Annotated in this window: 99 protein-coding genes and 1 pseudogene (1 of these 100 only partly in view); 55 read left to right on the forward strand and 45 right to left on the reverse strand. The window is 71.7% G+C overall.

Going from position 1 to position 115,032, the window contains the following annotated elements; all coding sequences use genetic code 11:
- Positions 1-222 precede the first annotated feature (222 nt).
- Positions 223-1,455: a phytase gene (locus ACIBH1_RS28495; protein WP_397317014.1), complete on the reverse strand. Its 1,233-nt coding sequence runs from the start codon at positions 1,453-1,455 to the stop codon at positions 223-225.
- A gap of 99 nt (positions 1,456-1,554) precedes the next feature.
- Between ACIBH1_RS28495 and ACIBH1_RS28500 the strand changes: the two genes are divergently transcribed.
- Entirely contained in the window at positions 1,555-2,481 is a 927-nt protein-coding gene (locus tag ACIBH1_RS28500) for an aminoglycoside phosphotransferase family protein (protein ID WP_397317015.1), read from the forward strand.
- 35 nt (positions 2,482-2,516) lie between these two features.
- Positions 2,517-3,131: a hypothetical protein gene (locus ACIBH1_RS28505; RefSeq protein ID WP_397317016.1), complete on the forward strand. Its 615-nt coding sequence runs from the start codon at positions 2,517-2,519 to the stop codon at positions 3,129-3,131.
- Here ACIBH1_RS28505 and ACIBH1_RS28510 read toward each other — a convergent pair.
- On the reverse strand, positions 3,091-3,564 hold the full coding sequence (locus tag ACIBH1_RS28510; protein WP_397317017.1) for an NUDIX domain-containing protein: 474 nt from the start codon (positions 3,562-3,564) through the stop codon (positions 3,091-3,093). The two genes, ACIBH1_RS28505 and ACIBH1_RS28510, sit on opposite strands and share 41 nt — an antisense overlap.
- Positions 3,565-3,590: 26 nt before the next feature.
- Between ACIBH1_RS28510 and ACIBH1_RS28515 the strand changes: the two genes are divergently transcribed.
- The gene (locus ACIBH1_RS28515) at positions 3,591-5,555 is read left to right on the forward strand and encodes an ABC1 kinase family protein (protein ID WP_397317018.1); all 1,965 of its coding nucleotides are present in this window, start codon (positions 3,591-3,593) and stop codon (positions 5,553-5,555) included.
- Here the strand turns inward: ACIBH1_RS28515 and ACIBH1_RS28520 are convergent.
- The 3 genes from ACIBH1_RS28520 to arfB form a co-directional block, all read right to left on the reverse strand.
- On the reverse strand, positions 5,552-7,348 hold the full coding sequence (locus ACIBH1_RS28520; RefSeq protein ID WP_397317019.1) for a M14 family zinc carboxypeptidase: 1,797 nt from the start codon (positions 7,346-7,348) through the stop codon (positions 5,552-5,554). The genes ACIBH1_RS28515 and ACIBH1_RS28520 overlap by 4 nt on opposite strands.
- A 121-nt stretch (positions 7,349-7,469) precedes the next feature.
- Positions 7,470-7,913 carry a DUF4383 domain-containing protein gene (locus tag ACIBH1_RS28525; protein WP_397317020.1) on the reverse strand — a complete coding sequence of 148 codons (444 nt, stop codon included), beginning with the start codon at positions 7,911-7,913 and terminating at the stop codon, positions 7,470-7,472.
- A gap of 89 nt (positions 7,914-8,002) precedes the next feature.
- On the reverse strand, positions 8,003-8,410 hold the full coding sequence (gene arfB / locus ACIBH1_RS28530; RefSeq protein ID WP_397317021.1) for an alternative ribosome rescue aminoacyl-tRNA hydrolase ArfB: 408 nt from the start codon (positions 8,408-8,410) through the stop codon (positions 8,003-8,005).
- A 142-nt stretch (positions 8,411-8,552) separates the two neighbouring features.
- On the opposite strand from arfB, the gene ACIBH1_RS28535 reads away from it, so the two are divergent.
- From ACIBH1_RS28535 to ACIBH1_RS28560, 6 genes are all read left to right on the forward strand, one after another.
- Positions 8,553-9,365: a hypothetical protein gene (locus tag ACIBH1_RS28535; protein ID WP_397317022.1), complete on the forward strand. Its 813-nt coding sequence runs from the start codon at positions 8,553-8,555 to the stop codon at positions 9,363-9,365.
- Positions 9,362-9,931 carry an HAD-IA family hydrolase gene (locus ACIBH1_RS28540; RefSeq protein WP_397317023.1) on the forward strand — a complete coding sequence of 190 codons (570 nt, stop codon included), beginning with the start codon at positions 9,362-9,364 and terminating at the stop codon, positions 9,929-9,931. Before ACIBH1_RS28535 ends, ACIBH1_RS28540 begins: the two co-directional genes overlap by 4 nt.
- Positions 9,932-9,946: 15 nt before the next feature.
- Positions 9,947-11,698, forward strand: a complete 1,752-nt coding sequence (locus ACIBH1_RS28545; protein ID WP_397317024.1) for an HSP90 family protein — start codon at positions 9,947-9,949, stop codon at positions 11,696-11,698.
- Between the two features lies 1 nt (position 11,699).
- Positions 11,700-14,186, forward strand: coding sequence for a hypothetical protein (locus tag ACIBH1_RS28550; protein ID WP_397317025.1), 2,487 nt, complete (start codon positions 11,700-11,702; stop codon positions 14,184-14,186).
- 65 nt (positions 14,187-14,251) lie between these two features.
- On the forward strand, positions 14,252-15,754 hold the full coding sequence (locus ACIBH1_RS28555) for an alkaline phosphatase D family protein (RefSeq protein ID WP_397317026.1): 1,503 nt from the start codon (positions 14,252-14,254) through the stop codon (positions 15,752-15,754).
- A gap of 41 nt (positions 15,755-15,795) precedes the next feature.
- On the forward strand, positions 15,796-16,626 hold the full coding sequence (locus ACIBH1_RS28560; protein ID WP_397317027.1) for an alpha/beta fold hydrolase: 831 nt from the start codon (positions 15,796-15,798) through the stop codon (positions 16,624-16,626).
- Position 16,627: 1 nt separating this feature from the next.
- On the opposite strand, the gene ACIBH1_RS28565 is transcribed toward ACIBH1_RS28560, so the two are convergent.
- Together ACIBH1_RS28565 and ACIBH1_RS28570 are read right to left on the reverse strand one after the other, a co-directional pair.
- The gene (locus ACIBH1_RS28565) at positions 16,628-17,605 is read right to left on the reverse strand and encodes an aldo/keto reductase (RefSeq protein WP_397317028.1); all 978 of its coding nucleotides are present in this window, start codon (positions 17,603-17,605) and stop codon (positions 16,628-16,630) included.
- Between the two features lie 10 nt (positions 17,606-17,615).
- Positions 17,616-18,035, reverse strand: coding sequence for a helix-turn-helix domain-containing protein (locus tag ACIBH1_RS28570; protein ID WP_397317029.1), 420 nt, complete (start codon positions 18,033-18,035; stop codon positions 17,616-17,618).
- 48 nt (positions 18,036-18,083) lie between these two features.
- Here ACIBH1_RS28570 and ACIBH1_RS28575 point away from each other — a divergent pair.
- Positions 18,084-19,202 (forward strand): annotated as a pseudogene (locus ACIBH1_RS28575) (MFS transporter); the annotation flags it as partial.
- Positions 19,203-19,214: 12 nt separating this feature from the next.
- Here ACIBH1_RS28575 and ACIBH1_RS28580 read toward each other — a convergent pair.
- On the reverse strand, positions 19,215-20,624 hold the full coding sequence (locus tag ACIBH1_RS28580; RefSeq protein ID WP_397317030.1) for an FG-GAP and VCBS repeat-containing protein: 1,410 nt from the start codon (positions 20,622-20,624) through the stop codon (positions 19,215-19,217).
- Positions 20,625-20,691: 67 nt separating this feature from the next.
- Here ACIBH1_RS28580 and ACIBH1_RS28585 point away from each other — a divergent pair, with 67 nt between their 5' ends.
- The 6 genes from ACIBH1_RS28585 to ACIBH1_RS28610 all read left to right on the forward strand — a co-directional run bounded on the left by ACIBH1_RS28585 (position 20,692) and on the right by ACIBH1_RS28610 (position 27,453).
- On the forward strand, positions 20,692-21,912 hold the full coding sequence (locus tag ACIBH1_RS28585) for a cytochrome P450 (RefSeq protein ID WP_397317031.1): 1,221 nt from the start codon (positions 20,692-20,694) through the stop codon (positions 21,910-21,912).
- Between the two features lie 88 nt (positions 21,913-22,000).
- The gene (locus ACIBH1_RS28590) at positions 22,001-23,656 is read left to right on the forward strand and encodes an ABC transporter substrate-binding protein (protein WP_397317032.1); all 1,656 of its coding nucleotides are present in this window, start codon (positions 22,001-22,003) and stop codon (positions 23,654-23,656) included.
- On the forward strand, positions 23,653-24,579 hold the full coding sequence (locus tag ACIBH1_RS28595) for an ABC transporter permease (RefSeq protein ID WP_397317033.1): 927 nt from the start codon (positions 23,653-23,655) through the stop codon (positions 24,577-24,579). The genes ACIBH1_RS28590 and ACIBH1_RS28595 overlap by 4 nt, the downstream gene beginning before the upstream one ends.
- Positions 24,576-25,559 carry an ABC transporter permease gene (locus tag ACIBH1_RS28600; protein ID WP_397317034.1) on the forward strand — a complete coding sequence of 328 codons (984 nt, stop codon included), beginning with the start codon at positions 24,576-24,578 and terminating at the stop codon, positions 25,557-25,559. The genes ACIBH1_RS28595 and ACIBH1_RS28600 overlap by 4 nt, the downstream gene beginning before the upstream one ends.
- A complete protein-coding gene (locus ACIBH1_RS28605) occupies positions 25,556-26,515 on the forward strand; it encodes an ABC transporter ATP-binding protein (RefSeq protein ID WP_397317035.1) in 960 nt (319 codons plus the stop codon). Before ACIBH1_RS28600 ends, ACIBH1_RS28605 begins: the two co-directional genes overlap by 4 nt.
- Positions 26,512-27,453: an ABC transporter ATP-binding protein gene (locus ACIBH1_RS28610; RefSeq protein WP_397317036.1), complete on the forward strand. Its 942-nt coding sequence runs from the start codon at positions 26,512-26,514 to the stop codon at positions 27,451-27,453. Before ACIBH1_RS28605 ends, ACIBH1_RS28610 begins: the two co-directional genes overlap by 4 nt.
- On the opposite strand, the gene ACIBH1_RS28615 is transcribed toward ACIBH1_RS28610, so the two are convergent.
- Both ACIBH1_RS28615 and ACIBH1_RS28620 read right to left on the reverse strand, forming a co-directional pair.
- Entirely contained in the window at positions 27,450-27,899 is a 450-nt protein-coding gene (locus tag ACIBH1_RS28615) for a hypothetical protein (RefSeq protein ID WP_397317037.1), read from the reverse strand. The two genes, ACIBH1_RS28610 and ACIBH1_RS28615, sit on opposite strands and share 4 nt — an antisense overlap.
- Entirely contained in the window at positions 27,896-29,308 is a 1,413-nt protein-coding gene (locus tag ACIBH1_RS28620; RefSeq protein WP_397317038.1) for an MFS transporter, read from the reverse strand. The genes ACIBH1_RS28615 and ACIBH1_RS28620 overlap by 4 nt, the downstream gene beginning before the upstream one ends.
- Before the next feature lie 63 nt (positions 29,309-29,371).
- Here ACIBH1_RS28620 and ACIBH1_RS28625 point away from each other — a divergent pair, with 63 nt between their 5' ends.
- The 5 genes from ACIBH1_RS28625 (at position 29,372) to ACIBH1_RS28645 (ending at position 35,257) form a co-directional block, all read left to right on the forward strand.
- Entirely contained in the window at positions 29,372-30,298 is a 927-nt protein-coding gene (locus ACIBH1_RS28625; protein WP_397317039.1) for an STM4015 family protein, read from the forward strand.
- 250 nt (positions 30,299-30,548) lie between these two features.
- On the forward strand, positions 30,549-31,916 hold the full coding sequence (locus ACIBH1_RS28630; protein WP_397317040.1) for an STM4014 family protein: 1,368 nt from the start codon (positions 30,549-30,551) through the stop codon (positions 31,914-31,916).
- Positions 31,913-32,728 carry an STM4013/SEN3800 family hydrolase gene (locus ACIBH1_RS28635; protein ID WP_397317041.1) on the forward strand — a complete coding sequence of 272 codons (816 nt, stop codon included), beginning with the start codon at positions 31,913-31,915 and terminating at the stop codon, positions 32,726-32,728. Before ACIBH1_RS28630 ends, ACIBH1_RS28635 begins: the two co-directional genes overlap by 4 nt.
- On the forward strand, positions 32,725-34,143 hold the full coding sequence (locus ACIBH1_RS28640) for an STM4012 family radical SAM protein (protein ID WP_397317042.1): 1,419 nt from the start codon (positions 32,725-32,727) through the stop codon (positions 34,141-34,143). Before ACIBH1_RS28635 ends, ACIBH1_RS28640 begins: the two co-directional genes overlap by 4 nt.
- 274 nt (positions 34,144-34,417) lie before the next feature.
- Entirely contained in the window at positions 34,418-35,257 is an 840-nt protein-coding gene (locus ACIBH1_RS28645; RefSeq protein WP_397317115.1) for an STM4011 family radical SAM protein, read from the forward strand.
- Positions 35,258-35,272: 15 nt separating this feature from the next.
- On the opposite strand, the gene ACIBH1_RS28650 is transcribed toward ACIBH1_RS28645, so the two are convergent.
- Positions 35,273-36,421 carry a DUF6745 domain-containing protein gene (locus ACIBH1_RS28650; RefSeq protein WP_397317043.1) on the reverse strand — a complete coding sequence of 383 codons (1,149 nt, stop codon included), beginning with the start codon at positions 36,419-36,421 and terminating at the stop codon, positions 35,273-35,275.
- Between the two features lie 143 nt (positions 36,422-36,564).
- Positions 36,565-36,876: a hypothetical protein gene (locus ACIBH1_RS28655; RefSeq protein ID WP_397317044.1), complete on the reverse strand. Its 312-nt coding sequence runs from the start codon at positions 36,874-36,876 to the stop codon at positions 36,565-36,567.
- A gap of 130 nt (positions 36,877-37,006) precedes the next feature.
- On the opposite strand from ACIBH1_RS28655, the gene ACIBH1_RS28660 reads away from it, so the two are divergent.
- Both ACIBH1_RS28660 and ACIBH1_RS28665 read left to right on the forward strand, forming a co-directional pair.
- On the forward strand, positions 37,007-38,824 hold the full coding sequence (locus ACIBH1_RS28660; RefSeq protein WP_397317045.1) for an ABC transporter ATP-binding protein: 1,818 nt from the start codon (positions 37,007-37,009) through the stop codon (positions 38,822-38,824).
- On the forward strand, positions 38,821-40,602 hold the full coding sequence (locus ACIBH1_RS28665; RefSeq protein WP_397317046.1) for an ABC transporter ATP-binding protein: 1,782 nt from the start codon (positions 38,821-38,823) through the stop codon (positions 40,600-40,602). The genes ACIBH1_RS28660 and ACIBH1_RS28665 overlap by 4 nt, the downstream gene beginning before the upstream one ends.
- A gap of 1 nt (position 40,603) precedes the next feature.
- Here ACIBH1_RS28665 and ACIBH1_RS28670 read toward each other — a convergent pair whose 3' ends face one another.
- From ACIBH1_RS28670 to ACIBH1_RS28700, 7 genes are all read right to left on the reverse strand, one after another.
- Complete coding sequence (locus ACIBH1_RS28670) at positions 40,604-41,197, reverse strand: TetR/AcrR family transcriptional regulator (protein ID WP_397317047.1); 594 nt, start codon at positions 41,195-41,197, stop codon at positions 40,604-40,606.
- Positions 41,198-41,206: 9 nt separating this feature from the next.
- On the reverse strand, positions 41,207-41,845 hold the full coding sequence (locus tag ACIBH1_RS28675; RefSeq protein ID WP_397317048.1) for a heme oxygenase (biliverdin-producing): 639 nt from the start codon (positions 41,843-41,845) through the stop codon (positions 41,207-41,209).
- Between the two features lie 40 nt (positions 41,846-41,885).
- The gene (locus ACIBH1_RS28680) at positions 41,886-42,938 is read right to left on the reverse strand and encodes an acyltransferase (protein ID WP_397317049.1); all 1,053 of its coding nucleotides are present in this window, start codon (positions 42,936-42,938) and stop codon (positions 41,886-41,888) included.
- The gene (locus tag ACIBH1_RS28685) at positions 42,935-43,648 is read right to left on the reverse strand and encodes an alpha/beta hydrolase (protein WP_397317050.1); all 714 of its coding nucleotides are present in this window, start codon (positions 43,646-43,648) and stop codon (positions 42,935-42,937) included. The genes ACIBH1_RS28680 and ACIBH1_RS28685 overlap by 4 nt, the downstream gene beginning before the upstream one ends.
- 73 nt (positions 43,649-43,721) lie before the next feature.
- Entirely contained in the window at positions 43,722-45,065 is a 1,344-nt protein-coding gene (locus ACIBH1_RS28690) for a phenylacetate--CoA ligase family protein (protein WP_397317051.1), read from the reverse strand.
- Positions 45,066-45,101: 36 nt separating this feature from the next.
- A complete protein-coding gene (locus ACIBH1_RS28695) occupies positions 45,102-45,761 on the reverse strand; it encodes a response regulator (RefSeq protein WP_397317052.1) in 660 nt (219 codons plus the stop codon).
- Positions 45,758-47,038, reverse strand: a complete 1,281-nt coding sequence (locus ACIBH1_RS28700; RefSeq protein WP_397317053.1) for a sensor histidine kinase — start codon at positions 47,036-47,038, stop codon at positions 45,758-45,760. Before ACIBH1_RS28700 ends, ACIBH1_RS28695 begins: the two co-directional genes overlap by 4 nt.
- 152 nt (positions 47,039-47,190) lie before the next feature.
- On the opposite strand from ACIBH1_RS28700, the gene lon reads away from it, so the two are divergent.
- The gene (gene lon / locus ACIBH1_RS28705) at positions 47,191-49,542 is read left to right on the forward strand and encodes an endopeptidase La (RefSeq protein WP_397317054.1); all 2,352 of its coding nucleotides are present in this window, start codon (positions 47,191-47,193) and stop codon (positions 49,540-49,542) included.
- 79 nt (positions 49,543-49,621) lie between these two features.
- Here lon and ACIBH1_RS28710 read toward each other — a convergent pair whose 3' ends face one another.
- Entirely contained in the window at positions 49,622-50,374 is a 753-nt protein-coding gene (locus ACIBH1_RS28710) for a hypothetical protein (RefSeq protein WP_397317055.1), read from the reverse strand.
- 478 nt (positions 50,375-50,852) lie between these two features.
- On the opposite strand from ACIBH1_RS28710, the gene recQ reads away from it, so the two are divergent.
- Positions 50,853-52,667: a DNA helicase RecQ gene (gene recQ / locus ACIBH1_RS28715; RefSeq protein ID WP_397317056.1), complete on the forward strand. Its 1,815-nt coding sequence runs from the start codon at positions 50,853-50,855 to the stop codon at positions 52,665-52,667.
- 186 nt (positions 52,668-52,853) lie between these two features.
- Here the strand turns inward: recQ and ACIBH1_RS28720 are convergent, their stop codons facing one another.
- From ACIBH1_RS28720 to ACIBH1_RS28740, 5 genes are all read right to left on the reverse strand, one after another.
- Positions 52,854-53,846: an ABC transporter ATP-binding protein gene (locus tag ACIBH1_RS28720; protein ID WP_397317057.1), complete on the reverse strand. Its 993-nt coding sequence runs from the start codon at positions 53,844-53,846 to the stop codon at positions 52,854-52,856.
- The gene (locus tag ACIBH1_RS28725; protein ID WP_397317058.1) at positions 53,843-54,949 is read right to left on the reverse strand and encodes an ABC transporter ATP-binding protein; all 1,107 of its coding nucleotides are present in this window, start codon (positions 54,947-54,949) and stop codon (positions 53,843-53,845) included. Before ACIBH1_RS28725 ends, ACIBH1_RS28720 begins: the two co-directional genes overlap by 4 nt.
- The gene (locus tag ACIBH1_RS28730; RefSeq protein ID WP_397317059.1) at positions 54,949-55,899 is read right to left on the reverse strand and encodes an ABC transporter permease; all 951 of its coding nucleotides are present in this window, start codon (positions 55,897-55,899) and stop codon (positions 54,949-54,951) included. The genes ACIBH1_RS28725 and ACIBH1_RS28730 overlap by 1 nt, the downstream gene beginning before the upstream one ends.
- 13 nt (positions 55,900-55,912) lie before the next feature.
- A complete protein-coding gene (locus ACIBH1_RS28735; protein WP_397317060.1) occupies positions 55,913-57,421 on the reverse strand; it encodes an ABC transporter permease in 1,509 nt (502 codons plus the stop codon).
- 88 nt (positions 57,422-57,509) lie between these two features.
- Positions 57,510-59,264, reverse strand: coding sequence for an ABC transporter family substrate-binding protein (locus tag ACIBH1_RS28740; RefSeq protein ID WP_397317061.1), 1,755 nt, complete (start codon positions 59,262-59,264; stop codon positions 57,510-57,512).
- 462 nt (positions 59,265-59,726) lie between these two features.
- On the opposite strand from ACIBH1_RS28740, the gene ACIBH1_RS28745 reads away from it, so the two are divergent.
- The 9 genes from ACIBH1_RS28745 (at position 59,727) to ACIBH1_RS28785 (ending at position 67,534) form a co-directional block, all read left to right on the forward strand.
- Entirely contained in the window at positions 59,727-60,677 is a 951-nt protein-coding gene (locus ACIBH1_RS28745; RefSeq protein ID WP_397317062.1) for a methionine ABC transporter ATP-binding protein, read from the forward strand.
- Positions 60,677-61,333 (forward strand): methionine ABC transporter permease, encoded by a 657-nt coding sequence (locus ACIBH1_RS28750; RefSeq protein WP_397317063.1) that lies wholly within the window; start codon positions 60,677-60,679, stop codon positions 61,331-61,333. Before ACIBH1_RS28745 ends, ACIBH1_RS28750 begins: the two co-directional genes overlap by 1 nt.
- Before the next feature lie 9 nt (positions 61,334-61,342).
- The gene (locus tag ACIBH1_RS28755) at positions 61,343-62,179 is read left to right on the forward strand and encodes a MetQ/NlpA family ABC transporter substrate-binding protein (protein ID WP_397317064.1); all 837 of its coding nucleotides are present in this window, start codon (positions 61,343-61,345) and stop codon (positions 62,177-62,179) included.
- Positions 62,180-62,321: 142 nt separating this feature from the next.
- Positions 62,322-62,903: a hypothetical protein gene (locus ACIBH1_RS28760; RefSeq protein WP_397317065.1), complete on the forward strand. Its 582-nt coding sequence runs from the start codon at positions 62,322-62,324 to the stop codon at positions 62,901-62,903.
- Positions 62,904-62,967: 64 nt separating this feature from the next.
- Positions 62,968-63,990 (forward strand): C39 family peptidase, encoded by a 1,023-nt coding sequence (locus tag ACIBH1_RS28765; protein WP_397317066.1) that lies wholly within the window; start codon positions 62,968-62,970, stop codon positions 63,988-63,990.
- An 18-nt stretch (positions 63,991-64,008) separates the two neighbouring features.
- Entirely contained in the window at positions 64,009-65,532 is a 1,524-nt protein-coding gene (locus ACIBH1_RS28770) for an acyl-CoA synthetase (protein ID WP_397317067.1), read from the forward strand.
- A 113-nt stretch (positions 65,533-65,645) separates the two neighbouring features.
- The gene (locus ACIBH1_RS28775) at positions 65,646-65,816 is read left to right on the forward strand and encodes a hypothetical protein (RefSeq protein ID WP_397317068.1); all 171 of its coding nucleotides are present in this window, start codon (positions 65,646-65,648) and stop codon (positions 65,814-65,816) included.
- Between the two features lie 53 nt (positions 65,817-65,869).
- Positions 65,870-66,001: a hypothetical protein gene (locus ACIBH1_RS28780; protein ID WP_397317069.1), complete on the forward strand. Its 132-nt coding sequence runs from the start codon at positions 65,870-65,872 to the stop codon at positions 65,999-66,001.
- Between the two features lie 159 nt (positions 66,002-66,160).
- Positions 66,161-67,534 carry a S1C family serine protease gene (locus ACIBH1_RS28785; RefSeq protein ID WP_397317070.1) on the forward strand — a complete coding sequence of 458 codons (1,374 nt, stop codon included), beginning with the start codon at positions 66,161-66,163 and terminating at the stop codon, positions 67,532-67,534.
- An 84-nt stretch (positions 67,535-67,618) separates the two neighbouring features.
- Here ACIBH1_RS28785 and ACIBH1_RS28790 read toward each other — a convergent pair whose 3' ends face one another.
- From ACIBH1_RS28790 to ACIBH1_RS28825, 8 genes are all read right to left on the reverse strand, one after another.
- On the reverse strand, positions 67,619-68,356 hold the full coding sequence (locus ACIBH1_RS28790) for an ABC transporter permease (protein WP_397317071.1): 738 nt from the start codon (positions 68,354-68,356) through the stop codon (positions 67,619-67,621).
- Positions 68,349-69,227, reverse strand: coding sequence for an ABC transporter ATP-binding protein (locus ACIBH1_RS28795; RefSeq protein WP_397317072.1), 879 nt, complete (start codon positions 69,225-69,227; stop codon positions 68,349-68,351). Before ACIBH1_RS28795 ends, ACIBH1_RS28790 begins: the two co-directional genes overlap by 8 nt.
- Positions 69,224-69,529 (reverse strand): transcriptional regulator, encoded by a 306-nt coding sequence (locus ACIBH1_RS28800; protein ID WP_181609345.1) that lies wholly within the window; start codon positions 69,527-69,529, stop codon positions 69,224-69,226. The genes ACIBH1_RS28795 and ACIBH1_RS28800 overlap by 4 nt, the downstream gene beginning before the upstream one ends.
- Entirely contained in the window at positions 69,526-70,131 is a 606-nt protein-coding gene (locus ACIBH1_RS28805; protein ID WP_397317073.1) for a hypothetical protein, read from the reverse strand. Before ACIBH1_RS28805 ends, ACIBH1_RS28800 begins: the two co-directional genes overlap by 4 nt.
- A 64-nt stretch (positions 70,132-70,195) precedes the next feature.
- Positions 70,196-71,953, reverse strand: a complete 1,758-nt coding sequence (gene cydC, locus ACIBH1_RS28810) for a thiol reductant ABC exporter subunit CydC (RefSeq protein ID WP_397317074.1) — start codon at positions 71,951-71,953, stop codon at positions 70,196-70,198.
- Positions 71,950-73,716: a thiol reductant ABC exporter subunit CydD gene (gene cydD, locus ACIBH1_RS28815; protein WP_397317075.1), complete on the reverse strand. Its 1,767-nt coding sequence runs from the start codon at positions 73,714-73,716 to the stop codon at positions 71,950-71,952. Before cydD ends, cydC begins: the two co-directional genes overlap by 4 nt.
- Before the next feature lie 9 nt (positions 73,717-73,725).
- Positions 73,726-74,457 (reverse strand): cytochrome d ubiquinol oxidase subunit II, encoded by a 732-nt coding sequence (locus ACIBH1_RS28820; protein WP_397317076.1) that lies wholly within the window; start codon positions 74,455-74,457, stop codon positions 73,726-73,728.
- A gap of 11 nt (positions 74,458-74,468) precedes the next feature.
- A complete protein-coding gene (locus ACIBH1_RS28825) occupies positions 74,469-75,626 on the reverse strand; it encodes a cytochrome ubiquinol oxidase subunit I (RefSeq protein ID WP_397317077.1) in 1,158 nt (385 codons plus the stop codon).
- Positions 75,627-75,687: 61 nt separating this feature from the next.
- On the opposite strand from ACIBH1_RS28825, the gene ACIBH1_RS28830 reads away from it, so the two are divergent.
- Positions 75,688-76,017 (forward strand): helix-turn-helix transcriptional regulator, encoded by a 330-nt coding sequence (locus ACIBH1_RS28830; protein WP_181609350.1) that lies wholly within the window; start codon positions 75,688-75,690, stop codon positions 76,015-76,017.
- Here the strand turns inward: ACIBH1_RS28830 and ACIBH1_RS28835 are convergent.
- The 3 genes from ACIBH1_RS28835 to ACIBH1_RS28845 form a co-directional block, all read right to left on the reverse strand.
- A complete protein-coding gene (locus ACIBH1_RS28835; protein ID WP_397317078.1) occupies positions 75,983-76,648 on the reverse strand; it encodes a permease prefix domain 1-containing protein in 666 nt (221 codons plus the stop codon). The genes ACIBH1_RS28830 and ACIBH1_RS28835 overlap by 35 nt on opposite strands.
- Positions 76,649-76,658: 10 nt before the next feature.
- The gene (locus tag ACIBH1_RS28840; protein WP_397317079.1) at positions 76,659-78,050 is read right to left on the reverse strand and encodes a pentapeptide repeat-containing protein; all 1,392 of its coding nucleotides are present in this window, start codon (positions 78,048-78,050) and stop codon (positions 76,659-76,661) included.
- A 69-nt stretch (positions 78,051-78,119) separates the two neighbouring features.
- Positions 78,120-80,519, reverse strand: a complete 2,400-nt coding sequence (locus tag ACIBH1_RS28845) for an ExeM/NucH family extracellular endonuclease (RefSeq protein WP_397317080.1) — start codon at positions 80,517-80,519, stop codon at positions 78,120-78,122.
- A 234-nt stretch (positions 80,520-80,753) separates the two neighbouring features.
- Here ACIBH1_RS28845 and ACIBH1_RS28850 point away from each other — a divergent pair, with 234 nt between their 5' ends.
- Both ACIBH1_RS28850 and trxA read left to right on the forward strand, forming a co-directional pair.
- Entirely contained in the window at positions 80,754-80,945 is a 192-nt protein-coding gene (locus ACIBH1_RS28850) for a hypothetical protein (protein WP_397317081.1), read from the forward strand.
- A gap of 69 nt (positions 80,946-81,014) precedes the next feature.
- The gene (trxA, locus tag ACIBH1_RS28855; protein WP_397317082.1) at positions 81,015-81,392 is read left to right on the forward strand and encodes a thioredoxin; all 378 of its coding nucleotides are present in this window, start codon (positions 81,015-81,017) and stop codon (positions 81,390-81,392) included.
- Positions 81,393-81,442: 50 nt separating this feature from the next.
- Here the strand turns inward: trxA and ACIBH1_RS28860 are convergent, their stop codons facing one another.
- The 4 genes from ACIBH1_RS28860 to ACIBH1_RS28875 form a co-directional block, all read right to left on the reverse strand.
- Positions 81,443-82,210 (reverse strand): SAM-dependent methyltransferase, encoded by a 768-nt coding sequence (locus ACIBH1_RS28860; protein WP_397317083.1) that lies wholly within the window; start codon positions 82,208-82,210, stop codon positions 81,443-81,445.
- 80 nt (positions 82,211-82,290) lie between these two features.
- Positions 82,291-83,628 carry a class II 3-deoxy-7-phosphoheptulonate synthase gene (locus tag ACIBH1_RS28865; RefSeq protein WP_397317084.1) on the reverse strand — a complete coding sequence of 446 codons (1,338 nt, stop codon included), beginning with the start codon at positions 83,626-83,628 and terminating at the stop codon, positions 82,291-82,293.
- Between the two features lie 78 nt (positions 83,629-83,706).
- Entirely contained in the window at positions 83,707-84,912 is a 1,206-nt protein-coding gene (locus ACIBH1_RS28870; protein WP_397317085.1) for a hypothetical protein, read from the reverse strand.
- Positions 84,906-85,547 carry a hypothetical protein gene (locus tag ACIBH1_RS28875; RefSeq protein WP_397317086.1) on the reverse strand — a complete coding sequence of 214 codons (642 nt, stop codon included), beginning with the start codon at positions 85,545-85,547 and terminating at the stop codon, positions 84,906-84,908. Before ACIBH1_RS28875 ends, ACIBH1_RS28870 begins: the two co-directional genes overlap by 7 nt.
- A gap of 139 nt (positions 85,548-85,686) precedes the next feature.
- Between ACIBH1_RS28875 and sigK the strand changes: the two genes are divergently transcribed.
- Entirely contained in the window at positions 85,687-86,250 is a 564-nt protein-coding gene (gene sigK, locus ACIBH1_RS28880) for an ECF RNA polymerase sigma factor SigK (RefSeq protein ID WP_397317088.1), read from the forward strand.
- Positions 86,247-87,047 carry an anti-sigma factor domain-containing protein gene (locus ACIBH1_RS28885; protein ID WP_397317089.1) on the forward strand — a complete coding sequence of 267 codons (801 nt, stop codon included), beginning with the start codon at positions 86,247-86,249 and terminating at the stop codon, positions 87,045-87,047. The genes sigK and ACIBH1_RS28885 overlap by 4 nt, the downstream gene beginning before the upstream one ends.
- Positions 87,048-87,053: 6 nt before the next feature.
- On the opposite strand, the gene ACIBH1_RS28890 is transcribed toward ACIBH1_RS28885, so the two are convergent.
- A complete protein-coding gene (locus ACIBH1_RS28890) occupies positions 87,054-88,022 on the reverse strand; it encodes a phosphotransferase family protein (RefSeq protein WP_397317090.1) in 969 nt (322 codons plus the stop codon).
- Between the two features lie 241 nt (positions 88,023-88,263).
- Here ACIBH1_RS28890 and ACIBH1_RS28895 point away from each other — a divergent pair, with 241 nt between their 5' ends.
- From ACIBH1_RS28895 to ACIBH1_RS28915, 5 genes are all read left to right on the forward strand, one after another.
- A complete protein-coding gene (locus ACIBH1_RS28895; protein WP_397317091.1) occupies positions 88,264-90,036 on the forward strand; it encodes an ABC transporter substrate-binding protein in 1,773 nt (590 codons plus the stop codon).
- 98 nt (positions 90,037-90,134) lie between these two features.
- A complete protein-coding gene (locus ACIBH1_RS28900) occupies positions 90,135-91,118 on the forward strand; it encodes an ABC transporter permease (RefSeq protein ID WP_397317092.1) in 984 nt (327 codons plus the stop codon).
- Complete coding sequence (locus tag ACIBH1_RS28905; protein ID WP_397317093.1) at positions 91,115-92,011, forward strand: ABC transporter permease; 897 nt, start codon at positions 91,115-91,117, stop codon at positions 92,009-92,011. Before ACIBH1_RS28900 ends, ACIBH1_RS28905 begins: the two co-directional genes overlap by 4 nt.
- A 1-nt stretch (position 92,012) precedes the next feature.
- On the forward strand, positions 92,013-92,957 hold the full coding sequence (locus tag ACIBH1_RS28910; protein ID WP_397317094.1) for an ABC transporter ATP-binding protein: 945 nt from the start codon (positions 92,013-92,015) through the stop codon (positions 92,955-92,957).
- Positions 92,958-93,860 carry an ABC transporter ATP-binding protein gene (locus ACIBH1_RS28915; protein ID WP_397317095.1) on the forward strand — a complete coding sequence of 301 codons (903 nt, stop codon included), beginning with the start codon at positions 92,958-92,960 and terminating at the stop codon, positions 93,858-93,860. It begins immediately after the preceding gene.
- Here the strand turns inward: ACIBH1_RS28915 and ACIBH1_RS28920 are convergent.
- The 4 genes from ACIBH1_RS28920 to ACIBH1_RS28935 form a co-directional block, all read right to left on the reverse strand.
- A complete protein-coding gene (locus ACIBH1_RS28920) occupies positions 93,844-94,713 on the reverse strand; it encodes an aldose 1-epimerase family protein (RefSeq protein ID WP_397317096.1) in 870 nt (289 codons plus the stop codon). The genes ACIBH1_RS28915 and ACIBH1_RS28920 overlap by 17 nt on opposite strands.
- 22 nt (positions 94,714-94,735) lie before the next feature.
- Positions 94,736-95,785, reverse strand: a complete 1,050-nt coding sequence (locus ACIBH1_RS28925; RefSeq protein WP_397317097.1) for a 2-oxo acid dehydrogenase subunit E2 — start codon at positions 95,783-95,785, stop codon at positions 94,736-94,738.
- On the reverse strand, positions 95,782-96,765 hold the full coding sequence (locus ACIBH1_RS28930) for an alpha-ketoacid dehydrogenase subunit beta (RefSeq protein ID WP_397317098.1): 984 nt from the start codon (positions 96,763-96,765) through the stop codon (positions 95,782-95,784). The genes ACIBH1_RS28925 and ACIBH1_RS28930 overlap by 4 nt, the downstream gene beginning before the upstream one ends.
- A gap of 185 nt (positions 96,766-96,950) precedes the next feature.
- A complete protein-coding gene (locus tag ACIBH1_RS28935) occupies positions 96,951-97,841 on the reverse strand; it encodes a thiamine pyrophosphate-dependent dehydrogenase E1 component subunit alpha (protein ID WP_397317100.1) in 891 nt (296 codons plus the stop codon).
- Between the two features lie 282 nt (positions 97,842-98,123).
- On the opposite strand from ACIBH1_RS28935, the gene ACIBH1_RS28940 reads away from it, so the two are divergent.
- The 11 genes from ACIBH1_RS28940 to ACIBH1_RS28990 all read left to right on the forward strand — a co-directional run.
- Positions 98,124-99,842, forward strand: a complete 1,719-nt coding sequence (locus ACIBH1_RS28940; protein ID WP_397317101.1) for an AMP-binding protein — start codon at positions 98,124-98,126, stop codon at positions 99,840-99,842.
- Between the two features lies 1 nt (position 99,843).
- On the forward strand, positions 99,844-101,664 hold the full coding sequence (locus ACIBH1_RS28945) for a condensation domain-containing protein (protein ID WP_397317102.1): 1,821 nt from the start codon (positions 99,844-99,846) through the stop codon (positions 101,662-101,664).
- Entirely contained in the window at positions 101,658-101,891 is a 234-nt protein-coding gene (locus ACIBH1_RS28950) for a phosphopantetheine-binding protein (RefSeq protein ID WP_181609373.1), read from the forward strand. The genes ACIBH1_RS28945 and ACIBH1_RS28950 overlap by 7 nt, the downstream gene beginning before the upstream one ends.
- Positions 101,888-102,115: an MbtH family protein gene (locus tag ACIBH1_RS28955; protein ID WP_397317103.1), complete on the forward strand. Its 228-nt coding sequence runs from the start codon at positions 101,888-101,890 to the stop codon at positions 102,113-102,115. Before ACIBH1_RS28950 ends, ACIBH1_RS28955 begins: the two co-directional genes overlap by 4 nt.
- Positions 102,112-103,410: a condensation domain-containing protein gene (locus tag ACIBH1_RS28960; protein ID WP_397317104.1), complete on the forward strand. Its 1,299-nt coding sequence runs from the start codon at positions 102,112-102,114 to the stop codon at positions 103,408-103,410. The genes ACIBH1_RS28955 and ACIBH1_RS28960 overlap by 4 nt, the downstream gene beginning before the upstream one ends.
- Positions 103,407-105,227, forward strand: coding sequence for an amino acid adenylation domain-containing protein (locus tag ACIBH1_RS28965; protein ID WP_397317105.1), 1,821 nt, complete (start codon positions 103,407-103,409; stop codon positions 105,225-105,227). The genes ACIBH1_RS28960 and ACIBH1_RS28965 overlap by 4 nt, the downstream gene beginning before the upstream one ends.
- Positions 105,224-108,184, forward strand: coding sequence for an amino acid adenylation domain-containing protein (locus ACIBH1_RS28970; RefSeq protein ID WP_397317106.1), 2,961 nt, complete (start codon positions 105,224-105,226; stop codon positions 108,182-108,184). Before ACIBH1_RS28965 ends, ACIBH1_RS28970 begins: the two co-directional genes overlap by 4 nt.
- The gene (locus tag ACIBH1_RS28975; protein WP_397317107.1) at positions 108,181-109,512 is read left to right on the forward strand and encodes a condensation domain-containing protein; all 1,332 of its coding nucleotides are present in this window, start codon (positions 108,181-108,183) and stop codon (positions 109,510-109,512) included. Before ACIBH1_RS28970 ends, ACIBH1_RS28975 begins: the two co-directional genes overlap by 4 nt.
- Complete coding sequence (locus ACIBH1_RS28980) at positions 109,509-110,798, forward strand: FAD-dependent monooxygenase (RefSeq protein ID WP_397317108.1); 1,290 nt, start codon at positions 109,509-109,511, stop codon at positions 110,796-110,798. The genes ACIBH1_RS28975 and ACIBH1_RS28980 overlap by 4 nt, the downstream gene beginning before the upstream one ends.
- Positions 110,795-111,451: a DUF6875 domain-containing protein gene (locus tag ACIBH1_RS28985; RefSeq protein WP_397317109.1), complete on the forward strand. Its 657-nt coding sequence runs from the start codon at positions 110,795-110,797 to the stop codon at positions 111,449-111,451. The genes ACIBH1_RS28980 and ACIBH1_RS28985 overlap by 4 nt, the downstream gene beginning before the upstream one ends.
- Positions 111,448-115,032, forward strand: part of the annotated coding region (locus ACIBH1_RS28990) for an amino acid adenylation domain-containing protein (RefSeq protein ID WP_397317110.1) (this coding region is incomplete at its 3' end). Its footprint extends 665 nt past the window's final position; 3,585 of its 4,250 annotated nt are in view. The genes ACIBH1_RS28985 and ACIBH1_RS28990, both read left to right, overlap by 4 nt.

The raw sequence follows: 115,032 nt of genomic DNA on the forward strand, positions 1-115,032 counted from the left end.
GTAAAACCCCCCCCCCCCCCCCTGCACCGCCGGGCGCGGAGGGGGGGGGGGGGGCTTTTCCCACAAAACCCCCGGGCCGGGGCCGCGCGTGTGGGGGCGCGCCCCCGCGACCGAGAACTCGGAACCACCCACAGGACACCCCCGGAACGCGTCGGCTGATTCGAACCTGGTTTCTACCAGTCGGCGCCGACAGTTTTCCAAGGGTTATCGGGTTTCCAAGGGTTATCGGGCGGGCAGCGGCACCCGCTCCCACGGGACGAACTTGAAGTTGGTGTTCTCCCGCTCGCCGTCGGCGGGGGTGTTCTCGCCGTCGTGCACGACGAGCAGCCCGTGCTTGAAGCGGCCGACCGGCTGGTTGACCACCATCGCCCCGTCGCTGTGCTGCACGGCGTCCACGCCGGAGCCCGCGCCGACGGCGAAGGAGCCGAGGTGGCGGTTGCGCCCCTCGCGGGTGTAGACGGCGAAGGTGTTGTCGCCCTGGCTGGAGGCCAGCAGGTATCCGGTTCCGCCCTTGCCGTACCAGATGGTCAGGCCTTCCGCGTCGGCCGACAGGCGCGTGCCGCCGAAGCCGCGGTCCTGGCCCGGCAGGCACTCCTCGGTCTCGGCGTCGAAGGTGTCCTGCCTGCCGTACTCACGGACGGTGTCGATCAGCTCCGGCTCGCCGGTCAGGTCGGCCTTGAGCCGCCAGATGCCGACGTCCTCCTGCGCGGCGTAGAGCACGTCGCGTCCCTGGTCGACGACCATGCCCTCGACCTGCGCCTTCTCGCCGGGCTCTCCGCAGGGGGTCCAGGTGCTGCCGTCGGGCATCGTGAACGACGCGGGCAGGTCGAGCGTGCGCACCCGGCGGTAGGAGACCTTGCCGCCCGAGACGGTGAGCTTGAACAGCCCGAGCCGTGTCTCGTGGCGGCGGCTGACCAGGGCGTAGGTGCCGGTGCGGTCCTGCCAGGTGGCCACGCCGTACCCGGTCTCCGCCTCGTTCACCTGCGCCTGCGTCTTGTTGAACAGGTACGGCACGGCGGGGTCGGTCACGTCGGTCAGCGCCCGGGTGGCCGGGTCGATGGCGTAGAAGCGCAGCTGGTCGCGCCCGCGGTCGGAGACGACGGCCAGGTCGCGCCCGCCGAAGCGGTGCACGAGGTCGACGTTGTTGAAGCGGCCGGGCTCGTCGTCGCCGCCTGGCGCGGCCGGCGCCGGGATGTGCTGGAGCTGCTTGCCGTCGAGGTCGTAGACGTACAGCCCGCCTTCCTTGGCGGTGGCGATCACGAGGCTCCTGGCGTCGTCGGCCGGGTTGACCCAGATCGCCGGGTCGTCGCCGTTGGCGTTGCCGCCCTTCTCGTCGTCGAACAGCGCGGGCGTCTCGACGGCCGGGGTCGCTGAGGGGAGGGGGTCGGCGTGGGTGGCGGCGGGAGCGGCCGTGAGCGCGGTCACGGTGAGCGCCGCCGCGAGGAGGGTGCGCATGGGCAGCCAGGATGGCGCGGCAACCGATCACGCGCGGGTCGGTACGGTGAACGGCCCGCGAACGACGGCTGAAGCTCGCGATCTGGCTAGGGTGCGGGGATGAGCGAGATTCCGGAGAGGTTCGCCCGCGGCACCGTCGAGCGGGAGGGCCGGGCGGGCGCGGACTGGCTCGCGGAGCTGCCCGCGATCGTCGAGGACCTGCTGGAGCGGTGGGGCTGCGAGCGTGACGGCCGGGTCGTGCACGGGGGCGTCGGCGTGATCGTCCCGGTGTCCAGGGCGGCGGAGCGGGCGGTGCTGAAGGTGTCGTTCCCGCACCCTGGCAACGTGCACGAGCCCGACGCGTTCGCCGCGTGGGAGGGCCGCGGCGCCGTACGGCTCCACGAGCGCGACGACGCGCGGTTCGCCATGCTGCTGGAACGGGCGTCGTCCACGACGCTGGCCGAGAACCCCGACCTCGACGAGGTGATGACCGTCGCCGGGCGGATCAGCCGCCGCCTGGCCGTCGCGGCGCCGCCCGGGCTGCCGAGGCTCGCCGGGCGCGCGGACGAGTGGGAGGACCAGCTCGGCAGGGACGCCGCCGAGCTGGAGCACACCATGCCGCGCCGGGTGGTCGACGCGGCCAGGGCGACGGCGCGCGAGCTCGGCCGCGACCAGCCGGACACGCTCGTCCACGGCGACCTGCACGGGGGCAACATCCTCGGCGCCGAGCGCGAGCCGTGGCTGGCCGTCGACCCCAAGGGCTACGCGGGAGACCCGGCCTACGACGCCGGATCCCTGCTCAAGGCGCAGGCGATGGCCTTCGTGGCCGCCGACGACCCGGCGAAGGCGATGCGGCGCGCGATGGACGTCTTCGCCGAGGCCGCCGGGCTCGACCCGGCCAGGGTGCGGCGGTGGGTGCAGTTCCACGCGGTCCAGGCCGCCTTCCACGGCCGCCGCCACGGCTTCCACGTCCTGCGCTCGGCACCGGAGCTGCGAGGGCTGATGGAGCTGGCCGACAGGTTCGCCGAGATGCTGGCCGAAACCTGACAGAAGCTGGCAGGTTCACCTGTCACGCTGGATCCATGCACAGGATCTATCTGGAGCAGGGCAAGAAGCGCGTGTTCGCCTGCTCTCTGGACTGGCCCGGCTGGTGCAGGGTCGATAAGACGGACAAGCTGGCCATCGCCCGCCTCGTCGACTACACCGAGCGTTACCGGATCATCGCCGACCGGGCCGGCGTCGCCTTCGACTCCCGAGAGCCCACCGTGGTCGCGACGATCGACGGCGGCGCGACCACCGACTTCGGCGCGCCAGAGAAGCAGGCGCCGGCCGACCTGGAGCCGGTGCCCAAGGAGCTCGCCGAGCGCGACGTCAAGCTGATGCGGGCCGCCTGGGAGGTGTTCGACGAAGCCGTCGCGGCCAGCCCGGAGGAACTGCGCAAGGGGCCCAGGGGCGGGGGCCGCGACCGCACCAAGATGGTCGCGCACGTGACGGAGGCCGAGCGCAACTACGCCAGGAACGTGGGCATCAGGCACCGGCCGTACAAGTCGGAGGCCGACCGCGACGCCATGCGCGCGGAGCTGGCGCGCGTCTACGAGAAGGAGGGGGAGTTCAAGTGGGCGCCCCGCTATGCCGTGCGGCGCGTCGTCTGGCACGTCATCGATCACCTGTGGGAGATGGAGGACCGCCGCGAGTGACGAGGACGGGCAGCGAGCGGATGTGCTCGGCCAGGTAGGAGCCGAGCGCCTCGGGCACGATGTGGCGCGAGGTGATCTCCTCCGGCCGGGGCTCCAGCCGCACCACCTCGTAGACGCCGCGTGAGGGGTCGTCGAACTCCGGCCCATGACGGAGCGCGGGGTCCATCGACACCAGGCGGCAGCCGTAGACGTGCTGGGTCTTGGTGCGCCCGCGCCACGGATAGGTGAGTCTGACCAGCGGGACGAGGTGGCCGACGACCGCGCCGAGCTCCTCCATCATCTCGCGGTGGAGCGTGGCCTCCAGCGAGGCGTCGGACGGCTCCACATGGCCGCCGGGCACGGTGTAGTAGACGTCGCGGTCGGGCACGATGCGCTTGAAGATGATCAATCGGTCATCGGAGTCGAAGAGGACACCACGGACGCTGGGCCGCATGCACAACAGCCTAGGGTAGGCCTGTGATGATCGATTCTCCCCTCGGCTTCCTGGCCTTCCTCGTGACGTGGGTGGTGATCGTCGCCGTGGTCGCCACGGCGACGCAGCGGCTGCTCGGCGTCAAGTTCGGCCTGACCAGGATCGTCATCGCCACGCTGGTCGCCTTCGCGCTATCGGGCATGGCGATCGAGCCGATCATGGGATCGCTGGGCGCGATGCCGGCGCACGACCCGGCCACCGGCCAGTACCCCGAGCCGGGCATCGGAGCCGTCTGGATCTTCCTGCTGCTCGTCATGTGCCTGGCGCTGATCCCGATGGTCGTCCTCGTCGTCGCGGAGGTGCTGGTGCCGCCGGGTTCGGTGCCTGGGCCCGTGGAGTTCGTGCGGTCGCTGCGCGGCAGGATCTCGCGCGGCAGGCGCTACTCCCAGATCACCAGGATCGCCGTCAGGAACGGCCTGGGCCCGTACCTGCGCGGCCGCGGCGACCGGGTCGACGACAGGACCGGCTGGGTACGGCTCGCCGGATCGCTCAGGCAGGCCCTCGACGACGCCGGGGTCACCTTCGTCAAGCTCGGCCAGGTCCTGTCGACCCGCCGCGACCTGCTGCCCGCCGAGTTCGTCGAGGAACTGGGCAAGCTGCAGGACAAGGTCACCCCCGCGCCCTGGGAGCAGATCGAGAAGGTGCTGCTGGAGGAGCTCGGAGCGCCCGTCGAGGAGGTGTTCGCGAGCTTCGACAAGGTGCCGCTGGCCGCGGCCTCCATCGCCCAGGTCTACACCGCCACGCTGCCGACGGGCGAGGAGGTCGTGGTCAAGGTGCAGCGGCCGGGCATCCGCGCGGTCGTGGCCAAGGACCTCGACATCGTCAGGCGCCTGGCCGCCACCCTGGAGACCCGCACCAGGTGGGGGCGCTCGCTGGGGCTGCGCGACCTGGCCGAGGGGTTCGCGGTGGCCATCCGCGAGGAGCTCGACTTCCGCATCGAGGCGGCCAACATGGCGGCGGTCGCCGCCGCCCCGGCGGGGCCGGTCACCTACCCCTCGCCGTTCGGCCGCCACTGCACCGAGCGCGTGCTGGTCATGCAGCGCCTGCGCGGCACCTCGCTGGCCCAGGCGCCGGTACGGCCCGCCCTGGCCCGCGACCTGCTCGACTGCCTCCTGCGCCAGATCCTCATGGACGGCGTCTTCCACGCCGACCCGCATCCCGGCAACATCATGCTGCTCGACGACGGCACCCTCGGCCTGCTGGACTTCGGCTCGGTGGGCAGGCTCGACGCGTCGGTCAGGGCCGCGCTGCAGCGTTTCCTGCTGGCGATGAACAAGCAGGACCCGCTGGCGGTGACCGACGCGCTGCTGGAGATCGTGCCGCGGCCCGAGGAGATCGACGAGGCCGCCCTGGAGCGGGCGCTGGGCCAGTTCATGGCCAGGCACCTGGGCGCCGGGCTCAACTCCGCCTCGATGTTCACCGACCTGTTCAGGATCGTCACGGCGTACGGGCTGTCGATCCCGCCCGAGGTCGCCGCGGTCTTCCGCGCCCTGGCGACGCTGGAGGGCACGCTGGTGCACCTGGCTCCCGGCTTCAACCTGGTCGAGGAGGCGCGCGCGTTCGCCGGAGGCTACCTGTCCGCGGCCATGGAGCCGCAGGCGATCAAGGAGACGCTGACCGGCGAGGTGGCCGCGCTGCTGCCGATGATCAGGCGCCTGCCGCGGCGCCTGGAGCGCATCGCCAGTGCCGCCGAGCACGGGCGGCTGTCGATGAACATGCGCCTGCTCGGCGACGAGCGCGACCGCCGCTTCGTCACCCACCTGCTGCACCAGGTGCTGCTGACCGTGCTCGGCGCCACCGCCGGGCTCATGGGGGTGATCCTCCTGAGCACCGACGGCGGGCCGTTCGTCATCCAGCACACCATGCGGTTGTACGAGCTGATCGGCTACTTCCTGCTGGTGATCAGCTCCATCCTGGTCCTGCGGGTGCTGGTGCTGATCTTCAGACGCTAGCTCTGGACGATCTTCACATCGTCGACGCCCGCCTCCACGAGCGAGGCGGTCGAGGCGTCGGCGGCCTCGATGCGGATGGTGACGGTCTGCCCCGCGTACGCCGACAGGTTCACGCTGGCCACGCTCCACGCGCCGTTGCGGTTGGTGGCCGCGCCGAGCTGCTGGAAGACGTTGGTGCCGTTGACCAGGACACGGAAGTAGTCGGCGCTGGAGGAGTTGGAGCCGTGCGCCAGGTACCACGACAGCGACAACGTCAGCGTGCCGGTCGCCGGCAGCGTGATGCCCGGTGACTGGATGGCCGTGACGCCGCCGTCGATGTCGTGGTCACCCGCCGCGGCTCCCGCCAGCCTGCCCGTGACCAGGTCGTTGACGCCGGACACGGTGGTGCCGAGCTGCTTGACGCCGCTGGAGCTGGTCTGCGCGGGGTCGCCGCGCTCCCACAGGCCCGTGGTGGCGGTGCCGGACTGGACGGTCCAGCCGGTGGCCGTCTCGAAGGTGTCCTGGTAGACCGTGGTGCCCGGGGTGCCGCCGCAGTACTGCGCCTCCTTGCCGATGATGCGGTAGACGCAGTCGGAGTACTCCAGGAAGCGCAGCACCGCCTCCCTGTTGCGGGTGGTCTGCGGGCCGATCACCTCGTCGGGCGGGTAGAAGCCGCCGCCGCCCGCGCCGGTCGGGTACATCTCGAAGGTGTAGGAGAAGATCTTGTAGGCGCCCCACATCCAGTCGTCGATGGTGCCGTCGGTGATGTACAGGTCGCTGGCCTGCTGCGGGGTGTAGTTGTTGGTCGAGGCCATGTTCTGGCCCAGCGTGGCGTGGGCGTCGCGGTCGTCCTGGGTCAGCCCCGGCGCGGTGTCGTTGTAGGTGAACCCGTACGGCCACAGGATCAGCTCGCCGTAGGTGTGCCAGTCGATGTGCGACTTGAGCTGCTGGGTGCCGCCGATCACCCGGCTGCGCACCCAGTTGGCCGCCGCCGCGACCTCGGGCGCCGACTCGGCCGACGGCCCGCGATAGGTCTCGCTGGAGGTGGAGCCGGAGGAGCCGCCGCAGCAGCCCCAGTTGTAGGCCCAGTTGCGGTTCATGTCGGTGCCGATCGCGGTGGAGCCCGCGTTGGGCTGGCGGTTCTTGCGCCAGGACCGGTAGGAGCCCGAGGCGATGTCGTACTCGCCGCCGTCGGGGTTGAGGTCCGGCATGATCCAGATCTCGCGGCTGTTGACCAGGTTGGTGATGCGGCTGTCGGTGCCGTAGTTGTCGGCCAGCAGGTGCATCAGGTAGAGCGCCATCTCCACGGTCAGGTGCTCACGGGCGTGCTGGTGGGCGGTGAACAGCACCTCGGGCTCGTTCTCGTCGGTGCCGACGTTGTCGCTGATCTTGATGAGGATCAGATCGCGGCCCTGGTAGCTGGTGCCGTACGAGGTCTTGCTGACGATGGACGGCTTGGCCGCCACCAGCGCGTTGATGTTCGCGGTCATCTCCGCGTAGTTGTGGTAGGCCGAGTCGGCGGGCGGGAAGTCCAGCGTCTGCGCTAATCGGGGCAGCTCGGTGACCTTGTAGCCCAGGCGTTTGATGGCCGCTAACTCCTCGGCCGTCGCGGTCACCACGACCGAGGCGGCGTCCACCTCGTCGATCGAGGCCCCAGTGCGGGCCACCGCGGTTCGGGCCTGCGGGTTGGCCGGGCCCTCCACGCGGTACTGCTTGTTGGCCGGCGGTTCGGCTGTCGCGCCCGACGGCGGGATCCCGCTCAGGCACGTCAGTCCCAGCAGCGCGGCCAGCACGACGATCAGTCGGCGTCTCACGTGACCCTCCTCGGCACGCGGCATAGGGGGTGCCAACGGCGTTGCCGCGTGCCTGAACCGAGAGTCCGACGCTTTGGTCAGAGGGAAAAGACCCAAAAAGGTGGGGTTTGGGCTTTCCGGCTTACCGTACGGTGGACCTGCGCCTGCTCAGCGCCAGTGCCAGGCCGATCATCCCGGCGCCCAGCACCAGGTGGAGCCAGTCGTCGGCGGTGTTGACCGGGACGAAGTTGGCGTCGCTGTTCTGCGAGACGAGCATGCCGTACAGCCACAGGACGACGTAGATCGCCCCGCCGCCGAGCAGGAAACCCCGCGCGCCCGACCAGGTGCGGGCCAGGAAGATCCCGGCGACGCCGAACAGCAGGTGGACGATGTTGTGCAGGATGGACACCTGGAAGATGCCGAGCAGCATCGCGTCGGACTGGTGCCCGGCGGCGTGCAGGTCGTCGTAGTTCGTGGTGATGCCAGGGATGAAGCCCAGCACGCCGACGAGCAGGAAGACCGCGCCCACCACGAGGGCGGCCATCTGCAGCGGCGTTCTTTCGATCCGTGCCCGAGGTGTTGTCATGACCTCTCCAGCCAGGAGTCGGGCGTCCGCCGGTATCGCCCGGGGGACAGGACTGTCCGACTACCCGCCTGAGGCGATCAGGAACGGCCTCAGTCCTCGCGGCGCAGCCGCTTGAGCGCCGAGCGCTGCTTCTTGGCCGCCAGCCGCCGCTCGACCGAACCCTTGCTGGGCTTGGTGGGCCGGCGGCGCTTGGGCGGCGGGGCGATGGCCTCGCGCAGCCGCTGCGCCAGGCGTTCCTGGGCGGCGGCGCGGTTGCGCAGCTGGGAGCGGAACTCCGAGGCGGCGATCGTGATCACCGGCGAGCCGAGCCGGGACAGGGCGCGCTCCTTCAGCGCGTCGCTCAGCGCCGTGGTGGCCGCGACGTCGAAGGAGAGCTCCACCCGGCTGTCGGTGGTGTTGACCCCCTGGCCGCCGGGTCCTGACGAGCGGGAGAAACGCCAGACGAGCTCGGTGTCGGGGATGACGACCGAGTCGTTGACGATCAGCGGGCCTGGCATGGGGGTTCCTCCCTCCCGGGGTTCTCAGAGCGGATGCCACCGTACTTGGATGACATACCCGCCGTGCAACGAAATTTCGTGTTAAGCGGGCTGCAATCGGCGAGTGTCAGGATCCAGGCACACGTCAGTGAGGGGAGTGGCTGTGGGGGCCATCGTCGGTGTGCACGGGATCGGTAAGTACAAGTACTACCGGGCCGCGGGTCATTCCGCGGAAGGCGCGGCGGAGGCGATGCGGCTCAAGTGGGACCGCTACCTGCACCCCTGCCTCAAGAGCGCGCGCGGCACCTACGTCTCCGAGGTCGCCTACTACGCCCACCTGCTGCACACCGGCCCCGACGACCAGGACGAGCCGGCCCCGGAGAAGATGGACGCCGGCACCCGGCAGTTCTTCGCCGGCTGGGCCAGGCAGGCCGGTTGGGGCGAGCACCTGACCGCGATCCTGGCGGGGATCACCGGGTGGGTGCTGCAGAAGCCCCGCGCGGTGACGTTCGCGATGCGGTTCGTCCCGGAGGTGGCGACCTATCTCACCGATCCGGACAAGCGCACGAAGTGCCAGGAGACCGTCGCCCACGTCATCCGGAAGAACCGGCCCAAGGTCGTGATCGCCCACTCCCTCGGCAGCGTCGTCGCCTACGAGACCCTGTGGGCCAACCCCGACCTCGAAGTCGATCTTCTCATCACCCTGGGCAGTCCCCTCGGCATGCGCAACGTGGTCTTCGAGCGCCTGCTGCCCGCCCCCGTCAACGGCAGGGGCAGCCGCCCCAAGGGCGTGAAGCGCTGGGTGAACATCGCCGACCGCCACGACATCGCCGCCATCCCGCCCCAGCTGGCCGGCTGCTTCACCGGCGTGGACACCGAGCAGCTGGTCAACCTCGACTGGCTCGACTTCCACACGGTCGAGAAGTACCTGGGCTGCGGAGTGCTCACCGAGTTTCTGCGACCATACGTGGCATGACCTGGATCGTCTTCGACTACGGCAACGTCATCTCCGCCGACGCCGACCTGTGGCCCCTGATCGGGCACACCGGCCTCGAACCCGATCGTTTCCACGAGGCCTACTGGCGGCGCCGCCTCGACTACGACCGCGGCGACCTCGACTCGTGGGAGTACTGGAGCCACACCCTCGACCGCGACGTCGACGACGACGAGGTGGAGCGTCTGGTGGAGCTCGACATCGCCGCCTGGTCGACCCCCAACGAGGGCACCCTGGCCATCCTGCGCGAGCTGCAGGACCGCGGCACCAGCGTGGGCCTGCTGTCGAACGCGCCCGCCTCGACCGCCGACGGCTGGGACCGGCTGCCGTGGATCGCCGCGATCGAGCGCCGCTTCTACAGCGGCCGCCTCGGCATGGTCAAACCCGATCTGGAGATCTTCGAGCACGTGGCGGCGGAGCTGGGCACCAAGGACATCGTCTTCATCGACGACCGCGCCGACAACGTGGAGGGCGCCAACCGGGCCGGGCTCACGGGTGTGCTGTTCACGGGTGCTGATCAATTGTGTGGGCATTTGTCTCTTATGTGAACTATGGTGCTGCGGGTGGAGAACGCCTTCCAAGTCGACCTGCGCGGAGTGGTCGACCTCCTGAGCCGCCACCTGTACTCCAGCCCTCGCGTCTACCTGCGCGAACTCCTGCAGAACGGGGCCGACGCGATCACCGCCCGGCGCGCGCACGACGCGAGCGCGCCGGCGCGGGTGGCCATCGAGGTCGACGGCGAGGGCATCCGGGTCCACGACACCGGCATCGGCCTGACCGAGGCCGAGGTGCACACCCTGCTGGCCACCATCGGCCGCTCCTCCAAGCGAGACGAGCTGGGCTTCGCCCGCCACGAGTTCCTCGGGCAGTTCGGCATCGGCCTGCTGTCGGGCTTCCTCGTCGCCGACGAGATCCACGTGGAGACCCGCTCGGTCCACTCCGGGGAGACCGTCGGCTGGACCGGCCGCGACGACGGCACTTACACCGTCGCGCCGGCCGTACGGCACCGGGCGGAACCCGGCACCACGGTCACGCTCAGGACCAGGCCGGACGCCGCCGAGTGGGTCGCCGAGCGCACGGTCGTCGAGCTGGCCACGCTCTACGGCCAGCTGCTGCCGATCGAGGTCACCGTCAACGGCCGCCGCACCACCGAGCCCGACCTGCCCTGGGCCGCCGACGGCCGCAGCCCGGTCGAGCGGCGCGAACGGCTCCTGGAGTACGGCAGGCGCACGTTCGGCTTCACCCCCTTCGACGTGCTCGACCTGGACGTGCCCGGCGCCGGGCTGAGCGGTGTGGCGTTCATCCTGCCCAGCACCGCCGGGCCGGGCACCCGCACCACCCACCGCGTCTACCTCAAGCGCATGCTGCTCACCGAGCGCGCCGAGGGACTGCTGCCCGAGTGGGCGTTCTTCGCCCGCTGCGTCGTCGACGCGGGCGAGCTGCGCCCGACCGCCAGCCGCGAGGCCCTCTACGAGGACGACCTGCTGGAGCACGTGCGCGAGGAGCTCGGCGGCCAGCTGCGCGCCTGGCTCGTCCGGCTGGCCGAGACCGATCCCGAGGCGCTGCGCGCGTTCCTGCGCCTGCACGCCCTGAGCGTCAAGGCGCTGGCCGTCCACGACGACGACCTGCTCGGCCTGGTGGACCGGTGGCTGGAGTTCGAGACCAGCGACGGGCCGATGACGCTCGCCCAGTTCCGCACCCGCCACCCGCGCGGCCGCTTCACCGCGAGCGTCGACGAGTTCCGCCAGCTCGCGGCCGTGTCGCAGGCGCAGGGTGTGGGCCTGGTCAACGGCGGCTACGTCTACGACAGCGACATCATCGAGCGGCTCGAACGCCTCGACGCGCGCATCGCCAGGCTCGACCCCGCCGAACTGGCCACCCACCTGGGCCCGGTGGATCCCGCCGCCGAACTGGCCGCCCGCCCCTTCCTGCAGGCCGCCGCCAAGGCCCTGGAGCCGCTGGGCTGCGAGCCGGTCCTGCGGGAGTTCGACCCGGCCTCGCTGCCCGCGCTCTACCTCACCAGCCGCGCCGCCGAGCACCAGGCGCGCCTGCGCGAGGCCCGCGAGGAGGCCGACGACCTGTGGGCCGACGTGCTGGGCGCCCTGGAGCGCACCGCCGAGCGGCCCCGCCTGGTGCTCAACCACCGCAACCCGCTGGTGCGCCGCATCTGCGCCGTGGACCCCGCCCTGGCCGCCACCGCGGTCGAGGCCCTGTACGGCATGGCGCTGCTGCACGGCCACCACCCCCTGCGCGCCGCCGACACCGCGGCGCTGAACCGTTCGTTCCTCGGCCTCCTCGACTGGGCGGTGAAGTGACATGTCCGCGCACGATCTCCTCGAGCAGGCACGCGAGCTGCCGTACGGCGAGGCCAAGGCCATCCTGCTGGAGCGCGCCGTCAAGGAGGCCGAGGCGGAGGGCGACCCCGAGCTGCTCTTCTTCACCCGCCTCCAGCTGACCGGCGCCTACCAGCACGGCGGCGAGCCGGGCAAGTCGTTCGCGGTCTTCTCCCGCAACGTGGCCGCCCGCGACGCCGACCCCGGCCTCTACGCAGAAGGCCTCTACGACACCCTGCTGTGGCACTTCAAGTGGATCGCCGGCGACACCCGCAGCTTCCCCGAGATCCCGCTGAAGCGCTCGCTCGACGTGCTCGACGACATGGAGCGCCGCTACAGCGAGGCCGGTCACGGCCTGCACGCCGTGCACGCCCAGCGCGCCTACCTGGCCAGGCACCTGGGCGACCGGGAGGCGGCCGAGGAGTGCTACCGGCGCTGGGTCACCACCCCGCGCGACGAGCTCAGCGACTGCGCCGGGTGCGACCCGACCGGCCAGGTCGCCCACCTGGCCTGGACCGGGCGCGACGAGGAGGCGGTGGCGCTGGCGGGGCCGGTGCTGTCGGGCGCGCTGACCTGCACCGAGCAGCCGCAGGACATCCTCACCGAGCTGCTGCTGCCGTACCTGCGCACCGGACGCCACGCCGAGGCGGCCGCGGCCCACCTGCGCGCCTACCGGATCATCGCCGGCCACGTGCACCACCTGCTGGAGATCGGGCGGCATCTGGAGTTCTGCGCCCTGTCCGGCAACGAGAGCCGGGGGCTGGAGATCCTCCAGCGCGAGCTGCCGCTGCTGGAGCGTCCGCCCTCGCCGTACTCCGAGCTGTCCTTCTCGGCGTGCGCGGCCCTGCTGCTCGGCCGCCTGGAGTCACTGGGCCAGGGGCTCGCCGCCGTCGGCGGCACGACCGTCTCCGAGCTGCGCGACCGGCTGGAGCGGCGGGCCTTCGCGCTGGCGGACCGCTTCGACGCGCGCAACGGCACCACCGGGGTCGGCGACGGGCTGCGCGAGAGGCTGGCGCGCGAACCGCTGGCCGACTACGTGCCGCTGGTGCCGCACGCCCGCCGGGTCACGCCGCCCCCGCCCGTGGTCGCACCGGCGGGCCACTCGCCCGAGGAGCTGCTGGAGCTGGCGACGCGGGCCTGGCGGCTGGGCGACCTGCCCGCCGCCTTCGCCGCCTGGGAGCGCTACGACCAGGTGGGCGGCGAGCTCAACGCCGACCGCCTCGACGGGCTCGGGCTGGCGGCAGCCGTCCAGGGCGACCTGGAGACGGCGGAGCGGCACTGGCGCAAGGCCGCCGAGCTGCACGCCGACCCCGCGCTCGCCCAGTCGTCGCTCGGCCGGCTCGGGCTGCTGAGCGAGGAGGGCCTGCCGCTCGTCGAGTCGTCGCACGCCTACCTCGTCGAGCACGGCACCCCGCGCCAGCGCGCGGCCTCCCGGGGACGGCTCGCGCAGGCCTACGCCCGCGCGGGACGCCTCGACGAGGCGGTCGCGCTGCTGGAGGGCCACGACGACGGAGAATCGCTGGCCCTGCTGGCGCGGATGGTCGAACCGGAGCGTGCCCTGGAGCTCATCGGCCCGGCCAGGGCGGCGCTGCGGGCCGAGGGTCAGACGGGGCAGCTTGCCAGGGCCTCGCTGATGCATGCCCAGCTCATCCGCCACCACGGCGGCCCGCTCGACGACCTGCTGGGCGCCTACGCCGAGGTCCTGAGCCAGCGGATCGAGCCCGAACTGCGCGCCATGGCCCACGCCGGGCGCGGCGAGGTGCTGGTCGAGGTGGGCAGGGCTGCCGAGGCCGTCGACGACCTCGTCGAGGCGGTGGCCGCCTTCACCGCCCTGGGCGAGCGGCAGGCCGCCACGCACCTGCGCGCCGACCTGGCCGCGGCCTACCTGGCCGCCGACCGGCCGAGCGAGGCCGCGGTCACCGCGGAGGAAGCCCTGGCCCTGCTGGAGCCGGCCGCCGCAGAACCCCGCTGCCAGGCCCGCTGGGTGCGCGCCCACGCGCTGCGGATGCTCGGCGACCAGGCGGGCGCGCTCGCCGACTTCCAGGCGCTGGTCGAGGAGTACGACAACCCGTGGCAGTCGGCCAGGGCCGCCGACATGGCCGGGCGCCTGCTGGAGGAACTCGACCGCGACGACGAGGCGGCACGATCCTTCGCGCTGGCCTCCGACCGCTACCTGCCCGACGACCCGGCGGCCTCCGCGATCGCCCTGCGCAGGGCAGCGCTGTCGCTGTTCTGGTCGGGCTCGCCCGCCCTGGAGACCTCCCAGCGGGCCGTCGCCGCCCTGGAGCGGATCGACGAGCCCTTCGAGCTGGCCGTCGCCCTCTACGACCAGGCCAGGATCCTCGCCGGGCTCTCGCGGACCGGAGAGGCCCTGGCGGCGGCCGAGCAGGCACGCGACCGGTTCGCCGCACTGGAAGAGGACGGAGCCGTCGAAACCGTCACGAATCTGATCGACGGCCTGATGGACTGAGCCTGTTCACGACGGGTTGACGCGGCTGTCACGACCGCGTCAACCAGGGTGGACATACCTGGACCGTGGACCGCAGATCCTTCCTGGCCGCCGCCTCGCTGCCCTTCATCGTCGCTCCCACCACCGCGAACCCGCGCGCCCTGGCCCGCGACCCCTTCACCCTGGGCGTCGCCTCAGGAGACCCGTCGGCCGACGGCTTCGTCCTGTGGACCCGCCTGGCGCTCGACCCGCTCGGCGTCAACGGCCGCGGCGGCATGCCCTCGCGCGACCTCGACGTCTCCTGGCAGGTCGCCACCGACGAACGCTTCTCCCGCGTGGTCAGGTCGGGCACGGCCCCGGCCCGCTGGCTCGACGCGCACAGCGTCCACGTCGAGCTGACCGGGCTGGAGCCGGGGCGGGAGTACTTCTACCGCTTCCGCGCCCAGGGCCACATGTCACCCGCCGGCCGGACGAGAACCACCCCCACGGGCCTGTCGCCCCTGCACTTCGCCGTCGCCGCCTGCGCCCACTACGAGCACGGCTACTACACCGCCTACCGGCGCCTGGCCGAGGAGGAACCCGACCTCGTCGTGCACCTGGGCGACTACATGTACGAGTACGGGCCCTCCGGCTACACCGCCCTGGCCGGGCGGGTCCGCACCCACACACCCGGCAAGTGCGCCACCCTGGCCGACTACCGGCTGCGGCACGCCCAGTACAAGAGCGATCCCGACCTGCAGCTCGCCCACGCCACCGCGCCGTGGCTGGTCTCCTTCGACGACCACGAGCTGGAGAACAACTGGGCCGGGCCCGTCTCCAGCACCGGAGCGCCCGCCTTCGCCCGCCGCCGCGCCAACGCCTTCCGCGCCTACTACGAGAACATGCCGCTGCGGCGCGCGTCGCTGCAGGGGGCGGTGCTGCGCGTCAACCGGCGCGTCTCCTGGGGCGGGCTGGCCCGCTTCCACCTGCTCGACACCCGGCAGTTCCGCGACGACCAGGCCTGCCTCGACGGCGTGCGCGCCGGATGCGACGAGCGCCTGGCCGACACCCGCACCCTGCTCGGCGACGACCAGTGGTCGTGGCTGACCCAGGGCCTGGCCTCCTCCACCACCCAGTGGAACCTGCTCGGCCAGCAGATCCTCATGATGCAGCGCGACTACCGGCGCGGCCCGGGACGCGAGGTCAACCTCGACTCCTGGGACGGCTACGCCGCCGAACGCACCCGCCTGCTCGGCCTGCTGCGCGGCACCGCCAACCCCGTGGTGCTCACCGGCGACGCCCACATGCACCACGACGCCGAGCTGAAGCTCGACTTCGACGACCCCGACTCCCCGGCCGTCGCCCGCGAGCTGGTCGCCTCCTCCATCGCCAGCGACGGCGACGGCTACCGCGACCGGGCCTGGATCTCCGAGTCGCTCGCCGAGAACCCGCACATCGCCTTCATCGACCAGCGCCGCGGCTACCTCACCTGTCGGGTCGGACCCACCGAGCTGTCGGCGCGGTTCCGCACACTGGACCACATCTCACGCCGGGGCGCGCCCGCCCGGACGGCGCACCGCGTCACCATCCCGGCCGCCGCGTCCCGATAACGGTTTGCCCTGATCAGGACCCGGCTGTCACCATCTCCGCCATGCCTACCTTCACCGCGCCCGACGGCACCGTGCTCGCCTACCACGCCATCGGCGAGGGCGAACCCCTGATCTGCCTGCCCGGCGGCATGCAGGGCTCGGCCTACCTCGGCGACCTGGGCGGACTGCGGGCGCACCGGCGCCTCATCCTGCTCGACCCGCGCGGCACGGGGGAGTCGGGCACGCCGGACGATCCGGCCACCTACCGCTGCGACCGCATGACCGGCGACGTCGAGGCGCTGCGCGAACACTTGGGACTCGACCGGTTCGACCTGCTCGCGCACTGCGCGGGAGCCAACCTGGCCGCCCTCTACCTGGGCAGGCACCCCGAGCGGGTGCGGCGGGTCGCCTTCATCACGCCCAGCACCATGGCCGCCGGGCTGTTCGCCACCGGCGACGACCGGCTGGAGCTGGCCAGGCTGCGCGAGGGCGAACCCTGGTTCCCCGGCGCCCACGCCGCGCTGCGCGCCATCGTGGCGGGCGAGGGCGGTGACTTCACCGCCATCGACCCCTTCTTCTACGGCCGCTGGGACGACCGGGCCCGCGCCCACCTCGCCGCCCAGCAGGGACAGCGCAACGACGAGGCCGCCGCGATCTTCGGCAGCGAGGGCGCCTACGACCCCGAGGCCACGCGGGCCGCGCTCGGGGCGTTCACCGCCCCGGTGTTCGTGCTCGCCGCCGAGCACGACATGAACTCGCTGCCCGTCGTGGTCGCGCGCTTCGCCGCCCTCTTCCCCGACGCCGAGCAGGCGCTCCAGCCCGGCGCCGGGCACTATCCGTGGGTCGACGACGCCGGGGCGTTCGTGGCCGCGGTCTCGGCCTTCCTGAGGTAGCTCACCAGCGGTCGTGCACCTGCGGCCTGATCAGCTCGTCGTAGACATCGGACACCGCGCGCAGGGTCTCCTCCGGCAGCGGGTCGAGCCCGGTCGCCGCCGCGTTGGCCCTGGCCTGCTCGGGGTTGCGCGCCCCCGGGATGACGACCGACACGCCGCGCTGGTCGAGGATCCAGCGCAGCGCGAACTGCGCCATCGTCGCGCCCGCCGGCACCAGCGGCGCCAGCCGCCGCACCGCCTCCAGCCCGGTCGCGAAGTCGACGCCCGAGAAGGTCTCGCCGACGTCGAACGACTCGCCGTGACGGTTGTAGGTGCGGTGGTCGTCGGGGCCGAACGTGGTCGACTCGTCGTAGCGTCCCGACAGCAGCCCGCTGGCCAGCGGGACCCGGGCGATGACGCCCGTGCCCGCGGCCACGGCGGCCGGGAGCACCCGCTCCAGGGGCTTGAGCCGGAAGGCGTTGAGGATGATCTGCACGCTGGCCACGCCGGGGCGGGCGATCGCGGTCAGCGCCTCCTCGGCCGTCTCCACGCTCACCCCGTAGGCCGCGATCCGCTTCTCGGCGACCAGGGTGTCGAGCGCGTCGAACACCGCGTCGCTGGAGTAGACCGGCGTGGGCGGGCAGTGCAGCTGCACCAGGTCGAGCGTGTCGACGCCGAGGTTGGCGCGCGAGCGGTCGTTCCAGGCGCGGAAGTTGTCCATGACGTAGTTCGCGGGCACCTGGGCGACGCGGCGGCCCATCTTGGTGGCCACCGTCAGATCGGGGTGTTCGCGCAGGAACCTGCCGACGATCTGCTCGCTCCTGCCGTCGCCGTACACGTCGGCGGTGTCGATGAAGCTGACTCCGGCCTCGACGGCGGCCTCCAGCGTGGCGCGGGCCTCGGCCTCGCTCACCTCGCCCCAGTCGGCCCCGAGCTGCCAGGCTCCCAGTCCCACGACACCGACCCGGCGGCCGGTCTTGCCCAATGTGCGCTGCTCCATGACGCCGAGGCTACCGCTCGGCCGGGTGAGCGAGGATCAGCACCACCGCGTCGAGCAGCCGCTGCCAGTCGGCGTCGTCGAGCTCGCGGGGGATCGCGCGGGCCGCTCCGGCCATAGCCTCCACCAGGACGGCACGGCGCTGCTCGCCGAGCCTTTCCACCTCGCGCTCGAAGCGGGCGCTGCGGAAGAACCGCGGCGAGGGCTCCCTGGGCTCGTCGCCGCCCTCGTCGTCGTCGAAGGTGACGCTCAGCCGGGCCCCGAGCGACTCGGCCAGCCTGGCCAGGGCCGACACCGTCGGGTTGCCCCGGCCGTTCTCCAGATTCGCCACGTACGGCACCGACAGCCCGGCGTCCGTCGCCACCGAGGCGACCGTGCGGCCCTGGGCGGCGCGACGGCGGCGCAGCTCGCGACCGAGCGTGACCTGATCCATAGAGCTATCTTGACAGAATAATAATGAGGATGGCTATCTTCTGAGAATATGATCCAGGTTCTCCGCATCCCGGACTTCCGCCTGCTGTGGCTGGCCCGCACCGCGACCACCTTCGGCGCGGGACTGCTGGTCATCGCCGTCCCCGCCCACGTGCACGCCCTCACCGGCTCCGTCACCGCCACCGGACTGACCCTGGCGGTGGAGAACCTGCCGATCCTGCTGCTGGGCCCGCTCGCCGGGTCACTGGCCGACCGGTGGGACCGCAGGCGGCTGATGATCGGCGCCGACCTGCTCCACGCGGCGGCCATCGCCTCGCTGCCGCTGGCCTCCGGCGCCCAGCGGCTGTGGATCGTGTACGCCGCCGTGCTCGTCCAGGGCGCGGCCGCCACCGCCTTCCGCCCCGCCGCCCAGGCGCACCTGCCCGCGGTGGTGGGGGAGGGGCCGATGCTCCCGCGGGCGAACGCGCTGAGCGCCTTCACGGCGGGGATCGTCGGGCTGGTCTCCGCGCCCGTCGGCGGCCTCCTCGCCGCCCGGGGGAACCTGGAGGCGGTCGTGGCGGTCTCGGTCGCGGCGAGCCTGCTGTCGGCCGCGGCCATCGCCAGGACCACAACCCCCTCGGCCCGGCCCCTCGACCAGACCCGGCCGCGCAGGCCGCCCCGTTTCCACCTGCCGCGCCCCGCCAGGGTGCTGCTGGCGTCCCACACGCTCTACCTGGTCGCCAACGCCGCGCTCACCGCCCTGCTCGTGCCCTTCGCCCTGGCCCGCCTGGGCGGCACCACGGAGCTCGGCTACCTGCTGTCGGCCCTCGGCCTGGGCTTCCTCGTCGGCGCCCCGATCAGCGCGAGACTCGTCGAGCGTTTCCCCGCCCGCCCCCTGATCGCCACCGCCCAGGCCCTGGTCGCGCTGGCCTTCCTCGCCATGGTCAACGGCCCCGCGATCGTCGCCGCCTTCCTGGTGGGCGTGCCGGGAGCCCTCGTGCCCGTGGCGCTGTACACCTGGCTGCAGCGCACCACGGCGCCCGGCCTGCTCGGCAGGACCGGCTCGGCGTTCCTCACCGCCGACGCCGCGGCCGCGGTGCTCGGCGCGATCGCCGGGCCGGCCCTGGCCGCGACGGCGGGCCTGCCCGTCGCCCTGAACGCCGCCTGCGCCGTCGCCGTGCTGGCGGCGCTGATCACCTGCTCACGAGAACGCGAACCCGTACAGCCCGCCCCCGCTGGACAACGTCCTGGCCTGGCCGGGCCGCAGGCCGGGGAAGGCGCCGGGCCTGCGGGTCCCCGGCACGATGGTCACGACCCCCCGGCCGGGGGCGGCCACGACCAGCGCGTACACGGGTGAGGCCACGGCCAGCGTCCGGTAGCGCGAGCCTCCGCGCAGCGCCGACAGCGAGGCGCCGAAATCGCGCCCCGACCCCTTGATGAGCAGGTTGCCGCGCCGGGTGAGCCCGCCCGAGCGGGTCCCGGCCAGCACCTGCACCGCGCTCTCGCCCGGCACGCCGACGGCCAGTTCGTCGTCGCCGTCGCCGTTGAAGTCCGCGGCGGCCAGGGAGCTGCCGAACCGGTCGAAGTAGCGCGGCTTGCCGTCGAGGGCGTTCTGCGACCACGCCTCGGCGCGCCGCGACGACAGGCCGCGCCGCGTGCCGTAGAGGACGTGGACCATGCCGTCGCCGTAGTCGAGGGCCCGCTGGTTGGCGGTCAGGCCCTCGCCGGGCGAGCCGACGGCCAGGTCGGCGCGGCCGTCGGCGTTGAAGTCGCCGCTGGTGAGCGCCGCGCCGAAGGAGTCCCACTTCTCCGCCTCGCCCTTGAGGCCGGGGCTGTCCTGGGTGAGGAGCGAGGCGCGGCGGGCGCGCACGTCGATCACGGTGACCGAGCCCTGGCCGTCGAGCACCACGCTGTCGGCGGGCGCGCCGACGACGAGCTCGGCGCGGCCGTCGCCGTCGAAGTCGCCGCCGGTCAGGGCGGCGCCCCACTGGTCGGTGACCCGTCCGGCCTGGCCGATCCAGCCGGTTTCCTGGGTGAGCTTCTTGGCGCCGCGCGTGCCGTACAGGAAGACCGCGCCGCCGCGGCCGTGCGTGGGCGCGCCGATGGCCAGCTCGTCGGCGCGGTCGCCGTCGAAGTCGCCCGCGGCCAGCGCGGCGCCGTACCGGTCGCTGCCTGCCCTGCCCGCGGTCAGGAGCCGGCCCGCGCGCAGCCCGCGGGACGAGCCGTTGAACAGCTGGACGGCGCCGTTGCCGTCGGAGCCGGCGATCCGGGTGCCGAGGAACTCCTCGGAGACGCCCACGGCCAGGTCGGAGCAGCCGTCGGCGTCGAAGTCGCCCACCGCCAGCGCCGAGCCGAACGAGTCGCCCGTCTCGGGCTCGCCGCTGACGCCGGGGGAGTCCTGCGACAGTTTCTCCACGTGGCCCGAGCCGTACAGGACCGTGACGGCGCCGGCACGCGAGCGGCCGGACACCTCCTCGTACGGCGCGGCGACCGCGAGGTCGGCGCGGCCGTCTCCGTCGAAGTCGTGCGGCAGCCCGGAGCAGGCGCGGGCATCGGTGACAGGCGAGGTCAGGACGGCGGCGGCGAGCAGGGCGGCAACTGATGCGCTCATGCTCCGGAGGATTCCCGCCGACCCCGAACCAGGCGTTAACCATCAGGGAACGTGCCAGGATAGACGGGTGGACATCGACCTCGCGGACCTCTCTTTCTGGCGCAAACCGCTCAAGGAGCGCTACGAAGCGTTCGCGTGGCTGCGTCAGCTCGACAAGCCCGTGTTCTTCCCCGAGAAGAAGGTCCCGCTGCTGCGCTCCGGCAGCGGTTTCCACGCCCTGGTCCGGCACGCCGACGTCGTGGAGGCCAGCCGCAACGCCAAGATCTTCTCCAGCGAGCCCGCGGTGACCAACCCCGAGCCGCCCGGCTGGGTGAAGTACGTCTTCGGCGAGTCGATGGTCAACATGGACGACCCCCGCCACGCCCGGCTGCGCAGGATCGTCTCGCGCGCCTTCAGCCCGCGCATGCTGCAGAACCTCCAGGGCGACATCGAGGCGGCCTGCGCCAGGATCGTCGACGACCTGGCGCCGGGAGACTTCGTCGGCCAGGTCGCGGCCAAGCTCCCGATCCACGTCATCTGCGACATGATGGGCATCCCCGATGCCGAGCGCGCACGCGTGCACAAGCACGTCGACGTCTCCACCGCCTACAGCGGCATCCGCCCCAGCTTCTTCCGGAGCCTGACCATGGCCGGGCAGAACGTGCTGGCGCTGCTGGCCCTGCAGCGGCTGGTGATCAGGCTCGGCCACGAGCGCACCGGCAATCCCGGCGCCGACCTGGTCACCGCGCTCGTCACCGCCAACCCCGACGGCGAGAAGCTGACCGACCGCGAGCTCGGCTCGTTCTTCTCGCTGCTGCTGGTGGCCGGCAACGAGACCGCGCGCAACACCATGGCCCACGGCATCAAGCTGCTCACCGACAACCCGGCCCAGCGTGAGCTGCTGATGAGCGACTTCGACGCGCACATCGGCAACACCATCGAGGAGATGGTGCGCTTCGTCTCGCCGATCATGCAGTTCCGCCGCACGGTCACCGACGACTACGAGCTCAACGGGCTGGAGTTGAAGAAGGGCGACAAGGTCGTGCTCTTCTACGGCTCGGCCAACCGAGACGAGGCGGTCTTCCCCGACCCCGACAGCTTCGACATCACCCGCGACACCAAGCCGCACGTCGGCTTCGGCGGCCCAGGGCCGCACTTCTGCCTGGGCGCGAACCTGGCCCGCCAGGAGCTGCGCACGATGTTCCGCGAGCTGCTCACCCGCCTGCCCGGCATCAGGTCCGTGGGGGAGCCCGAGCTGCTGGTGTCGAACTTCGACAACAGCGTGCGGCGCCAGGCGTTCACTTTCTAGCCCGGGGACACGGCTTGATAACGCACTCTTGTCAGTAATATTTCACATTACTATGTTACGTGTCACCCAACCGCTTATGGAGTGACACATGCGCAGAACTGCGGGCCTGCTGGCCGCCGCCTTAGTGACCCTCACCGCCTGCGGGAGCAAGGCCGAGGTCGCGACAGGCGGTGAGAACGGCAAGGGCGGCACCCTCACGGTCCTGGCGACCAGCGACTTCGGCCACCTGGACCCGGCGCGCAACTGGACCATGCGGGAGATGATGTTCGGCTCCCGCCTGCTCTACCGGACGCTCACGACCTACAAGGCCGGCAGCTCCGAGATCGTGCCCGACCTGGCCACCGACCTCGGCACCTCCTCCGACGGCGGCAAGACCTGGACGTTCACCCTCAAGGACGGGCTGAAGTACGAGGACGGCACGCCGATCAAGGCCGCCGACGTCAAGCACAACGTCGAGCGCTCGATGGCGCCCGACATCACCGGCGGCCCCGACTACGCCAAGAATCTGCTGGTCGGCGGCACTGAGTACAAGGGCCCCTACGACGGCAAGCACCTGGACTCCATCGAGACCCCCGACGACAAGACCATCGTCTTCAAGCTCAAGCGCCCGGCGGGGGAGTTCTCCTACACCGTGACGCTGCCGACGTTCTCCCCGGTGCCCGTGGCCAAGGACACCAAGGTCGAGTACGACAACCGGCCCTTCTCCTCCGGCCCTTACAAGATCGAGAAGTACGAGCGCGGCAAGGAACTCGTCCTGATCCGCAACGAGCACTGGGACGCCAAGTCCGACCCGGTGCGCCTCGCGCTCCCTGACAGGATCCACGTCAAGCAGGGCCAGGACGGCGACACCATCACCGACCGCCTCATCGCGAGCTCCGGCGACGACGCGAGCGCGATCGGCTGGCTGCACGTCGGCCAGCAGAGCCTGTCGAAGATCCTGCCCAACCCGCAGGCCAAGGAGCGCCTGGTCACGATGGTGACCGGCTGCACCGACTGGATCAGCTTCAACACCCCCAAGAAGCCCTTCGACGACCCGAAGGTGCGCCAGGCCGTTCACTACGCGCTGGACAAGGAAGCCATCCAGACCGCCTTCGGCGGGCCCAACATGGCCGAGATCGCCACCGCCTACCTGCCGCCCACCATGACCGGCGGCGCCAAGCAGGACGTCTACGCGATCCCGCCCGCCGGAGACGTGGACAAGGCCAAGGCGCTGCTGGCCGAGGCCGGTGTCGCCCTCCCGCTCAAGGTCACGATGACCACGACCACCACCAGCAACACCACCGAGACGGCCATCCAGGAGAGCCTGAAGAAGGTCGGCATCGAGGTCGAGCTCAACCCCGTCGACGGCGCCGTCTTCAACGACCACTCCGGCGACCTGGCCAAGGCCGACGAGATGTCGGTGCACGGCTGGTGCCCCGACTACCCCAACGGCTCCAGCTTCCTGCCGCCCATCCTCGACGGCCGCAACGTCATGCCGACCGGCAACAGCGGCAACACCGCCTTCTTCAAGGACGGCGAGGTCGACAAGAAGATCGACGAGATCTACACCATCGAGGACCCCACGGCCTCCAACAAGGCCTGGCAGGAGCTCGACTCGGCCGTGATGCGGAAGCTCCCGATGGCCCCGATCGCCTGGGCCAAGCGCAGCTTCCTGTTCGGCAAGAACGTCACCGGCGTCGCCAACCACCCCGTCTGGGCCGCCCAGCCCGACTACGCGACGATCGGCGTGAAGAAGTCCTCGTGACCATCACGCAGATCGAGGCCGCACCTCCTCGCTCGCCGGGCCGCCTCGCGCTGGCCCGGCTGCGCGCCGACCGCCCCGCCATGGCGGGCCTCGTCATCGTCGCCGTCCTGGTGGCGCTGTCGGCGCTGGCGCCGCTGATCACGTGGTGGACCGGCTGGGCCCCCGAGACCTTCGACAAGAGCGCGATCGACCCGAATCTCGGCGGCCTGCCCCGCGGCGCGTGGGGCGGCGTCAGCGCCGAACACCTGCTCGGCGTCGAGCCGGTGACCGGCCGCGACCTGCTGGCCAGGGTCCTGTACGGCGGGCAGGTCTCGCTCCTGGTCGCCCTGGCGGCCACCGCGATCACCATGGTCACCGGCCTCGCGCTGGGCCTGCTGGCCGGCTACCTCGGCGGCTGGGCCGACACCGTGATCAGCCGCCTGATCGACCTGCTCATGTCCTTCCCGAGCCTGATCTTCATGATCGCCGTGCTCTCGGTCGTGCGCGACGTCAACCGGATCGTGCTGCTGGTGACGGTCATGGCCGTCTTCGGCTGGACCGTGATCGCCCGCATCGCCCGCGGCCAGGTGCTCACCCTGAAGCACCGGGAGTACGTCGAGGCCGCCAGGGTCGGCGGCGCCATGACCGGGCACGTGCTGTTCAAGGAGGTGCTGCCGGGACTGACCGCTCCGATCCTCGTCTACGCCACCCAGTCCATCCCCGCCTACATCGGCGCGGAGGCGGCGCTCAGCTTCCTGGGCGTCGGCGTCCGGCCGCCCACCCCCTCCTGGGGACAGATGATCAACAACGCGCGCGGCTGGTTCATGACCGACCCGATGTACCTGGCCGTGCCCTGCTTCTTCCTGGGGCTCACCGTGCTCGCCTTCACACTGCTCGGCGACGGCCTGCGCGACGCCTTCGACCCCAAGGAGGAGCCCGCGTGATCCTCTACACGCTGCGCCGCCTCGGCGCCATGGCCCTGATCCTGCTGGCCATCTGCGCGATCACCTTCTCGGTCTTCTACCTGCTGCCCGACGACCCCGCCCTGGACGCCTGCGGCAAGACCTGCTCGCCGGAACGCCTGGCCGACGTCAGGCACGCCATGGGGCTCGACCAGCCGGTCGTCGCGCAGTTCACCGCCTACGTGGCGGGCATCTTCACCGGCCGCACCCTGGGCGCGACCGGGCTGGAGTGCGCCGCGCCGTGCCTGGGCTACTCCTGGCAGTACACCACCCCGGTCTGGGACCTGCTCCTGGACCGCCTGGGCGCCTCCGCCTCGCTGGCCGCGGGCGCCGCCCTCCTGTGGCTGGCGGCCGGGGTGGCGATGGGCGTGGTGGCGGCCGTGCGCAAGGGCACGCTGCTCGACCGCGGCATCGTGCTGTCGGCGCTGACGATGACCTCCGTGCCCGTCTATCTCATCGCCGCGCTGCTCATCTACTTCGTGATCCTGCGCGGCGAGCTGCTGCCCTATCCCGACTACCAGCCGCCGCTGGAGGACCCCGCCGCCTGGGCGGGAGCCCTGGTCCTGCCGTGGATCACCCTGGCCGCCCTCTACGCGGCCATGTACATCAGGCTCACCCGCGCCTCGATGATCGAGACGATGGCCGAGCCGTACATCCGCACCGCCCGCGCCAAGGGCCTGCCCGAGCGCACGGTCGTCGTCAAGCACGGGCTGCGCTCGACCGTGACCCCGATCCTCACCATCTTCGGCATCGACCTGGGCGGGCTGCTGGCCGGAGCGATGATCACCGAGACCATGTTCGGCCTGCCCGGCCTGGGCAAGCTCACCTTCGACGCGATCGGCAAGTCCGACCAGCCGGTCGTGCTCGGCGTGACGCTGCTGGCCGCCTTCTTCATCACCTTCGCCAACCTGGCCGTGGACCTGCTCTACGGCGTGATCGACCCGCGGGTGAGGTACACGTGATCCTCCAGGTGTCGGACCTGTCGGTCTCCTTCGGCGGCGTCCAGGTCGTCGACGGGCTGTCGTTCTCCGTCGAACGCGGGCGCACGCTGGGCATCGTCGGCGAGTCGGGGTCGGGCAAGTCCGTCTCGTCGCTGGCCGTCATGGGGCTGCACCGCGCGGCCACGGTCAGCGGATCGGTGCTCTTCGACGGCGAGGAACTCGTCGGCGCCCCGGCCGAAAAGCTGCGGCGGCTGCGCGGCAACCGGATGGCGATGATCTTCCAGGATCCGCTGTCGTCGCTGCACCCCTTCTACACCGTCGGCGAGCAGATCGCCGAGGCCTACCGCCTGCACCGCCGTACCTCCCGGCGCGAGGCCCGCGCCCGCGCGGTCGAGATGCTCGCCGAGGTGGGCATCCCCTCGCCGCGCCGGCGGGCGGGCGAACACCCGCACCACTTCTCCGGCGGCATGCGCCAGCGCGTGATGATCGCGATGGCGCTGGCGTGCGAGCCCGACCTGCTCATCGCCGACGAACCGACGACCGCGCTCGACGTCACCGTGCAGGCGCAGATCCTCGAACTGATCAAGCGCATCCAGGCCGAGCGCGGACTCGCCGTCATCATGATCACCCACGACCTGGGCGTGGTGGCGCGCGTCGCCGACGACGTCCTGGTCATGTACGGCGGGCGCAGCGTCGAGGAGTCGCCGGTGCGCCCGCTGTTCAAGCTGCCGCGGCACCCGTACACACGGGGACTGCTGGCCTCGATACCCGGTTCCGGGCGGGACGCCGAGGGAGACGGCGACGGCGGAAGGCTCCGGGCGATCCCCGGCCAGCCGCCCTCGCCACCGGCGTTCCCGCCCGGATGCCGGTTCCACCCGCGCTGCCCGGTCGCCGCCGACGTGTGCGCGTCGGAGCGGCCCCCGCTGCTCGGCGAGGGCCGGCGGGTCGCCTGCCACCTGGAAGGAGCCGCCCGATGAGCACCCCGCTCGCGTCGTCGCAGGGAGAGCCGCTGCTGTCGGTGCGCGACCTGCGGATGACCTTCCGCGGCGGCGTGCGCGCCGTCGACGGGGTCGGCTTCGACCTGGCCCCGGGCGAGACCCTGGGCCTCGTCGGTGAGTCCGGCTGCGGCAAGTCCACCACCGGCCGCATGGTCGTGCGCCTCCTGGAGCCCACCGGCGGGCGGATCCTGTTCGGCGGGCGCGACCTCACCCGGCTCAGCCAGCGCGACCTGCTGCCGATCCGCCGCGAGCTGTCGATGATCTTCCAGGATCCGTTCTCCTCGCTCAACCCCCGCCAGACCGTGCACCAGATCGTCTCCGGCCCGCGCGACCTGCTCAACCGCGAGCAGGTCGGCGACCTGCTCGAACGCGTCGGCCTGTCGGCGCACCACGCCGGGCGCTTCCCGCACCAGTTCTCCGGCGGCCAGGCCCAGCGCATCGGCATCGCCCGCGCCCTGGCCTCGCGGCCACGCCTGATCGTCTGCGACGAGCCCGTCTCCGCGCTGGACGTCTCCATCCAGGCGCAGATCGTCAACCTCCTGGCCGACCTGCAGACCGACCTCGGCCTGGCCTACCTGTTCATCGCCCACGACCTGTCCGTGGTGCGGCACATGTGCGCCAGGGTCGCGGTCATGTACCTCGGCAGGATCGTCGAGATCGGCGCCCGCGAGCAGATCTACGGCGCGCCCGCCCACCCCTACACGCGGGCGCTGCTGTCGGCCGTGCCGGTGCCCGATCCCGACGTCGAGGCCACCAGGGAACGCATCGTGCTGCGCGGCGACCCGCCCAGCCCCGCGGCGCCGCCGCCGGGGTGCACCTTCCACCCGCGCTGCCACCTGGCGCAGGACATCTGCCGTACGGCCCGCCCCGAGCTGAGGGAGGTGAACGGCCGCCAGGTCGCCTGCCACCTGGCCTAGGAGCCGCGCGGTTCGAGCCCGTCCCAGCCCCAGTGGGGGGTGTGCCGCCCCGGAGGCACGACGGCGTCGGGGGCGTTGAAGGCCAGCACCTCGCCCACCGCCCACTCCATGTACGCCCGCAGCCCGTCGCGGAACGCGGGGTCCTCCGGGAGCCCCGCGTCGTCGGCCGCCCGCACGAAACAGGCGACGAACCGCTCGCCCAGGTCGTCCTCCATGCCGTTGCGCGCATGGAGGTCGAGCATCTCGGACTGGTCCAGCCCGCTGTCCGGCCCGCCGAACACCTCGGCGAGATAGGCGGCCAGACGCCTGACGTGCTCCGGATGCAGCCGGTGCGAGAACGGATGGTTCAGCACCGGATCGGCCCGGCAACGCTCGTGGTGGGCGGCGGCCAGCGCCTCGAAGGCCGCCAGTCCCCCCGCGAAGTCGTACATGGTCGTCCCCGTCATGACCGGGAGTCTGGCACAGCCTCGCGATCGTCTACCAGGACATTCGTCCGGATGGTCACGAACGTCAGGAGCGCGGAGACGCCCATCAGCACCGCGCTGATCCACATCGCCTGCTTGTAGCCCGCATCGAACAACGCCGGATCCTTGAAGGCGTTGCCCACCAGGCCCACCAGCGGCGGGATCGCGGCCACCAGAAGCAGGCTGCCGGTGCGGGCGACCGCGTTGTTCACGCCGCTCGCCGTACCCGCGTAACGCTCGTCGGCGGAGGCCAGCACGGTCGCGGTCAGCGGCGCGACCGCGGCCGACAACCCCAGGCCGAAGACGGTCACCGCCGGGATCACCTGGAGCCAGTACGAGGAGCCCTCGCCCACGAACGCCAACCAGACGAAGCCGAGCCCCGCGACCAGGATGCCGATCGTCATCGGCCAGCGCGGGCCGACCCGTTTGGCGACCTCGCCCGCCCGCGCCGACAGCAGCATCATCAGGATCGTCACCGGCAGCAGGGCCGAGCCCGCGGCGATCGGGGAGAAGCCCGACACCACCTGCAACTGCACGCCGAGCAGGAAGAAGACGACGCCCATCGCGCCGTACATGACCAGGGTGACGACGTTGATCGCGGAGAACACGCGGTTGGAGAACAGGCCGACGGGCACCAGCGCGTCGGGGGAGCGGCGGATCTCCAGCACCACGAACGCGATCGCCAGCGCGACGCCCAGGCCCAGCGGGATCGGCGCCCCGCTCTCGATCAGGCCGTAGGTGATGCCCGCCAGCGCGAGCGCGGCCAGGACGCTCCCGGCCACGTCGAAACGCCCGTGCGCCTGCTCGTCGCGCGTCTCGGGCACATGACGCAGCGTCACCCACACCACGAGCGCGGCGAACGGCAGATTGATCAGGAACGCCCAGCGCCAGCCGGGACCCTGCACCAGCCAGCCGCCCAGGAGCGGCCCGATCGCGCTGGCCACGCCGCCCAGCCCCGACCAGGCGCCCACCGCGCGCGGGCGGTCCTCACGGCAGAAGGACGCCTGGATGATCGCCAGCGAGCCCGGGGTCAGGAGCGCGCCGCCGACCCCTTGCAGGGCGCGGGAGAGGTTGAGGATCTCGATCGTCGGCGCCAGCCCGCACAACGCCGACGCCACGGCGAACCAGACCGTGCCGATCAGGAAGATCTTCCGCCTGCCGTACCGGTCCCCGAGACCGCCGCCGAGCAGGATCAGGCCCGCGAGCGTGAGGGTGTAGGCGTTGATGGTCCACTGCAGGCCGGCCATGTCGGCGCCCAGATCGTCGCCGATGAACGGCAGCGCGACGTTGACCACGGTGGAGTCGAGCATCGCCATGCCGGAGCCGAGCACGGTGGCGAGCAGGATCCACCGGCCCTGCGGGGTTTTCAGACGAACTTGGGCGAAGGCCATGGTTTTCATCTTGTCACCGGCGACTGATAGACCTGGTCTCCCCCTCGGCAAAAGGAGTCCACGTTGATCAGCGAGCACCTGTCGGAATTCCACGGCCTGCGTGTGCACCCGGTCGGCCAGCCCGCCGACGCAGCCTCGGTGGCCTGGCGCGTCTGGGGCGACCCCTCCTTCGAGGACGAGGAGGAATCCTTCCCCGACTGCTTCCAGCAGCTGCTCGACACCGTCGACTGCTCCCGCGTGCGTGCCATCGTCGTCGGCACCTGGGGCTGGGCCCACGACGACGACCACGCCGACGTGCCCGTCCGGCTCCTGGCCTCCTCCGCCGACCGCCTCCCCGCACTGGAGGCGATCTTCCTGGGCGACTACGTCAGCGAGGAGTCCGAGATCTCCTGGATCGGGCAGAGCGACATCACCCCACTGCTGACCGCCTACCCGCGGCTCAAGCGCCTCGACGTGCGCGGCGGCGTCGGCCTCGAGCTGCAGCCCGTCACCCACACCACGCTCGAGACGCTTCGCTTCGAAACCGGCGGCCTGCCCGCCCACGTCATCCGCGCCGTCGGCGCCGGCGACCTGCCCGCCCTGCGCCACCTCGAGATGTGGCTCGGCACCGTCCACTACGGCGGCGACTCGGGGCCCGCCGACTGGGCCGACATCCTCGACGGCTCCCGGCTGCCCGCCCTCACCCACCTCGGACTCCAGAACAGCGAACGCCAGGACGAGGTCGCCGCCGCCATCGCCTCCGCGCCCGTCGTGGCGCGGCTGGAGACGCTCGACCTGTCGATGGGCACCTTCGGCGACGAGGGGGCGGAGGCGCTGCTCGCGGGGCAGCCGCTGACGCACCTCAAGCGGCTCAACCTCGACAACCAGTACATGAGCGAGGAGATGCTGGGGCGGCTGCTGGAGGCGCTGCCGGGGGTGGAGGTGCCGCACAAGGCGGGGGAGACGTACGGCGGCTCGCCCGGGGAGCGCTACATCGAGGTCTCGGAGTGACGCCGGGCGGCTACGCAGTGACGGGGCGGCTTCCGGGCGTAGAGCTCGTGCCCGCGCCGGCGGGGCGGCCTACGGGTGTAGAGCTCGTGCCCAGGTCGGTGGGGCGGCCTACAGGTGTAGAGCTCGTGCCCAGGTCGGTGGGGCGGCCTACGGGCGTAGAGCTCGTGCCCGCGTCGGCGGGGCGGGTGACGCGGGCGTGAGCATGCGTGCGGTCGGGCGGCCACATGCCCTTTCGGGCACGGACAGTGGTGTGGCCGGGCAGCCCCTCGTCGTCGCGGCCGAGCGCACTGCCGCGGCCGCCCGGCCACTCGTCGTCGTGGGTGTGCCCGGAGACCGGCGCGTCACCATGTTCGGCGCCGCGGCCCTCAACGCCGGGTTCGCCGAGCCCGTCGTGGTGCCCTGGCTCGACGTGCTGTCGGGCCGCCCCCTCGACGTGCCCGCGGGCGCGCTCGTCCGCATCGACTCGCCCGGCGAGGACCCTGACTGCGACGCCCTGCTGCGCGGCCCCGGCTCGCCGACCCGCGTCGGTGGCGGCGCACGGTGGCACCGGACGTTCGTGCGCGGGCTGAACCGCGTACGGCAGGCGGCCGACGCGGCGGGCGCGCGCCTGTGCGGGGACGTCGACGAGATCGGCGAGCTGTTCGACAAACGCCTGTGCCACGCCCGCCTCAACGCCGCCGGCGTCCCGGTACCAGCGGCCCTGACCGCTTCACTACCGGCCCCATCCGCCCTGACACCGGCCTCGTCCGCCCTGACGCTGGCTCCTTCCACCTCGCCAATGGCCTCGTCCGCTCCGCCTCCGCCCCCGGCCCCGCCCCCGGCCCCGCCCCCGGCCTCGTCCGCATCGGCACCTGCCCGGCCCATCCCATCCCCGGCCTCGTTTCCACCGAGCCCGACTTCGTCCGCCCCACCACCGCTACCGGCCCCGTCCGCCCTGGCCACCACCATCGGCCCACCCATCCGCATCCGCGGCTACGACCACCTGCGCGCGCTCATGAGCGCCGCCCGCCACCCTCGCGTGTTCGTCAAACCGGCCCACGGCTCCTCCGCCTCCGGCGTCGTCGCCCTGCACGCCGCGGGCGCCCGACTGTCCGCCACCACCTCCGTCGAGCTCACCCCCGACGGCCACCTCCACAACTCCCTGACCGTCCGCACCTACACCGACGAACGCGACGTGGCCACCATCATCGACACCCTCGCCCCCGACGGCCTCCACGTGGAGCGATGGTTCCCCAAAGCCTCCCTCGACGGCGGAGTCTTCGATCTCCGCGTCGTCGTCATCGACGGCCGCCCCACCCACGCGGTCGCCCGCGTCAGCCGTACTCCCATGACCAACCTCCACCTCGGCGGCAGGCGGGGCGACCTGCAACAGGTCGTCGCCCGCCTCGGAGAGCCCGGCTGGCGGCACGCTCTCGACGTGTGCGCCAGAGCCGCCGCCTGCTTCCCCGCCACCCCGATGGTCGCCGTCGACCTGATGATCGGCGCGAACTGGCGCAGCGTCGCCGTCGCCGAGGTGAACGCCTTCGGCGACCTGCTCCCGAACCTGACCGGCCTGCCCGGCAGCGGCACGGAGGACATGGACACCTACGCCGCCCAGATCGCGAGATTCCCCCGGTGAGAGACGCCCGCCGGATCATCGGCACCCACAACATCCTGCTCCTGACCCTCGACACGCTCCGCTACGACGTCGCCGTCGAGCTGCTCGACCAGGGCAGGCTCCCCAACCTGGCCCAAGCCCTGCCTGATGGCCGGTGGGAGCGACGGCACGCGCCGGGCAGCTTCACCTACGCCTCGCACGCGGCCATGCTGGCCGGGTTCCTCCCCACGCCGGCCACGCCCGGCCCGCATCCGCGCCTGTTCGCCGCGGCGTTCCCCGGCAGCGAGACCACTGCGCCAGGCACCTGGGTCTTCGACGCCGCCAACCTGCCGTCCGGCCTGGCCAAGGCGGGCTATCACACGGTCTGCGTCGGCGGCGTGGGCTTCTTCAACAAGCTGACCCCGCTCGGCTCGGCGCTGCCGTCGCTGTTCGCCGAGTCGCACTGGGAGCCCGCGTTCGGGGTGACCTGCGCGACCTCGTTCGAGGAACAGCTGGCCCGCGTCGAGGAGGTCGTGCCAGGGCGGGAGGAGCCGGTGTTCCTGCTGCTCAACGTCTCGGCGCTGCACCAGCCGAACTGGTTCTACCTGCCTGACGGCGACCCGGGCGCGGGTGACGGCAGGGAGAGTCACGCGGCGGCCCTGGAGTACGTCGACCGGCATGTCGGGCGGCTGTTCGCGCTGATGGCCGCCGACCGGCCGTGCATGACCATCGTGTGCTCCGACCACGGTACGGCCTACGGCGAATCCGGATATGTCGGTCACCGCATCGGCCACGAGGTCGTCTGGACGGTGCCCTACGGCGAGTTCGTGATCGAGAAGGGGGAGTGGGCATGACCACCCACGACACGACACCCGACACCCTCGCCCACCCCGGGACCGGCCCCGGCTCCGGCCTCGGCCCCGGCTTCGGGACTGGCACTGCCCCCGGCCCCGGCCCCGGCGCCGACTCCGGGGCTGCCCTGGGCGCCTCGCCGTACCAGAGCTACGTCTACGCCTACCCCCACAAAACCGCCTACCGTCCCCTCGACCCGCGCCCTGCCCTGCGCGACGTCTGGGCGAACGAGCACACCGACGCCCTCTTCCTCTACCTCCACATCCCCTTCTGCGAGATGCGCTGCGGCTTCTGCAACCTGTTCACCAGAACCGGCGCCCCTGCTGACCTCGTCGCCGCCTATCTCGACGCGCTCGAACGCCAGGCCGCAGCTGTACGGCAGGCGATCCCGCACGCGCGCTTCGCCACCGCGGCCATCGGCGGCGGCACCCCCACCTACCTCGAGGCCGGTGAACTCGCCCGCTTGCTCGACCTCACCGAGAAGATCATGGGCGCCGACTTCCGCGCCATCCCCCTGGGCGTGGAGACCTCCCCGGCCACCGCCACCCCCGACCGCCTGGCCGTCCTCGCCGAACGCGGCACCACCCGCGTCTCCATCGGCGTACAGAGCTTCCTCGACTCGGAGGCCCGCGCGGCCGTACGCCCCCAGCGCCGCAGCGAGGTCGAAGCGGCGCTCGCCGCGATCCGCGCCGCCGCCATCCCCGCCCTCAACATCGACCTCATCTACGGCATCGACGGCCAGACGCCCGCCACCTGGCGTCGCTCGCTCGACGCCGCCCTCGCCTGGAGGCCGGAGGAGATCTACCTCTACCCGCTGTACGTCCGTCCCCTCACCGGCCTCGGCCTCCTCGGCCGCGACTGGGACGACCAGCGCATGTCCCTCTACCTGCAAGGCCGCGATCACCTGCTGGCGGCGGGGTACGAACAGGTGTCGATGCGCATGTTCCGCCTGCCGGGCACCGGCGCCACCACCGAATACTGCTGCCAGCGCGACGGCATGGTCGGGCTCGGCTGCGGCGCCCGCTCGTACACCTCCGCGCTGCACTACTCCTTCGAGTACGCGGTGGGCGTGCGGCACGTGCGCTCGATCATCGACGATTTCGTCCGGATGCCGCAGGAGGCCTTCGGCACGGCCAACGTCGGGTTCGCGCTGGACGGGGCGGAGCAGCGGCGCCGCTACCTCGTCCAGTCGCTGCTGCAGGTCGCGGGGCTGGACCGGCGTGCCTACGCCGAGCGGTTCGGCGGCGACGTGCTCGACGACTTCGAACTGGACGCCCTCGCCGGGCGCGGCTGGTTGGAGGCGGACACCGCCAGGGTGTGGCTCACCCCCAAAGGGCTCGCGCACTCGGACTCGATCGGGCCATGGCTCTTCTCGGGGGCGGTCCGGGAACTCATGGACTCGTATGACCTCCGATGAGCCCCTGTCGCCGACCCCGGGCGAGGGCGGCGGGAAGGGGGAGCGGGTGGACGAGGCGCGGCGGCTGTCGATCTGGGACATCACCCCACGGACGACGGACCCCGGGTCTGAGCGGCTCGGCGACGGACGCGGGATGGGCGACGAACGTGGGAGCGGTGACCAACGCGGGAGTGGCGACGAACGCGGGCTCGGCGACGAACGTGGGAGTGGCGACGAACGTGGGAGTGGCGACGAGCGCGCCCGCAGGGCCACTGCTCGGCGCGAGGAGCTCACCATCCTCTACCGCGGCCCCCTGGCCAGCTGCGACTACGACTGCCCCTACTGTCCCTTCGCCAAGCGCCGCGACAGCCCTGAGCGGCTGCGCGCCGACCGGGCGGCGCTGGAGCGCTTCACGGACTGGGCCGGAGCGCAGGAGTTCCCCATCTCCGTGCTGTTCACCCCGTGGGGCGAGGGTCTGGTGCGATCGTGGTACCGGCGCGCCATGGTCGAGCTGAGCCACGCGCCGCACATCGCGACCGTCGCCATCCAGACCAACCTCGGCACCCGCCTCGACTGGCTCGCCGACGCCGATCCGGCCACCCTGGCCCTCTGGGTCACCTACCACCCCGGCCAGGTCGCGTACGCCCGCTTCCTCGCCAAATGTCGCGAACTCGTCGAGCGTGGGACCCGTTTCAGCGTGGGCGTCGTGGGGCTGCCCGAGCACCTGGAGGCCGCACGCAGGCTGCGCGCCGACCTCCCGCCCTCGGTCTACCTGTGGGTCAATGCGGCGGAAGGTCACTCCTACACCGACGGGGAAGCGGCCACCTGGACAGAGCTCGACCCGCTCTTCGGCTTCAGCCGCACGCCTCACCGCAGTCTCGGCCTGCCCTGCCGTACCGGGCACAGCGTCGTGTCGGTCGACGGCGACGGGCTCGTACGGCGATGCCACTTCGTGCCGGAGGCGCTGGGGAACCTGTACGACGGCACCGCCCTGCGTGCCCTGCGTCCCCGGCCCTGCCCGCTCGCGGTGTGCGACTGCCACATCGGCTACGTGCATCTGGAGCCGCTCGACCTTTACCGGGTCTTCGCCGGAGGAGTGCTGGAGCGAGTCCCGGCCGCCTGGCCGCGCGGGTGAGCGGGCGAACGGCGCCTACGTCTGCTGTTGCGGTGCGTAGTCGTCGGAGCTGAGGCCGAACGTCCAGGCCACACCCTCGCGGGCGGTGCGCACCCACGGGGGCACCCGCAGGAAGTACGTGCGGGTGCTGCCGTCGGGCTCCGGTGTGGAGTTGAGCACCTCGACCATCACCAGCGGCTCGTCGTCGGCGAACTCCGCGTGCCACAACACCCCCGTGGCGTCGGAGTGCATCCTCTTCGCCCCGGCCTCGGCGATGTAGCGGTCGAAGCCGAAGCTCTCCAGCATCACGCGGCGCAGCTCCGCGTTGCCTTCCTGGCTGATGCGGTCGGCCGACAGGTCGGCCATGCTCCGGCCGAACTCCTGGGGGACGGGCATGCCGTGCCAGGCGTGGAGGGCGAAGCCGTCGGGGTAGGCCAGCGCGGGGCCGGTGGCGTGGTGGAGGCGGCCGAGGTCGTCACGGTGGAGTTCAGTAGGGCGTTCGCACATGAGGACCACGTGCTCGAACGGCCACCACCAGCCCGCCGCCTTGGACGCGAGCATCAGGCCGCGGAGCGGGGCGGGGTCGAGCAGGGGCGGCGCCAGGACGTCTTCCTGGGAGGGCGTGGCGAGGGCGTCGAAGAGGGCCAACCATGCGGCGTCGTGCTGGCCGTGCACGGCGTCGAGTGTCGCGCGGCGGAGCAGGGGCTCGATGTCGTCGCCGGGCAGGATGCGGCCGACGGCTCGGCGGATGTCGTCGGTGAGGCGGTTGACGGTGGGCCAGAGCACGCCGCCGGTGAGGGACCAGGCTGCGGCCCAGCCCGCGGGACCGAGGAGGGCGGCGGCTTCGGCGCGCGCCCGCTGCCAGGGACGGGTGCGCACGACATCGAGGACACAGCGGCCGGGCGTAATGCCGGTCAGGCCGGTGGGCAGGCCGGCGGCGGCGGCAAGACGGTGGGCGGCGGTGTCGCCGCCGAGGGCCATTGCGGCGAGCGTCGCCTGGGCGGGGGAGTCGAACCACAGGAAGTGCTCCGGCTCGGCCAGGCCCGCGCTGCGGTAGGCGGCGCGCACGCCCGCCTCGGCCGCCCGGCGGTCGGCCGGGCCCGTGGTGTATGCGATCCGCTCCCAACGCTCGGCGGCCTCGGTCAGGAGCGCGGCCAACTCGGGGGAGAGTGCGGGGGAGGTCATGAGCGTCCTTGGGGGATGGTGGACCCGCCGACATCGGCCGCGGCGGGGTGGTGGACTTGCCGTCGTCGGCCGCAGCGGGGTGGACCCGCGGCCATCGGCCATGGCAGGGGGAGTGGGTGGAACGGGGCGCGCCGCTCGGTGGGTCAGTCGGCGACGAACCGCTGGTAGTCGCCCGGCACGTATTCGCGCTGCCGTAAGACGCGGAACCACCCGCTGGGCAGCGAGATCGGGTCGTGCTCCTCGTGCACGAGCCGTCCGCCCGCCGGCAGGTGCAGGAACTCCCCTCGCCTGCCCGTCAGCAGCGTGCCGGGTCCGGGGATGGCGTGGGCGTGGCCGGTGGCCTCGCCGAGGGCCAGGACGAGGCGGCCGCGGGCGTCGCGGGATGCCACCGGCAGCTGGCGGGGCACCTCTTCCTCGGCGACCGGCACGATGAGGATGTCTCCCTGACGGTACAAGGCCGTGCTCCTTTCGATCGTCTGATCGAGAAGCTACAGATCGGCACCGACAAAAGCGGGGTCGCTCTGCGACGGGTTGATGGGCTACATTGATCTACCAAGCCTATTGAAACGTTTTAATAGGAGCTAAGTGGACATTCCAGACCCAAGGCGCGGCTTGGGCGCCCTGCACCCCTCAGAACTCCGCACCCAGCTCTCCGAACGACTCCGTCTCCTCCGCCTCCTCCCCCTGGCCGGGCGCGGCTACGTGGCCGCGCAGTTCGGCGCGGTGAGCCTGTGGGTCGTGGGCACCCCGGCGATCGCCCTGATGACCGGCGAGCTGGTCACGCGCGTCACCGAAGGCCGCGACGCCGTCCCCGCCCTGCTCGGGCTCCTGGGCGCGCTCCTGCTCAGCCGCCTGTCGCTGCCGCTGGTCCAGCTCGTGATGACCGGCGCGACCCGGCGCATCGACGGCGCCCTGCGCGCCAGGCTGCGCGCGATCGCCCTGGCCCCGCGGACCATCGCGCACCTGGAGGAGTCCCGCTTCCAGGACGACGCGCTGCGCGCGAGCGAAATCGCCGAGGGGTGGATGGTGCGCTCATCGGGCGCCGCCGCCTTCTCCAACGTGTTCCTGGCCGGACGCGTGCTGGCCGCCGCGCTCTCGGCGCTGGTGCTGGCCGCCTGGTACCCGTGGCTGGCCCTGTTCCTGCTGGCGGCCTCGCTGTTCAGCCGGGCCGTCCAGCGCCGCCAGTGGAGCTACTTCGTCAGCTACGGCGACACCCTGGCGCCCGGCCAGCGGCGGCTCGACTACCTCGACGAGGTGGCGGCCGGACTGGAGGCGGCCAAGGAGATCCGGCTGTTCGGCCTGGCCGACTGGATCGTGATGCGCCGAGCCTCCGCGCACTGGGACCTGCGCTCGCCGATGTGGGCGCTGCGCCGCAGCATCCTGCGCCGCCAGGGGCTGACCGCGGTGATCGCGGTGGCCAGCGCCGCCACGGCCTTCCTGGTGCCGGGGCTGGCCGCCGCCGCCGGGTCGATCACCCCAGCGGTCCTGGCCACCTGCCTGGTCGCCGCGTTCGGCATCTTCGAGATCACCCCGGTCGGCACAGAAACGTTCGACATCGAGTACGGCAAGGGCGCGGTCCAGGCCGTGGACCGGCTCTCGGAGGCGTACGGCTCGCGCCCCGAGCCGGTCGCGCCCGCGATCACGACCGCGGCGGTGCGCTTCGACGGTGTGGGCTTCCGCTATCCCGGCGGCGAGCGCCCGGTCCTGCGTGACCTGGAGCTGACCGTGAACCCCGGCGAGGTCCTGGCGGTCGTCGGCGTCAACGGCGCGGGCAAGACCACCCTGACCAAGCTCCTGGCCGGGCTCTACGAACCGACGGATGGCCGGGTCCTGGTCGACGGCCGCGACCTGAAGGACTGCGACGTCGACGCCTGGCGGCGCCGCCTCAGCGTGGTCTACCAGGACTTCCTGCGCTACCCGGCCACCGCCCGCGACAACGTCGTCCTCGGCGCGCCCGAGCTGGCCGCCGACGAGGCGTCCGTCCTGGAGGCGGTACGGCAGGCGGGCGTCAGGACGGGCCTCGACGACCAGCTGTGGCGCACCGGCACCGGCGGGCGTGACCTGTCGGGCGGCCAGTGGCAGCGCCTGGCCATCGCCCGCACCCTGTACGCCACGGCGCACGGCCGCGATCTGATCATCCTCGACGAGCCCACGGCCAACCTCGACGTCAGCGCCGAGATCGAGTTCTTCGAGAAGGTCGTCAGGGGCGCCAGGGCGCGCGGCATCGCGGTCGTCCTGATCTCCCACCGCCTGTCCACGATCAGGGGCGCCGACCGCATCGTCGTCCTGGACGGCGGCCGGATCACCGAGTCCGGCTCCCATGACGAGCTCCTCCGGCGGGAGGGCACCTATGCCGGGCTGTGGCGGCTGCAGGCGGCACGATTCGCGGAGGCGACCACGTGAAGGACCTGCTCATGGTCTACCGGCACACCTTCGCCCTGGCGTGGCGTGTCGCCCCGGTGATCACCGTGATCAACCTGGTGATGATCGTGCTGATCTCCGGCTCCGCCGCGCTGCTGGCCAGCAGCCAGCGCCTTGCCATCGACGCGGCGGGCGAGGGTTCGCCCGCCGGGATCTGGCTGGCCGCGGCGCTGGGCGTGCTCGCCTACGCGGGCACCTTCACCTTGATGCGCATCCAGGGTGAGATCCGCCAGGACCTGCGGGTGCGCGTGGCGCGCGAGCTCGACCACGAGGTGCTCGCGCTGGCGGCCGGGATCCCCACGCTGGAGCACCTGGAGCGTCCCGACTTCCTGGACCGGGTGACCAACCTGCGCCGCGGCACCTGGGCGCTGGCCTCGGCGGTGTGGTTCGCCGCGGGCATGACGGGGGCGGCGATCGCCCTCGTGGGGAGCCTGTGGCTGCTGGCCGGGGTTCATCCGGCCATGCCGGTGCTGGCCTGCTTCGCCGTACCCCTCTTCCTGCTGGCCCGCAAGGGCAACCAGACCCAGCGGCTGCTGCGCGACGAGACGGCGGAGCCGGAGCGGCACGAGCGCCAGCTGCACGAGATGTGCCTGCGCCCCGAGCCCGCCAAGGAGCTGCGGATCGCCGGCAGCGGCCCCGAGCTCTCACGCAGGGCCGGAGCGTTGTGGGAGGAGACGTCGCGGGCGTGGGTCAGGGGCCGGGCCCGCGTGGTGGCACGCGAGGCGATCGGCTGGACGATCCTGCTGGCCGGACTGGGTGGCGCGCTGGCCCTGGCGCTGTCCATGTACGCCCAGGGCAGCGCGGGACTCGGCGACCTGGTGCTGATCATCTCCCTGTCGGCGGCGCTCAGCCAGCAGATCCAGAACATCATGCAGGGCTACACCATGGTCGCCGACGCCGGGCACGTCACCGGCCACTACCGGTGGCTCAAGGAGTACGGCGCGGCGTTCACGACGGGTGGCCAGGCCCCTCCCGACCGGCTGGCCGAGGGCATCAGCCTGCGCGACGTCTCCTTCACCTACCCGGGCACGGACACGCCGGTCCTGTCGGGCATCGACCTGGACCTGCCCGCCGGCAGCACGGTCGCCCTGGTCGGCATCAACGGCGCGGGCAAGACCACCATGATCAAGCTGCTCACCGGCATGTACCGCCCCGACGGCGGCGTCATCTCCGCCGACGGCACGCCGCTGGCCGGGCTCGACGCCCGCCGGTGGGCCGACCGCTGCGCCGGCGTCTTCCAGGACTTCGCCCGCCTGCAGCTGCTGGTCAGGGAGAACGTCGGCGCCGGCGACCTGCCGCGCATCGACGACCACGAGGCGGTGGCCGCCGCCGTCGAGCGCGCGGGCGCCCAGCCGCTGGTGGACCGGCTGCCCGGAGGGCTCGACACCCAGCTCGGCACCCTCTTCCAGGGCGCCGACCTGTCGTTCGGCCAGTGGCAGAAGCTCGCCCTGGCGCGCGGCATGATGCGGAGGAAACCCTTGCTGCTGATCCTCGACGAGCCGACCTCGGCGCTGGACCCGCAGGCCGAGCACGAGCTGTTCGAGATTTTCACGGCGCAGGCCAGGCAGGCGGCCAGGGAGCAGGGCGCGGTCACCGTGATCGTCTCCCACCGCTTCTCGACCGTGACGATGGCCGACCGCATCGTGGTCATCGAGGAGGGCAGGATCGCCGAGCAGGGCGCCCACGCCGACCTGCTGGCCTCGGGTGGGACCTACGCGCGTCTCTACACCGCGCAGGCGCAGGCCTACGCCGGGGCGTGAGTCAGCGGGCCAGGGCCCGCAGGATGAAGCCGGAGACCATGCCGGAGGCGTCGTCGAGGGAGATGGTGCCGCTGATCAGCGGCACCCGCTCGGCGCCGATGACGGCGAGGATCATGCGCGCGGTCGCCCCGACGTCGGGGGCGTGGAACTCGCCCGACTCGACCCCGGCCTCGATGATCTCGACCAGGACCCGCTGCATCGGCGCGACGTGGTCGGCGAGCTGCTGGTAGGCGTCGGGCCCGAGGGTGGCCGACAGGTCGGCGGCGCCGGGGTGCGGGTGGGCCAGCAGCCCGGCCAGCTGCAGCCGGATGAACGCCTGGAGCCGCTCGCCGGGAGCGGCGTCGTCGGGCAGCTCGCGGGTGAAGCTCTCGAGGAAGTACTGCGTCACCCGCTCGGTGAAGGCCAGCAGCAGCGCGGCCTTGTCGGGGTAGTAGTTGTAGAGCACCGTGCGGGTGATGCCAGCCTCGGAGGCCACGTCGGTCATGGAGATGGCGTCGATGCCCTGGACCCGCGACAGCCGCGAGACCGCCTGCAGAATGCGGTCGCGCGTCTGGGCGCGGTGCTCGCCGATCGTGGCGGCGGAGATCCTGGGCATCTGACCAGTCTAGGCCGCGGCCCTGACCACGTGCAGCAGCTCCCCGAGCACCTCGGAGTTGAGCTGGTAGGCCAGCTTGGTCTCCTTGATGATGCGCTTGGCCTCCGCCTCGTCGGGATCGAGGGCGTCGAGCCTGGCGCGATACTCGTTCTTGAAGCGCGGCAGGCTGCCGACCTCGTCGAAGAAGTAGAAGTCGACGCCGCCGCCCTTGCCGTAGCCGTAGATCTTCTGCAGCTCCATCCGGATGAACTGGCCGCCGGACAGGTCGCCCATGTAGCGCGTGTAGTGGTGGGCGACGTAGCCGCCCGGCCAGTCGGAGACCTGCTCGATGCGGGCCATGAGGGTGCGGGTCGACTTGGAGGGGGCGATCCGCGACTCCCAGTCGGGCCCGTAGACGGTGACCAGGTCGCGCACGAGCGCCTCCTCCCGGTAGAGCTCGGGGAAGACGAAGCGGCCGGCGACGGGGTGGTCGGCCAGGCGGCGGGAGGCGGCGTCGAGCGCCAGGTAGCAGAAGTAGTGCTGGGCGACCATCTCGCCGTACTCACGCTCGCTGAGCTTGCCGCCCATCAGCAGGTCGAGGTAGCCCTCGCCCTCCGCCGACGAGTGATCGCTCCAGGTGGCGTTCTTGAGGTCCTCGGCGAACGGCATGGCGTGACTCCAACGTGCGAGACAGTTATATGACGAAGTGTCACAAAGAACGCCGCCCGAAGTCAAACCGTTGACGACACCATGTCATCAAAACCGCCGCCGACGCCAGAGCCACGACCAGGAGCAGCCGGGATCCGAGCCACGACCACGTCGACGGCGTGCCGTACAGGCCGAACAGCACCACCACCGCGACCAGCACCGTCATGTGCCACACGAACACCCGCATGGCGTGCAGGTTGGCCAGCGCCACGACGGCCCACAGGCGCGGGCGCCGCATCAGCCGCCCGAGCGCGGGGCGCACGAGCACCGCGAGGCCCGCCTGCGCCAGCCCGAACGTGACCGCGGCCAGCGTGGGCGGCGACAGGTTCGACACCCGCGCGCCGGTCACCCCGACCATGCTCGCCGGATAGCCGAACCAGCCGACCAGCGCCACGGTGGCCAGCGCGCCGCCCGCCGCGATCCACCCGGCCGCGCGCCTGCTCAGCCCGTCGCGGGCCCAGACCAGACCCAGCAGGTACGGCACCAGCCAGGCCGCCCCCACGTTCACCCACCCGAGCCACGGCGCGACCATGAAGCGCCCCACGTCGACCACGGCGACGAGCGCCACGACGAGCCAGACCGCGTGCCGTACGCGGACCAGCTTGACCAGCCAGGGCGTCAGCGCGGTCAGCGCCGCGAACACCGCCAGGAACCACAGCGGCCCCAGCGCGGGCAGCGCGAAGGCCCGCAACGTGCGGTAGGGCACCCACGGCGCGGCGATCGCCAGCGCGGCCGCCCACACCGCCAGCAGCGGCAGAACGGGCGTCAGCAGCCTGCGCATCCGCGCGCCCACCCAGGCCGCGTCGTGCGCTCCGCGGGCGGCCACGTAGCCGCCGACCAGGAAGAAGACGGCCAGCATCTGGAAGAGCCAGGTCAGCGGCACCAGCTCGGGCATGAACACGAGCGGGCTGGAGATCCGGAGGGTGGGCGACCAGGCGCTGCCCATCCAATGGCCGGCGACCACGCCGAAGATCGCCAGCGCGCGCATCGCGTCGAGTGCCCGGTCGCGCGTCGGCGGGGTGCGCAGCGCGATCGTCTCGGCCAGCCCGCTCACGAGCGCGCCGCCTTCTCGAGCGTGACCTCGCCGGTCCGTCCGAGGGCGAGCAGCGCCAGGTTGCGCAGGGAGAGCGTGCCGGGCCTGAAGTAGTCGCTGTGGCCGCCCGGCCCCGCGTCGAACAGGCGGGCGCCGCCGCCCGGCGCCATCGGGTCGGCCCCGAAGCCGAGCACCCCGATCTTGATGTGCGGCACGAACCGGATCCAGTCGGCCTCGCCGCGCCCCGCCCACAGGTCGGGCACCCGCACGTCGCCCAGGCCGGGGCTGCCGAAGGCGACCACCCGGGCGCCGGGCACGCGCGCCCCCGCGCACACCGCTGAGCCGTAGCTGTGGCACAGCAGCGTCACCGGCACGCGCGGTAACCGCTCGACGGTCGTGCGCAGCGCCGCGTACCCCTTGCGCGCGGCGGCGTCGGTGAGCGCCCGCACGCTCACCGTCGCGGGACTGTCGTAACCGAGCCAGGCCACCACCGCCAGCCGGTGGCCGGGCTGGAGCCGGTCCGCCTCGGCCAGCAGCGCCCGCGCCGCCCCGCCGGGACGGCGGAAGGAGGACTCGAACGTGGCCGCGGTGGTGTCGGCGCCGGGCACGATGACCGCGACCCGGTCGGCGGTCGCCAGGTCGCCGTAGACCCTGACCAGCCGGTCGCCGGAACCGGGCGGCGTGGCGAGCGCCTGGGCGAGCAGGACGGTGACGCACAGCAGACGGAGCATGCGGCGACGCTACGAACCGCCGTGTGTAGCGGGCATCGCGCCAGGGAGCGATCTTCCGCGTCCCTCCGCAGAGCTACCGGGTGTAGCGGTGCTTGGCCCCCGGCGGGAAGTACTCCGGGTCTCCCGCGGGGCGCAGCACGATGTCGGGCGGCCGGCGGTGCTCCGGAACGTAGGCGGCGTACTCGCTGTTGAGCCGCAGCAGCTGCCGCAGGATCGACGCTCCGACGGCCTCGCGGATCCCCGGCTCGGGGTCCAGGCCCGGCCGCAGCTCGACCGTGACGGTCAGGCGGCGGTCGAGGCCCGCGTCCTCCACCGCCTCCAGCACGAACTTGCCCGTCACCGACGCGCTGACCTCGGGCTGCTCCAGGCCGACGGCGATGTTCTCCGGGTAGACGTTGGCGCCGTAGAAGGAGACGGTGAAGTGCGAGCGGCCGAAGACGTACACGAAGGGCATGGTCGTGCCGCCGCGTGAGGGCTCGAAGCCGTGCCCGCGCACGAACGACAGCAGCCGCTCGTGCGTCAGCAGGCCGCCCTCGTCGGCGATGTGGTAGCGCACCAGCGGGATGCCGTTGTCGCCCGAGAACAGCAGGGTGCCCTCGTGCTCCTCGAAGTAGCGCACGTCCGGGTCGTACTGCACGAGGGTCGGCAGCCGGGAGGAGCCGAACAGCTCGCGCGCCAGATCGGGGCGGGAGGCCAGGAAACGGCGGATCTCGACCGACAGCGGCGTCTCGTTGCCGAGCACGCCCGCGTCGGCGGTGCCGTACAGGGAGGCGATGCCCGACACCGGGTCGGCGATGCCGGCGCGGCCGGCGACCAGGGTGCGCCACTCCTCGCTGAAGACCTCGCCCGCGGTCACCAGCTTCAGGTCCCACCGCTCCCAGCCTGCGCCGCTGTCGATCACGTCCTTGAGGAAGGGCGGATACCCGAGCAGCACCACCTGGTCGAAGTGCGGCCCGAGCTCGGGAACGACGCGCAGGATCTCGCGCTTGTCGCTGCCCGGCGCCACGCAGGTGACGGGATAGCCGCGCTCGGCCAGGTGGCGCAGGCACGCCAGGGTGAACAGCCCGCCCACCCACGTGCCCAGCGCGAAGCAGACGACCGCGAGCGTACGGCGGGAGCGGGCCTCGAAGGCGTCGAACACCTCGGCGAAGCGCGCCGCTATGACCTGTTCGTCGCGGGCCGAGCGGGGCCAGAACGACGGCACGCCGGTGGAGCCGGACGAGACCGCGATCATGTCGCCGATCACGCCGCCGCGGCACAGGTCGGGCAGCGGATGGCGGCGCGTGTAGTTGTCCTTGGTCGTCATCGGCAGCCGGGAGAAGTCGTCCTCGTCGGCGCTGATTCCGTGCTCGGCGAGGAAGGCGCGGTAGGCGGGGACGGAGGCGGCGACGTCGCGGAAGAGCTCGACCGGATCCACGGCACAGACTCTAGCCCGACGCCCTGCCCCTTCCATTCAGTCGCCGGGGCGGATCAGGCCCGTCTCGTAGGCGTGGACGATCGCCTGGGCGCGGTCGCGCAGGCCCAGCTTGGCCAGGATACGGCCGACGTGCGTCTTGACCGTCTGCTCCGACAACACGAGCCTGCCCGCGATCTCCTGGTTCGACAGACCCCTGGCGATGAGCGCGAGCACCTCGGTCTCACGCTCGGTCAGCTCCGACAGCCGGCGCATCGCAGGGGCCCGGGGCGCGCCGAGGCGGGCGAACTCCTGGATCAGCCGCTTGGTCACCGCCGGGGCCAGCAGGGCCTCCCCGGCGGCGACCACGCGCACCGCGTCGGCGAGCTGGACGGCGGAGGCGTCCTTCAGCAGGAAGCCGCTGGCGCCGGCGCGCAAGGCCTCGTAGACGTAGTCGTCGAGGTCGAAGGTCGTCAGGATGAGGATCTTGGACGAGATCGCCGGATCCTCGGTGATGCGGCGCGTCGCCTGGAGCCCGTCCATCTCCGGCATGCGCACGTCCATCAGGACCACGTCGGGCTGCAGTTCGGCCGCCCGCCGTACCGCCTCGCGCCCGTCGGCGGCCTCGCCGACGACCTCGATGTCCGGCTGGGTCGACAGGAACACCGTGAAGCCGGTGCGGACCATGCCCTGGTCGTCGGCGATCAGCACCCGGATCACGCCGCCTCCAGGCGCAGCGTCGCCAGCACGCCGAAGCCGCCGTCGTCCAGCGGGCCCGCCTCGACGGTCCCGCCGTGCAGGGCCGCGCGCTCGCGCATGCCCGCCAGCCCGTGACCGCCGCCCCCTCCCGGCGCGGGCGCCGCGTCCCCGGGTGACGGCCTGTTGACGACGCGGACTCGCAACTCTCCGGGGCTCCTGACCAGCTCGAGCGCCACCGGCGCGCCCGGCGCGTGCCGCATCACGTTGCTGAGCGACTCCTGCACGATGCGATACGCCGACAACGCCACCGCCACCGGCACCCCTTCCATCGACCCCGATCGTTTCACCACCACGGCCAGCCCCGCCGCCCGGGCGTTGGCGACCAGCTCGTCGACCCGGTCGAGGCCCGGTTGCGGGGTGGTCTCCAGCCGCCCCTCCTCGTCGCGCAGCACCCCGAGGATCTGCCGCAGCTCCGCGATCGCCTCCAGCGACAGCGCCCGGATCCCGGCCAGGCCCTCCTCGAGCTGCCTGGCGTCGCCCTTGGCCTTGAGCGGCACCGCCTCCGCCTGGATCGCGATCACCGACATGTGGTGGGCGACGACGTCGTGCAGCTCGCGCGCGATGCGGGCCCGTTCGGCCAGGACGGCCTGCGCCCCCTCGGCGACCTGGGTGCGCAGCTCCTCCTGGACGAGCCTGTCCGTCGCCCGGCGCCTGGAGCGCACGTTGTAGCCGAACAGGGCCGCCACCGAGAGCGCGCCGATCACCGCGTACAACGAGTCGGGGTGGGCGATCCAGGCCATCAGCACCGAGATCACCCAGGCGGCGGCGGTGGCGCTCGCGTCGCCGCGCGCCGCCATGGAGTACATCACCATCAGGTAGGCGACCATCAGCTGGCCCGAGTACGGGACCGCCCCGCCGCTGGCGAACTCCCGCATGACGTAGAGCGTCACCGGCATCAGCACGATCGAGAGGCGCCAGGCGGCCAGCGGGTAGCGGTCGCGGATGGCCACCGGCAGGCCGCAGCAGATCGCGGCCAGGTGCAGGAAGACCTCCGGCTGCTCGTACGGCCCGCCGGCGACGCTCGCGGCGAGCCTGTTGGAGGTCAGCAGGTCGCTGAACATCGTGCCGTACAGCACACAGCCCAGGATGAACTCCGCGAGCTGCCGCAGATCGACGTGCTGGAAGGGCCCGATCGGGCGGCGCAGCGGGAACCGCAGGAAGCGCGAGCGCGGGGGCGGGGGGTCCGCCTCGCCGGTGAACAGGGCGAGCTGGAACGGCCGCACAAGGGCGGAAAGCACCTGAAGAGCCTACGAAACGCACCACGTGGTCCGCGTCCCTCTCAGGTAGTGCTTACATCATTACGATCGCCCACAGCGAACACGCTCAAGCCTGGGAACATTGAAGGGCTCCAATGAATTGAGTCCATATAACTCAACCCTTTGGAGTTCAGATGAGTGAGAGCTTGATCCTGCCGGTGCTGCCGCTCGACGACGAGGTCGTCCTGCCGGGCATGGTGGTTCCGCTGGACCTTTCCGACTCCGAGGTGCGGGCGGCCATCGATGCCGCTCAGGCATCCGGTGGCAACAAGCCACGAGTCCTTCTCGTTCCCAGGATCGACGGGAAGTACGGCGCGGTCGGCGTCCAGGCGGTCGTGGAGCAGGTCGGGCGCCTGCCCGGGGGCGAGCCCGCCGCTGTCGTGCGCGGCGTCAACCGTGCCCGCGTCGGCCAGGGCACCACGGGCCCCGGCGCCGCCCTGTGGGTCGAGGCGATCGAGCTTGACCACCACGAGCCGGTCGACCCCGAGGTCGTCAAGGAGTACAAGGCGCTGACCACCACGATCCTGCAGAAGCGCGGGGCATGGCAGGTCGTCGACCAGGTCAACCAGATCGACGACGCCTCCGTGCTGGCCGACACCGCCGGCTACGCGCCGTGGCTGTCGACCGAGCGCAAGGTCGAGCTGCTGGAGACCGCCGAGCCCGGCGAGCGGCTGGTCAAGCTGGTCGAGTGGGCACGCGAACACCTGGCCGAGCTCGACGTGGCCGAGACGATCCGCAAGGACGTCCAGGAGGGCATGGAGAAGCAGCAGCGCGAGTTCCTGCTGCGCCAGCAGCTGGCCGCGGTCCGCAAGGAACTGGCCGAGCTCAACGGCGACACCTCCTCCGAGGAGGAGGACTACCGGGCCCGCGTGGAGGCCGCCGACCTGCCCGACGCCGTCCGCGAGGCCGCGCTGAAGGAGGTCGACAAGCTCGAGCGCACCTCCGACCAGTCGCCCGAGACCGGGTGGATCCGCACCTGGCTCGACACCGTGCTCGACATCCCCTGGAACGAGCGCTCCGAGGACACCTACGACATCGAGGGCGCGCGCGCCGTCCTCGACGCCGACCACACCGGCCTCGACGACGTCAAGGACCGCATCATCGAGCACCTGGCCGTGCGCAAGCGCCGCCAGGACAAGGGCCTGGGCGTGGTGGGCGGCCGCCGCAGCGGCGCCGTCCTCGCGCTGGCCGGACCTCCCGGAGTCGGCAAGACCTCGCTCGGCGAGTCGGTCGCCCGCGCCATGGGACGCAAGTTCGTCCGCGTCGCCCTCGGCGGCGTGCGCGACGAGGCCGAGATCCGCGGCCACCGCCGCACCTACGTCGGCGCGCAGTCCGGCCGCATCGTGCGCGCGATCCGCGAGGCCGGCTCGATGAACCCGGTCGTGCTGCTCGACGAGATCGACAAGGTCGGCGCCGACTACCGGGGCGACCCCACCGCCGCCCTGCTCGAGGTGCTCGACCCGGCGCAGAACCACACCTTCCGCGACCACTACCTCGAGGTCGAGCTCGACCTGTCCGACGTGCTGTTCCTGGCCACCGCCAACGTGCTGGAGGCCATCCCCGGACCGCTGCTCGACCGGATGGAGATCGTCACGCTCGACGGCTACACCGAGGACGAGAAGGTCTCCATCGCCCGCGACCACCTGCTGCCCAAGCAGCTCAAGCAGGCCGGGTTCGAGGCGCCCGAGGTCGTGTTCGAGGACGACGCGCTGCGCCGCCTGGCCGCCGAGTACACCCGCGAGGCGGGCGTGCGCTCCCTGGAGCGGGCCGTCGGCAGGGTGATACGCAAGGTCGCGGCCGCCGGGACGGTGCCGGTCACCGTCACCGCCGAATCGCTGACCGACTACCTCGGACGGCCGCGCTTCGTGCCCGAGTCGTCCCTGCCGGAGTCCAAGCAGCGCACCTCGGTGCCCGGCGTGGCCACCGGCCTGGCCGTCACCGGGGCGGGCGGCGACGTCCTCTACGTCGAGGCGTCACTGGCCGACCCCGAGACCGGCGACACAGGGCTGACCCTGACCGGCCAGCTGGGCGACGTGATGAAGGAGTCGGCGCGCATCGCGCTGTCCTACCTGCGCTCCCACGGCGCCGAGCTCGAACTGCCCGTCAGCTCGCTGAAGGACCGCGCGGTCCACGTGCACTTCCCGGCCGGAGCCGTGCCCAAGGACGGCCCCTCGGCGGGTGTCACGCTGACCACCGCGCTCGCCTCCCTGCTGTCGGGCCGCCAGGTCCGCGCCGACGTGGCGATGACCGGTGAGATCTCCCTCACCGGGCGGGTGCTGCCGATCGGCGGGGTCAAGCAGAAGCTGCTGGCCGCCCACCGCGCGGGCATCACCACCGTCCTCATCCCGGCGCGCAACGAGCCGGACCTGGACGACCTGCCCAAGGAGGTGCTGGAGGAGCTGACCGTGCACGCCGTCAGCGACGTGCGCGAGGTGCTCGACATCGCGCTCAGCCCGGCCAGGGTCGCGTCCAGCGTGGCGGCCTGACCCCGTTGGCTCCCGCCTCGCCGTACCTCGTCTCCCGGGTACGGCGGGGCGGTCCCATGTCCGGCCTGCGCCCTGGACCTCACCAGAACAGGAACACGTTCTTGAAGTCGGCCTGTAGGTGCTGCTGGAACTTGGCCGCCTTCGCCTTGTTCGCGCTGTCGGCGGTGACCGCCGTCGCGATGACGAAACGGCCCGTCGAGCCCCACTGCACCTTGCCGTAGGCCCAGTTGCGGTGCAGCTTGTCCATGCGCCACTTCACGGCGCCGCTGGCGTCCCTGGAGATCAGCTTCTCCGCCGACTTGGCCTGCGCCTCGCTCGGGAAGGCCAGCACGACGAGCGCCGCCCTGATCCCGCCGCTGTAGGCCGAGTAGGTCACCTCCACGCCGTGGTCGCAGCTGTGCTTGGACAGCGGCCGGCCCTTGCCGTCGAGCGCGTCGCAGGTGTCGTGCTCCCACTCGCCGACCGAGCTGGCCTGGAAGGAGGTGGAGCCGAGGCGGAACTTCCAGTCGCCGCCGAACTCCTTGACGGTCAGGCGCTTGCCGGAGCCCTGCTGCTCGGTGGTGTCCTCGGGCTCCGGGCTCGGGCTCTCGCTCTCCTGCGGGCTCGCGCTCTCTTCGGGGCTCGCGCTCTCCTCAGGGGAGGCGGTTTCCTGGGGCGCCGTGGTGGGATCCGGCGTCGGGAAGGTGACGGTGATCGGGTCGGCGTCGCTCCTGAGAGCCACGACGAAGGCGGTCACCGCGCCGCCGACCAGCAGGAGGGCGACGAAACCGATCACCAGGCCGACCACGAGGCCGTTGCCGGAGCGCTGGGGCGGGGGAGGGGTGTACTGCACCGGAGGCAGGCCGTAGTTCGGACCCGCGGACCCGTAACCGGCGGGCGCCCCTGGCGGCGGACCCTGCGGCGGACCCTGCGGCCGGCCCTGCGGCGGACCGTACGGCTGGCCTGGCGGGCCTTGAGGCGGGCCTTGTGGCGGGCCCTGAGGCGGACCTTGAGGCGGACCTTGCGGTGGGCCCTGAGGTGCGCCGTATGGCTGGCCCTGCGGCGGACCGGGCTGCTGAGGGCCGGGCTGCTGCGGACCATATCCAGGCCCGAAACCGGAACCCTGACCGCTGCCAGGTGGCGGTGGTGGAGGCTGAGGGGGTGGGTGGGACATATACCCATTGTGGAGGATTCGTCCCTCCCGCCTCTCCTGTACCAGGAATCGACACGAAGCGTGACGGGCCGCCACAGCCGAGGCGCACGCGCCGCCACTTGTCCACAGCCTCAAGCGAACCCCCGACCACGCCCCCGGATCCCCCTACGATGGCCCGGTGACCACCACCCCCAACGAGGTTCTGCGCCGCATCTTCGGCTACGACACCTTCCGCGGCGAGCAGCAGGAGATCATCGACCATGTCGTCTCGGGCGGCGACGCCCTGGTCCTGATGCCCACCGGCGGCGGCAAGTCGTTGTGCTACCAGATCCCCGCCCTGGTGCGCCAAGGCACCGGGGTGGTGATCTCCCCGCTGATCGCCCTCATGCAAGACCAGGTCGACGCCCTCACCGCCCTCGGCGTGCGCGCGGGCTTCCTCAACTCCACCCAGGAACACCCCGAGCGCGAGGCCGTCGAGAAGGCCTACCTCTCCGGTGACCTCGACCTGCTCTACCTCGCGCCCGAACGCCTCCGCTCCGAGCAGACCCTGCGCCTGCTCGCCCGCGGCCAAATCGCGCTGTTCGCCATCGACGAGGCCCACTGCGTCGCCCAGTGGGGTCACGACTTCAGACCCGACTACCTCCAGCTCTCGACGCTGCACGAGCGCTGGCCCGACGTCCCGCGCATCGCGCTGACCGCCACCGCCACCCCCGCGACCCACACCGAGATCACCAAACGCCTCGGCCTCGAAGGCGCCCGCCACTTCGTCGCGTCCTTCGACCGCCCCAACATCCACTACGCACTCGAACCCAAGAACGACCCCAAACGGCAGCTCCTGCGCCTGCTCACCGGCGAGCACGAGGGCGACGCCGGCATCGTCTACTGCCTGTCCCGCGCCTCGGTCGAGAAGATCGCCGCGTTCCTGCAGGACAACGGCATCACCGCCCTGCCGTACCACGCGGGCCTCGACGCCCGCACCCGCGCCGCCCACCAGGCCCGCTTCCTGCGCGAGGACGGCCTCGTCATGGTCGCCACGATCGCCTTCGGCATGGGCATCGACAAACCCGACGTACGCTTCGTCGCCCACCTCGACCTGCCCAAGTCCGTCGAGGGCTACTACCAGGAGACCGGGCGCGCCGGGCGCGACGGTCTGCCCGCCACCGCGTGGCTCGCGTACGGCCTGCAGGACGTGATCCAGCAACGCCGCCTGATCGACACCTCAGACGGCGACGACTCCCACCGCCGCCGCCTCAGCGCCCACCTCGACGCGATGTTCGCCCTGTGCGAGAGCGTCGAATGCCGCCGAGTGCGGCTCCTCGACTACTTCGGCCAGGAAAGCGCCCCCTGCGGCAACTGCGACACCTGCCAGACCCCGCCCGCGACCTGGGACGGCACCATCGCCGCCCAGAAGCTCATGTCGACCGTCCTGCGCCTCAAGCGCGAACGCGGGCAGAGCTTCGGCGCCGGCCACCTCATCGACATCCTCCTCGGCCGCCAGACCGAGAAGGTCCAGCAGTTCGACCACACGTCGCTCACCGTCTTCGGCATCGGCACCGACCTGTCCGAACCCCAGTGGCGGGCGGTGATCCGCCAGCTCCTCGCCCGAGACCTCCTGGCCGTGACGGGCGACTACGGCGTCGTCGCCCTCACCCCGGCCAGCACCGCGGTCCTCCGCGGCGAACACCAGGTCATGCTCCGCCACGACCCCACGACGAAGGCGTCCAAGGCCCCCAAGAAAGCCAAGGCCGACGCCGCCCCCATGCCCGAGGACGCCGCCCCGGTCTTCGAGCTCCTGCGTGCGTGGCGCGCCGCCACGGCCAAGGAACAGGGCGTGCCCGCGTACGTCATCTTCCACGACGCCACGTTGCGCGACATCGCCACGCGCCGCCCCACGTCACTGGCCGAACTGTCGACGATCAGCGGCGTGGGGGCCAACAAGCTGTCGAAGTACGGCGAGCAGATTCTGGAGGCGCTGAACGAGAGCGACCTCTGACGAGCGTCGGCGAGGGTGACGTCGAGAGCGGCGTCGACGACCGCGACGGCAACGACGACCGTGACCGTGACCGCGACGGCAACGACGGCGGCGAGGGCGACGAGCTCCCCGGCGAGCGAGAGCGTTGCCAGGGCGGTCCCGGCAACGCTCTCGTCGGTGGTCGTGGCACGAAGGCGGAGCTTGCCCTCAGCCCGTTCTGACCTCGGGCATGGTTTCGGCGAAGTGGCAGGCCACCGGGTGGCCGTTGCCGCGGTCGATGAGGGCGGGCTCCTCCGCCGCGCAGATGTCCTGCGCCTTCCAGCAGCGCGTCCTGAACCGGCAACCGCTGGGCGGGTCCACGGGGCTGGGCACGTCGCCGATGAGGATCACCCGCTGCCGTTCCCGCTCGATGCGGGGGTCGGCGACGGGGGCGGCCGACAGCAGGGCCTGCGAGTACGGGTGGGCGGGCTTGCCGTACAGCGCGTCTCGGGGTCCGGTCTCGACGACCTTGCCCAGGTACATCACCATGACCCGGTCGGAGATGTGGCGCACCACCGACAGGTCGTGGGCGATGAACAGGTAGGCGAGGCCGAGCCGTTCCTGGAGGTCCTCCAGGAGGTTGACGACGCCGGCCTGGACGGAGACGTCGAGCGCGGAGACCGGTTCGTCCAGGATGAGGAGCTTGGGTTCCAGGGCCAGGGCGCGGGCGATGCCGACACGCTGGCGCTGGCCGCCGGAGAACTCGTGCGGGTAGCGGTTGCCGTGCTCGGGGTTGAGCCCGACCAGTTCCAGCAGTTCCGCGACGCGTCCGGGCCCGCCCGAGCCCCACATGCCGTGCACCTTGAGCGGCTCGGCGATGATGTCGTTGACCGGCAGCTTGGGGTTGAGCGAGGCGTAGGGGTCCTGGAAGACGATCTGCATGTTGCGCCGGACGGCCTGCATCTGCTTGTACGGCAGGCCGACGAGTTCCTGGCCGTCGAAGCGGACCGAGCCGGAGGTGGGGGTGTGCAGCTGGAGGATGGCCCGCCCGGTCGTGGACTTGCCGCAGCCGGACTCGCCCACGATGCCGAGGGTCTCGCCGGGCGCGACGTGCAGCGAGACCCCGCTGACCGCCTGGATGTGGCCGACCACCCGGCGCAGGAAGCCTGCTCCGCGCACCGGGAAGGTCATCACCAGGTCGTCGACTTCGAGCAGGCTCATCCTTGGATCTCGCTTTCGGCGCGGAAGAACACCGTCGGGTCGTCGGCCGCTTTCATCTTCGGCCAGTGGTGGCAGGCGGCCCGGTGGTCGAGCGCGTCGGTGAGTGTCAGGTCCGGCTCGCGGGTGACGCACTCCTCGTCGGCCAGCGGGCAGCGCGGGGAGAACGGGCAGCCGGAGGGCAGGTTGATGAGGGAGGGAGGGGCTCCCTTGATCGGCCGCAGCCGGTGGCCGGTGGTGTCGGTCGACGGCATGGAGCCGAGCAGCCCGGCGGTGTACGGCATGCGCGGCGAGTAGAAGATGGCGTCGGTGTCGGCCACCTCCACGGGTTTGCCCGCGTACATGACCAGCACCTTGTGGGCCATTCCGGCGATGACGCCGAGGTCGTGGGTGATGAGCACGATGGCGGCGTTGACGGCGTCCTTGACCTCGATGAGCTTCTCCAGGATCTGGGCCTGGACGGTCACGTCGAGCGCGGTGGTCGGCTCGTCGGCGATGATGACGTCGGGGTTGTTGATGACCGCCATGGCGATCATCGCGCGCTGCCGCATGCCGCCGGAGAACTCGTGCGGGTAGGCCCGCAGCCGGGCCTCCGCCTGCGGGATGCCGACCAGGTCGAGCATTTCGCGGGCCCGGCCGAGTGCCTGCTTGCGCGGCATCAGCTCGTGCGCCAGGACGGCCTCGGCGAGCTGGTCGCCGATGGTGAAGACCGGGTTGAGCGCGGTCATCGGGTCCTGGAAGACCATGGCGATCTTCTTGCCGCGCAGGTCGCGGCGGCGGCGCGCGGGCAGGGCGAGCACGTCCTCGCCCCTGAAGAAGATCCTTCCGGAGATCCGCGCGGTGCGGGGCAGCAGCCCCATCACCGCCATGGAGGAGACGGACTTGCCGGAGCCCGACTCGCCGACGATGCCGAGCACCTCTCGCTGGTGCAGCACGTAGCTGACCCCGCGTACGGCGTGCACGACGCCGTCGTCGGTGGGGAACTCGACGGTCAGGTCCTCGACGCGGAGGATCTCCTCGTCCGAGGGGGGCCGCACGTCGTCGAGTGTGAGCCCGACGTGCACGTCGAGGCGGTTGTCGCCGTGGCTGTCGAGGATCTCGCCCATCAGGCACGCACCCGGTTCTGGCGGGGGTCGAACGCGTCGCGCAGCCCGTCGCCGATGAAGTTGATGGACAGGGCCACGGTGATGATCAGGATGCCCGGCCACCAGAACAGCCACGGGCGGGTCAGCATCGCTCCCTGGTAGAAGCTGATCAGCTGGCCCAGCGAGATGTCGGGCGGCTGCACGCCGAAGCCGAGGAAGGAGATCGCCGACTCCACCAGGATCGCCGAGGCGATGGTCAGCGTGGTGCTGACGATGATGATGCCCAGGGTGTTGGGCAGGATGTGTTTGAAGATGATGCGGCGGGGCCGGGTGCCGATGGCTCGGGACGCTTCGATGAACTCGCGCTCGCGCAGCGAGAGCACCTCGCCGCGGACCAGGCGCGCCAGCTGCGGCCAGATGACCAGGCCGAGGGCCAGGCCCAGGACCAGGATGCCGGATCCGCCCGCCATGCGGCCGACGATGGCGGCGATCAGCAGCACCGGGATGGTGATCATCACGTCGGTCAGCCGCATGAGCGCCGTCTCGGTGTGCTTGCGGAAGTAGCCGGCGGTGGCTCCCACGAAGGTGCCGACGGAGGTCGCCACCAGGCCGACCAGCAGCGCCACGAGCAGCGACTGCTGGGTGCCGCGCATCACCAGGGCGAAGTAGTCCTTGCCCACGTTGTCCTGGCCGAAGGGGTGCTCGCCGATGCTGAACGGCCAGAGCGTCAGCGTGGGCGCGCCGCCGTCGATCACGCGTCCCGTGGTCGTCCAGCCGTGCTTCCACCAGCCGCCGAACGGGCCGAACCCGACGGAGGTGAAGGCCAGCACGACGACGGCGAGCAGCACCACCATCCCGGTCATGGCCGCCTTGTGCTGGAAGAACCGGCGGCGGACCAGTTGTCCCTGCGTTCTGGCGACGATGGTCATGCCCTGAGCGTCGCCGCTCGTCGCCGGTGCCGAGAGTGTCATTCCCCGATCTCCTTCACGACAGCCGGATGCGCGGGTCGAGGTAGGCGTAGATGATGTCGGCGATCATGTTGAACACCACGATCGCGCCGCCCGTCACGACGAAGAAGGCCATCACCGGGGCGGGGTCGACCATTTCGAGCCCGTCCCTGAACATCTGGCCCATGCCCTTCCAGCCGAACACGGACTCCGTCACGACCGCGCCTCCGATCACCCCGGCGAAGTCGAACGCCATGAGGGTGGTGATCGGGATCATGCCGTTGCGGAAGGCGTGCTTGACGATGACCGTGCGCTCGGGCAGGCCCTTGGCGCGTGCCGTACGGACATAGTCCTGGTTCATCACCTCGAGCATCGAGGCCCGGCTGTAGCGGCTGTAGGTGGCCATGGAGATGAGGATCAGCGCCATGGTCGGCAGCATGATGTGCGTGGCCGAGTCCAGCGTGAGCTGCCAGAAGTCGCCGCGGAAGTTGGGGGTGTTGGAGCCGATCGTGGCGATCGGCCTGCCCCGCATGCGCTGGCTGTAGGCCTGGAAGGCGCTGAGCAGCGCGTCCAGGAAGATCAGCCCGGCGGTGACGACGCCGGTGAGGACCGCGGTGGTGATCGCCTGCCGTCTGAGCAGTCCGCCCAGGCCGTACCCGAGGGCGACGCAGACGCCGACGGTCAGCGCCAGGAGGCCCAGCAGTTGCGGCCAGGTGGGGTCGGTCAGCACGCCGCCCAGGACGGTGTGCAGCGCCGTGCCGAGGCCGGCCGCGGCCAGCGCCGCGTAGAGCGGACCGCGGTACTGCAGGCCCGCGAAGAGCGCGCAGATGCCGACGGCGGAGGCGACGGCGATCAGGCCGATGACCGCGGTGCCCAGCCCGGGGTCGGCGAACCAGCGGGTGGAGGAGAGGAAGGAGAGGAAGGTGGCCGTGACCAGTGCTCCGAGCGTGAAGCTGATCAGCCGCGTCTGCGTGGAGCCGGCCGTCAGCGCGCCCCACAGCAGTCCTGCGGCGATCGCGACGACCACGATGACCGTGGTGTCGATGACCGGATCGCGCAGCCAGGTGTTGAAGCCGATGGCGACGTACTGCTTGAGCATGACCGCGAGCCAGAAGAGCGGCAGGGAGAAGGCGACGAACGCGGCGAAGGTCACCGAGTAGTCGAATCCGCTGTACTGCCGCAGCGCCGACAGGATGCCGACCGTGATGCCGATGAGCATGGCCAGGACCGTGGCGGCCACGACGAGCTGGAGGGTGGCGGCCAGGGCGTTGCCCAGGATGACGCCGACGTCCTGGCCGTCCCGGTTGACGCCGAGGTCGCCGGTGATCAGCGCGCCGAGCCACTGGAAGTAGCGGACGGGGATGGGAACGTCCAGATTCATCCGCTCGGAGCGGACCCGCATCTGGTCTTCCCGGTTAGGACCGGTCTGCTGGCGCAGGTCTGCCAGCGGATCGCCGGACAGCGCGGTCATGACGTACATGATGATGGTGGCCGCGAGAAGGACGAAGACTGAGATCATCAGCCGTCGCGTGATGAAGGCGATCACCGTTCACCCCCTGAGGTGCGGTTGTGCGGGCGCGGGGCAGGGGAGGAATGTCTGCCCCGCGCCTGCACGCTCTAGGTGGATGGGGCGGTTAGGAGCCCAGGGTCCAGGTCTCGGCGTTCCACACGTAGGTGGACTGCGCCGGGTTCGGGTTCACGCCCTGGAGCTTCTCGTCCCATGCGGTCACCAGCGGGTGAGCGAAGAGCGGGATGGTCGCCAGATCCGCCCAGAGGAGCTTCTCGATCTGGTTGATCATCGCCGGGTGCTTGGACTTGTCGGTGGTCCCGTTGAGCTCGTTGATGAGCTTGTCGACCTCCTTGTTGCTGTAGCACCCGCTGTTGTTGGCCTTGTGGTCGGCGTCGCACTTGCCCTGGGCGACGGTCCGGTAGGTCGAGCTCCAGCCGCTTACCTGGCCCGAGCCGACCCAGGCGAACAGGGCCACGTCGTAGGTGTTGGTGTTGAGGCCGCCGTCGGCCTCGAAGAAGTTCTCCTCACCGGCGTCGGTGACCTTGAAGCCGGCCTGCTCGCAGGAGTCGCGGATCAGGTCGACGGTCGAGGTGCGGCGGGGGTTCGGGATGATGTGCCCGATCTTGACCTCCTGGCCGACCTTGCCGGCCTTCTCCAGGATGGCCTTGGCGCCCGCGATGTCCGGCTGCGCGTACTTGTCGAAGCCCGCGGCGTCGGAGACCGCCGGGTAGGTGGCCTCGAAGGGCAGCACGTTGCGGACCTTGAGCGGCTCGGAGTCGGCGGCGACCGGCTTGATCAGGTTGTCGACGATCAGCTGACGCGGCACGCAGAGCGCGAACGCCTCACGCAGCGCCTTGTCCTTGAACGGGCTGGAGTCGAAGTTGAAGTCCATGTGCTCGTACGTGAACGAGGACCCCGTCTGCACCTTGATGCCCTGCAGACCCTCGAGCTGCTTGACCAGGTCGGCGTTCGGCTGCGGCTCGATGGCCTGGACCTCGCCGTTCTGCAGCGCCTGGACCTGCTGGTCCTCGGGGATGACCCGCTGGATGAGTGTCTTGGTGGCGGGCGCCGTGCCCCAGTACTTGTCGTTGGCGACCATCGTCACCGACTGACCGGCCTGCATCGACTCGATCCGGTACGGACCGGACGCGGGGATCTTGTCGGCGGCGGGAAGCTGGCCCTGGATGACCCAGATCGTGTTCCACGCCTTGGAGGCGGGGGCGAGCTTGGTCTTGTCCTCGGCCTTGACCGCGGCGATGAAGTCGTCCTCGGACAGGCCCGACTCCTTCTCGATCACGTGGGCCGGGAGGACCTCGTTGTTGGACGGGCCGTTGGAGTCCCAGTCGGCGAAGGGCTCGGAGTAGACCAGCTCGAAGGACTTGCCGCCCTTGTCGCAGGCAGGAGCCTTGGTGAGCTCGACGCCGGTGGTGCCGTCGGTCTGGAAGTCGCCGCCCTTGCCGGACTTGACGATCCACCACAGCAGCATGTCGTCGCAGTCGATGGGGGTGCCGTCGGACCAGACGGCCTTGTCGCTGATCGTGTACTTGACGGTGAGCGGGTCGTCAGAGGTCTTCTCGTAGGTACCGAAATCGGTGTTGGGCGTCACGGCGCCCTTCTCACCGAAGTCCCAGAAGCCGCTGAGGGTGTTCTGCATGACCATGCGGTTGGTCAGGTTGTTGACCGCGATCGAGTTGAAGGAGTTGAATTCCTGGGCTTCGGCGTAGGCGATCGTGTCCGCGGCACCGCCTGCGGCTTCGGTGGTGGCGGCAGAGGGTGAACCGCTGGGCGCGGCACTCTCGCCGGAGGTTCCGCAGGCCGAGAGCAGCATGATGCTCGCCGTGAGGCCAGCCGCTAACCCGGCATACTTGCGATTGCTCACAAGAACGCTCCTTGTCGTGTCCGCCCATCGTGAGCGGTCTATGGGGGGTTGGCGCTGATCAGAGCATTTTCACGAATTCCGAACAAGAGGGTAAGTAAACTTGTGACAAATCGGTGCTCCAACGGGGATCTAGTTGTCCGTCCGGCACCGGCTCCGCGGCGGCGGCCGGCCGAGCGCCCCCGTGTGAGGGAGGTCACTCCGATTCCGGGAATCAGCCCAGGTGAGGCGGTGTTTCCCACAACGTGAACGAGATGTGTGTGACGGCGATGGGCGAGATGCCTTGGGGCATGTGTCGCTAGACGCTGCCCGCCCCGCCCCGTCCCCCTCGTTCGAAGGTCCTCCATCGTGAACCGTCCCGTTTTCGTGCTGCGCCGCCTGAGTCATCTGCCGTTCCACCCCGGCACGCGCTAGTCGTCCCCCACCTGTTCCAGACGTTCATCCGACGACGAGTGGGGATTTTTCGTGATCGAGGCTTCAGGGCTGCGCAAGCTCTACGGCCGGACCGTCGCGCTCGACGGTGTCGACCTGGCCGTGCGCCAGGGCGAGATCTTCGGCGTGCTCGGCCAGAGCGGCGCGGGCAAGAGCACGCTGCTGCGGTGCGTCAACCTGCTTGAGCGGCCCGACTCCGGCACCGTGTCCGTGGCCGGGCGCGAGCTGACGGGGCTGGGGGAGCGCGAGCTCAACCGGGCACGCCAGCGCATCGGCATGGTCCACCAGCACTTCGCCCTGCTGGCCTCGCGCACGGTGGCCGGCAACGTCGCCTTCCCGCTCGAGGTCATGGGCGTGGGCAGGCGCGAGCGCGACCGGCGGGTGGCCGAGCTCCTGGACCTGGTCGGGCTCGGCGGCCGGGGCAAGGACCATCCGCGCCAGCTGTCGGGCGGGCAGAAGCAGCGGGTGGGCATCGCCCGCGCGCTGGCCGGACGGCCCGAGGTGCTGCTGTCGGACGAGGCCACCTCGGCCCTCGACCCCGGCACCACCGAGTCGATCCTGGGGCTGCTCAAGTCGCTCAACCGCGAGCTCGGACTGACGATCCTGCTGATCACCCACGAGATGAACGTCGTCAAGAGCATCTGCGACTCGGTCGCGATCATGGAGAACGGGCGCATCCGCGAGTCGGGCGGCATCGCCGAGCTGATCCGCACCCCCGGCTCCCGCCTGACCCGGGAGATCTTCCCGCTCCCCGAGCCCGCGGCCGGGCACATCACGCTCACCTTCACCGGGCACCCGGAGGAACCGGTCATCTCCGAGGTGGTCCGCAAGTTCGACGTGGACGTCAACATCCTCGGCGGCGCCATCGAGGACCTGGCCGCCGGATCCGTCGGGCGGCTGCGCGTCGACCTGGCCGGGGGAGAGCGGGACAACGCCCTGACCTACCTGCGTGAGCGGGGCCTGCTGGTGGAGGTGGCCGGCTGATGGAACTCGACGAGATCACCCCGCTGCTCTGGCAGGCCACCGGCGAGACCGCCGTCATGGTCGGCTGGGCGACCCTGTTCACGGTCCTGCTCGGGCTGCCGCTGGGCGTCGCGCTGGTCGCGCTCGACAAGGGCGGGCTGCGGCCGATGCCCACGCTCAAGGGCGCGCTCGGCGTCGTCGTCAACGTCGGCAGGTCGCTGCCGTTCCTGGTGCTGATGATCGCGCTCATCCCGTTCACCCGCGTGATGGTCGGCAGCTCCATCGGCACCGAGGCCATGGTGGTGCCGCTCACGGTCGGCGCCGTGCCGTTCTTCGCCCGCCTCGTCGAGACCGCCCTGCGCGAGGTCGGCCGCGACGTGGTCCAGGCCGCGCAGGCCATGGGCACCGGCAAGCTGGCCGTCATCCGCAAGGTCCTGCTGCCCGAGGCCTTTCCCGGCCTGGTCGCCGGGCTCACCGTGACCGTGGTCGCGCTCATCGGCTACTCGGCCATGGCCGGCGTCATCGGCGGCGGCGGCCTCGGCGACCTGGCCAAACGCTACGGATACGAGCGCTTCGAGACCGGCGTCATGGTCGCCGTGGTCATCGTGCTCATCATCGTCGTTCAGCTGATCCAGAGCCTGGGTGACTTCGTCGCCCGGCGCCTGTCCCACAAGTAAGGAAAAATCATGAAGATTCGTGCCATTGCAGGTGTTGCCGCCCTGAGCCTGTTGCTCGCCGCATGCGGAACGTCGCAGTCCGCCACCCCGGCGGGCGGGAGTGCGGGAACGCCTGATGCCTCCGCCGTCCTGAAGGTCGGCGCCAGCCCCGTGCCGCACGGCGAGATCCTGAAGTTCGTCAAGGACAACCTGGCGGCCAAGGCCGGGCTGAACCTGGAGATCGTGGAATTCGGCGACTACGTGCAACCCAACGTGCAGCTCGACGAGGGCCAGCTGGGCGCCAACTACTTCCAGCACAAGCCGTACCTGGACGACTTCAACTCCTCCAAGGGCACCAAGCTGAGCTTCCTGGAGCCGGTCCACCTGGAGCCGCTCGGCCTGTACTCCAAGAAGATCACCGAGGCCGCCGCCCTGGCCTCCGGCGCGACCGTCGCCGTGCCCAGCGACGCCACCAACCTGGGCCGCGCGCTGAAGCTGCTGGCCGACAACGGCATCGTCAAGCTCAAGGACGGCGTCGGCACCGCCGCCACCGAGCGCGACGTCACCGACAACCCCAAGAAGCTGGTCTTCAAGCCGATCGAGGCCGCGCAGCTGCCCCGCTCGCTCGAGGACGTCGACGCCGCGGTGATCAACGGCAACTACGCCATCGAGGGCGGGCTCAAGCCCGCCACCGACGCGCTGGTGCTGGAGAAGACCGAGGCCAACCCGTACGTCAACGGGCTGGTCGTGCAGACCGGTCACGAGAAGGACGCCAACGTCGTGAAGCTGGCCGAGCTGCTGCGCAGCAAGGAGGTCAAGGACTTCATCGCGACCAAGTACGCCGGCTCCGTGATCGCCGCCGAATAGGGCCGATTCTCAGCTTTAATTCAGGAAAGTGTCGTTACCTGCGAATTACTTAGTCGTGATCATCCGTATTAAGTGAATTGCAAGCCTCGGGGCGTATGAAGAGATCCGTTGGAAATCCCCTCGTCCCGAGGAGACGCAGGAAATGCGACTCGTTTCACGGATCCTGATCGGAGTCACCGCCGCCACAATGATGTCGGTGGCCGCTCCGGTCGCGGCGAACGCGGCGACAGCACCCGCCTCGTCCGCCACGCATTACTACCAGGCCGGGTGGGGACCCTATTCGTCCCCCAGCGGCAAGTCGAAGGCCGAAGGCCAGGTGACCGTCGACAAGAAGATCGTCAAGGTCAAGGTCTTCGTCAAGAAGTGGAAGCGCGTGCTGGTCTGCAAGAAGGACAAGCACGGCAAGCTGATCTGCAAGAAGGTCTGGCGCCTGGTGAAGGTCCCGGTCTGGAAGACCGAGACCCACTACCCGTTCAAGGTCGACAGCACGCTTCACAACTACAAGTGGTGGGGCAAGTACGGCTGCGCCTGGGAGACCTTCAAGGTCGTCGGTTTCGACGGTTCGACGTATTACAAGTCGTTCCGCAACTGCGGCAAGCACCCGAAGTCCTACTCGTTCACCGGTAAGAACGCCAAGCACATCTTCGTCGATGTGAGCCGGGGCAACCCCTGGCGGCCCAAGAACGACCACTCGGGCTACAAGGACGTTTACCACCACGCCTGACAGGGCGAAACGCCGAGGCCGTGATCTCCCCGAAGAGATCACGGCTTCGCCGTATTTTGGGCCCATGCGAATCGTGCTGACGCTCGCCTTTCTCGCGCCGCCCACCGCCGTGGCCGTCCCCGCGCGGGCGCTCTACCAGGCCGAGCAGGTGGGGCCCGCCGGGCCGTACGAGCGCAGGGGCGAACGCGCGGTGGCGATCTGGACGGGACCGGAGCGGCGGGTGCCCTTCCCGGCGAGCGAGCTGGTGCCGTCGTGGACGGCGGACACGCCGCCCGGCACCCGCATCAGGGTCGAGGTCAGCGTGCCCGGATCGGGATGGTACGTCCTGGGCCGCTGGTCGTACGACGGCCCGCGCACCACGGTCAAGGGCCAGGCCGACACGCACGGCAGGGTCAGGACCGACGTCTTCCGCTCCCGCCGCCCCTTCACCTCCTACCGGCTGCGCGTGGCCCTCATCAAGCCGTACGGCTCGGCCGTACGCCCCAGCCTGCGCACCTTCGGAGCGGTGGTCTCGGCGCCCGGCGGGGCGACGGCCGAGGGGGGAGGCCTGGCCTGGGGCCGGGAGCTGCGCGTGCCGCGCAAGTCGCAGCTGGAGCATGCCGGCCACGGCGGCGGCGCGTGGTGCAGCCCGACGGCGACGGCCATGGTGCTGCACTACTGGAACAGGGGTCCGTCGGCGAAGGAGCTCGCCTGGGTGCCGGACGGCGACGCGGATCCGCGCGTCGACCACGCGGCGCGGCACACCTACGACGAGGCCTACAAGGGCACCGGAAACTGGGCGTTCAACGCCGCCTACGCCGGGCGTTTCGGGCTCAAGGCCCACGTCACGCGCCTGACCTCCCTGGCCGGGGCCGAGGAGTACATCGCCCGCGACATCCCGGTCGTCGCCTCCCTGGCCTTCACCAGGAAGGAGCTCGGCTACGCCAGCGAAGGGCACCTCATGGTGATCACCGGGTTCACGGCCGAGGGCGACGTCATCGCCAACGACCCGGGGCGCCGCCAGGTGCGCCAGGTCTACCCGCGCGCGGCCTTCGAGCGGGCCTGGATGCGCAGCAGTACAGGAACCACTTACATCATCCACCCCTGACCGAATACTGTTCTAGTCATGTATCCGGGAGCAATCGCAGCCGTCACCCCCGACAAGCCCGCTGTGATCATGGCGGGATCCGGCGAGGTCGTCACCTACCGGCAGCTGGACGAGGAGTCCAACCGGCTGGCCCACCTCTTCCGCGCCCGTGGGCTGAAATCGGGCGACCATATCGCGTTCATGATGTCCAACCACCCGCTGTTCCTGACCGTGGCGTGGGCGGCGCACCGGGCCGGGCTGTACTACACCGCGATCAGCTCGCGCCTGCAGGCCGACGAGCTCGCCTACATCGTGGGCAACTGCGAGGCCAGAGCCTTCATCACCACCGCCGACCTGGCCGAGGTGGCCGCCGCGGTGCCCGAGGTGGAGCTGCGGCTCATGATCGGCGGCACCGCCGACGGATACGGCTCCTACGAGGACGCGGTCGCCGCCCAGCCCGTGACCCCGATCGACGACGAGTGCCAGGGCGCGGACATGCTCTACTCCTCCGGCACCACCGGCCGGCCCAAGGGGGTCAAACCCGGGTTGTCGCTGGCGCCGATGAGCGAGCCCGGCATCCTGCTGCAGCTCATCCAGTTCCTGTTCGCGCCCTCGGCCGACAGCGTCTACCTGTCGCCCGCGCCCCTCTACCACGCCGCGCCGCTGCGCTACTGCATGTCCTTCCAGAAGCTCGGCGCCACCGTCGTGGTGATGGAGAAGTTCGACCCCGAGGCGTACCTGGAAGCCGTCGAGCGCCACCGCGTCACCCACTCGCAGCTGGTGCCGACCATGTTCATCAAGATGCTCAAACTCCCCGAGGAGACGCGCGCCAAGCACGACCTGTCGTCGCTGCAGTGCGCCATCCACGCCGCCGCGCCCTGCCCGGTGCCGGTCAAGCAGCAGATGCTCGACTGGTGGGGACCGATCATCCACGAGTACTACGCCGGGACCGAGGGCAACGGCTTCCTGTACGTCTCGCCGTCCGACTGGCTGGCCCACCCCGGCACCGTCGGCCGGCCGCTGCTGGGCAAGGTGCACATCCTCGACGAGGAGGGCGACGAGGTGCCGCCGCGCGAGCACGGCACGGTCTTCATCGCCGACGGGCCCGCCTTCGAGTACCACGGCGACCCCGACAAGACCCGCGCCTCCCAGGACGCGCGCGGGCGCGGCTGGACCACGCTCGGCGACATCGGCTACGTCGACGAGGAGGGATTCCTCTACCTGACCGACCGGCGCTCCTACATGATCATCTCGGGCGGGGTGAACATCTACCCGCAGGAGTCCGAGAACGTCCTGGCCGTCCACCCCAAGGTCGCCGACGTCGCCGTCTTCGGCGTCCCGGACGAGGAGATGGGCGAGCAGGTCAAGGCGGTCGTCCAGCCGGTCGACTGGGCCGAGGCGGGGCCGGAGCTGGAGGCGGAGCTCATGGAGTACTGCCGCGGCAAGCTGGCGCACTTCAAGTGCCCCAGGTCGGTGGACTTCCGCGAGGAACTGCCCCGCCACCCGACGGGGAAGTTGTACAAGCGGCTGCTGCGGGATGAGTACTGGCCCGCCAAGAACTGATCTTCGCGGCCGTACGGCACGCGCCCACGCCTGCCGTACGGCCCGCGGCGGAAACTCCGGCGACCGCGGGCATGACCTTGGCCTATGCTCCGACGAGACGGGAGGAGCGTACGGTGAACCAGCCAGACAGCATCACCACGGTGGACATCGCCATCGCGAACGCCGCTCGCCTGCTCTACAACGCGGAGACGATCACGGACCTGGCGTTGATGGAGCGGCTGGAGCGGCTCGCCGACTCCTGGGTCTCCATCGCCCAGTTCCTGCACGAACGCGACAAGTCCTGAACCCGCGGTAAGGGCCCGGCTCCTCGGGTAGAGGGGTGCGCATGTCGAAGCTGATGAATCGCATACGGGCCTATCTGCGCAGCCCCGAGGGCAGGCGGAACGTGGAGAAGGCGAAGCGGATGGCCAGGGACCCGCGCAACCAGGCGCGAGCGCGGGGGTGGCTGAACAGGCTGCGGCGGCGCTGACCGGGCAAATTTTTCGCCGTTTTCGCGGCTGCGCACGCTCGTTCGACGTGCGGTGATAAGGCGCTCGTGAGCCGCTTCATCTTGCGCCGATCATCGGCTTAATCAGCACTTACGCGCAGCTTGACACCCTTGAGTCATCGGGATTCGAGGGAGTGGAAGATGAACGCGAACGAGCCTCGGGATCGGGACGACGAGAGCCGCACGGAGCAGCTGCCGGTCGCCGGTGGCGGGTGGAGCCAGTTCGGCTCCACGCCGCCCACCGCCGGGGCCTACCCCGGCGCCGGCGAGCAGCCCGCCGGAGCACAGGGTGCCCAGGGCGCCCAGGGGGTACAGGGGGCCGCGCACAGTCAGCAGGGCGCGCAGCAGGCGGGCGAGCAGCAGCACACGACGCCGCTGGCGAGTCTGCCCGGACCGCACGGCGAGCCCTTCGCGGCGGCGCCTGCCGTACCGAAGCAGCGCAGGGCGTTCACCGCGGGCCAGAAGGTCGTCGCGGGTCTGGCCCTGGCGGCCATGGCGATCGGCGGCGGCGCGGCGGGGGCCGCCATCGCGACCGCCGCGGCCGACGAGCGGCCGGCGGCCGTGAGCAGCCCGGTCTTCAAGCAGGCCGGCAGCTCGCTGACCGTTGCGGACGTGGCCCAGAACGTGCAGCCCTCGGTGGTCACTATCCAGGGGCAGACGGGCGAGGGCTCGGGTGTGGTCCTGTCGGCCGACGGCCTGATCCTCACCAACAATCACGTCGTCGAGGGTGCGGGCAGCACCACGATGACGGTCAAGTTCAGCGACGGCAAGACCGCCAAGGCGACCGTCGTGGGCACCGACCCGAGCACGGACATCGCGGTCATCAAGGCCAGTGACGTCTCCGGGCTCACCCCGGCGACGCTCGGCGACAGCGACCAGCTGCGGGTGGGCGATCCGGTGCTGGCCATCGGCAGCCCGCTCGGCCTGGAGGGCTCGGTCAGCTCGGGCATCGTCAGCGCGCTCGACCGCACGCTGACCGTGGGCGGCGAGCAGCAGCAGAGCCCCTGGGGGCGTCAGCAGCAGCAGAACTCCGCCACGACCATCGGCGGCGCCATCCAGACCGACGCCGCCATCAACTCGGGCAACTCGGGCGGCGCGCTGGTCAACGCGGCGGGCCAGGTGATCGGCGTCAACACGGCGATCGCGACGGCCGGCAGCAACGGCAACATCGGCGTCGGCTTCGCCATCCCGATCAACACCGCCAAGCAGGTCTCCGACCAGCTGATCTCGTCGGGCAAGGTCAGCCACGCCTTCCTCGGCGTCGGCGTCGCCGACGCGACCGGTGGGACGGCGGGCGCGCTCGTCAGCCAGGTGACGCCGGGAAGCCCGGCCGAGAAGGCCGGGCTCAAGCAGGGAGACATCATCACAAAGATCGGCGAGACGTCCGTCGACGATGGCGCTACGGTAGTCGGAGCGGTGAGAGGTTTGAAGCCCGGCGATGTGGTCAAGATCACATATGTGAGGAATGGCCAGCCGTCCGAGGTCGACGTCACCCTCACCACGAAGAGCGAATAGAGGATCCCCCTCGCTGAACGGGTGTGCCGTCGAGATCGCTGCGGACTCGGCGGCACACCCCCCTCCCACCTGCGAGAGCACGGGTCAGGAGAAGCGGCGACCCTCGTCGCGCCGGTAGGCCCACGCGGTGGCCAGCCCCAGCACGACGATCCACACCCCCATCATGCCGATGGCGAACCAGTCGACCTCCATGCCGATCGTGGCCCACCACAGGAGTTCGAGGGCGCCCCGGCTGGGCATGAAGGGAGACACCGCCTCGATGAAGGCGGGCATGTCCATGGGGTTTCCAAGCAGCCCGCCGAGGATGGCGATCGGGAAGAAGAGGATTTGCGACACCCCGATCGCCGCCTTGGCGGGCAACAGGTAGCCGATGAACAACCCGATCAGCATGAACGGGATCGTGATCACCAGTACGGCCAGCAGTCCGAGCAGCAGTCTCGCCGGTGAGAGCCTCACTCCCGCGAACACCGCCGCCAGGACGGTGACGGGAATCATGGCCAGCAACGAGATCGCCATCGCGGTCAGCAATCGTCCGGCGATCCGGGGGAACGGCCCGGCCGGCAGGGTCCGCAGGTAGGGGTCCCACGGCAGCTCCCGATCCTGGGAGACGTTGATGCCCAGGCCGATCATGCCGGTCGACATGATCGCGAACACCACCATGGCGCAGGTCGCGCCGAGGGCGACCGCCGGATCGTCCACGCTGGGCACCACGAAGGCCAGGAAGGCCGCGGCGGGGAAGAACGCTCCCGCGACCAGGCCGATCGGCACCCGCAACTGCTCGATGAACTGCACCCGGGTATGGGCCAGGACCAGGCTAGACATGGGACGCCTCCGTCGCGGTGATGGCCAGGAAGGCCTCTTCCAGGGATGTGGGCTGGACCTCCAGGTCCTCGAACGGCAGGCCGCTCTTGACCAGGGCCACCACCAGCGCGTCGGAGTCGCCGGTGACCAGGTGGTAGCGGCCGTCGCGGCGCTCCGTGTCGATCACGCCGGGCAGGTCGGGCAGCTCGCGAGCCGCCAGCGACACCCTCCTGACGCCGACGAAACGCTTGACCGCCTGCACGGTGTCGTCGGCCAGCACCCGGCCGGCGCCGACCACGACGACACGCTGGGCGAGTGCCTCGATCTCCTCCAGGTAGTGGCTGGTCAGCAGGACGGTGCCGCCGTCGGCGTGGAAGGCGCGGATGCCGTCCCACAGGGCCCTGCGCGCCTCCACGTCCAGGCCGGTGGTCGGCTCGTCGAGGAAGACGACCTTCGGGTCGCCCACGAACGCGAGCGCCACGCCGACCCTCCTGCGCTGGCCGCCGGACAACGAGCCGATCTGGCGCTTGAGCAGGTCGCTGAGGCCGAAGCGCTCGATCACCTCGTCCTTGCGGGTCACCGGGAAATGCCCGGCGACGAAGTCGAGCGTCTCGCCCACCTTCAGCGACGTCGGCAGGCCGGTCTCCTGCGGCGTGACGCCGATGCCCCGCCGTACGGAGGGATCCATCGGCGAGCCGCCGAGCAGCTCGACCGTGCCGCTCGTGGGGCGGCGCAGGCCCACGAGCAGGTTGATCAATGTGGACTTTCCTGCGCCGTTCGGCCCGAGCAGGCCGACCAGCTCCCCCTGGCGGATCTCCAGCGAAACCCCGTCCAGGGCGGTTATGTCACCATAGGTGCGGGTGACCTCGATCGTCCTGGTTAATACCGTCACGTGACTCCTCCAAGCAGCGCGCGAAGCGCCTCGGTGTACTCCTCGAATGCCAGCCGTCCGCGCCTGGTGAGGGCGACGTAGGTGACCGGCGTGCGGCCCTCGTGGGCCTTGGTGATCTCGACGTAGCCCGCTTCCTCGAGCTTCGTCAGGTGGACCGACAGGTTGCCCGCGGTCAGGTCCAGCATCTTCTTGAGACTGGGGAAGGAGACCCGATCCCCGCCGGGCAGGGCGCTGAGCGTCACCACGACGCGCAGCCGCGCCTGGGCATGGATGACCGGGTCGAGTTCGGGCACGGCCGTCATCGGCGATGCCTCCTGACGACGCCCACCCCCATGAAGGCCCCGCCGAGCAGGACGGCGAGGAGCAGGTAGGCGTACGGCTGGCCGACCGCCGCGGCGATGCCCACCACGACGGCGACCCAGATGCCGACGAAGAACATCGTCCAGTCGAGCCAGATCGCGCCCCCGGCCATGTAGAGCATGGCCGCGATCATCAGCGAGCAGGTGGAGAACAGCAGCCCGACCAGGTTCTGGTCGAGGTGGACCACGAAGGTCGAGCAGACCCAGCCCATGACCATCATGCCGACGAACCAGGCGATGCCGTACATCGCGCCGCGCTGGGACGTGTGGCCCTTGACCCGCAGGCTGGAGCGGGTGGTGCCGTAGACCATGGCGCTTCCGGCCAGGATCTGGCCGCCCATCAGGATGGCGAGCGCCAGCTGCCAGGAGATCCCCGAATCTTCCACCCGGTAGGCCATGAAGAAGGCGAGGTAGCCGACGAACCAGGCCACACCCCACGGCGTGTAGGTGAACAGCGGGTTGGGGACCAGGTCGTGGCGGACCGCCTTGCGTTGTTCCTCGATCAGCCGCAATGTCTCGTCGGGGCTGAGGCTGACTTCATCCATAAACCAGTTTGTATCACAAACCTCTCTGCCATGAAAACCCCAAAGGCCGCGAATCGGCAGGGGTTCAGCGGCGGGTGAGCATCTCCGACTCCCACAGGTCCCGGTAGTAACCGGGCCGTTCCACCAGCTCACGGTGCGCGCCGCGCTGGATCACGCGGCCGTGCTCCAGCACCAGGATCTCGTCGACCTGCTCCAGGCCGCGCAGGCGGTGGGTGACCAGCAGGGTCGTACGGCCATGCGTCGCGTCGAGCAGGTCGGCCATCAGCTCGTCGGCGGTCTGCTCGTCGAGCGCCTCGGCGGGCTCGTCGAGCAGGAGCACCGGGGGATCGTAGAGCAGGGCCCTGGCCAGGGCCAGGCGCTGGAGCTGACCGCCCGAGACTGTGCGCGCGTCCTCGCCCAGCTCGCTCTCCCAGCCGACGGAGCGCACCCACGTCTGGAGCTTCGCCTGGCGGACGGCTGTCTCCAGGGCCTCCTCGCTCTTGCCGGGGCCGGCCAGCTGGAGGTTGGCGCGCAGGGTGGTCTGGAAGACGTAAGGGTCCTGGGTGAGGCCGGTCATCAGGGTGCGCACGTCGTCGGAGCCGAGGTCGCGGACGTCGGCGCCGTTGACGGAGATCGTGCCGGACGCGGGCTCGACGAGGCGCATCAGGGCGGCCAGGAGGGTGCTCTTGCCGGCGCCGCTGGGGCCGACCAGGGCGACACGCTTGCCGGGGGTGAGGGTGAGGCTGACCCCGTCGACGGCGGCGGGGGTGGTGGGGGCCGCGTGCCGTACGACAAGGTCCTTCACCTCGACCGTCAGCGGCGCGGACGGGAGCGGGGCGGGATGGGCGGGCTCGGTGACGGCCGGCGGGGTGGCGCGCACCTCCCTCAGACGGCGGACGGCGGCCAGGATGCCGGTCAGGCGCTCACCCGCCGCGGCCAGCGGCAGGACGGGCTCGAAGGCCACCAGCGACATCAACGCGAGCACGGCGGTGCCCACGGAACCGACGCCCGCGCCCTGGGCCAGCAGGACGATCGCGGCCACGGTCAGCCCCTGGGTGAGCACGCCGAACGCCAGCGCCGACGCGTGCACCCTCGACTGGCGGCGCTCCAGGGCGGCCAGGGCCGCGTCGGCGTCGAGGGCGCTGCGCAGGGCGCGGTCGCCGGCGCCGCTGGCGGCCAGGTCGGCGGCGCCGTGCACCAGGTCGGCCGTACGGGCGGCCAGGCCGGCGCGGGCGGGGGCGATGCGCGCCGCCCAGCGCCGGGCGCCGGCCGCGGTGGCGGCGGGCAGCAGCGCACCCGCGATCGCCAGGCCGGCGAGCAGGACGAGGGCGGCCGGGGGGAAGATCGTGAGGCCGATGGTGACGGCGGCGACCGCCGTGATCAGCGCGGCCGCGGCGGGCAGGAGGCAGCGCACCAGGAGGTCCTGGACGGCCTCGGTGTCGTCGACCATGCGGCTGAGCAGGTCGGCGCCGCCGTGGCGCGGGGACTGGGGCGGGATGAGGGAGGCGTAGAGGTCTTCCCGGGTGCCCGCCTGGGCGCGGAGGGCGACGTCGTGGCCGGTGAGGCGTTCGGCGTAGCGGAAGACGCCGCGGCTGGTGGCGAAGGCGCGGACGGCGACGATGGCGACGCTCAGGGCGGCCAGCGGGGGCTGCTCGGCGGCGCGCGTGATGAGCCACGCGGCGGCGGCGATGAGGCCGACACCGGCGAGCTCGGCGGCGGCACCGGCCAGGACGGCCCAGACGAGCCGCCACCGCATGGAGCGGAGCGACGAGGAGCGGGGCACGTCGGCCGGCGAGTCGTTCGGCTCCGGGGCCGCCGGGTTCTTGGGGGCGTTCGTGGTCATCGCGTGTCCCGGGCGGTCGGGCCCGTGGCGGGCTGGGTGGAGGCGGCCGGGGGTGCGGCGGAGTCGGCGATCACGCGGCCCTCGTGGATGCGGATGACGCGGTCGGCGAGGTCGATCATGGCGGGGCGGTGGGCGACGATGATCGCGGTGCGGCCGGACGACAGCCTGCCGGTGGCCTCGACGATGGCGGCCTCGCTGCGGCCGTCGAGGCGGGCGGTGGGTTCGTCGAGCAGCAGGATCGCCGCGTCGGGGCGGCAGAAGGCCCTGGCGAGGGCGATGCGCTGGCGCTGGCCCGCGGACAGGTTCGCGCCCCGCTCGCCGACGAGGGTGTCGAAGGCCTGGGGGAGGGCGTCGATGAAGGGGGTGGCGTGGGCGTGGCCGGCCGCCTGCCGTACGGCCTCGGGGGTTGCGTCGGGGGCGCCGAGGCGGATGTTGTCGGTGACGGAGACCGTGAAGAGGTGGGGGCGCTGGGGGACGAAGGCGGTCTCGGCGCGCCACTGGCCGAGGTCGAGGTCGCGCAGGTCGGTGCCGTCGACGAGGATGCGGCCCGACGACGGGGTGAGGAAGCCGAGCAGGAGGTTGAGGAGGGTGGATTTGCCGCCGCCGCTCTCGCCGACGAGGGCGACGCGTTCGCCTGGGGCGATGGTGAGGGAGACGGCTTCCAGGGCGGCGTCGGTGCGGCCGGGGTAGTGGGCGGTGACGTTGTCGAGGCGGATCTCGGGTGGGCGGGCCCCGTGGCCGGAGCGCCGGGCGCCGCCGCCCGTGGCGCTCGCCGTACCGGCGCCGGTGGGCACGGGAGGGGCGGCTTCGGCGTCGGGTGACCCCGCCGGGGGCGGCGTGTCCGGGGTGAGGACCGCGAAGGCCGCGTCGGCCGCCGCGACCCCCTCCATCGACGCGTGGAACCGTGTCCCCATCACCCTCAGCGGCAGGTACGCCTCCGGCGCCAGCAGCAACACCAGGAGCGCCGACGTCAGATCGAGGCTCCCCCCGAGCAGCCGCAGCCCGATCGGCACCGCCACCAGCGCCAGCGACAACGAGGCGCACAGCTCCAGCACCAGAGCCGACAGGAACGCCACTCGCAGGGTGCGCATGGTGGCGCTGCGGTGGGCGTCGGCGACGGAGCGGATGACGTCGGCCTGGTAGCGGGCGCGGCCGAAGGCGCGCAGGGTGGGCAGGCCGCGCACGACGTCGAGGAAGTGCCCGCCGAGGCGCGACAGCGCGTGGAACTGCTTCTCGGTCACCGTCTTGGTGTGCATGCCGACGAGGGCGCCGAAGATCGGGATGAGGGGCAGCGTGACCAGCACGATGATCGCGCTGGTCAGGTCGGCGAAGAGCAGGCGCAGCAGCACCGCCAGGGGCACGACGGCGGCGACGGCGACGGCGGGCAGGTAGCCGGTCAGGTAGGGGTCGAGCCGGTCGAGGCCGCGGCCGACGAGGGTGACGAGCTCGCCGGAGCGGCGCGACGACAGGCGGATCGGGCCGAGCTCGGCGAAGCGGGCCAGCAGCCGGTGGCGCAGCGCGGACTTGGCGCCGGTGGCCAGGTGGCCGGAGCGCACCCCCTGGACCCAGCCGAGCAGGGCGCGCAGCGCCACCACCAGGACGAGGAAGAGCAGTGCCGCGGTCTCGAAGCGGCCGGACAGCACCCCGGCCAGCAGCTCCGCCTGGACCAGGACGAGCACGCCCGCCACGACGGCGGCGGCCAGCGCGACCACGAGGTGCGTGCGCACGTGGGTGCGCAGCAGCCCCATCAGCTCCTTGTGCACGAGCTCCCTCTAGAAGAACGACGGCATGCGGTCGGCCTTCCCGAAGGTCCGCCAGACCAGGACTTGTGCCCCGACCATGATCGGTGCGAACGGCACCACCATAAGCCCGAGCGTGGTCAAGGTCGCCGACGGGGCCGAGTGCTCCAGAAGGTATCCTGCCGCACCGACAAGGACGATGACCGCGGGCGCGGCGGCCAGGACGCCGGACAGCCACGGCGAGCCGCTGCCGGGGAAGGAGGTCAGGCGGCGGCCGAGGAAGGTCCAGCCGTGGTAGGCGAAGGCCACGGCGACGAAGCCGCCCAGGGCCAGGCCCGTCCACGAGAGCGAGCCGGTGGCCAGGGCGAACAGGACCATGCCCCACCCGAGGGCCAGCCCGAGCGAGCCGATGAAGATCGCGAACTCCCAGAACGAGCGCCATCCCTGGCCGGGGATGCGGCGGCGGAACCACAGCCCGGCGTCGCGCAGCACCCATGACAGGAGCATGACGACGATCAGCGGGTACAGGGCCAGCAGCACCTCGGCCTCCAGCGACGGGTAGACGCCGAACAGCACGCCGGCCAGCGCCACCAGCCACACCTCGTTGGCCAGGACGAACGGGGCGATCGCGCCGATCATCGCGTCGCGCCTGTCGCGGTCGCGCCCGAGGAAGGGCAGCAGCAGCCCGACGCCCAGGTCGAAGCCCTCCAGGGCGAAGTAGCCGATCAGCAGGGCGGAGAAGACCGCAAGCCAGACGATGTCCATGGTTTGACTCCTCAGTAGCTCAGCACGGGTTCTGCGGGCCTGGCTCCCAGCGCGGTGCCGACGGGCCCGCGCTTGACCACGCGCATGATGAGCACGTAGTCGACGACGGCGAGCATCCCCAGCACGCCGACGAACCCGGCGAACGACATCGCGATCATCGGCTGCGTCAGCCCGGGCGACAGGGCGTCGGCCACGGTGAGCTCGCCGGTGATCATCCACGGCTGCCGCCCGATCTCGCGCGCCATCCAGCCGAGGATGGAGATGACGAACGGCAGCGGCGTCATGGCGATGAGCACCGGATGCGTCCACCGCCAGCGGTGCAGCACCCTGATCATCGGCAGCATGACCAGCAGCACCACGAACATGAGGAGCTCGCCGAGCAGGATCATGAATCCGAGCCCGAGGCCCGCCCCCGTGTTCTCGCTGAACTTGCCCTCGGGCACGACCGAGAACTGCGCGTAGCCCATCGCCACCGCCAGGAGGATGCCGACGGCCGCCGCCACCACGCCCATGCGCAGGGAGCGGGTGAACAGCTCCAGGTCAGGCGTACGGCGGCGCAGATGGTAGGCGCTGGCGCCCACCATGACCAGGCCGCCGGTGAACAGCGCCGCGCCGATGACGTGCGGCAGCGCGTAGACCAGCATGGGGTTGCTCATCAGCGCCCCGGCGTCGGTCAGCTCCAGGTGGTCGCCGACCCGGGTCGCTCCCGCCGGGTTCTGCAGGAAGGAGTTGGCGACCATGATGTAGAACGCGCTGCCGTACGCGGTCAGGACGACCATCCAGATGCTCGCGACGTGCAGCCACTTCGGCAGCCGGTGCCAGCCGAAGATCCACAACCCGAGGAACGTCGACTCCAGGAAGAAGGCGACGAGGGTCTCCATGGCCAGCGGCGCGCCGAAGACGTCGCCCGCGGTGTGGGCCAGGCCGCTCCATGACAGCCCGAACTGGAACTCCATCACCAGTCCTGTGACGATGCCCATCGCGTAGTTGATGACGTAGATCTGGCCCCAGAACCGCGTCATGCCCTCGTGGACCGGGTTGCCGGACCGGGCCCACCGGGTGTTCATGATCGCGACGAGCGGCGCCAGGCCCAGCGTCAGCACGACGAACAGGAAGTGCAGGCTCCCGGTCAGGGCGAACTGCAGCCGGGCGATGTCGAGAACGTCCATGTAGACACTCTACATGTAGACAGCCAACATGTAGCATGCCTGCATGAGTACGATGGGAAGCGTGAACCCCGATGCCCTGCGCGGCCACATGGACGCCCTGATCCTGTCCGTACTCGAGCACGAGCCGCTGCACGGCTACGCGATCATCGAGGCGCTGCAGGAACGCAGCTCAGGAGCGCTGGCCGTCCCGACCGGCACCGTCTACCCGGCGCTGCGCAGGCTGGAGCGCACCGGATACCTCGACAGCGAGTGGGCCACCGTCGGCGGGCGCAAGCGCCGCACCTACCGGCTGACCTCCGCGGGCCGCACCCACCTGGCGGGCGAGCGTACGGCCTGGCAGTCGTTCGCCGGCGTCATCACCAGCGTGCTGCAACCACGCTCGGCCGGGTGAGCCGCTGGCACTGCAGCGCGTGCCAGGCCTGCACTCCCACCACCACGTAGCTGACCATGCTGATCAGCGTGCCGGGCAGGTAGTCGCTGAAGCCCATCGGCCCGTGCGAGCCGTACACCAGCAGGCTCGACAGCCCGAAGGTCACGCCCAGCAGCGTCCAGGTGTAGAAGGCCAGGGCACGCGTCACCCGGCGGCCGTCGGCGCCCCTGCGCAGCGCCACGATCAGCACGCCCGCCACCACGCCGGACACCAGCTGCGCGATGTCCAGGGCGCGGGCGGCGGGGACGAACCAGTCGGGCCGCAGCGCCCACTCGTGCACGTCGTAGGGGAAGACCCGCCACACCAGCGCCCACATCAGGGCGATCGCGGGCACGCTGAGGAACAGCAGCCAGGCCAGCCGCCGCCCGGCGCAGGCGACGAGCTCCTCCTGGAAGCCGGGGGCGATGGCGCCGACGGGGCCGAACTCCTCGACCGCGCGCAGCTCGGCGGAACGCCGGTCCAAGCCGCCCGCCTCGAAACTCTCGGCCGCGTCGAGCAGGCTGTCGCGGGCCTCGACGACCAGGTCGCGCTTGGCGGCGTAGGGCCCGTTCAGGGAACGCCGCAGGTCGGTCACGTAGTCGTCGATGAGCATGGCCTTCAGCCTAAGGACGCGGGGCCGGGGTACGGATCGGGGAAACCCCTGATTTTCCACTGGGCCGATGCGAGGCGTGCGAGGCCGACGACACCATGACCGTCCCCAGCGCCACGGCCACGACCAGGAGCGCCCAGGCCAGGGTCCTGCTCAGCCGCAGGCCGTACCCCGCGAACAGCCAGTACATCGACAACCACCAGCGGCGCGAGGCCTGGCGGCGCATCTCCATCGCCCCGAAGGCGAAGTCGGCGGAGGTGCGCTCGTCGTCGACCCCCTCGCGCAGCGAGGTGTAGAGGGAGGCCAGCCGGTCGGGCGTCGCTCCGGGGTCGGTGACGGCGTTCCACCCGCGCCAGCCGTGCTCGTCGGCCAGGGTGCGGCGGCGCGAGAACCAGCGCAGCGGCGGCCAGCCCAGGCTGAGCCGCACCCCGCGCGGGGTCAGCGCGAAGGAGCAGTCCTTGACCCGCAACCCGCCCGGGTGCACCAGCCCCGCCATGCGGCAGCTGGCCAGATCGAGGCCGCGCAGCGTCAGCTCGGGGGCGTCGACGGCGCGCAGCGAGTCGACGGCGGCCAGGCCGCGGCCGGAGATCGTGGCCCGCCCGCGCAGCACCGCCCCCTCCAGGTCGGCGCGCGCGTCGGTCAGCCGGACCAGCAGCTGCCCGCCGACCTCCAGCCGCCGCAGGTCGACAGCGTTGCCGTGCACCGACAGGTCGACCAGGCCGTCGGCCCGGGCCCTGGCCAGCGACAACCGGCCGCCCGACGACAGGTAGGCGTCGCCGCACAGGTGCGCCGCCTCGAAGGCGGCCGACCCGCCGACCTTGCGGAAGGAGAGAGTGCGGCCGAAGCGGGCGCCGCGGAAGCAGGCCGTCTCGCCGATGAGCGCCCCGTCGAAGGTGGCGAAACCGTCGAACCTGGCGCGCTCGCACGACAGGCCGCGCGCGAACACGGCCTCGCCGAACAGGGCGTCGCGCCCGATCATGGCCCGGTCCAGGCTGGTGTAGCCGTGCACCCTGGCGCCGTGCAGCGACAACTCGCGACAGAACCGGGCCCCGGCCAGCGAGAGGTTGCCCAGGAAGCGGCTGCCGTAGAAGGAGGCCAGCCGGTCGAACCTGGCGTTCTCGAGCGTCAGGTCGCCGGCGAACTCCAGCTCCGACAGGCGTGTCTCGTCGGGGAAGTGGGCGTGGTCGAGACGGGTGCGGCCGGGGCGGCGCCCGGCCGCCTCGACCACGCGGGCCAGCAGGTCGGCGTCGAGCCTGGTGCCTCGCAGATCGAGCAGGCGTCCTGGCCGGATCGCGGCGAGCTCCTCGTCAAGCTGGTGAGGAGCCAGGTGGGACAGACAGAGACCGTACGGCGGGCGCGCGATCCCCGTGCAGGCAGGCGAGTGCGAGCAGGTGACCCAGTCCATGACAAGGTCATACCCGCTTAAAGAAAAGGGCAGGCATGAATATGCCTGCCCTCTCCCCGACGTGCCCGGTTACCGGCCGACCTTGCCGAACAGGTCGAGGCCGATCAGCAGCGGGTCGTGGTCCGAGCTGCGGTACGGGTCGGCCTTGTACAGGTCGCCCGCGGTCTTGAACTCGGCGTTGTAGTCGTAGTAGACGTCCTCGTCGGCGTTGACGTGCCAGATCGTGGCGCCGGTGACGCGCTTCATGAGCTGGTGGGCCAGCATCAGGTGGTCGAGCTCGCCGGAGGCGCCGCCGAAGACGTAGCTGTAGCGGGAGGCCGCCGGGACGAACGCCTTGCTGGCGCTGCGCAGCCCGCCCTGCTCCAGGGTCTCGATCGGGTCCTCCTCGCTGTAGGCGTTGAGGTCGCCCACGACGATCGCGTTGGGCAGCTCCAGCGTCTCGATCATCTCCAGGACGGCCTGCGCCTGCAGCACCCGCTGGGCGTTCCAGCAGCCCTGGCCGTTGTCGACGTTCTCACCCGAGTCGGGGCAGCTGCCCTTGGACTTGAAGTGGTTGGCGATGACGGTGAAGGGCCGCGAGCCCTTCTTGGCCGAGCGGAAGGTCTGCGCCAGCGGCGGGCGGGCGTTGAAGAAACGCTGGTCGGCGATGGTCTTCGGGGCGCCGACCGGCTTGACCTTGGCCGGCTTGTAGATCATCGCCACGGCGATGGCGTCGGTGCCGGGGCCGGGGTGCGTGACCAGGGCGTAGGTGCCGGCGCCGACCGCGCCGTTGAGCGCCTCGACCAGGGCCTCCAGCGCCTCGGGCTTGAAGCCGGTGGCCGCCAGGTCGGGCCGCGGGTTCTCGACCTCCATGAGGCTGACGACGTCGGCGTCGAGCGCCTTCAGCGTGGCGATCTCCTTGGCCAGCTGGCGGTCGCGCTCGGCCGCGGTGTTGGCCCCGCGCGGGGTGAAGTTCGCGTTGTAGGGCGGGTTCGGGTATCCGGCCGCGTTGAGCGTGGTGAACCAGTTCAGGGTGTTGAAGCTGGCGATCCTGACGTCGCCTCCGACCTTGGCGGGGGCCGCGGTGCGGGCGTTGTCGCGCGTGAAGGTCAGCGCGGCGGTGGGGTGCACGAGGTACTTCAGGTTCGTGCTGGTGGAGCCGTAGGCGCCCTCGTTCAGGACGCCGACCAGGCCGCTGACGCCGTCGCCCGAGCGGGCCAGCTGCTCGCCCGCCGGGTAGTGCGGCATGGGGTTGGGGTTCTGGCCGGAGGAGCCGTCGTCGATGACGATGGAGCGGCGCGCGTCGGCGGCCGCGTCCACGCCGGGACGGTCGGTCGGGATGAACAGGCGGCCGCCGGTGGCCGCGAGCAGCTGGCCGTAGCGGGCGTGCCAGTAGTTCTCGCTGACGGTCAGCTTGCCGGGCACCTTGACCAGGACGCCCTCGAGGCGCTCGAAGGTGTCGGACGCGGCGATCGGCAGGGTCAGCGTGGCCGGCTCGATGGCGCCGGTGCCGCAGACGTCGACCGCGGTGACGGTGGAGATCTGGGTGGCGCCGCCGAACTCGCCGACCGTGCCGGAGACCTTCACCCGGGAGCCGGGGGAGAGCGTCGTGGAGGAGAAGGAGGGGGCGAAGACGAAGACGCCGTCGGAGGTGGCGGCGTTCGCGTCGGGCGTGTCGTCCTGGACGAAGAAGCCCGAGCGGGCCGTCGCGCTGGTGAAGGTCCTGGTGACCACGCCCTCGACGCGGACCTGCTGCCCGGCGAGCGTGCTGGCAGTCCCCGTGCCCTGGACCTGGGCGATCTGGTGGGTGGCGGCGGTGTCGCACGGGTTGGCCGTCGGCGTCGGAGAGGGCGTCGGGGTCGGCTCGCCGCCGCCGGGGCCGGTCTCGCCGGCCAGGTTCGTGGGCGAGGGGGCGCCGGCGGTGAAGTCGGCGGCGTTGTTGTCGGTGTCGGCCGGGGAGGCGGCGCGGCTGACGGAGTTCGTGTTCGACGGCGCCGGGGCGGGAGCGCCCTCGGAGACGCTGGCCGTCGTGCCGTAGCCGACGAAGTCCTTGACGGCGGCCGGGTCGCCGGCGCCCGTCTGGGCGGTGGTGGAGGTGACCAGCGCGACCTTGCCGGCGGTCGCGCTCATCGCGATGGAGCCGGTCACGTCGGGGGCGGGCAGCGCCTGGGTGCCGCCGGAGCCGGCGGCCTGCTGCACCAGCAGCCTCCTGCCGGGAGCGATGGTGCCGCTGAGCGGGGTCACCTGCCACGACGTGCCCGCGGCGGAGGCGTACTGCACGCTCCAGCCGGCCAGGCTGACGGGGGACGAGCCGAGGTTGTACAGCTCGACGAAGTCGTGGGTCCAGGTGGCGCCCGAGTTGCCGCCTCCGCCGTACACCTCGGAGATGACGACGTCGGGCGAGACCGCCGAGGCGGGGGTGGCGGCCACGAAGGCGGCTCCGGCGGTCAGCGCCGCCGCGAGCAGGGCCGCTGTGGCACCTCTGGTCATGGTCACGAATGATCTCCTCGTAGAAAGCTTTCCGGACATTTCTACAGGTAGATCGCAATGGTGTCTTTGACATGACTTGCCAGGTATGAGCGGCTGGAGCTGGGATCTGTGTGCGCGCGACACCTCACCGTGGCCAAGAGTTCATCGCCGCAGCTCCGAATCGTGACTAAAGTCGATGGCCGGGCATCCCTGTGGCCGATGCCGCGTGCCATTCGCCGCTCCCAGACTGGACCCATGGGTTTCCTCGGCGTCATCCTCATGATTCAGGGCTTCGGCGGGCTCGTGGCCAGGCAGTTCTTCGACAGCGACTTCGGCCTGCTGGACAACTGGTTCACCGGCGGGGCGCTCACGGCGGTGCAGGTGGCGGTCGGCCTCGCCGGCCTGGTATGCCTGCTCATGTCCGTCCGGCGCTCCGACGAGTCGTGAGGAATGCTCCGCGCGGGTAGGTGGTTGACGTAACCAGTACCTTCAGCGACGTATGACGAGGAGCCACGTGTGGCGACCATCGAAGTGACCGAGACGAACTTCAACGACATCGCCGACAAGGGGATCGTCCTGCTGGACTTCTGGGCGGCCTGGTGCGGGCCGTGCCGCATGTTCGCCCCGATCTTCGAGAAGGCCTCGAACAAGCACGAGGACGTCACCTTCGGCAAGATCGACACCGAGGCGCAGCCCGCGCTCGCGCAGGGCTTCGACATCACCTCGATCCCGACGATCATGGCCATCCGCGACGGCATCGTGGTGTTCGCCCAGGCCGGCGCGCTGCCCGAGCCCGCGCTCGAAGACCTGATCGGCCAGGTCAAGGCGCTCGACATGGAGGCCATCAAGGCCGAGCTGGCCGACGAGATGCAGAAGGCCGCCGAGCGGAACTGACCTGCCGCGCATACGGAAAAGCCCCGCCGAGGCGGGGCTTTTCGGTTCTCTCAGCGCTTGACGCCGACTCCGGCGTAACCGGGGGCGGGCGGCCCGTCGACCGGGCCGTCGGGACGCCACTCCTTCGGCAGGACCAGGCCGGGCTCCACCAGCTCGTAGCCCTCGAAGAAGGCCGAGATCTCGGCGTGGGTGCGCAGGTTCAGCGCCGCCGTGCTGCGCCGGTAGACCTCCAGCGCGTCGGGCGTCAGGTCGGGCTTGGGGTCGATGGCGTGGCTGATGACCAGGTGGCTGCCCGGGACACTGGCCTCGTGCAGCCGCTTGACCAGGTCGTAGGCGGGCCCGTCGGGCACGAAGTGCAGCAGGCACAACATCAGGAAGCCGACCGGCTCGTCGAAATCGATCAGGCCGCGCAGCCCGTCGAGGAGGTCGCCGGGCTCGCGCACGTCGGCCTGGAGCACCTTCACCTGCGAGCCGGCCAGCAGGGCGCGGGCGTGCGCGCACACGACGGCGTCGTGGTCGACGTAGACCACGCGCGCCTCGGGCGCGATCTCGTGGGTGTTGCCCTGCGTCGGCAGGCCCGAGCCCAGGTCGACGATCTGCCGCACGCCCGAGTCGACCAGATAGCGCACCGCGCGGCGCAGGAACGCCCGGTTCTCCTGTGCCGACAGCGCGGTCGCCGGGAAGGTCCGCATGATCTGTTCGGCGGCGGCCCGGTCGGAGGCGAAGTTGTCCTTGCCACCCAGGAAGTAGTCGTACATGCGGGCGACGTTGGGAACGCTGGGGTCCACACCCTCGGGCACTGGCTGGCTCACGGGCATGATCGTACCCGAGGGTCTCTCGCGAAGCCCGATAAATCAGGCTCTTTCCGTTATGTCAGTTACGACCGATAAGTCACGTGTCAGGCGGAGCGGTAGAGCTCCGCGACCCGGAAGGCCAGGTCCAGCGACTGGCTGCGGTTGAGCCGCGGGTCGCAAGCAGTCTCGTAGCGCCGCGCCAGGTCGTCCTCGAGGATCTCGGTGCCGCCGCCCACGCACTCGGTGACGTCGTCGCCGGTGAACTCGATGTGCACGCCGCCCGGGTGGGTGCCCAGCGCCCGGTGCACCTCGAAGAAGCCGCTGACCTCGTCGAGCACGTCGTCGAGCCGGCGCGTCTTGTAGCCGCCCGCGGCCTCGAAGGTGTTGCCGTGCATCGGGTCGCAGATCCAGGCGACCTGCGCGCCGCTCGCCGAGACCTTCTCCACCAGCGTGGGCAGATGCTCGCGGATCTTGGAGGCGCCCATGCGGGTGATGAACGTCAGCCGACCCGCCTCGTTGTCGGGGTTCAGCTTCTCGATCAGCGCCATCGCCTCTTCCGGCGTGGTCGTCGGGCCGAGCTTGACGCCGATCGGGTTGCGGATGCGCGAGAAGAACTCCACGTGGGCGCCGTCGAGCTGGCGGGTGCGCTCGCCGATCCAGACCATGTGGGCCGAGACGTCGTACGGCAGGCCGGTGCGCGAGTCGATGCGGGTGAGCGCCTGGTCGTAGTCGAGGATGAGCGCCTCGTGGGAGGAGTAGAACTCCACCGTGTGGAACTCCTCCGGCTCGGCGCCGCAGGCCCGCATGAAGGCCAGCGCCTGGTCGATCTCCCTGGCCAGCTGCTCGTAGCGGCGGCCGGCGGGGGACTCGGCGACGAAGTCCTGGTTCCACGCGTGAACCTGGCGCAGGTCGGCGTAGCCGCCCTTGGCGAAGGCGCGGGCCAGGTTCAGCGTCACCGCGCTGGAGTGGTAGGCCTTCAGCAGCCGGTTGGGGTCGGGCTGCCTGGCCTCGTCGGTGAACTCGAAGCCGTTGACCATGTCGCCGCGGTAGGCGGGCAGGGTGACGCCCTCGCGGGTCTCGGTCGACTTGGAGCGCGGCTTGGCGAACTGCCCCGCGACGCGGCCGATCTTCACGACCGGCACCCGGCCCGCGTAGGTCAGCACGATGGCCATCTGCAGGAGGGTCTTGAGCTTGTTGCGCACGTTGTCGGCGGTGGCCCCGGCGAAGGTCTCGGCGCAGTCGCCGCCCTGCAGCACGAAGGCCTCACCCCTGGCCACCGCGGCCAGCTCGTTCTTGAGCTGGTCGCACTCGCCGGCGAAGACCAGCGGGGGCAGGCTTCCCAGCTCGGCGACCACGCGCTCCAGCGCCGCCGGGTCGGGCCAGTCGGGCTGCTGGGCAGCGGGAAGCTCCCGCCAGGAATCGAGGTTGTTCAGTGCGCTCACGACATACGAGGGTATTTCATTTGCGCTACCAGTCGGGTGTCGGTGTCCACTTTCTGAGAAGGTATTTCCACCTGGTGGTCACTTCTGGACCTCCGTGCCCTGCCCGCCCGCGCGGCCGTGCCGCCTCAGGAGCAGCACGACACCGGCCAGCAGGAGCGTCCCGGCTCCGAGCAGGCCCGCCGAGCCGTACACCAGCTGGGCGTCGTGGGCGGCGACGGCCATCGGGGCGGGCGGCGGTCCGCCGCCGAAGACCGTCTCCTCCGGCACCCCGGCCTGACGCGCCGGAGCGGTCATGATGCGCTCGGCCTCGATCAGCGCCCCGGCCGGGTTGACCTGGCCGAAGCCGATGGCGGTGTCGTAGGCGAAGTCGGCGCTGTCCTTCCACGCCGCGCCGTGGGGTCTGCGGGCGGTCGCGGTGAGCGCCTGGCCCGCCTGGGCGGAGGTGATGCCGGGGAAGCGGGCCTGGAGCATCGCGGCGGCGGCGCCCACCTGGGCGGCGGCGGCCAGGCCGGGATCCGCCGCACCGGTGGAGCCGTCGGGGGCGGGCAGGTCGCGCGGGTGGCCGGGGGCCGACAGGAGCACCGCGTGGTTGCGCGCCTGGTACACCGGCCTGCCGTCGTCGCCGAGCGGCGCCACGCCGAGCACGCCGGGCAGGCCAGCGGGGTAGCGGGGGCTCTCACCTGGGCGGACGGGGGTGACCAGGACGGCGTTGGCGTCCAGGGCGTAGCCGACCGCCTCGCGCAGGCGCTCGTCGGGGGCGGGGAAGACGCTGTCGAGGACGATCACGCCCGCGCCGTGGTCGACGGCCCAGCGGATGGCCTCCAGGTAACGCTCGCCCGGCAGGTCGGCCGCGCGCCAGGCGCGCATGGCCCCGGGGTCGCGGAAGTCCTGGGGATCGGGCTCGACGCGCACCGACAGCACGTTCGCGTCCGGGACCAGGCCGGCGGGGGCGGTGAGAAGGGCGGCCAGGCGGGTGCCGGTGACCTTCGCGGGATCGCGCCCGGCGAACGGGTCATCGGGGTCGACGGCGCCCACGGTGCCCACGGTGCCGGCGGGCGCCGGGTCGCCGTCCTCCGGTTCCGTACGGCGGAGCAGGTCGTGCTCGCCCTTGAACGAGTCCCCGATCCCGTCGGCCCAGCCCACGCCCGACGACAGGAGCGCCACCGTCACCCCCGCGCCCTTGGTGACGCGCTGCGCAGCGGCGAAGTCGCGGGTGGCCTCCGCGCTGGGCGCCGAGGCGAGGGCGAGACCGGCGGCCACGCAGGCCACGGACTTGATCAACATGACACCACCTCGACGGCTCGGCAGGGGTCGCCGGCCGAGGCCAGCGGAAGCAGGGTGTCGCCCACCAGACGCCCGGCGAAGCCGAACACCGACCGGGTGGCGTGCGCCAGCGCGGGGCGGCCGTCCGGATAGCCCACGGCGGCCATCACGACGTAGCGTCCCTGCCGCTCCATGACGTGCTGCTGCGCCTGGGCGTCGCCGAAGCGGGCGGCCAGGGTGCCGGGGAAGGCGGCGGGGCGCGGACCGGCCAGCCCGGCCTCGGCGACCGACGCGGCCGCGTGCTCGTCGCGCATGACGACGATCGCGACGGTGGCCAGCAGGCTCCCGTTCCTGTCGCTGTAGGTCGCCCGCAGGACCCGCTCGCAGCCGGGCTCCCATACGATCGCCTGCGCGACCGGGTTGAGCCCTTCGGCGCAGCCGCTCTCCTGGGCGATGCCCAGGCGCACCGCGTACAGCCGCGCTCCCTGCCCCTGCATGCGGGGGAAGAGCCGGTCGGCGTTCCAGGTGCGCCAGCGGCCGGCCCGCTCCATCGTGCCGAGTTCGGTGGCCTGCGTGCCCGTGAGCGGCCGGGTCAGCTCGAAGACGAGCCCGATGGCGCCGGCGGTGAGGCAGCAGAGACTTACGACAATGGCCACCAGAGTGATCAAAGAGGACTTAGCGGGCACGAAGGAGGACAATAGGCTCTTAGAGTCTCTTTATGGTCACGTGCCCCCGGCCCCGCGAAGTCGCGCGGGAAGTCGGCATCCGCCGAGGCCACCGTGCCGAATCACTCGCGTGACAGACACACTTGTGTCCCGCGATCTCGACGACCTGCTCGTCCGGGTCGCGTGCGGGGACGAGGCCGCCTTCGAACGGCTCTACGACCAGGTGAGCGGGCCGGTCTTCGGGCTCGTGCTGCGCGTGGTGCGCGACCGGGCGCAGGCCGAGGAGGTCGCCCAGGAGGTGCTGGTCGAGGTCTGGCGCTCCGCCGCGCGCTTCGACGGCGGCCGCGGCTCCGCGCTCTCGTGGGTGCTGACCATGGCCCACCGGCGGGCGGTCGACCGGGTGCGCTCCAGCCAGGCCTCGGGGGAGCGCGACTACCGGGTCGGGGTGAGCTCCGTCGAGATCGCCCACGACCAGGTCGTCGAGGAGGTCTCGGTCCGGCTGGACGGCGAGCGGGTGCGGCGCTGCCTCGGCGGGCTGTCGCGGGTCCAGCGGGAGGCCGTCACGCTCGCCTACTACGGCGGCTACAGCTATCCCGAGGTCGCCGGGCTGCTGCGGGTGCCCCTGGGCACGGTCAAGACCAGGATGCGCGACGGTCTGGTCCGCCTGCGCGACTGCATGGGAGTCGAACGATGACCGACATCCACACCCTGTCCGGCGCCTACGCGCTGCACGCGCTGACCGGATCCGAGGTGACGCGGTTCGAGCAGCACGTCGAGGGGTGCGACGAGTGCGCGGGCGAGGTCAGGGCCCTGCGCGAGACGGCGGCGCGCCTGGCCCTGGCCGTCGCAGAGCCGCCCCCCGCCGCCCTGCGCGGCCGCGTCCTGGCGGCGGTCAAGCACGTACGGCAGGCGGCCCCCGAGCCGACCAGGGTGCTGCCCTTCCCCAACGGAGCCGGGCGCCCCGTGACCCCTCGGTCATCCTCCTCCGGCGCGGGCGACGTGGTCGAGATGCGGGGCCGTACGCCGTGGCGCACCCGGCTGGCGCTCAGCTTCACCGCGGCCGCTGCCGCCGCCGCGGTCACGCTCGGCGTGATCGCCTTCGACGCCCAGCGCGAGCTCGACCGGACCCGCACCGCCCAGCGGGAGCTCGTCTCGGTGCTGGCCGCCCCCGACGCCCAGACGGTGCGCCGGCCCGTCACCTCGGGAGGCACCGGCACCGTCGTCTACTCACGCGACCGGGGCAGGCTCGTCTTCACCTCCTCCGGGCTGCCCGAGCTGGGCGACGGGCGGGTCTACGAGCTGTGGCTGATGGGCCCCGACGGCCCGCGCCCGGCCGGCCTGCTCACCCGGGACGCCGACGGCACGACCGTGCCGCTCTTCGCCCGGCCTCTCGGCGACGACCAGCACATCGGCCTGACCGTCGAGCCCGCGGGAGGATCGAGCAGGCCGACGACCACGCCGATCCTGTTCGCGGAGCTGCCCCAGGCGTAGGGGCGGCTAGAGCCGGGCGAGCGCCCGCGTCAGCCCCTTGCTCGCCGCGTCGCGCAGGGGCGCGTACTCCTCCGGCGGGTACTGCCGCGGGCCGTTCTCCACCAGCAGGATCAGGTACAGGTAGGCCCGGTACAGGTCGAGCCTGACCGGGTCCAGGTCGAGCGGGGCGATCTCGCGGTAGCCGGCCAGGAACGGGTCGGCGGGGTCGACCTCGGCGAAGATCGTCGGGGTGATCAGCTCGGCCAGGGGGTCGCCCCAGAAGGCCCGTTCCAGGTCGATGACGGCCTGGATGCGCGGCGTGCCGCCCGACAGGTCCACGAAGGCGTTGCCCGGCCAGATGTCGAAGTGCACCAGCCGGGGCTCGGTGACCGCGTCGAGGGCGGGCGCGGCCCTGTGCACCCGGTCGCGGATCTCGGCCTCCGGCACGGGCAGCTCGGTCGGGTAGCGCTCGGTGTCCTTCAGCAGCGCCTCCACCATCGCCAGGAAGGCCTCGCGCCAGGTGGCGCCGGTGATGCCGCTGTGCGGGTAGCCGTAGACGTCGCCGCGTACCGAGTTGAACCTGGCCATGTGGCCGCCGAGCTCGCGGCGCAGCGCCGCCTGGGTCTCGGCGGGAAGCTCCACCTGGTTCCACGACGTGCCGGTGAGCGCCGACAGGACGAGGTAGTCGCCGCCCAGCACGGGGTCGTCGAACCCGGCCGCCACGAGGTCGGCCAGCGGCACGCCCGCCGCTCCGGCCAGCTCGTAGGCGCGTGCCTCCATGCGCAGCAGGTCGCGTTCGTAGGTGAGCTGCTCGAGCTCGGGAGGGGGCGACAGCTTGAGCACGACCTCGCGGCCGTCGTCGAGGGACAGCCGCCACACGGCGTTGGCGAAGCCGTCGGTGAGCTCGGCCGAGGTGACGATTCCCGCGCCTGTCGCGCGTCTGGCCAGGGCGTCCAGTTCCTCGGGGGTGAGACGCCGCTTGGTCATGCTCTCCATGGGAGAGAGGGTAAGGGTGAGAGCGCTCCCATCGAGTGCCGAAAGCCTAACATTGCGGATATGTCACGCGCTTCCTGGGTCTATTGACACGGAGAAGCGTCGATTTTACGGTCGCGTTACCTGATTGGTGCGGGGCGAGCCTCGCCAAATGGGAGCGCTCCCATTCACGATGACCTTCGGGGGCTTTCGCTCGAGGACAACTCTGCCGGGTGTGGCCGGATCAGAGACGAAGGAGAAATACATGCGCAACAGTTGGCGGTTACTCACGCCCTTAGTCGCGGCGGGTCTGGCAGTAGCCGCCTGCTCGTCCGGCGGCACGCCGCAGACCGGCGGGCAGGCCACGCCGGGCGGTTCCGCGCCGCCGGCCACCCAGCCGGCCCAGCAGCCGGCCCAGGCAGGGGAGTTCCCCCGCAACGAGACGCTCTACTCCACGGGAACGATGTGGGGTCCGCCCGCCAACTTCAACCCGATGGACGAGGGCAACCACGCCACGGGCACGGTCGGCCTGGTCTACGAGACCCTGTTCCACTTTGACACCAATGCCAAGAAGCTGACGCCGTGGCTGGCCGAGAGCGGCAGCTGGACCGACGACAAGACCTACGTCGTCAAGCTCCGCTCCGGCGTCACCTGGAACGACGGCAAGCCGTTCACCGCCAAGGACGTCGCCTTCACCTACGGGCTCGGCAAGATCAAGGGCAGCGCCTTCGCCCACGTGTGGGACTGGCTGGAGGCCGTCGAGGCCACCGACGACCAGACCGTCACGGTGAAGTTCAAGTCCGCCAAGTACAGCCAGTGGGACTTCGAGCTCTACCAGCGGGCGATCGTGCCGCAGCACATCTGGGAGGGCAAGGACGACAAGGACGTCCTCACCGGGATGAACGAGAACCCGGTCGGCACGGGCGCCTACAAGTACGCCAGCCACGCCGACGACCGCGTCGTCTACGAGCGCCGCGACGACTGGTGGGGCAAGACGGCCCTGAACATGGAGCCCAAGCCCAAGTACTTCGTGCACATCGTCACCCCGAGCAACGAAGTCGCCCTGGGCCTGTTCATGCAGAAGCAGCTGGACCTGGCCAACAACTACATCCCCGGCATGAACCGCATCGCCGGTGAGGCCTCGGGCATCCACACCTACTACTCGCAGGCGCCGTACAACCTGTCGGCCAACACCGCGTGGCTGGTGCCCAACACCACCAAGAAGCCGCTGAACGACGCGGCCTTCCGCAAGGCGCTGGCGACCTCGGTCGACGTGCCGAGCATCGTCAAGAACGTCTACGGCGAGGTGGTCCAGGCCGCCAGCCCGACCGGCCTGCTCCCCGGCTGGAAGGACTTCGACGACCAGGCGGTCATCGGCGAGAAGGGCTTCACCTTCAACACCGACAACGCCAAGAAGATGCTCGCCGACGCCGGCTACAAGGACAAGGACGGCGACGGCCTGGTCGAGAACAAGGACGGCAGCAAGATCAGCCTCAAGCTGATCACCCCTGCCGGCTGGAGCGACTGGAACCAGTCGGCCAGCGTCATCGCGACCAGCGCCAAGGCCGCGGGCATCGACGTCACCGCCGAGACCCCCGACTTCCCCGCGCTGCTCGAAGCCCGCAACGCCGGCAAGTTCGACCTGGTGATCAACAACGAGCGCCAGCTGTCGGTCAGCCCGTGGACCTACTACGACTACCTGTTCCGCCAGCCGGTCAACGAAGTGCAGAACACCGTCAACTTCGGCCGGTACGAGAACAAGCAGGCGTGGGACCTCGTCCAGCAGCTCGACGCCGTCAAGACCGACGACGTCGAGGGCATGAAGAAGGTCATCTCGCAGCTCCAGGCCATCCACCTGGACGAGCTGCCGGCCATCCCGCTCTGGTACAACGGCGTCTGGTCGCAGGCCAGCACCGGCGTCTGGAAGAACTGGGGCGCCGACGGCGGCGCGAACAAGTACCCGGCCGTGTTCTGGCGCCACTGGTTCGAGATGGGCGGCTTCGAGACGCTGACCCAGCTCCAGACCAACGGCTCCTGACCGTCTGACCCGCCCCCTCGCGCAGCGGCGCGAGGGGGCTCTCTAACGGGAGGCCGCCCCAGGCCGCGGCCTCCCATTAGTCCACGGAGGACTCGCGCGTGCGCCGCTACTTCGGCAGGAAACTGCTGCTCTACGGGCTGACCTTCTTCGTCGCCGTGACCATCAACTGGATGATCCCGCGCTTCATGCCGGGTGATCCCGTCTCGACCATGCTGGCCCGCCGCACCGTCAACGATCCGGCGGCCTACGAGCAGATGCGGGCCTACTACAGCGACCTGTTCGGCCTGGACAAGCCGATCTGGGAGCAGTACCTGAACTTCTGGGGCTCGCTGCTGCAGGGCGACTTCGGCATCAGTGTCTGGGCCTTCCCGACCCCGGTGGGCAGCGTGATCCTGTCGGCCCTGCCCTACACGCTGGCCCTGGTGATCCCGGCGGTCCTGCTGAGCTGGGTGGTGGGCAACTGGTTCGGCGCCTTCGCCGCCCGCCGCAAGCTGCTCGACAGCGCGGTCCTGCCCGTCGGCTACCTGCTGACCGCCATGCCGTACATGTGGCTGGCGGCCCTGCTGGCCTGGGTGCTGGGCGTGGTGACCGGCTGGTTCCCCTTCGCCGGCGGCTACAGCTTCTCCCGCACACCCGAGCTGACCTGGCCCTTCATCCAGGACCTGATCATGCACTGGGTGCTGCCGTTCCTCTCGCTCTTCCTGGTCGCGCTCGGCGGCTGGGCGATCGGCATGCGCAACATGATCATCTACGAGCTCGACTCCGACTACTCGAACTACCTGGGCGCGCTCGGCGCACCCAACCGGCTGATCCGGCGTTACGCCTTTCGCAACGCGATGTTGCCGCAGATCACCGGACTGGCCCTGCAGCTGGGCGTCATCGTGGCCGGCGCGGTGGTGACGGAGATCGTCTTCGCCTATCCCGGTCTGGGCCTGACCATCCTGCGCGCCATCCAGAACCTCGACTTCTTCCTCCTGCAGGGCGTCTTCCTGTTCATCGTCGTCGGCGTGCTGATCGCCAACTTCGTCATCGACGTCGTCTACCTGCTGGTGGACCCGCGGACAAGGATCGGTGTGGCATGACGGCGCTGCAAGAGATCACCACCCGCGAGGCGGAGTCGGCCGCCGGGCCCAGCCGCGACTGGCTGCACTTCGCGATCCGCAACAAGAAGCTGGTCATCGGCACGCTGATCATCCTGCTGTTCCTGTGCATCGGCGTCTTCGGCCCGCTGCTGGCCCGCTCGGGCTCGGCCTACGACTTCGTCGGGCCCCGCATGGAGCCGCCGTCGTCGGAGTTCTGGTTCGGCACGACCCTGTTCGGCCAGGACATCTTCACGCAGTTCGTGTACGGCGTGCGCAACGCCTTCATGGTCGGGCTGTTCGGCGGCGGCGTCGCCGCGATCGTCGGCATGGTCGTCGGCTTCCTGGCCGGATACCGCGGCGGCTGGGTCGACGAGGTGCTGAGCATGCTCACCAACGTCGTGCTGGTGCTGCCCTCGCTGGCGGTCCTCATCGTGGTCAACGCCTACCTCGGCATCAGGAGCATCCCCGCCCAGGCGCTGTTCATCGGCCTGACCATGTGGCCGTGGGCGGCCCGCGCCATCCGGGCGCAGACCTTCTCGCTGCGCTCGCGCGACTTCGTCGACCTGGCCAGGCTCAGCGGCTCGGGCACCGGGAAGATCATCGCCAGGGAGATCGCCCCGAACATGAGCTCCTACCTGGTCATGATGTTCATCCTGATGTTCGGCGGCGCCATCCTGACCGCCGCCTCGCTCGACTTCATCGGCCTGGGGCCGACCGAGGGCGTGTCGCTGGGCCTGATGCTCCAGCACGCGAGCGTCAACAGCGCCCTGCCGCTGGGCCTGTGGTGGTGGTTCGTCCCGCCGGGAGCGGCGATCACCGCGCTGGTGGGCGCCATGTACGTGGCCAACGTCGGGCTGGACGAGGTCTTCAACCCCAAGCTCAGGGAGATGTGACGTGACGCTGAAGGTCGATGACCTGCGGGTCTACTACCGGACGCTGCGCGGCGAGGTGAAGGCGCTCGACGGCGTCAGCTTCACGCTGGCCGACGGCGAGATCATGGGCCTGGCGGGGGAGTCCGGCTGCGGCAAGTCCACGCTGGGCAAGAGCCTGATCCGGCTGGACCAGCGTATGAAGCACGTCGGCGGGAGCATCGAGCTCGACGGCGAGGTGCTGCCGATCGCCGACGACCGGCGCATGAACGCCTACCGCTTCTTCCAGGTCTCGCTCATCCCGCAGTACTCCATGAGCGCGCTCAACCCCACCAGGAAGATCGGCAGGATGATCGAGGAGCTGCTGCGCTCGCGCGGCGCCCCCTTCGACCGCAAGGAGCTGGAGCGCCGGCTGCGCCTGGTCGGCCTGGAACCCGACGTGCTCGACCGCTACCCGATCGAGCTGTCGGGCGGCATGAAGCAGCGCACCGTCATGGTCGTCTCCACCCTGCTCGACCCCTCGCTGCTGATCGCCGACGAGGTCACCTCCGCCCTCGACGTGTCGAGCCAGCGCGCCGTGGCGCAGACGCTCCTGGAGTTCCGCGACCGCCACCTGGTCAAGAGCATGATCGTGGTCACCCACGACCTGTCGCTCGTCTACCAGATCGCCGACACGATCATGGTCATGTACGCCGGGAAGCTCGCCGAGAAGGCGCCCGCCAAGACCATCGTCAACGCGCCCCGCCACCCCTACACGCAGGCGCTGATCAACTCCCTGCCCGAGGTGGGCGTGCGCTACTCCGAGCGCAAGCTCCAGGGCATCCCCGGCAGCCCGCCGTCGCTGCTGAACCCGCCCAAGGGCTGCCGCTTCCGCGACCGCTGCCCGCTCGCCTTCGACAAGTGCGAGACCGAGCCGCCGTTCACGGAGATCGCGCAGGGACACTCCGTCGCGTGCTGGAAGGCGATCTAGATGCTCAAGCTCGACAAGGTCGGCAAGACCTACCGGATCGGGGCGTTCGGCGGCCAGGAACTGCGGGCCGTCCACGACGTGAGCTTCCAGGTGAACCCCGGCGAGGTCGTCTCGCTCATCGGGGAGAGCGGCAGCGGCAAGTCCACGATCGGCAAGATGGTGCTGCGCCTGCTGCCCCCCAGCGCCGGCTCCATCACGCTCGACGGCACCCCGGAGGCCGACTACTACCGCCACGTCCAGGGTGTCTTCCAGGACCCCTTCAGCTCCTACAACCCGATCTTCAAGGCCGACCGGGTCTTCGAGATGGTACGGCAGGGCTTCGGCCTGCCGTCGCAGGGCTGGCGCGAGAAGGTCGAGTCGGCCCTGCGGTCGGTGCGCCTCGACCCCGGCGCCGTGCTCGGCAAGTATCCGCATCAGCTGAGCGGGGGCCAGCTGCAGCGCATGCTGATCGCCCGAGCCCTGCTGCTGGAACTGAAGGTCCTGGTCGCCGACGAGATCATCAGCATGCTCGACGCCTCGACGAGGATCGACGTGCTCAACCTCCTCGGGGAGCTGCGCGAGCGCGGTCTGGGCATCCTGTTCATCACCCACGACCTGTCCCTGGGCAACTACGTCAGCGACCGCACCGTCGTGCTCTACAAGGGCCAGATGGTCGAGACGGGCCGCACCGACCTGGTCTTCGGCGACCCCCGGCACCCCTACACGCGGCGCCTGCTGGCCTCGGTGCCGCAGCTGCACCGCAAGTGGTCGGAAGAGGAGGAACAGCCGGAGCTCGAGGTGGAGTGCCTGTTCCACGCGCCGGGCGACGGCTGGATCGAGCCCGAGCACTTCGTCGGATGCGCCTTCGGCGGCGGGCAGGACTGCCCGCGCGCCGCCGAGGCGGTCGTCATCCCGCTGCGCTGACCGCGCCGGCCGTCCGGATGGTCCAGCTCGCCTCGTGGCTCTCGCCCGGGGCGAGCAGGACCAGGTCGGTGCCCGAGTTGAAGGCGTCGGGCGGGCACGTCATCGGCTCCACGGCCACGCCGGCGTGCCCCAGCCCGGTGCCGGTGCAGACCTGCACCCACGGCATGACCGCGGCGTCCCACACGATCTCGACGCAGCCGTGACGCACCCGGCCCTCGGACAGGCCCGTGAACGCGTGGTCGACGGCGGTGTCGCCGACCTTGCGCGGCTCCCTGAAGTCGTACGGCGTGGCCTGCACGCCGGTCAGCTCGCGCGGCACGAGCGCCTCGTCGACGAGCAGGACCTGCGAGGCGGGCAGGTGCAGCTCGTCGACGTCGGACAGCAGCCACGGGTGCGGCCCGCAGCCGTAGGGCGCGGGGCGCTCGCCGGTGTTGCGCGCGGTCAGCGTGCTCGTCAGGCCGCCGGAGCCGAGGCGGTGCACGATCTCCAGCTCCAGGCTGAAGGGGTAGCCGGGCGAGGGCTCCAGCGCGAGCGTGAGCCGTACGAAAGCGTGGTCGTCCTCGACCTGCAGGAACTCCGCGACCGTCCACTCGGTTTCGGCGACCAGGCCGTGCAGGGCGTGCCCGCGGTCCGGCTCGTTGACCGGGAGCAGGTGCTCCTCGCCGTCGAACCGGTAACGCGCGCCCGCCACCCGATTGGGCCAGGGGGCCAGCACCGTGCCGCTGTAGTAGGGGATCGGGCCGTCGGCCGGCCAGCTCGTGACCAGGTCGCGGTCGCCGTCACGCAGCACGCGAACGGCAGCGCCGCGCGCCGAGACGTCGGCGAGCAGGCTGCCGCTACGCAGGGTAGGCACTGGGGAGTCCTTTCGAGATGTGTCAAGACAGGGTAATGGGTGCCCGCAACGTGGCGGCCAATGCACCCAGGAACGCGGCGGCGTCCCTGCCGTTGAGGAAACGGTGGTCGTAGGCCAGGCCCAGCGTCACCACGCGCCGGCCGTCCGCCTCCTGCCGCGGCGCCGTCAGCGACAGCGCGCACGTGTGGCCCGGGTAGACGATGGGGGTCGCCAGGATGACGCCGTCGTCGGGGTGCAGGGCCAGCAGGATGTTGGCGCCGCTCAGGTCCGCCTCGGTGAACGTACCGTTCAGCGCCGTGCGGCGGTGCTGCGCCAGATCGGCGGCCAGCTCGGCGGTCGGGCGGCCGGTGGCGTCGCGCAGCACCGGCACGAACATGCCGTTGCCGAGGTCCACGGTCACGCCCACGTGGGCGGCGTCCGCGCGCCGCGCGGTCCTGCCGTTCACCGGCGTGGCGAAGCACAGCGGGAACTCCCCGACCAGGCTCCCGGCGGCCTTGACGACCAGCTCGGGCACGCCGATCAGGACCCGGTCGCGGCGGGACAGGACCCGGGCGTGGGCCAGCGCGTCGGTCACGTCGACCCGCATCGCGGTGAAGGCGGCGGGGATGGCGGCGTGGGACTCCTCGACCACGGCCGCCACCCGGCGCTGGGTTCTTGAAAGATGGATCAGGTCGGGATCCAGGTCGTCGGTGGTGACGACCTTCTTGCCGAGCGCGTGGACCTCCTCCAGGGAGATGCCCCGCTCGGCCATGAGAGCCTGGGCGGGCTTGGTGATGACCACCGTCGCGGCGCCCCCGCCCTCGCGGGCGGCCGGGACCGTGGGGCCGGGACCGGGTTCCTCGCCGACGGTCAGCCGGGCGATCACCTGGCCCGGCGCGCACTCGGCGCCCTCCGCCAGAGCGTGCCTCAGCACGCCGTCGTGCTCGGCCGTGAGCTCCTCCACCGTCTTGGAGGTCTCCAGCTCCACGATGGCCTCTCCGGCCCGTACGGCGCGGCCGTCGGCCGCCAGCCAGGCGACCACGAGATAGGCCGTGTCGTTGCTGTTGAGCTTGGGCACCAGGATGTCGGTCACGTGACGGTCTCCAGTACGGCACGGCGGATGTCGCCGGGCTGCAGCAGGACCTCGCGCTCCAGGTGCGCCGCCGCGGGAATGACACTGTCGGCAGAACTCACCAGCGTGACCGGCCTGCGCAGAGCCGACCACATCCGGGCGTGGAGCGCCGCGGCGACGTCGGCGCCCCAGGTGCCGCCCGCCGTGCTCTCCTCGGCGACCACGACGTTCCTGGAGGCCGGCAGCAGGTCGGGCAGCGGGTGGAGCCTGGCGGGCACCAGGATCTCGCAGACCACCTCGTGCTCCATCAGCAGGTCCTCGGCCGCAGCCAGGGCCCGGTGCGCCACCCCGCCCGGCACGATCAGCGTGCAGTCGGGCTCGCCGCCGCCGTCGAGGCCGATACGCGCCACCTCGTCCCCCGGATACGCGCCCCGGCCCGGCAAGTCGACGCGGAAGAGCGGGCCCGTCTCGAACATCCTGCGGGTGTAGAGGACCTTGTCCTCGAACAGCACGCACGGCAGGCCCTGCTCCAGCATCCCGGCCAGCAGGCGGGTGGCGTCGTGGAAGGGCGTCAGCTCGTAGACACGCAGGCCGGGGATGCCGATGAAGTGCTTCTGGGGGCTCTGGCTGTGGGTGGCGCCGTAGCCCCGGTTGCCGCCCGACGGACAGCGCACGATCAGCGGGACCGGGACCGGCCTGCCGTACATCGCGGTGGACTTGGCGGCGAAGTTGGCCAGCTGGTCGAAGGCCAGGGTCACGAAGTCGGCGAACATGATCTCGACGATCGCCTTGGCCCCCGCCAGCGCCAGCCCGGCGCCCACGCCGGTGATCGCGCCCTCGCTGATGGGCGTGGAGCGGATCCGGTCGCCGAAACGGGAGGACAGGCCCTTGGTGATCTTGAACGCCCCGCCGTACGGGTCGGAGATGTCCTCGCCCAGGACGTGCAGGTCGGGATCGGCCTCCAGGAGGTCGTGCAGGGCCCGGTTGAGGTGCTCGGCCACACGGGGCGCGGGCCCCTGCGCCGCGTCCGTTCGAGACGCGTCCGTTCGAGTCGCGTCCGTTCGAGACACGTCCGTTCGCGCCTCTTCCGCGCGCGACTCGGCTTCTCGCGAGGCTTCGTGCCGTGACACGGTCTCCGGCGACGTGTTCTCGCGCGACGCGGCCTGGGGGGCGTCGGCGACGTGGGTCACGCGCGCTCCCATACCGAGAGCGGGCGGGCCGAGACGTCGGCGACGATGCCGCCCACCAGAGCCTGCACCTCCAGGTCCAGATCGCCCCCTGCGGCGTGCCGGTACCAGTCGGCGGCGCGGGCCTCGTCGAGCTCCTGGGCGGGCCGGGTGTCGTCGCCCTTGCTGTGCGGCCCGAGCCGGTGGGTGACGAACTCCACGACGATCGGGCAGCTCTCCTCCCGGACCGCGGCTACCAGGGGCGCGAGCTCGGCGCGGATCGTGCCGATGTCGGTCGTGGCCAGCCGGATGTGCGGCAGGTCGAAGGCGGCGGCGCGCGCGGCGATGGTGCCGGCCAGGTGCCGGTGGGTGGGGGTGGACTGGGCGATGCCGTTGTTCTCGACGACGACCAGCAGCGGCACGCGCCACAGGGCCGCCATGTTGAGCGCCTCGTAGACGGCGCCCTCGCCCCAGGTGCCGTCGCCCATGTGCACGCAGGCCAGCGCCCCCGTGCCCTTGAGCCGCAGCGCGGTGCCGACGGCGACGGGCAGGCTCTCGCCCTGGACGCCGGTGGACAGGAACCGGTGGTGGTAGATGTGCTGGCTGCCGCCGACGCCCGAGCAGAGCGCGCCCTCGCGGCCCATGATCTCCGCGAGCAGGCCTGGCGCGTCGCCGTAGCGGGCCAGCAGGTGGCCGTGGCCGCGGTGGTTGCTGAAGACGTAGTCGTCGGGGCGTAACAGCGGTGACAGGGCCACGGGGATGTACTCCTGGCCCAGGCACGTGTGCGTGGTGCCGCCGATCTGGCCGGTCTCGAACAGCCGGAGCAGCGCCAGCTCGAAGTGGCGGATGAGGAGCAGGCTGCGCAGATCCTCGGTGCTGAGACCGCGAACCGCCTCGGCGAGGCCGGTCATAAAGGGACTCCAGGTGCTCTCACGGGACCTCCCGGGAACGGATGGGAGCGCTCCCATTTCTGGAGCGTAAAAGGCGCGGATTCGAGATGTCAACCCCGTGTCTTGATATGTCGGTCAAATTGCCTGACTCGATCCCGTATTGCGTCCTGGGCACGGGTGAATTTCGGCCATCCGTTATGTCGATCGTGAGAAATATTCTTGACACTCAACAAGTGGCATTCCTAGCCTCCGACGTTGGGAGCGCTCCCATCAGCGCTCACCATCGGGGAATGAGGCGAGTTGATGTCCGTGAAGTCCCTGCCTGATTTGTTATGCCTACGCGCCGGGGAGAACCCTGCCGGCGACGCCATCCTGGTCGAAGGGCGCGATGCGCTCACGTACGGCCAGTGGCACCTGCGCGCCCGTGCGCTGGCCTCACGGCTGGCGCTCCTCGGCGTGCGTCCGGGGGACCGGGTGGGGCTGCAGTTCTCCGAGCGGGACTGGCCCGAGTTCGCCGTGGCCTACTGCGGTGCGCAGCTCGCCGGCGCCGTCGCGGTGCCGCTGTCGGACCGGCTGGCTCCGGCCGAGCTGGCGTACATGCTGGGCGACTGCGAGGCGGCCGCGGTGCTGCACTCCACGGGCCTGCGCCAACCCGCGGGGCCGTGGTGGACGGCCACGCTGACGGAGGAGGACGAGCTCGACGCGACAGGCGGCGCTGACCTGGTCGAACGCGGTGGCGTGCACGGAATCCCAACCCGCCATGGCGCGCGGGAAATCCCGACCAGCGATGGCCCACGGGGGATGCTGACCAGCGATGGCGTTCCGGAGTCGGCGGCTTGTGGCGGTGCTGCGGAGGCGGCGACCCGCGACGACGCGCCGGAACGGGCGGCTCGCGGCGGTGCCGCGGAGGCTGCCTCCCGCGACCGGACGCCGGAATGGGCGTCCCGCGAAGACGCGCCGGAGGTCGCGATCCGGGGCGGGGACCCGGCGCAGATCCTCTACACCTCCGGCACCACCGGCCGTCCGAAAGGCGTCGTCGCGACCCACGCCAATCTGGTCCACGGCGCGGAAACCCGTCCACGACGCCGCCGTTTCGGACACTCCCAGCTCCTCCTTCATGCCTTCCCCATCGGCACGAACGCCGCCCAGCTCATGCTGTTCAACGCGCTCGACGCCCACCCCGCCGTCCTGACGCCCGCACGGTTCACCCCCGGCAGGTTCGCCAGGCTGATCGGCACCAGGCCGGTCGGCACCGTCTTCCTGGTCCCGTCGATGGCGATCGAGCTGCTCGACTCCGGCCTGCACGAGCGCTACGACTTCTCCGGCGTGCGGCTGCTGGGTTCGGCGGCGGCCGCGCTGCCCCCCGCGGTGGCCCGGCGCCTGGCGCAGGCCTTCCCGAACGCGGCGATCGTCAACTACTACACCTCGACCGAGGCCGCCCCCGCCCAGACGATCATGATGTACGACCCGGCCAGGCCCGGGGCGCTGGGCCGCCCGGCGGCGGGCAGCGCGCTGCGGATCCTGACCGAGGACGGTGCCCCCGCCGCGACGGACGAGGTGGGCGAGGTGTGGCTGCGTTCCGCGGCCGCCTCGCGCGCCTACCTCGGCGAGGGCGCCTCGCCGACCTTCCGCGACGGCTGGGTGCGCATGGGCGACCTGGGCCGCCTCGACGCCGACGGCTACCTCTACCTCGTCGACCGCGAGAGCGACGTGGTCAAGTCCGGCGCGTTCAAGGTCTCGACGCTGCAAGTGGAGTCGGCGCTTCACGAACACCCCGACATCGCGGAGGCCGCGGTTTTCGGCCTGCCGCATCCGGTCCTGGGCACCGTCCTGGCCGCCGCGGTCGTCCCGCGCCGGGACGCCACGCTGTCGCCCACCTCGATCCGTGCCTTCCTCCTGGACCGGATCGCCACACACGAGCTGCCCGCACGGGTGGCCGTCCTGGAGTCCCTGCCCAAGAACACCTCGGGCAAGGTGCTCAAACGTCGCCTGCCAGAGCTCCTCGATTCCTCTCGGAGTTGACATGACCCAAGCCCAGCACGGCATGTGGTTGACCGAACGCGCCGGGCTCGGCGGAGCGGTGCACCACCTGCCGCTCCGGGTGCGCTTCGCCGGCCCCCTCGACGCGGAGGCACTCCTGGCGGCCTGCGCCGCCGTGGTGGCCCGCCATCCGGCGCTCACCGCCGCCTTCCCCGACGGCCAGGCCGTGTACGGCGCCGCCAAACCGCCCATCGGCCTGGCCCAGGATCCGGACGCCGATCCGGACGACGAGGCCGCCCAGCCGTTCGACCTGGAGTCGGGGCCCTTGGCGCGCTTCATGTTGTACCGGCGCGGTGAGGAGGACCACCTGCTGCAGGTGGTGGCGCATCACCTGGTCTTCGACGGGGTGTCCAAGGATCTGCTGCTGGCCGACCTGGCCCGCGCGTACGGCGGTGCGGACCTGCCACCCGCGGAGGTCCGGGCCACGGTCCCGGCGGAGGCCCGTTCAGCGGCCCTGGCGGAGGCCTCCGCAGAGGCCAGGACCATGGACCCGGCGGACGCCCGGTCGACGGTTCCGGAGGCCCCGAACGCGGACATCTCGGCAGTGGAGGGCGGATCGGAGCGGGCGGCGCGGTTCTGGGAGAGCCGGTGGCGTGACGACCCCACCCTCCTGCCCGGCGACGGCACGCCCTCGCCGCGTCCCAAGCGAGCCGACAGCGTCACTCTCTATCTCGGCGATCTGCGGGACGCCGCGCAGGCGCTCCAGGTGACCCGCTTCGAGGCGCTGGTGACCGGCCTGATCCTGGTGCTGTACGGCTACGGCAACGACCGTCCCGCCGTGGCGGTGGACGTCTCCACCCGCACCCCTGAGACCGAGGACGCCATCGGGCACCACGCCAACGAGCTGCCCGTGTTCGTCACCCCCGAGGGGACCTACCGGGAGACGGCGGCGGCGGTGCGGGCGGAGTTGCGTGCCGCCTACCGCCACCGGCAGGTGCCCGTGCCCAGGGCGGTCCGCGGGATCTCGCCCAGGAGCGCGCTGAAGCCGGTCACGGTCAGCTTCCGCGAGCGGGGGCGGCCCGAGCCGGTGTTCGCGGGGGTCGAGACCGAGGTCGACTGGGCGGTGCCGACGGGATGGATCCGGGGCAGCCTGCACGTCCAGGTGGTCGACGAGCTGGCGCGGCTGCACGCCGGGCCGGGGGTGCGCGGGGACGAGGTGGCGGAGCATCTGCGCGCCGTCCTGCGGGCCGACCCGGACCTGCCGATCGCCGCTCTGCCGCTGCCCGCCCGGCTGACTCCTGCCGCGCCGGGGCATGCCGGGCACGGGGGGAGCGGGACGCCGGTGGGCTCCTCGACGACCGAAGCCGGCGCAGGGACAGGCCTGCTGCGTGGCGACGGTGCCGCATTGACGGGCCTGGTGGCCGCCGACGGCGTCGCGGTAACTGGCCTGGTGGCCGCCGACGGCGCTGCGGTGACGGGTCTGGTGTGTGGTGACGGTGTCGTGGCGACGGGTCTGCTGCCCGGCGACGGTGCCGCGGTGGCGGGTCTGGTACCCGCCGAGGACGCCGTGGTGACGGGCCCGCTGCATGGCGACGGCGTCGTGGTTTCGGGCTTGGTGCCCGGCGAGGGCGCTGCCGATCCCGTGCTGGTCGCGAAGGTGCTGGAGATCTTCCGCGAGGCGCTCCAGATCGACGATGTCCAGATCGACGACGACCTGTTCGACCTGGGGGGTCACTCCCTGACGGTCACCACGATCATCGGCCTGGTCAAGGAGCGCCTGGCCGAGGAGCTGTCGTTCGAGGTGTTCATCGACACCCCCACCGTCACCGGCGTCGCCGGGGAGATCGCGAGGACGAGGTGCTGAGGGAGCGGATCGCCGAGCTGGTGAGCCAGGCCAGCGGCGGCGAGCTGGAGGCGGCCGAGGTGCTGGCGGCGGACTGCCCGCTGCCCGCGCTCGGGGTGACCTCGCTGGTCTACATCAGGCTGCTGGACGCGATCGAGCTGGAGTACGGGGTGGACCTGGATGCCGAGGCGGGCTGGCTGGACACGCTCGACGGCCTGGTGGCGAGCCTTGAGGCGGCCGGGCGATGAACGCTGAGGAGACGTCGATGATGCGGGTGGTCGTCAACCACGAGGAGCAGTACTCGATCTGGTGGAGCGACCGCGAGCCGCCCGCCGGGTGGCGCGGCGCCGGGTTCGAGGGCAGCCGCGAGGAGTGCCTGGAGCACATCGCGGTTGTCTGGACCGACATGCGCCCGCTCAGCTCCAGAACGGCCGGCGATGAGACTCCGGGTGGCGCGGGGGGCTCGGGTTGAGCAGCGACCGTCTGCTGGAGCGGCTGGCCGCGCTGCCGCCGGAGCGGCGTAGGGCGCTGCTGGCCTCGGTCCAGGGCGGCGAGCGCACGTTCCCGCTGTCGAAGGCCCAGGAACGGCTGTGGTTCCTGCACCGCTACGACCCCGCCGACTCCGCCTACAACATCGTCTGGACCATGCGGCTGCGCGGCGCCCTGGACGTGACCGCCCTCGCCGCGGCGCTGACCTCGGTGGTGCGCAGGCACGAGGTGTTGCGTACCCGCTACCGGACGGCAGGCGACCGGCCGGCGCAGCTCGTCGACGCGCCCGCGCCCGTGGAGGTGGAGCGTGACGGCGAGCTGGAGGAGTTCGCGACCCGTCCGTTCGACCTGGCACGGCGCGGCCCGCTCCGGGCGGCGGTGATCCGCACCGGCCCGGGGGAGTGGCTGTTCTGCCTGGTGGTGCACCACATCGCCCTGGACGGCTGGTCGCTCGACACGCTGGTCGGGGAGATCGCCGAGGCGTACGCGGGCAGGCGGCTCGAGGTCGCGGAAACGCAGTATCGGCAGTTCGTCGAATGGGAGCGCTCCCAGGACGTTTCGACCGCTGTCAGGCGCCGGGCCGAGGCGCTCGCGGGTGCTCCGGCGCTCGACCTTCCCGGCACCAGACCCGCCCGGTGGAGCGGCCGCGGCGGCCGGGTGCGCGTCACCGTGCCCGACGAGATCACCACCCGGCTGGAGGGCGTCGCCAAAGCCAACCGGGCGACGTTGTTCATGGCGCTGCTGGCCGCCTTCGAGACCATGGTCTTCCGGGTCTCCGGCAGCAGCGACTTCTGCGTGGGCGTGCCGGTGGCGGGGCCGGGCCGCGTCGCCTTCCCCTCGCTGGTCGGATGCCTGGCCAACACCATGGCCCTGCGGGCCGACCTGAGCGGCGAGCCCGGCTTCCCCGACCTGCTGCGCCGTACCCGCGTGGCGACGCTGGGCGCGCTGCAGCACGCCGCCGCGCCGTACGAGGAGGTGCTGGCGGCGGTCCGCCCGCCTCGTGACCCGAGCCGGCCGCCACTGTGCCAGGTGATGTTCAACCTCACCCACAACCTGCCCAAGGAGCGGCTGCTCAGCGGCTCGATGGGCGACTTGGAGGTCGAGGTCGTGGACCCGCCGCCTCCCGGCAGGACCAAGGCCGACCTGTCCGTCGAGTTGTGGCGCGGTCCGGAGGGGTTGGGCGGCTGGCTGGAGTACAACGCCGACCTGCTCGACGCCGCGGCGGCCGAGCGGATGGCCGCCCTGTACGCCTCCATCGTCACCGAGGAGACACGATGATCCTGGAGGAGATCCGCGCCTGGAGCGAGCGCACGCCGCACGCCGTCGCGGTCAGCGGGCACGGCGGGCAGCTCACCTACGCCGGGCTGTGGCAGCGCGCCACCGACCTGGCCGGACGGCTGCGCGCGCTCGGCGTCAGGCGGGGCACGACCGTCGGGCTGCACCTGGAGCGCACGCCCGGCATGGTGGTGTCGATCCTCGCCGTCTGGGCGGCGGGCGGCGCCTACGTGCCGCTCGACCCGGGCTTCCCCGCCGAGCGGCTGGCGCTGATGCGCGAGGACGCGGGCATCGACCTGGTGCTGACCGGCGAGTTCGTCGGAGACCTGGGTGAGGCGAGCGGTCCCGCCGCACCGCCGGGCGAGGCAAGCGGTCCCGCCGCGCCGCTCGGCGAGGCGAGCGGTCCCGCCGCACCGCTGGGCGAGGGGCCGGGCGACCTGGCCTACCTGATGTACACCTCGGGATCCACCGGCAGGCCGAAGGGCGTGGCGGTGCCGTACGACGCGGTCGGCAACCTCCTGCGCTCCTTCGGGGACCGGCTGGAGCTGGGACCGGGCGACGTCTGGCTCGCCGTGACAACGCTGTCGTTCGACATCTCGGTCCTGGAGCTGCTCCTGCCCCTGGTCAGGGGCGCGCGGGTGGTCGTGGCCGGCAGGGAGGAGAGCGCGGACGGCGCGGCCCTGCGGGCGCTGGCCGAGCGCGAGCACGTGACCCACCTGCAGGCGACCCCGGCGACCTGGCGCATCCTGCTGGCCTCCGGCGGCGTGCCCGCCTCGGTCGCGACCCGGCTGTGCGGCGGCGAGGCGCTGCCGCGCGACCTGGCCGACGAGCTGCTGCGCGGCGGCGCCCGGTTGTGGAACGTCTACGGGCCGACCGAGACCACCGTCTGGTCGGCGGCCGGCCTTGTGGGCGACGGGCCGATCGACCTGGGCGAGCCCATCGACGAGACCAGCCTCCACGTCCTGGACGCGGGCGGTGGGCCGGCAGGGGAAGGCGAGCTGCACATCGGCGGCGCGGGCGTGGCCCGCGGCTACCACGGGCTGCCCGCGCTGACCGCCGCCCGCTTCCTGCCCGACCCGTTCTCCGGGGTGCCGGGCGCCCGCATGTACGCCACCGGCGACCTGGTCAGGCGCACCCCCGAGGGCAGGCTGCTGTTCCTGGGCCGGGCCGACCAGCAGGTCAAGGTGCGGGGTTTCCGCATCGAGCTGGGCGAGGTCGAGGCGGCGCTGCGCCGGGTGACCGGGACGGGCGACGCGGCGGCCACCGTACGGCCGGGCCCCGACGGCACGGCGAGGCTGATCGCCTACGTGACGGGCGGCCCGGCTCCCGAGCGTGCCGCGCTCGCCGCCCTGCTGCCCGACTACATGATCCCCTCCTTCCTCGGCACCCTGCCCGAGCTGCCGCTGACGCCGAACGGCAAGGTGGACCGCCGGGCCCTGCCCGACCCCGCGTGGACCCGCGACAGGAGCACCCCCTACCGGGAGCCGCGGACGGCGGCCGAGAAGGAGCTCGCCCTGATCTGGGGAGAGGTGCTGGGCATCGCCGAGCCGCTCGGCGTCGACGACGACTTCTTCCAGCTCGGCGGGCACTCGCTGGGCGCCGCCCAGATCCTGGCCAGGGTCCAGGCGCGGTTCGCCCTCTCGGTGCCGCTGGCGCTGCTGTTCGAGAACCCCACCATCGCCGGCCTGGCCGGGGAGATGGACCGGCTCGACCCCGACGAGTGGGACCTGGCCGACATCGCCGCCATGCGCGACGAGCTCGACGGCCTGGGCGCCGAGGAGCTGGAGGCCCTGTTCGACCGGCTGGAGGAGGGCCGATGAAGGCGCCCCTGGCTCCGCAGCAGGAGCGCCTGTGGCTGCTGCACCGCCTCGACCCCGGCGACGCCTCCTACAACATGTACCGGTCGAGCCGGCTGCTCGGCCCGCTCGACCGTCCGGCCCTGGAGCGGGCGGTCGCCGCCCTGGTGCGCCGCCACGAGGGCCTGCGCACCCGTTTCCGCGAGGAGGACGGGGTGCCGTGGGCGATCCTGGAGCCCTCCTGGACCCCGGCCGTCGAATGGGCCGCGTTCACCTCGATCGACGAGGCCGACCGTTACCTGACCGACCGGATCAACGACCCGTTCGACCTGACGCAACCGCCGTTCCGGGTGCTGGTGGTACGGCTCGCGCCGGACGACCACCTGCTGTGCCTGATGCCGCACCACATCGTGGCCGACGGCTGGGCGGCCGGGGTGATGCACGACGACCTGGCCGAGCTGTACAACGCGGAGGTGACCGGCCGCGAGCCGGGGTTGCGCCCGCTGCCGGTGGGGCCGGCCGACTACGCGCGATGGCAGCGCAGGCGGGCCGAGCGCGCCGTGCCGTACTGGCAGGACAAGCTCGCCGAGCCGCCGCCGCCCGACCTGCCGTTCGCGCGGGTGCGTACGGCGGAGCCGGGTGTACGGCCGGCCCGCGGCGGATGGTGGGCGCTGCCCGCCGGGGTGATGCGCGAGCTGGACCGGCTCGCCCGCGCCCACCGCGCCAGCCTGTTCATGGTGCTGATGGCCGCCCACCAGGTGCTGATCGCCCGGCACACCGGGCACGGGGAGGTGCTCGTCGGGACCGTGGCGGCGGGCCGCGACCGGGTGGAGATCGAGCCGATGGTCGGCTACGTCTCCCAGGCCGTGGTCATGCGCGGCGACCTGGGCGACGACCCGTCCTTCACCGAGCTGCTGGAGCGGACCAGGCGGGAGGCGCTGGAGGTCCTCGGCAGGCCGGCGGTGCCGTTCGAGCGGATCAGGCAGCCCGCCGCGACGCTCATGCCCAGCATGTTCATCCTCCAGGACGTCGAGATGTCGGGCCGCGACGCCTTCCACGGGCTGCGCGAGGTCACGCACGGGGGCGCGCTGCGCCACGCCAAGCTCGGGCTGGCCGCCGAGGTGTGGCGCAGCGGCGAGGACTACGGCCTGACCATGACCTGGGACGCCGGGCTGTTCGACCAGGAGGACGGCGAGGTGCTCGCCGCGCGCTACGTGCGGCTCCTGGAGTCGATCGCGGCCGATCCTTCCGTGCCCGTCTCGCGGCTGGAGTTGTGGCCGGAGCAGGGGGCGGTGTCGGGCGAGCCCGGCACGCCGCGCGACGCCCTGCCGCCGGTGCGCGGCGAGGACCCCGCGGTGATCTGCGGGGACGTCGTGGTGTCCCATGCCGCCCTCCGGGAGCGCGCCGCCCGGCTGGCCGGGGGACTGGCCGCGAACGGCATACGGCCCGGCGACATCGTGGGGGTGCGGCTGCCGCGCTCCCCGGAGGCGATCATCGCCCTGCTCGCGATCCGGGGCGCGGGCGCCGCCTACCTGCCCCTCGACCCCGCCGATCCCGCCGAGCACGCCGTCCGGCTCCTGGAGGAGGCGGGAGCGGCGGCGGTGATCAGCTGGGACGGCCTGCCGTACAAGGTCCTGGACCCGGAGCTCACCGGCGAGCCGCTCGAACGGGAACCGGCGGGCGCGGCATACGTGATCTTCACCTCCGGCTCCACGGGCATGCCCAAGGGCGTGCTGGTGGGGCACGAGGCCGTGGCCGCCCGCGTGGACTGGATGGTCCGCGACTACGGGCTGGGGCCAGGCGACCGGGTCGTGCAGTTCGCCTCGCTCAGCTTCGACGCCCACGTGGAGGAGATCTTCCCGGCGCTGGCGGCGGGCGCGGCCCTCGTACTGCTGCCCGAGGGCGCGGCCAGCCTGCCCGACGTCCTCGGCACCTCCACGGGGAGGCAGGTCACCGTGCTCGACCTGCCCACCGCGTACTGGCACCGGCTGGTCGACGACCTCGACGAGATCGTCTGGCCGCCCGGGCTGCGCCTGGTGATCATCGGGGGTGATCAGGCGCACGAGACCGCCGTCGCCCGCTGGCACGAGCGGTTCGGCGAGCGCGTCCGGCTGGTCAACACCTACGGGCCGACGGAGGCGACCGTCATCGCGACCGCCGCCGACCTGGCGCCCGAGGACGGGCGGCCGCCGATCGGCAGGCCCATCGGCGCGACCACCGTGGCGGTGCTGGACCGCCACGGCAGGCCGCTGCCCGCCGGGTGCGCCGGGGAACTGGCCATCGGCGGTGCGGGCGTGGCCACCGGCTACCTCGGCCGGCCTGGGCCGACCGCCGCGGCGTTCGTCCCCGACCCGGACGGCCCGCCGGGCTCGCGGCGCTACCTCACCGGCGACCGCGCCCGATGGCGCTCCGACGGGCGGCTGGAGTTCCTCGGCCGCGCGGACTCCCAGGTCAAGGTGCGCGGCTTCCGCATCGAGACCGGCGAGGTCGAGCAGGCCCTGCTGGCGCTGCCGGGGGTCGCGCAGGTGTACGTCACGGCGCGCGGCGACGACCTCGTCTGCTACCTCGCCGGATCGGCGACCGACGACGAGCTGAGAACCGGGCTGGCCGCGCGGCTGCCGCGCCAGTTCGTGCCCACGCTGTGGGTGCGGCTCGACGCCATGCCCCTCACCAGGACCGGCAAGATCGACAAGGCGGCGCTGCCCGAGCCGCGTCCCGCCGTCGCCGAGCACGTCCCGCCCGAGGGCGAGGCCGAGGAGCTCGTCGCCGGGATCTGGCAGGACCTCCTGGGCGTCAAGGCCGGCCGTACCTCGGACTTCTTCGAGCTCGGCGGGCATTCGCTGCTGGCCACCCGCGTGGTGGCGCGGCTGCGCGCCGCCCTCGGGATCCAGCTGAGCATCATGACGATCTTCGACCGCTCCACCGTCGCCGCCCTCGCCGCGGCCGTCGAGGAAGCCCTGATCGAGGAGCTGGCGCTGTGATCGAGTTCTCCGGCGCGGCCGTACGGCACGGCCCCGCCACCTGGGGGCAGCGCGCCATCTGGCGCATCACCCAGTGGCTGCCGCCCGGCGACCCCTACTTCAACCTGCCCTGGACGCTGGCGGTGCGCGGCAAGCCCGGCATGCCCGAGGTCGAAGCCGGGCTGCGCCGCCTCATGGAACGGCACGAGAGCCTGAGGACCACCTGGCACGACGGCCTGACCCAGCGGGTGGCGGGGGAGGGCAAGCTCGCCGTGGAGCTGGTGGAGGCCGGCGGCGAGCGGCCGCGCGAGGTCGCCGCGCGGGTCGCCGCGCGGCTGGCGGCCACCGGGTTCGACTACGCGGGCGAGCTGCCCCTGAGGTGCGCGATCGTCACCGTGGACGGCAGGCCGCGGGTGCTGGCCTTCGCCTTCAGCCACCTGGCCGTCGACGCGGGCGCGATGGAGGTGATCGCCCGGGAGTGGCCGCTCCTGCAGACGGGGGCGCCGCTGCCGCCCGCCCCGCAACCGCTGGAGCTGGCGGCCTACGAGCAGTCGCCGGAGGGCGCGGCGACCGGCGGGCGAGCGCTGCGGCACTGGCGCACCTGCCTCGACCGCGCGCCGCACACCTTATTCGGACGGGAAGAACCGGAGCAGGGCACCGAGCTGTCCGGGCCGGGAAAACCGGAGCAGGGCGCCGAGTTGTCCGGGCCGGGGACGTCGGAGCAGGTCGCGGGGAACCCTGAGCGGTTCGTCAAGCTCGGCATGGACTCGCCGCTCTGCGCCCGCGCCGCCACCACCCTGGCCGCCCGGCACGGCGTCAGCACCACCAGCGTCCTGATCGCCGCCTACGTCACCGTGCTGGCTCGCCTGACCGGACACCGCACGATCGCCCTGCAGTTCATCGTCGGCAACCGGCACGCGCCGATGACGCAGGGCCTGGTCGCCACCCTGGTCCAGGACGGCGTCTTCGTCGTCGAGACCGCCGGCGACTTCGCGGCGACGGCCCGCGCCGCGCACGCCCAGGCGCTGACCGCCTACCGGCGCGCCCACTACGACCCGGCCGCCCAGCAGGCCCTCATCGCCGAGGCCGGCCCGGCGCCCACCGCCTACTTCAACGACGCCCGCGCCTTCCCCGGCTGGCCCAACCTGCCGGGCTCGCCGCCACCGGCGACGATCACCGAACTCGGGACCTGGGAGCACGTCGACGCGCAGCTGTTCTTCGCCGTCGACCCCGCCACCCACACCTGCCGGACGAGCCTGCTGGCCGACACCGAGCACCTGCCGCGCGCGCGGATCGAGGAGACGTTGCGCGGCATCGAAACCCTGCTGGTCACCGAGGAGACGGCGTGAAAGCGCTCATAGTCGGCGGCGGACTCTCCGGCCCGCTGCTGTCGATCTTCCTGTCCGCCCGCGGTCACGAGGTGGAGCTCGTCGAGCGCCGCCCCGACCCGCGCACCTCCCCGCCCGCGGGAGGCCGCTCCATCAACCTGGGCGTCTCCGCGCGCGGCATCCGGGCCCTGCGCGCCGCGGGACTGTGGGCGGAGGTCAGGAAACTGGCGGTGCCGATGCGCGGCCGCATGGTGCACCTGCCGGGCAAGGCCCCGGCCTTCCACCCGTACGGCCGCTCGCGCGACCAGATCCTGCACTCCGTGCGCCGCGACGGCCTCGCCTCGCTGCTGGTCGAGCGCGCCGAGAAGCAGAGCGGCGTACGGCTCGCCTTCGACACCCCGTGCCTGGCCGTCGACCCCGACACGGCCACGCTCACCCTGCCCGGCAGGCAGGTCAGCGGGGACTTCGTGGTCGGCGCCGACGGGGCGTCGTCCGTCGTCAGGACCGCCCTGCACCGCAGGCTCGCGGGCAACTTCCGGCGCGACCACCTCGAATGGGGCTACCTGGAGCTGACCATCCCGGCCTCCGCCGGGCTGCCGATCGAGGCGCTGCACCTGTGGCCGGGCTCCGGCGGTCTGGCCGTCGCCCACCCCAACCTCGACGGCTCGCTGACCTGCACCCTCTTCCTGCCCCGCCACGGCAGCGACCCCGCCGCGCTGATCGCCGGGCAGCTGCCCGGGCTCACCGCGCTCATCCCCGACCTGCCGGACCAGCTCGCCGCCGCCGAGATGTCGACCCTGACCACCGTCAGGACCTCGCCCTGGCAGCACGACGGCCGGGTGGTGCTCGTCGGCGACGCCTGCCACGCCGTCTACCCCTTCTACGGCCAGGGCATGAACTCCTCCTTCGAGGACTGCGTCGTCCTGGACCGCTGCCTGAGCGAACACCCTCCCGCAGAGGCCTTCGCCGCCTACGAGCGCGCCAGGCGCCCGCACACCGACGTGCTGGCCGAGTTGTCCGAGCGCAACTTCTTCGACCTGCGCGACGGCGTGCGATCACCGCTCGCCGTCGCCAGGAAACGCCTGGACCTGGAGTTGCACCGGCTCTTCCCCAACGCCTGGGTGCCGCTGTACACCCTGGTCTCCCACACCACCGTGCCCTACGGCGACGCTCTGCGCCGGGCCAGAACGCAGGAGCGGATCGCGGCCGCCGCGGCGGGCCTGACCGGGGCCGCGCTGGTGGCCGCGCTCGTGGCCGCCAAGGGCATCACGGCGCGCCGGTTCCGACGTGAGAGGACCTCCACATGATCACGCATCCGACCGATCCGTCGCTGATGCTCTTCGACCCGGCCGACGTCGAGGCGGACGAGCCGCCGCACCCGCTGGTGCGGCAGTACGCCACGGAGTTGCGCGCGGTCGTCGCCTGGGCCCATGAGTACCTGTGCCGGCCGCACCCCGACCTCGGACGCCGCGGACCGGTCTGCCCCTACACCCAGGCCTCGCTGGAGCGCGGCCTGTTCCGGCTGGCCGTGGAGCCCGGCCACGACGCCGGATCGCCCGGCGTCATGGACCCCTATCGCGAGTGGTTCACCAGCCTGGCCCCGCCCGGCCGCGCCGACTCGGTGCATGCCGCGATCCTGGTGCTGCTGCCGGGCATGGCGGGACGACTGGAACTGATCGACGAGGCGCAGCGCCTGCTGAAGGACACCTATGTGGCTGACGGATTGATGATCGGCGAGTTCCACCCGGGGCCGCCGCCCAAGGCCGGGCTGTGGAACCCCGGCTTCCGGGCGTTGCACGCGCCGGTGCCGATGCTGGTCATCAGGCACATGGTCGCGACCGACCTGCCCTTCCTCGCCGGTGACCCCGCCCACCTGGAGGCCTACCAGGCCCGGTTCGGCGACCAGATCCCCGGCCGGTTGCGCGACGCCTTTCCCGCCGCGGTGGTGGGCGAGCGATGAGCAGGCTGCCCGCCGGGACGATCGCCCGGCTGATGGCTGCCCGCGGCGCGGGCGCCATCCCGCGGCGGGCGCCGGGGGTGCCCGTGCCGCTGACCCCGGCGCAGGAGCGCATCCGCTTCCTGCAGCAGGCGGGCCAGGACTACAGCGCCTACCTGTGCTGGGCGGGCGAGCGGCTGCGCGGCGAGCTCCGGGAGGAGGCGGTACGGCAGGCGCTCGGCGAGGTCGTCGCCCGCCACGAAGCGCTCCGCACCGCCCTCGTCGAGCAGGGTGGCGAGCAGGGTGGCACCGCACCGGTCCAGGTCGTGCACGAGACCGTGGAGCCTCCCCTGGAGGTGGCCGAGGCGGACGGCGAAGCCGGGGCCCGCGCCCTCACCGACGCCTTCGTCACCCGCCCGATGCCCCCCGGCGAGCCGCCGCTGCTGCGCGCCCTCCTGGTCCGCCTGGCGCCCGACGACCACGTGTTCGTCCTGGCCGCCCACCACGCCATCTGCGACGGCGCCTCGATGGGCGTGCTCTTCTCCGAGCTGTACGACCTGCTCGACGGCGCCACCCTGGAGCGCCCCGGCACGCAGTTCCCCGACTACGCGGCCCAGCTGTCGGGGGGCGGCGAGCGGGAGCGCGAATTCTGGCGCGCGGAGCTGTCGGGCGCGCCCGCCCTGCTGAGCCTGCCCGCCGACCGGCCCAGGCCTGCCGTACCCAGCGGTGCGAGCGCCCGCGTGTCGGTGACGCTGACCCCGGCCCAGCACGCCCGCCTGCGGGACAGCGCCCGCGCGGGGCGCGACACCACGTTCACGATCATGCTTGCCGCGCTGGGGATCACCCTGAGCCGGCTGGCCGGCCAGGACGACGTGGTCATCGGCTGCCCCGCCGACGGCCGGGACCTGCCCGAGCTGGAGCGCTCGGTGGGCATGTACGTCAACACCCTGGCCCTGCGGCTCCGCCTCGACGGAGACCCCACCCTGGCCCAGGTGCGCGAGCAGGCCTTCCAGGTGGCCATGCGGGCCGTCGATCACCGGGCCACCCCGTTCGACGAGGTCGTCGGGCTGGCGGCGGGAGCCAGGGACCTCAGCCACAACCCGCTGTTCCAGGTCATGCTCGTGGAGGAGGCCGCCGCCACCCGCGAACCGGCGGGTGGCCTGCGCCGGGAGGCGTGGTGGCTGCCGGCCCCCGAGGCGCGCTTCGACCTCACGGTCGTGGCCTCCGCCGGACAGGACTTCCTGCTGCACCTGGACTACGCCACCGACCTGTTCGACGAGCCGTCGATGACGGTGCTCGCCGCGCAGCTGGTGGAGGCCCTGGACGCGCTCCTGGGCACCCCGGACCTGCCGCTCAGCCAGGCGCTCACGCCGGACGAGAGCTCCAGCGGCGGCGCACTCCTCACGCGGACGCCCGACGTCGTGGCCGAGATCGCCGCCCAGGCCCGCACCCGGCCCGACGCGCCCGCGCTCATCGACGCCGACGGCGTCGTCACCTACGGCCGGCTGCTCGCCCGCGCCGACGACCTCGCCGGGCGGCTGCGACCGCTGATCGGGCACGAGGGCGCCGTCGTCGGGATGGCCCTGCCCACCGGCACCGACGCGGTGATCGCCATCGTCGGCATCCTCCGCGCCGGCGCCGCCTACCTGCCGCTCGACCCCACGCACCCGCCCGCCCGCCTCACCGAGCTCCTGGCCCGCGCCGGCGCGGCGGCGGTGGTCCACCCGGGGCTGACCGTGGAGCCCCTGCCCGCGAACACCGCGACCGGAACCCCCGGCCTCGCCTACGTGATCTACACCTCCGGCTCCACCGGCGCCCCCAAGGGCGTCATGGTCACCCGCCGCACGCTCTCCGCCCTCACCCGCTCCTTCCGCGAGGTCCACGGCTTCGCCGAGGGCCAGCGGGTCCTCATGCTCCCCCCGCTCACCTTCGACGCCTCCGTGGGCGACGTCTTCCCGGTGCTCACCTCGGGCGCGGCCCTGGTGACCCATCCCGAACCGGCCAGGCTCGACGGCCGGGAACTGCTCGCCTTCTGCCGCGAGCACCGCATCACGGCCGTGGACACCGCCGCGTCGCTCTGGCGGCGCTGGGTGGCGGACCTGGCCGACGAGGGCGTCCCCGGCGACTGGCCCGTCACGCTCGTGATGGTCGGCGGCGAGGAGGTGCGCGCCCAGGACGCCCGCACCTGGCAACGCCTCACCGGGGGCCGCTGCGACCTGGTCAACCACTACGGCCCCACCGAGGCCACCGTCTGCGCGACCACGCACTGGATGCGCGGCGGCGACGACCTGACCCGCCTGGGACGCGTCCCGATCGGCACCCCGCTCCCGCACGTCAGGGCCCGCATCCAGGACCGGCACGGCAGACCCGTCCCGCGCGGCGCCGTCGGAGAGCTGTTCCTGGGCGGCGACTGCCTGGCCCGCGGCTACCTGGGCGAGCCCGCGCTCACCGCGGCGGCGTTCGTCCCCGACCCGTCGGGACCTCCCGGGGCCAGGATGTACGGCACCGGCGACCTGGCCAGGATGCGGCCCGACGGCTCGATCGAGTTCCACGGCCGCCGCGACCGCCAGGTCAAGGTCAGAGGCCACCGGATCGAGCCCGCCGAGATCGAGCAGGCCGTCGCCGCCTACCCGGGGGTGACCGACAGCGTGGTGACAGCCGCGCACGACCGCCTGGTCGCCTACGTGGCAGGCGCGGACGACCCCGAGGAGCTGCGGCGCTTCCTGCGGGCCAGACTTCCCGGCCACCTGGTGCCCGGCGTGATCGTCCCGGTGGAGGCCATCCGGCTCACCGCCCACGGCAAGATCGACCACTCGGCGCTGCCGGAGGCGCCCGACACCCCCGGCCGCACCCCGCCGCGCGGCGGCACCGAGCGGCGCCTGGCGGAGGTCTGGAAGCGGGTGCTGGACGTGCCCGAGGTGGGCAGGAACGACGGCTTCTTCGCCGTGGGCGGCCACTCGCTGCTGGCCGCCAAGATCGTCACCGAGATCCGGCGGGAGTTCGGCGTGGAGCTGCCGCTGCGTGCCGTCCTGGAGACCGCCGACCTGGCGGAGCTGGCCGCGCTGATCGAACGCGGCGCGCTGCCGGAGCAGACGCCGGACCTGGAGGCCCACGCCGCGCTCCCGCAGGAGCTGGCCGGGGCGTTCCGCGCGCCGTACGGCAAGGGACGGCCCCGCGCCGGGACCGGCACCATCCTGCTCACCGGCGCCACCGGATTCCTCGGCGCCCACCTCGTCGAGGAGCTGCTCGCCAGGACCGACGCCACCCTCCTGTGCCTGGTCAGAGCCGCCGATCCGGAACAAGCCGTCGAGCGGGTCGTGGCCAACCGGCGCGCCTACGGCCTGGCCACCGACCCCCGGCGGCTGACCGGGCTGCCCGGCGACCTCACCGCCGAACGGTTCGGCCTGGACGAGGCGGCCTTCGCCGCCCTGGCCGCAATGGTCGACGTGATCTGCCACAACGGCGGGCGCGTCAACTTCGCCGAGAGCTTCGAGCGCCTGCGCCCCGCCAACGTGGGCGGCACGCTGGCCGCGCTGCGCCTGGCCGCGCTCGGCGGAGCCGACCTGCACCTGGTCTCCACGCTCGGCGTCTTCCTCGGCACCGCC

Origin of the sequence: Nonomuraea sp. NPDC050663 (genome assembly GCF_044456985.1) — a bacterium.
Lineage (GTDB): Bacteria > Actinomycetota > Actinomycetes > Streptosporangiales > Streptosporangiaceae > Nonomuraea.

Excerpts from the sequence above, each read along its gene's own strand:
- ACIBH1_RS28495 (WP_397317014.1), bottom strand. The coding sequence starts at position 1,455 with ATGCGCACCCTCCTCGCGGCGGCGCTCACCGTGACCGCGCTCACGGCC.
- ACIBH1_RS28500 (WP_397317015.1), top strand. The coding sequence starts at position 1,555 with ATGAGCGAGATTCCGGAGAGGTTCGCCCGCGGCACCGTCGAGCGGGAG.
- ACIBH1_RS28505 (WP_397317016.1), top strand. The coding sequence starts at position 2,517 with ATGCACAGGATCTATCTGGAGCAGGGCAAGAAGCGCGTGTTCGCCTGC.
- ACIBH1_RS28510 (WP_397317017.1), bottom strand. The coding sequence starts at position 3,564 with ATGCGGCCCAGCGTCCGTGGTGTCCTCTTCGACTCCGATGACCGATTG.
- ACIBH1_RS28515 (WP_397317018.1), top strand. The coding sequence starts at position 3,591 with ATGATCGATTCTCCCCTCGGCTTCCTGGCCTTCCTCGTGACGTGGGTG.
- ACIBH1_RS28525 (WP_397317020.1), bottom strand. The coding sequence starts at position 7,913 with ATGACAACACCTCGGGCACGGATCGAAAGAACGCCGCTGCAGATGGCC.
- arfB (WP_397317021.1), bottom strand. The coding sequence starts at position 8,410 with ATGCCAGGCCCGCTGATCGTCAACGACTCGGTCGTCATCCCCGACACC.
- ACIBH1_RS28540 (WP_397317023.1), top strand. The coding sequence starts at position 9,362 with ATGACCTGGATCGTCTTCGACTACGGCAACGTCATCTCCGCCGACGCC.
- ACIBH1_RS28550 (WP_397317025.1), top strand. The coding sequence starts at position 11,700 with ATGTCCGCGCACGATCTCCTCGAGCAGGCACGCGAGCTGCCGTACGGC.
- ACIBH1_RS28560 (WP_397317027.1), top strand. The coding sequence starts at position 15,796 with ATGCCTACCTTCACCGCGCCCGACGGCACCGTGCTCGCCTACCACGCC.
- ACIBH1_RS28565 (WP_397317028.1), bottom strand. The coding sequence starts at position 17,605 with ATGGAGCAGCGCACATTGGGCAAGACCGGCCGCCGGGTCGGTGTCGTG.
- ACIBH1_RS28570 (WP_397317029.1), bottom strand. The coding sequence starts at position 18,035 with ATGGATCAGGTCACGCTCGGTCGCGAGCTGCGCCGCCGTCGCGCCGCC.
- ACIBH1_RS28580 (WP_397317030.1), bottom strand. The coding sequence starts at position 20,624 with ATGAGCGCATCAGTTGCCGCCCTGCTCGCCGCCGCCGTCCTGACCTCG.
- ACIBH1_RS28590 (WP_397317032.1), top strand. The coding sequence starts at position 22,001 with ATGCGCAGAACTGCGGGCCTGCTGGCCGCCGCCTTAGTGACCCTCACC.
- ACIBH1_RS28610 (WP_397317036.1), top strand. The coding sequence starts at position 26,512 with ATGAGCACCCCGCTCGCGTCGTCGCAGGGAGAGCCGCTGCTGTCGGTG.
- ACIBH1_RS28615 (WP_397317037.1), bottom strand. The coding sequence starts at position 27,899 with ATGACGGGGACGACCATGTACGACTTCGCGGGGGGACTGGCGGCCTTC.
- ACIBH1_RS28620 (WP_397317038.1), bottom strand. The coding sequence starts at position 29,308 with ATGGCCTTCGCCCAAGTTCGTCTGAAAACCCCGCAGGGCCGGTGGATC.
- ACIBH1_RS28640 (WP_397317042.1), top strand. The coding sequence starts at position 32,725 with ATGACCACCCACGACACGACACCCGACACCCTCGCCCACCCCGGGACC.
- ACIBH1_RS28650 (WP_397317043.1), bottom strand. The coding sequence starts at position 36,421 with ATGACCTCCCCCGCACTCTCCCCCGAGTTGGCCGCGCTCCTGACCGAG.
- ACIBH1_RS28670 (WP_397317047.1), bottom strand. The coding sequence starts at position 41,197 with ATGCCCAGGATCTCCGCCGCCACGATCGGCGAGCACCGCGCCCAGACG.
- ACIBH1_RS28675 (WP_397317048.1), bottom strand. The coding sequence starts at position 41,845 with ATGCCGTTCGCCGAGGACCTCAAGAACGCCACCTGGAGCGATCACTCG.
- ACIBH1_RS28685 (WP_397317050.1), bottom strand. The coding sequence starts at position 43,648 with ATGCTCCGTCTGCTGTGCGTCACCGTCCTGCTCGCCCAGGCGCTCGCC.
- lon (WP_397317054.1), top strand. The coding sequence starts at position 47,191 with ATGAGTGAGAGCTTGATCCTGCCGGTGCTGCCGCTCGACGACGAGGTC.
- ACIBH1_RS28720 (WP_397317057.1), bottom strand. The coding sequence starts at position 53,846 with ATGAGCCTGCTCGAAGTCGACGACCTGGTGATGACCTTCCCGGTGCGC.
- ACIBH1_RS28725 (WP_397317058.1), bottom strand. The coding sequence starts at position 54,949 with ATGGGCGAGATCCTCGACAGCCACGGCGACAACCGCCTCGACGTGCAC.
- ACIBH1_RS28730 (WP_397317059.1), bottom strand. The coding sequence starts at position 55,899 with ATGACACTCTCGGCACCGGCGACGAGCGGCGACGCTCAGGGCATGACC.
- ACIBH1_RS28750 (WP_397317063.1), top strand. The coding sequence starts at position 60,677 with ATGGAACTCGACGAGATCACCCCGCTGCTCTGGCAGGCCACCGGCGAG.
- ACIBH1_RS28755 (WP_397317064.1), top strand. The coding sequence starts at position 61,343 with ATGAAGATTCGTGCCATTGCAGGTGTTGCCGCCCTGAGCCTGTTGCTC.
- ACIBH1_RS28760 (WP_397317065.1), top strand. The coding sequence starts at position 62,322 with ATGCGACTCGTTTCACGGATCCTGATCGGAGTCACCGCCGCCACAATG.
- ACIBH1_RS28765 (WP_397317066.1), top strand. The coding sequence starts at position 62,968 with ATGCGAATCGTGCTGACGCTCGCCTTTCTCGCGCCGCCCACCGCCGTG.
- ACIBH1_RS28770 (WP_397317067.1), top strand. The coding sequence starts at position 64,009 with ATGTATCCGGGAGCAATCGCAGCCGTCACCCCCGACAAGCCCGCTGTG.
- ACIBH1_RS28780 (WP_397317069.1), top strand. The coding sequence starts at position 65,870 with ATGAATCGCATACGGGCCTATCTGCGCAGCCCCGAGGGCAGGCGGAAC.
- ACIBH1_RS28785 (WP_397317070.1), top strand. The coding sequence starts at position 66,161 with ATGAACGCGAACGAGCCTCGGGATCGGGACGACGAGAGCCGCACGGAG.
- ACIBH1_RS28790 (WP_397317071.1), bottom strand. The coding sequence starts at position 68,356 with ATGTCTAGCCTGGTCCTGGCCCATACCCGGGTGCAGTTCATCGAGCAG.
- ACIBH1_RS28800 (WP_181609345.1), bottom strand. The coding sequence starts at position 69,529 with ATGACGGCCGTGCCCGAACTCGACCCGGTCATCCATGCCCAGGCGCGG.
- ACIBH1_RS28805 (WP_397317073.1), bottom strand. The coding sequence starts at position 70,131 with ATGGATGAAGTCAGCCTCAGCCCCGACGAGACATTGCGGCTGATCGAG.
- cydC (WP_397317074.1), bottom strand. The coding sequence starts at position 71,953 with ATGACCACGAACGCCCCCAAGAACCCGGCGGCCCCGGAGCCGAACGAC.
- ACIBH1_RS28820 (WP_397317076.1), bottom strand. The coding sequence starts at position 74,457 with ATGGACATCGTCTGGCTTGCGGTCTTCTCCGCCCTGCTGATCGGCTAC.
- ACIBH1_RS28825 (WP_397317077.1), bottom strand. The coding sequence starts at position 75,626 with ATGGACGTTCTCGACATCGCCCGGCTGCAGTTCGCCCTGACCGGGAGC.
- ACIBH1_RS28835 (WP_397317078.1), bottom strand. The coding sequence starts at position 76,648 with ATGCTCATCGACGACTACGTGACCGACCTGCGGCGTTCCCTGAACGGG.
- ACIBH1_RS28840 (WP_397317079.1), bottom strand. The coding sequence starts at position 78,050 with ATGGACTGGGTCACCTGCTCGCACTCGCCTGCCTGCACGGGGATCGCG.
- ACIBH1_RS28845 (WP_397317080.1), bottom strand. The coding sequence starts at position 80,519 with ATGACCAGAGGTGCCACAGCGGCCCTGCTCGCGGCGGCGCTGACCGCC.
- ACIBH1_RS28850 (WP_397317081.1), top strand. The coding sequence starts at position 80,754 with ATGGGTTTCCTCGGCGTCATCCTCATGATTCAGGGCTTCGGCGGGCTC.
- ACIBH1_RS28860 (WP_397317083.1), bottom strand. The coding sequence starts at position 82,210 with ATGCCCGTGAGCCAGCCAGTGCCCGAGGGTGTGGACCCCAGCGTTCCC.
- ACIBH1_RS28870 (WP_397317085.1), bottom strand. The coding sequence starts at position 84,912 with ATGTTGATCAAGTCCGTGGCCTGCGTGGCCGCCGGTCTCGCCCTCGCC.
- ACIBH1_RS28885 (WP_397317089.1), top strand. The coding sequence starts at position 86,247 with ATGACCGACATCCACACCCTGTCCGGCGCCTACGCGCTGCACGCGCTG.
- ACIBH1_RS28890 (WP_397317090.1), bottom strand. The coding sequence starts at position 88,022 with ATGGAGAGCATGACCAAGCGGCGTCTCACCCCCGAGGAACTGGACGCC.
- ACIBH1_RS28895 (WP_397317091.1), top strand. The coding sequence starts at position 88,264 with ATGCGCAACAGTTGGCGGTTACTCACGCCCTTAGTCGCGGCGGGTCTG.
- ACIBH1_RS28905 (WP_397317093.1), top strand. The coding sequence starts at position 91,115 with ATGACGGCGCTGCAAGAGATCACCACCCGCGAGGCGGAGTCGGCCGCC.
- ACIBH1_RS28915 (WP_397317095.1), top strand. The coding sequence starts at position 92,958 with ATGCTCAAGCTCGACAAGGTCGGCAAGACCTACCGGATCGGGGCGTTC.
- ACIBH1_RS28935 (WP_397317100.1), bottom strand. The coding sequence starts at position 97,841 with ATGACCGGCCTCGCCGAGGCGGTTCGCGGTCTCAGCACCGAGGATCTG.
- ACIBH1_RS28940 (WP_397317101.1), top strand. The coding sequence starts at position 98,124 with ATGTCCGTGAAGTCCCTGCCTGATTTGTTATGCCTACGCGCCGGGGAG.
- ACIBH1_RS28945 (WP_397317102.1), top strand. The coding sequence starts at position 99,844 with ATGACCCAAGCCCAGCACGGCATGTGGTTGACCGAACGCGCCGGGCTC.
- ACIBH1_RS28955 (WP_397317103.1), top strand. The coding sequence starts at position 101,888 with ATGAACGCTGAGGAGACGTCGATGATGCGGGTGGTCGTCAACCACGAG.
- ACIBH1_RS28965 (WP_397317105.1), top strand. The coding sequence starts at position 103,407 with ATGATCCTGGAGGAGATCCGCGCCTGGAGCGAGCGCACGCCGCACGCC.
- ACIBH1_RS28970 (WP_397317106.1), top strand. The coding sequence starts at position 105,224 with ATGAAGGCGCCCCTGGCTCCGCAGCAGGAGCGCCTGTGGCTGCTGCAC.
- ACIBH1_RS28985 (WP_397317109.1), top strand. The coding sequence starts at position 110,795 with ATGATCACGCATCCGACCGATCCGTCGCTGATGCTCTTCGACCCGGCC.